This window comes from Pseudomonas sp. MWU15-20650 (genome assembly GCF_023242475.1).
In the GTDB taxonomy this organism is placed as follows: Bacteria; Pseudomonadota; Gammaproteobacteria; order Pseudomonadales; family Pseudomonadaceae; genus Aquipseudomonas.
Window position 1 is genome coordinate 57,672 of the sequence record NZ_JALJFG010000008.1, and the last position, 104,835, is coordinate 162,506.

The 104,835-nt window shown below is 59.4% G+C and carries 100 protein-coding genes (1 of these 100 cut by a window edge); 56 read left to right on the forward strand and 44 right to left on the reverse strand.

Going from position 1 to position 104,835, the window contains the following annotated elements; genetic code table 11:
• Both M5B43_RS09670 and M5B43_RS09675 read left to right on the forward strand, forming a co-directional pair.
• Positions 1-249: the end of a hypothetical protein gene (locus M5B43_RS09670; RefSeq protein ID WP_248749888.1), read on the forward strand. Its footprint begins 1,245 nt before the window's first position; the window shows 249 of its 1,494 coding nt (coding positions 1,246-1,494); its start codon lies off the left edge, out of view; the stop codon is at positions 247-249.
• Positions 250-267: 18 nt separating this feature from the next.
• The gene (locus M5B43_RS09675) at positions 268-3,393 is read left to right on the forward strand and encodes a hypothetical protein (protein WP_248749889.1); all 3,126 of its coding nucleotides are present in this window, start codon (positions 268-270) and stop codon (positions 3,391-3,393) included.
• On the opposite strand, the gene M5B43_RS09680 is transcribed toward M5B43_RS09675, so the two are convergent.
• Positions 3,380-6,472 (reverse strand): transglycosylase domain-containing protein, encoded by a 3,093-nt coding sequence (locus M5B43_RS09680; RefSeq protein WP_248749890.1) that lies wholly within the window; start codon positions 6,470-6,472, stop codon positions 3,380-3,382. The genes M5B43_RS09675 and M5B43_RS09680 overlap by 14 nt on opposite strands.
• Positions 6,473-6,552: 80 nt before the next feature.
• On the reverse strand, positions 6,553-11,589 hold the full coding sequence (locus M5B43_RS09685; RefSeq protein ID WP_248749891.1) for a hypothetical protein: 5,037 nt from the start codon (positions 11,587-11,589) through the stop codon (positions 6,553-6,555).
• 450 nt (positions 11,590-12,039) lie between these two features.
• On the opposite strand from M5B43_RS09685, the gene M5B43_RS09690 reads away from it, so the two are divergent.
• The gene (locus tag M5B43_RS09690; RefSeq protein ID WP_248749892.1) at positions 12,040-13,449 is read left to right on the forward strand and encodes an amino acid permease; all 1,410 of its coding nucleotides are present in this window, start codon (positions 12,040-12,042) and stop codon (positions 13,447-13,449) included.
• A gap of 144 nt (positions 13,450-13,593) precedes the next feature.
• Here the strand turns inward: M5B43_RS09690 and M5B43_RS09695 are convergent, their stop codons facing one another.
• Positions 13,594-14,061: an ecotin family protein gene (locus tag M5B43_RS09695; RefSeq protein WP_248749893.1), complete on the reverse strand. Its 468-nt coding sequence runs from the start codon at positions 14,059-14,061 to the stop codon at positions 13,594-13,596.
• Positions 14,062-14,306: 245 nt separating this feature from the next.
• Here M5B43_RS09695 and M5B43_RS09700 point away from each other — a divergent pair, with 245 nt between their 5' ends.
• Positions 14,307-16,331 carry a M3 family metallopeptidase gene (locus M5B43_RS09700; protein ID WP_248749894.1) on the forward strand — a complete coding sequence of 675 codons (2,025 nt, stop codon included), beginning with the start codon at positions 14,307-14,309 and terminating at the stop codon, positions 16,329-16,331.
• 157 nt (positions 16,332-16,488) lie between these two features.
• On the opposite strand, the gene M5B43_RS09705 is transcribed toward M5B43_RS09700, so the two are convergent.
• The 3 genes from M5B43_RS09705 to M5B43_RS09715 all read right to left on the reverse strand — a co-directional run bounded on the left by M5B43_RS09705 (position 16,489) and on the right by M5B43_RS09715 (position 19,729).
• Positions 16,489-17,613 (reverse strand): OpgC domain-containing protein, encoded by a 1,125-nt coding sequence (locus M5B43_RS09705; protein WP_248749895.1) that lies wholly within the window; start codon positions 17,611-17,613, stop codon positions 16,489-16,491.
• A gap of 133 nt (positions 17,614-17,746) precedes the next feature.
• The gene (locus tag M5B43_RS09710) at positions 17,747-18,043 is read right to left on the reverse strand and encodes a cupin domain-containing protein (RefSeq protein ID WP_248749896.1); all 297 of its coding nucleotides are present in this window, start codon (positions 18,041-18,043) and stop codon (positions 17,747-17,749) included.
• 66 nt (positions 18,044-18,109) lie between these two features.
• A complete protein-coding gene (locus tag M5B43_RS09715) occupies positions 18,110-19,729 on the reverse strand; it encodes an FMN-binding glutamate synthase family protein (protein ID WP_248749897.1) in 1,620 nt (539 codons plus the stop codon).
• Positions 19,730-19,933: 204 nt separating this feature from the next.
• Between M5B43_RS09715 and M5B43_RS09720 the strand changes: the two genes are divergently transcribed.
• Positions 19,934-20,437 carry a hypothetical protein gene (locus tag M5B43_RS09720; protein WP_248749898.1) on the forward strand — a complete coding sequence of 168 codons (504 nt, stop codon included), beginning with the start codon at positions 19,934-19,936 and terminating at the stop codon, positions 20,435-20,437.
• 69 nt (positions 20,438-20,506) lie between these two features.
• Here M5B43_RS09720 and M5B43_RS09725 read toward each other — a convergent pair whose 3' ends face one another.
• Genes M5B43_RS09725 through M5B43_RS09740 form a run of 4 tightly spaced genes read right to left on the reverse strand, consistent with a single transcriptional unit; the run spans position 20,507 to position 26,574 of the window.
• Positions 20,507-21,886, reverse strand: a complete 1,380-nt coding sequence (locus M5B43_RS09725) for an ATP-binding protein (protein ID WP_248749899.1) — start codon at positions 21,884-21,886, stop codon at positions 20,507-20,509.
• On the reverse strand, positions 21,883-23,709 hold the full coding sequence (locus tag M5B43_RS09730) for a DAHL domain-containing protein (RefSeq protein ID WP_248749900.1): 1,827 nt from the start codon (positions 23,707-23,709) through the stop codon (positions 21,883-21,885). The genes M5B43_RS09725 and M5B43_RS09730 overlap by 4 nt, the downstream gene beginning before the upstream one ends.
• A complete protein-coding gene (locus M5B43_RS09735; protein WP_248749901.1) occupies positions 23,706-24,674 on the reverse strand; it encodes a cytochrome c peroxidase in 969 nt (322 codons plus the stop codon). Before M5B43_RS09735 ends, M5B43_RS09730 begins: the two co-directional genes overlap by 4 nt.
• Before the next feature lie 25 nt (positions 24,675-24,699).
• Positions 24,700-26,574 carry a GGDEF and EAL domain-containing protein gene (locus tag M5B43_RS09740; protein ID WP_248749902.1) on the reverse strand — a complete coding sequence of 625 codons (1,875 nt, stop codon included), beginning with the start codon at positions 26,572-26,574 and terminating at the stop codon, positions 24,700-24,702.
• A 256-nt stretch (positions 26,575-26,830) separates the two neighbouring features.
• Between M5B43_RS09740 and M5B43_RS09745 the strand changes: the two genes are divergently transcribed.
• The 3 genes from M5B43_RS09745 to M5B43_RS09755 are packed head-to-tail and all read left to right on the forward strand — an operon-like array spanning position 26,831 to position 29,066.
• Positions 26,831-28,144: an HD domain-containing phosphohydrolase gene (locus tag M5B43_RS09745; RefSeq protein WP_248749903.1), complete on the forward strand. Its 1,314-nt coding sequence runs from the start codon at positions 26,831-26,833 to the stop codon at positions 28,142-28,144.
• The gene (locus M5B43_RS09750) at positions 28,141-28,557 is read left to right on the forward strand and encodes an NUDIX domain-containing protein (RefSeq protein WP_248749904.1); all 417 of its coding nucleotides are present in this window, start codon (positions 28,141-28,143) and stop codon (positions 28,555-28,557) included. Before M5B43_RS09745 ends, M5B43_RS09750 begins: the two co-directional genes overlap by 4 nt.
• A gap of 5 nt (positions 28,558-28,562) precedes the next feature.
• Complete coding sequence (locus M5B43_RS09755; protein ID WP_248749968.1) at positions 28,563-29,066, forward strand: GNAT family N-acetyltransferase; 504 nt, start codon at positions 28,563-28,565, stop codon at positions 29,064-29,066.
• Here the strand turns inward: M5B43_RS09755 and metR are convergent.
• Positions 29,063-29,980, reverse strand: a complete 918-nt coding sequence (metR, locus tag M5B43_RS09760) for a transcriptional regulator MetR (RefSeq protein ID WP_043051677.1) — start codon at positions 29,978-29,980, stop codon at positions 29,063-29,065. The genes M5B43_RS09755 and metR overlap by 4 nt on opposite strands.
• 183 nt (positions 29,981-30,163) lie before the next feature.
• On the opposite strand from metR, the gene M5B43_RS09765 reads away from it, so the two are divergent.
• Both M5B43_RS09765 and M5B43_RS09770 read left to right on the forward strand, forming a co-directional pair.
• Positions 30,164-31,183 (forward strand): alpha/beta hydrolase, encoded by a 1,020-nt coding sequence (locus tag M5B43_RS09765; protein WP_248749905.1) that lies wholly within the window; start codon positions 30,164-30,166, stop codon positions 31,181-31,183.
• A 61-nt stretch (positions 31,184-31,244) separates the two neighbouring features.
• On the forward strand, positions 31,245-31,898 hold the full coding sequence (locus tag M5B43_RS09770) for a DsbA family oxidoreductase (protein ID WP_248749906.1): 654 nt from the start codon (positions 31,245-31,247) through the stop codon (positions 31,896-31,898).
• A gap of 167 nt (positions 31,899-32,065) precedes the next feature.
• Here the strand turns inward: M5B43_RS09770 and M5B43_RS09775 are convergent, their stop codons facing one another.
• A complete protein-coding gene (locus tag M5B43_RS09775) occupies positions 32,066-32,848 on the reverse strand; it encodes a MipA/OmpV family protein (RefSeq protein ID WP_248749907.1) in 783 nt (260 codons plus the stop codon).
• Positions 32,849-33,087: 239 nt separating this feature from the next.
• On the opposite strand from M5B43_RS09775, the gene M5B43_RS09780 reads away from it, so the two are divergent.
• From M5B43_RS09780 to M5B43_RS09805, 6 genes are read left to right on the forward strand one after another with little or no spacing between them, the layout of a single operon-like run.
• Entirely contained in the window at positions 33,088-33,789 is a 702-nt protein-coding gene (locus tag M5B43_RS09780; protein ID WP_248749908.1) for an MtnX-like HAD-IB family phosphatase, read from the forward strand.
• The gene (locus M5B43_RS09785; RefSeq protein WP_248749909.1) at positions 33,782-35,179 is read left to right on the forward strand and encodes an aminotransferase class III-fold pyridoxal phosphate-dependent enzyme; all 1,398 of its coding nucleotides are present in this window, start codon (positions 33,782-33,784) and stop codon (positions 35,177-35,179) included. Before M5B43_RS09780 ends, M5B43_RS09785 begins: the two co-directional genes overlap by 8 nt.
• Positions 35,176-36,057: an alpha/beta fold hydrolase gene (locus M5B43_RS09790; protein ID WP_248749910.1), complete on the forward strand. Its 882-nt coding sequence runs from the start codon at positions 35,176-35,178 to the stop codon at positions 36,055-36,057. Before M5B43_RS09785 ends, M5B43_RS09790 begins: the two co-directional genes overlap by 4 nt.
• Before the next feature lie 15 nt (positions 36,058-36,072).
• Positions 36,073-37,197 carry a GNAT family N-acetyltransferase gene (locus M5B43_RS09795; protein WP_248749911.1) on the forward strand — a complete coding sequence of 375 codons (1,125 nt, stop codon included), beginning with the start codon at positions 36,073-36,075 and terminating at the stop codon, positions 37,195-37,197.
• The gene (locus M5B43_RS09800; protein ID WP_248749912.1) at positions 37,197-38,975 is read left to right on the forward strand and encodes a HAMP domain-containing sensor histidine kinase; all 1,779 of its coding nucleotides are present in this window, start codon (positions 37,197-37,199) and stop codon (positions 38,973-38,975) included. Before M5B43_RS09795 ends, M5B43_RS09800 begins: the two co-directional genes overlap by 1 nt.
• A complete protein-coding gene (locus M5B43_RS09805; RefSeq protein WP_248749913.1) occupies positions 38,965-40,362 on the forward strand; it encodes a sigma-54 dependent transcriptional regulator in 1,398 nt (465 codons plus the stop codon). Before M5B43_RS09800 ends, M5B43_RS09805 begins: the two co-directional genes overlap by 11 nt.
• A gap of 496 nt (positions 40,363-40,858) precedes the next feature.
• Here M5B43_RS09805 and M5B43_RS09810 read toward each other — a convergent pair whose 3' ends face one another.
• The 11 genes from M5B43_RS09810 to M5B43_RS09860 all read right to left on the reverse strand — a co-directional run bounded on the left by M5B43_RS09810 (position 40,859) and on the right by M5B43_RS09860 (position 53,289).
• Positions 40,859-41,197 (reverse strand): GlpM family protein, encoded by a 339-nt coding sequence (locus M5B43_RS09810; RefSeq protein ID WP_248749914.1) that lies wholly within the window; start codon positions 41,195-41,197, stop codon positions 40,859-40,861.
• A complete protein-coding gene (locus tag M5B43_RS09815) occupies positions 41,197-42,534 on the reverse strand; it encodes a sigma-54 dependent transcriptional regulator (RefSeq protein ID WP_283099431.1) in 1,338 nt (445 codons plus the stop codon). The genes M5B43_RS09810 and M5B43_RS09815 overlap by 1 nt, the downstream gene beginning before the upstream one ends.
• A complete protein-coding gene (locus M5B43_RS09820) occupies positions 42,531-44,432 on the reverse strand; it encodes a sensor histidine kinase (protein ID WP_248749915.1) in 1,902 nt (633 codons plus the stop codon). The genes M5B43_RS09815 and M5B43_RS09820 overlap by 4 nt, the downstream gene beginning before the upstream one ends.
• A 157-nt stretch (positions 44,433-44,589) precedes the next feature.
• Positions 44,590-45,324, reverse strand: coding sequence for an amino acid ABC transporter ATP-binding protein (locus M5B43_RS09825; protein ID WP_003188952.1), 735 nt, complete (start codon positions 45,322-45,324; stop codon positions 44,590-44,592).
• Positions 45,321-45,992, reverse strand: coding sequence for an ABC transporter permease subunit (locus M5B43_RS09830; RefSeq protein ID WP_248749916.1), 672 nt, complete (start codon positions 45,990-45,992; stop codon positions 45,321-45,323). Before M5B43_RS09830 ends, M5B43_RS09825 begins: the two co-directional genes overlap by 4 nt.
• On the reverse strand, positions 45,992-46,738 hold the full coding sequence (locus tag M5B43_RS09835; RefSeq protein ID WP_003208731.1) for an amino acid ABC transporter permease: 747 nt from the start codon (positions 46,736-46,738) through the stop codon (positions 45,992-45,994). The genes M5B43_RS09830 and M5B43_RS09835 overlap by 1 nt, the downstream gene beginning before the upstream one ends.
• A 194-nt stretch (positions 46,739-46,932) precedes the next feature.
• Positions 46,933-47,859, reverse strand: a complete 927-nt coding sequence (locus tag M5B43_RS09840) for a glutamate/aspartate ABC transporter substrate-binding protein (protein ID WP_248749917.1) — start codon at positions 47,857-47,859, stop codon at positions 46,933-46,935.
• A 314-nt stretch (positions 47,860-48,173) separates the two neighbouring features.
• A complete protein-coding gene (glpD, locus tag M5B43_RS09845; protein WP_248749918.1) occupies positions 48,174-49,712 on the reverse strand; it encodes a glycerol-3-phosphate dehydrogenase in 1,539 nt (512 codons plus the stop codon).
• Positions 49,713-49,994: 282 nt separating this feature from the next.
• Positions 49,995-50,750: a DeoR/GlpR family transcriptional regulator gene (locus tag M5B43_RS09850; protein ID WP_061435475.1), complete on the reverse strand. Its 756-nt coding sequence runs from the start codon at positions 50,748-50,750 to the stop codon at positions 49,995-49,997.
• A gap of 95 nt (positions 50,751-50,845) precedes the next feature.
• Entirely contained in the window at positions 50,846-52,351 is a 1,506-nt protein-coding gene (glpK, locus tag M5B43_RS09855; RefSeq protein WP_248749919.1) for a glycerol kinase GlpK, read from the reverse strand.
• Positions 52,352-52,446: 95 nt separating this feature from the next.
• Positions 52,447-53,289, reverse strand: coding sequence for an MIP/aquaporin family protein (locus M5B43_RS09860; protein ID WP_248749920.1), 843 nt, complete (start codon positions 53,287-53,289; stop codon positions 52,447-52,449).
• A 384-nt stretch (positions 53,290-53,673) separates the two neighbouring features.
• On the opposite strand from M5B43_RS09860, the gene ybaK reads away from it, so the two are divergent.
• Complete coding sequence (gene ybaK / locus M5B43_RS09865) at positions 53,674-54,144, forward strand: Cys-tRNA(Pro) deacylase (RefSeq protein ID WP_248749921.1); 471 nt, start codon at positions 53,674-53,676, stop codon at positions 54,142-54,144.
• Between the two features lie 8 nt (positions 54,145-54,152).
• On the opposite strand, the gene M5B43_RS09870 is transcribed toward ybaK, so the two are convergent.
• Together M5B43_RS09870 and argF are read right to left on the reverse strand one after the other, a co-directional pair.
• On the reverse strand, positions 54,153-55,259 hold the full coding sequence (locus M5B43_RS09870) for an ABC transporter ATP-binding protein (protein WP_248749922.1): 1,107 nt from the start codon (positions 55,257-55,259) through the stop codon (positions 54,153-54,155).
• Entirely contained in the window at positions 55,256-56,176 is a 921-nt protein-coding gene (argF, locus tag M5B43_RS09875; protein WP_248749923.1) for an ornithine carbamoyltransferase, read from the reverse strand. Before argF ends, M5B43_RS09870 begins: the two co-directional genes overlap by 4 nt.
• Before the next feature lie 432 nt (positions 56,177-56,608).
• Here argF and M5B43_RS09880 point away from each other — a divergent pair, with 432 nt between their 5' ends.
• Both M5B43_RS09880 and grxD read left to right on the forward strand, forming a co-directional pair.
• On the forward strand, positions 56,609-58,717 hold the full coding sequence (locus tag M5B43_RS09880) for a molybdopterin oxidoreductase family protein (RefSeq protein ID WP_248749924.1): 2,109 nt from the start codon (positions 56,609-56,611) through the stop codon (positions 58,715-58,717).
• Between the two features lie 86 nt (positions 58,718-58,803).
• Positions 58,804-59,142, forward strand: a complete 339-nt coding sequence (gene grxD, locus M5B43_RS09885) for a Grx4 family monothiol glutaredoxin (RefSeq protein ID WP_248749925.1) — start codon at positions 58,804-58,806, stop codon at positions 59,140-59,142.
• A gap of 68 nt (positions 59,143-59,210) precedes the next feature.
• On the opposite strand, the gene bfr is transcribed toward grxD, so the two are convergent.
• Positions 59,211-59,681: a bacterioferritin gene (bfr, locus tag M5B43_RS09890; protein WP_017738288.1), complete on the reverse strand. Its 471-nt coding sequence runs from the start codon at positions 59,679-59,681 to the stop codon at positions 59,211-59,213.
• A 201-nt stretch (positions 59,682-59,882) separates the two neighbouring features.
• Positions 59,883-60,101 (reverse strand): bacterioferritin-associated ferredoxin, encoded by a 219-nt coding sequence (locus M5B43_RS09895; RefSeq protein ID WP_010564137.1) that lies wholly within the window; start codon positions 60,099-60,101, stop codon positions 59,883-59,885.
• Positions 60,102-60,344: 243 nt separating this feature from the next.
• On the opposite strand from M5B43_RS09895, the gene M5B43_RS09900 reads away from it, so the two are divergent.
• Entirely contained in the window at positions 60,345-60,947 is a 603-nt protein-coding gene (locus M5B43_RS09900) for a peroxiredoxin (RefSeq protein WP_003172097.1), read from the forward strand.
• A 65-nt stretch (positions 60,948-61,012) separates the two neighbouring features.
• Here the strand turns inward: M5B43_RS09900 and rnt are convergent, their stop codons facing one another.
• Both rnt and pyrC read right to left on the reverse strand, forming a co-directional pair.
• Complete coding sequence (rnt, locus tag M5B43_RS09905) at positions 61,013-61,684, reverse strand: ribonuclease T (protein WP_248749926.1); 672 nt, start codon at positions 61,682-61,684, stop codon at positions 61,013-61,015.
• Positions 61,681-62,727: a dihydroorotase gene (gene pyrC / locus M5B43_RS09910; protein WP_248749927.1), complete on the reverse strand. Its 1,047-nt coding sequence runs from the start codon at positions 62,725-62,727 to the stop codon at positions 61,681-61,683. The genes rnt and pyrC overlap by 4 nt, the downstream gene beginning before the upstream one ends.
• Positions 62,728-62,883: 156 nt before the next feature.
• Here pyrC and M5B43_RS09915 point away from each other — a divergent pair, with 156 nt between their 5' ends.
• From M5B43_RS09915 to M5B43_RS09925, 3 genes are all read left to right on the forward strand, one after another.
• A complete protein-coding gene (locus tag M5B43_RS09915) occupies positions 62,884-63,792 on the forward strand; it encodes an OmpA family protein (RefSeq protein WP_248749928.1) in 909 nt (302 codons plus the stop codon).
• A gap of 129 nt (positions 63,793-63,921) precedes the next feature.
• The gene (locus M5B43_RS09920) at positions 63,922-65,139 is read left to right on the forward strand and encodes an argininosuccinate synthase (RefSeq protein ID WP_034102411.1); all 1,218 of its coding nucleotides are present in this window, start codon (positions 63,922-63,924) and stop codon (positions 65,137-65,139) included.
• A gap of 634 nt (positions 65,140-65,773) precedes the next feature.
• Positions 65,774-66,406 carry a response regulator transcription factor gene (locus tag M5B43_RS09925; RefSeq protein WP_003188986.1) on the forward strand — a complete coding sequence of 211 codons (633 nt, stop codon included), beginning with the start codon at positions 65,774-65,776 and terminating at the stop codon, positions 66,404-66,406.
• 84 nt (positions 66,407-66,490) lie between these two features.
• Here M5B43_RS09925 and M5B43_RS09930 read toward each other — a convergent pair whose 3' ends face one another.
• From M5B43_RS09930 to metG, 4 genes are all read right to left on the reverse strand, one after another.
• Positions 66,491-66,670 carry a hypothetical protein gene (locus tag M5B43_RS09930; RefSeq protein ID WP_248749929.1) on the reverse strand — a complete coding sequence of 60 codons (180 nt, stop codon included), beginning with the start codon at positions 66,668-66,670 and terminating at the stop codon, positions 66,491-66,493.
• A gap of 107 nt (positions 66,671-66,777) precedes the next feature.
• On the reverse strand, positions 66,778-67,416 hold the full coding sequence (gene nth / locus M5B43_RS09935) for an endonuclease III (RefSeq protein WP_248749930.1): 639 nt from the start codon (positions 67,414-67,416) through the stop codon (positions 66,778-66,780).
• Positions 67,417-67,609: 193 nt separating this feature from the next.
• Positions 67,610-68,773, reverse strand: a complete 1,164-nt coding sequence (rsxB, locus tag M5B43_RS09940) for an electron transport complex subunit RsxB (RefSeq protein ID WP_248749931.1) — start codon at positions 68,771-68,773, stop codon at positions 67,610-67,612.
• A gap of 269 nt (positions 68,774-69,042) precedes the next feature.
• A complete protein-coding gene (gene metG, locus M5B43_RS09945) occupies positions 69,043-71,094 on the reverse strand; it encodes a methionine--tRNA ligase (protein WP_248749932.1) in 2,052 nt (683 codons plus the stop codon).
• Positions 71,095-71,266: 172 nt separating this feature from the next.
• On the opposite strand from metG, the gene apbC reads away from it, so the two are divergent.
• The gene (apbC, locus tag M5B43_RS09950) at positions 71,267-72,361 is read left to right on the forward strand and encodes an iron-sulfur cluster carrier protein ApbC (protein WP_248749933.1); all 1,095 of its coding nucleotides are present in this window, start codon (positions 71,267-71,269) and stop codon (positions 72,359-72,361) included.
• Positions 72,362-72,854: 493 nt separating this feature from the next.
• Here apbC and fdxA read toward each other — a convergent pair whose 3' ends face one another.
• The 3 genes from fdxA to M5B43_RS09965 all read right to left on the reverse strand — a co-directional run bounded on the left by fdxA (position 72,855) and on the right by M5B43_RS09965 (position 76,573).
• On the reverse strand, positions 72,855-73,178 hold the full coding sequence (gene fdxA / locus M5B43_RS09955; protein WP_003208688.1) for a ferredoxin FdxA: 324 nt from the start codon (positions 73,176-73,178) through the stop codon (positions 72,855-72,857).
• A 142-nt stretch (positions 73,179-73,320) separates the two neighbouring features.
• Positions 73,321-75,912, reverse strand: a complete 2,592-nt coding sequence (gene mutS, locus M5B43_RS09960) for a DNA mismatch repair protein MutS (protein WP_248749934.1) — start codon at positions 75,910-75,912, stop codon at positions 73,321-73,323.
• 400 nt (positions 75,913-76,312) lie between these two features.
• Positions 76,313-76,573, reverse strand: a complete 261-nt coding sequence (locus M5B43_RS09965) for a DUF3077 domain-containing protein (RefSeq protein ID WP_248749970.1) — start codon at positions 76,571-76,573, stop codon at positions 76,313-76,315.
• A gap of 183 nt (positions 76,574-76,756) precedes the next feature.
• On the opposite strand from M5B43_RS09965, the gene M5B43_RS09970 reads away from it, so the two are divergent.
• The 26 genes from M5B43_RS09970 (at position 76,757) to recX (ending at position 93,465) form a co-directional block, all read left to right on the forward strand.
• Positions 76,757-77,500 carry an XRE family transcriptional regulator gene (locus M5B43_RS09970; RefSeq protein ID WP_248749971.1) on the forward strand — a complete coding sequence of 248 codons (744 nt, stop codon included), beginning with the start codon at positions 76,757-76,759 and terminating at the stop codon, positions 77,498-77,500.
• Positions 77,501-77,640: 140 nt separating this feature from the next.
• On the forward strand, positions 77,641-77,805 hold the full coding sequence (locus M5B43_RS09975; protein ID WP_248749935.1) for a hypothetical protein: 165 nt from the start codon (positions 77,641-77,643) through the stop codon (positions 77,803-77,805).
• A gap of 283 nt (positions 77,806-78,088) precedes the next feature.
• On the forward strand, positions 78,089-78,427 hold the full coding sequence (locus M5B43_RS09980; protein ID WP_248749936.1) for a phage holin family protein: 339 nt from the start codon (positions 78,089-78,091) through the stop codon (positions 78,425-78,427).
• 22 nt (positions 78,428-78,449) lie between these two features.
• Positions 78,450-78,965 (forward strand): hypothetical protein, encoded by a 516-nt coding sequence (locus tag M5B43_RS09985; protein ID WP_248749937.1) that lies wholly within the window; start codon positions 78,450-78,452, stop codon positions 78,963-78,965.
• A gap of 3 nt (positions 78,966-78,968) precedes the next feature.
• Positions 78,969-79,577 (forward strand): phage baseplate assembly protein V, encoded by a 609-nt coding sequence (locus M5B43_RS09990; RefSeq protein WP_248749938.1) that lies wholly within the window; start codon positions 78,969-78,971, stop codon positions 79,575-79,577.
• 12 nt (positions 79,578-79,589) lie between these two features.
• On the forward strand, positions 79,590-79,922 hold the full coding sequence (locus M5B43_RS09995; RefSeq protein WP_248749939.1) for a phage baseplate protein: 333 nt from the start codon (positions 79,590-79,592) through the stop codon (positions 79,920-79,922).
• Complete coding sequence (locus tag M5B43_RS10000; RefSeq protein ID WP_248749940.1) at positions 79,919-80,914, forward strand: baseplate J/gp47 family protein; 996 nt, start codon at positions 79,919-79,921, stop codon at positions 80,912-80,914. The genes M5B43_RS09995 and M5B43_RS10000 overlap by 4 nt, the downstream gene beginning before the upstream one ends.
• Entirely contained in the window at positions 80,911-81,639 is a 729-nt protein-coding gene (locus tag M5B43_RS10005) for a phage tail protein I (RefSeq protein WP_248749941.1), read from the forward strand. Before M5B43_RS10000 ends, M5B43_RS10005 begins: the two co-directional genes overlap by 4 nt.
• On the forward strand, positions 81,636-82,166 hold the full coding sequence (locus M5B43_RS10010) for a hypothetical protein (RefSeq protein WP_248749942.1): 531 nt from the start codon (positions 81,636-81,638) through the stop codon (positions 82,164-82,166). The genes M5B43_RS10005 and M5B43_RS10010 overlap by 4 nt, the downstream gene beginning before the upstream one ends.
• Before the next feature lie 47 nt (positions 82,167-82,213).
• A complete protein-coding gene (locus tag M5B43_RS10015) occupies positions 82,214-82,996 on the forward strand; it encodes a phage tail protein (RefSeq protein WP_248749943.1) in 783 nt (260 codons plus the stop codon).
• 11 nt (positions 82,997-83,007) lie between these two features.
• The gene (locus M5B43_RS10020; protein WP_248749944.1) at positions 83,008-83,310 is read left to right on the forward strand and encodes a hypothetical protein; all 303 of its coding nucleotides are present in this window, start codon (positions 83,008-83,010) and stop codon (positions 83,308-83,310) included.
• An 88-nt stretch (positions 83,311-83,398) separates the two neighbouring features.
• Positions 83,399-83,572, forward strand: coding sequence for a hypothetical protein (locus tag M5B43_RS10025; RefSeq protein WP_248749945.1), 174 nt, complete (start codon positions 83,399-83,401; stop codon positions 83,570-83,572).
• A 2-nt stretch (positions 83,573-83,574) separates the two neighbouring features.
• Positions 83,575-84,741 carry a phage tail protein gene (locus M5B43_RS10030; protein WP_248749946.1) on the forward strand — a complete coding sequence of 389 codons (1,167 nt, stop codon included), beginning with the start codon at positions 83,575-83,577 and terminating at the stop codon, positions 84,739-84,741.
• Positions 84,741-85,247 carry a phage major tail tube protein gene (locus tag M5B43_RS10035; RefSeq protein WP_248749947.1) on the forward strand — a complete coding sequence of 169 codons (507 nt, stop codon included), beginning with the start codon at positions 84,741-84,743 and terminating at the stop codon, positions 85,245-85,247. Before M5B43_RS10030 ends, M5B43_RS10035 begins: the two co-directional genes overlap by 1 nt.
• 180 nt (positions 85,248-85,427) lie before the next feature.
• Positions 85,428-86,000, forward strand: a complete 573-nt coding sequence (locus tag M5B43_RS10040) for a phage tail assembly protein (protein WP_248749948.1) — start codon at positions 85,428-85,430, stop codon at positions 85,998-86,000.
• Positions 85,997-86,122, forward strand: coding sequence for a hypothetical protein (locus M5B43_RS27250; RefSeq protein ID WP_283099438.1), 126 nt, complete (start codon positions 85,997-85,999; stop codon positions 86,120-86,122). Before M5B43_RS10040 ends, M5B43_RS27250 begins: the two co-directional genes overlap by 4 nt.
• A 5-nt stretch (positions 86,123-86,127) precedes the next feature.
• Entirely contained in the window at positions 86,128-88,389 is a 2,262-nt protein-coding gene (locus M5B43_RS10045; protein WP_248749949.1) for a phage tail tape measure protein, read from the forward strand.
• Positions 88,389-88,772, forward strand: coding sequence for a phage tail protein (locus M5B43_RS10050; protein WP_248749950.1), 384 nt, complete (start codon positions 88,389-88,391; stop codon positions 88,770-88,772). The genes M5B43_RS10045 and M5B43_RS10050 overlap by 1 nt, the downstream gene beginning before the upstream one ends.
• Positions 88,765-88,977, forward strand: a complete 213-nt coding sequence (locus tag M5B43_RS10055) for a tail protein X (RefSeq protein ID WP_248749951.1) — start codon at positions 88,765-88,767, stop codon at positions 88,975-88,977. The genes M5B43_RS10050 and M5B43_RS10055 overlap by 8 nt, the downstream gene beginning before the upstream one ends.
• A 9-nt stretch (positions 88,978-88,986) precedes the next feature.
• The gene (locus M5B43_RS10060; RefSeq protein WP_248749952.1) at positions 88,987-89,997 is read left to right on the forward strand and encodes a phage late control D family protein; all 1,011 of its coding nucleotides are present in this window, start codon (positions 88,987-88,989) and stop codon (positions 89,995-89,997) included.
• 50 nt (positions 89,998-90,047) lie between these two features.
• Positions 90,048-90,239: a hypothetical protein gene (locus M5B43_RS10065; RefSeq protein WP_248749953.1), complete on the forward strand. Its 192-nt coding sequence runs from the start codon at positions 90,048-90,050 to the stop codon at positions 90,237-90,239.
• An 88-nt stretch (positions 90,240-90,327) separates the two neighbouring features.
• Positions 90,328-90,753: a structural protein gene (locus tag M5B43_RS10070; RefSeq protein ID WP_248749954.1), complete on the forward strand. Its 426-nt coding sequence runs from the start codon at positions 90,328-90,330 to the stop codon at positions 90,751-90,753.
• A 44-nt stretch (positions 90,754-90,797) separates the two neighbouring features.
• Complete coding sequence (locus M5B43_RS10075; protein ID WP_248749972.1) at positions 90,798-91,265, forward strand: lysis system i-spanin subunit Rz; 468 nt, start codon at positions 90,798-90,800, stop codon at positions 91,263-91,265.
• 81 nt (positions 91,266-91,346) lie between these two features.
• A complete protein-coding gene (locus M5B43_RS10080) occupies positions 91,347-91,847 on the forward strand; it encodes a CinA family protein (protein ID WP_248749955.1) in 501 nt (166 codons plus the stop codon).
• Positions 91,848-91,930: 83 nt separating this feature from the next.
• Positions 91,931-92,989, forward strand: a complete 1,059-nt coding sequence (recA, locus tag M5B43_RS10085) for a recombinase RecA (RefSeq protein WP_248749956.1) — start codon at positions 91,931-91,933, stop codon at positions 92,987-92,989.
• A gap of 8 nt (positions 92,990-92,997) precedes the next feature.
• The gene (recX, locus tag M5B43_RS10090; RefSeq protein ID WP_248749957.1) at positions 92,998-93,465 is read left to right on the forward strand and encodes a recombination regulator RecX; all 468 of its coding nucleotides are present in this window, start codon (positions 92,998-93,000) and stop codon (positions 93,463-93,465) included.
• Between the two features lie 64 nt (positions 93,466-93,529).
• On the opposite strand, the gene M5B43_RS10095 is transcribed toward recX, so the two are convergent.
• Both M5B43_RS10095 and M5B43_RS10100 read right to left on the reverse strand, forming a co-directional pair.
• Positions 93,530-94,642, reverse strand: coding sequence for a TIGR00730 family Rossman fold protein (locus tag M5B43_RS10095; RefSeq protein WP_248749958.1), 1,113 nt, complete (start codon positions 94,640-94,642; stop codon positions 93,530-93,532).
• A gap of 297 nt (positions 94,643-94,939) precedes the next feature.
• Positions 94,940-95,380 (reverse strand): PA3611 family quorum-sensing-regulated virulence factor, encoded by a 441-nt coding sequence (locus M5B43_RS10100; RefSeq protein ID WP_248749959.1) that lies wholly within the window; start codon positions 95,378-95,380, stop codon positions 94,940-94,942.
• A 178-nt stretch (positions 95,381-95,558) separates the two neighbouring features.
• Between M5B43_RS10100 and M5B43_RS10105 the strand changes: the two genes are divergently transcribed.
• From M5B43_RS10105 to M5B43_RS10115, 3 genes are all read left to right on the forward strand, one after another.
• Positions 95,559-96,278, forward strand: coding sequence for a tRNA-uridine aminocarboxypropyltransferase (locus M5B43_RS10105; RefSeq protein ID WP_248749960.1), 720 nt, complete (start codon positions 95,559-95,561; stop codon positions 96,276-96,278).
• A 251-nt stretch (positions 96,279-96,529) separates the two neighbouring features.
• On the forward strand, positions 96,530-97,180 hold the full coding sequence (gene erdR / locus M5B43_RS10110) for a response regulator transcription factor ErdR (protein ID WP_194936857.1): 651 nt from the start codon (positions 96,530-96,532) through the stop codon (positions 97,178-97,180).
• A 75-nt stretch (positions 97,181-97,255) separates the two neighbouring features.
• On the forward strand, positions 97,256-97,618 hold the full coding sequence (locus M5B43_RS10115) for a diacylglycerol kinase (RefSeq protein WP_090366450.1): 363 nt from the start codon (positions 97,256-97,258) through the stop codon (positions 97,616-97,618).
• Between the two features lie 3 nt (positions 97,619-97,621).
• Here M5B43_RS10115 and M5B43_RS10120 read toward each other — a convergent pair whose 3' ends face one another.
• A complete protein-coding gene (locus M5B43_RS10120) occupies positions 97,622-98,548 on the reverse strand; it encodes a LysR family transcriptional regulator (protein ID WP_169368331.1) in 927 nt (308 codons plus the stop codon).
• Positions 98,549-98,672: 124 nt separating this feature from the next.
• Here M5B43_RS10120 and fpr point away from each other — a divergent pair, with 124 nt between their 5' ends.
• Complete coding sequence (fpr, locus tag M5B43_RS10125) at positions 98,673-99,452, forward strand: ferredoxin-NADP reductase (RefSeq protein WP_248749961.1); 780 nt, start codon at positions 98,673-98,675, stop codon at positions 99,450-99,452.
• 116 nt (positions 99,453-99,568) lie between these two features.
• On the opposite strand, the gene tsaA is transcribed toward fpr, so the two are convergent.
• From tsaA to rimO, 5 genes are all read right to left on the reverse strand, one after another.
• Positions 99,569-100,264 carry a tRNA (N6-threonylcarbamoyladenosine(37)-N6)-methyltransferase TrmO gene (tsaA, locus tag M5B43_RS10130; RefSeq protein ID WP_248749962.1) on the reverse strand — a complete coding sequence of 232 codons (696 nt, stop codon included), beginning with the start codon at positions 100,262-100,264 and terminating at the stop codon, positions 99,569-99,571.
• A gap of 3 nt (positions 100,265-100,267) precedes the next feature.
• Entirely contained in the window at positions 100,268-100,729 is a 462-nt protein-coding gene (locus tag M5B43_RS10135; protein WP_248749963.1) for a DUF1456 family protein, read from the reverse strand.
• 64 nt (positions 100,730-100,793) lie between these two features.
• Entirely contained in the window at positions 100,794-101,504 is a 711-nt protein-coding gene (locus tag M5B43_RS10140; RefSeq protein ID WP_248749964.1) for an rRNA pseudouridine synthase, read from the reverse strand.
• 71 nt (positions 101,505-101,575) lie between these two features.
• Positions 101,576-102,049: a GNAT family N-acetyltransferase gene (locus M5B43_RS10145; RefSeq protein ID WP_248749965.1), complete on the reverse strand. Its 474-nt coding sequence runs from the start codon at positions 102,047-102,049 to the stop codon at positions 101,576-101,578.
• 108 nt (positions 102,050-102,157) lie between these two features.
• The gene (rimO, locus tag M5B43_RS10150; RefSeq protein ID WP_248749973.1) at positions 102,158-103,486 is read right to left on the reverse strand and encodes a 30S ribosomal protein S12 methylthiotransferase RimO; all 1,329 of its coding nucleotides are present in this window, start codon (positions 103,484-103,486) and stop codon (positions 102,158-102,160) included.
• A 700-nt stretch (positions 103,487-104,186) separates the two neighbouring features.
• Here rimO and M5B43_RS10155 point away from each other — a divergent pair.
• Positions 104,187-104,489: a type II toxin-antitoxin system RelE/ParE family toxin gene (locus tag M5B43_RS10155; RefSeq protein ID WP_248749966.1), complete on the forward strand. Its 303-nt coding sequence runs from the start codon at positions 104,187-104,189 to the stop codon at positions 104,487-104,489.
• Complete coding sequence (locus tag M5B43_RS10160) at positions 104,486-104,806, forward strand: helix-turn-helix transcriptional regulator (protein WP_248749967.1); 321 nt, start codon at positions 104,486-104,488, stop codon at positions 104,804-104,806. The genes M5B43_RS10155 and M5B43_RS10160 overlap by 4 nt, the downstream gene beginning before the upstream one ends.
• Positions 104,807-104,835: the final 29 nt, after the last annotated feature.

Below are 104,835 nucleotides of genomic sequence, written 5' to 3' on the forward strand. Positions count from 1 at the left end.
GGCGGGTTCATTGCCGGGGAGGTGGACCCTGTTACGGTGACGCTGACCGAGCTGGCCCTGGAAAACCTCGCCGGCTTCCCGCACACCGCCAAGCGCATCACACTCAACGGCGCAGCGGCACCGACCTGGCTGACGTACAGCCTGATCAAACGCTGTGTGGACGAGGCCGATGTGGGACAAAACTATCCTGCCCTGCTGAAAAAAACACTGATCGACGATACGGTCGGGGCCGCCCGCCGTCGGCAATAGTTCAGCCGGCAACTGCGGGTGCAACTGCCGATATTGGCCTTGGAATCGAAGATCAAGGGCGAGCACGGTGTGACCCGCAGCGGTTTTCAGCGGGTACTCGCGGCCTTGCAGGCAGGTGCCGCCGAACGCAAGGTCGGTGGGCAGGCTGTCGCGCTGTGGCCGTTGGCGTTCAAGGCTTCGGCGCAGGCCGCACCGGACGTGGTCGCCAACATGTTCATTATTGGGCCGCAACAGGGGCAAGGCGGCCCGCACCTGTTGTACCGGCCACTGTTCAGCCCGATGCTGCAGGAATATGAATCCCTGGAGGCGCTGTTTACGGCGATCAAGACCCCAGGCACCTTGCAGGACAATGTGTTGACCTGGCTTGCGCCTGCGCGCCAGGCGGTCTATGCCAACAATGGCTTTCATGAGCCGCATATTCGCCGCTTTTTACCGGGTGATGAGTTCGGCGTGTATGAGGCGCCGGCACCGGCACAACTGAGCAAACAGGTGGTCACCACCGACCCGGCGGAGCAGGTGTTCAACGCCACGGCCCAGGCACTGGTAGCCCTGGCGGACCGCCAGTCGGTGTCGAATGCCGAGCAGCGTTGGGCCAACTTGAAGCAGGCCGGTTGGCTGCTGTTGGGGACTGTGCTGCCGTTGCTCAACGGGCCGTTGATGCTGGGGGGCTGGCTGGCTCAGTTAGTCGACAGTGTGCAGCGCGATGTCCAGGGGCTGCAGAGTCACGACGGGCAAACCCGGAGTGCGGCCCTCACCGACATGCTGGTGAACCTGATGGCGATTGTGGCCCATCAGGCCACGCCCCAGGATGCCCAGCAGCATTTGGTGCTGGAGCATCCGGTGTTTGCACCTTTGGCGCGTGTCGAACCCACGCAACTGCCTGCGCCGCTCAAGCCTGTTCCCGCCCCTGCGACGTTCTACCCACCCTTTCGCTGGGCCAATGCCCGCGAGGTGCTGACCCCGCAACAGCAGGCGTTGATCCAGCCGTTGCGCCTGAAGACCTTCCCCGAGCCCTGGCCGGTTGCCCTGGACAACGCCGAGCCCAGTGGTGCTACCCAGGGCTTGTTACGCGATACGTCCCATGCGCCCCCGCAATGGCAGGCGTTGGTTCGAGGGGCGCTGTACCGGGTGCAAATCAATCAAGGCGTGGTCCGGGTGGTCAGCGCTGATGGCGCCACCCTTGGGCCTTGGCTCAGGCATCTGGGCCAGGGCCGGTGGGACTTTGACCTGAGACTGCGGTTGGCGGGCGGCAATGCCGACGAGGCGATTGAGCAGGCCCGGCAAGTGCAGCCGGCTGCCCTCGTAGCGCTTGAGGCAGACTATAAAAAAGCGCAGGCGGACCGCGCCCGGGCAAATACCGCGATGCACTTGGCACACACGCTGGCGACCCGGCCCGCCGGGCAAATCACTGACCCGCAACGCACCCAGGCGTGGGAGCGCTATGGTCATGAAATGAGTAACAAGTTCCAGCATGCACAGCGGGAGTTGCAGCTACTCAAGCGCCTGCGGGAATTGGGCCCGCGCCCTGGCTATGAGGTAGAGCTTTGCCAAGCGTTGGAGTCAGTGATTCTGACCGCACAGTTACTGGATGCACAGTCTCGACGACACGTTGTGGACTGCAATGCCAGGCTCAGGCCGCTGTTGGACCGGCTGAGCGAGGAAACCCCGGAAGAGGCCGAATCGGATATCAACCGTCAGGATCACGCGCAACTGAGCACCCTCATGCGTGAGTTGGCGGTAGTACAGGAAAAGGCCATCCGCTGGCGAACCCTGGAGGCCGGGTATCTGGATGAATTGAGCCGTGTTCCCCGGCTCGGTCGGGATAAGGCCCAGAAACTGACGTTAACCGGGCGCCCATTGATACCGGACCTGCAAACCTTGCAACTGACGACCTTGTGGGGCATTTCTATCGATGTTACGGGACCTGAACTCAGCGACGATTTCTTCGACGCTCTCAGCGAAGCCATCAAGCGCGCACGCCGTGCCACTCGCTCTCTGGCGGACTTACAACAACTGCAAACGACGCCGGCAGAACGTATTGAACTGCTGAAGAATATTGACCATGTCTATGCGCAAGTCGACGATCAGATTGAATTCTGGCGCGCCATGGAACCGGAAAAATTCGACCTGGAGTACCTGCAAAAACTGCAGGAGCTGCTTGCCAGCCTGCACCAACAGGTCGAAAAAGAACTGGCGAGCCTCTTGCAACCTGGACCCCAGACAGAACGGCCTAGTGCATCCGCCCCAGTGCCCCAAGGCACCCGGCGTAAACGAATTATCCGTACGCGTAATCACGATATGTATGTGGCGCAGATCAATGAAGCCACGTCATTGGCGCCCGTCACCGCAGAACTGCATGAGGCGGGCGGCGAGCTCATCGGCACGTTTACCGAGGCCCAGGACGGGGTTTGGGAACCGGTGACGCCGACGCCCAGGCCTGATGCGCAGCTGGGTAGCTTGCTGAAAAAGGGCCAGGCACTGCTGGATGATGAGCGTAGAGCGATCCAGCAGGTGGAGGCGTTGATTGAGCGGGCCAACGATCCGTCTTCCCTGGAGTACCTGCTCGAGGCGCAGGCCAATACCCGTCGCTGGACCGCCGAGGCGATTGACCGCAGGCGTCGGGGCATGGAAACCATTCGACTGGTGGCTGCACAACAAACCAAGGCACTGGCGATGGCGCGCGACCTGCGGTTGGCCGAGGCCCGACTGAAGGCCGCCGGGTTGGCGGCACGGGTTAAAGCGACTCGGCTGCGACCCACCACTCAGGACCACGTCGACTTTCTTGAGCGCCACAATGAAGTGCTCATTTACCGCAAGGGGCAGCGCGTACTGCTCAGGGACACGGTTGATGATTACCTGCAGGTGTATGTGGTCGTTGACGCGCGCAATACCGACCGGGCGTTGTGCTATGCCCACTTCCACTACAAAAGAGCCCAGGGGCCGGATGATCATTACGAGGGCGATCCCCACCTCAAGAGCCCGGAGCAGGAGCGCCTGGGACGCCAGGCCCAGGCCAGGGTCGAGGCCGAGGCGTTCACGCGTATGCGCAGTGGCCAGACCGGGCGTGTGCGCCAGACCCTGGAAATTGACCGGGCGAAGATCACGCGGCCTTTTGCCCGACGCCTGTTTTTCAGTGTTGACTAGCCACGGGCTGGCACAGCGTCTGGCTGCCCGGCTTCAAGTACGGCAGCAAAATCGGCGCCATGCCTTTGAGCACTTGCACGGGCAGCGCCGAGGTGAACTTGAAGTTTTGTGCCGAACTGCCCGGCACAAAGGCGGTGAGCGTGCCGAAGTGCCGGTCGCCGATATAGAACACGAAGGTGGCGGTGCGGTTGATCGCCTTGGAACTGAGCACCCGCCCACCGGCGCCGATGGCTTCGATACGGTTGTCGCCGGTGCCGGTCTTGCCGCCCATGGCCAGCGGCGTGCCGTCGTCCAGCTTGAAACTGCCGGCCACACGTTTGGCCGTACCGGCATCCACCACTTGGGACAAGGCCCCGCGCAGTGCTCGCGCCACTTCGAGCGGCATCACCCGCTTGCCTTCGGCAGGGTCGTTGATCACTTGGGTTTCATACGGTGTATCGGCGGCAAAGTGCAGGCTGTCGATACGCACCACCCGCGCGCGTACGCCATCGTTGAGGATGATCCCCATCAATTCCGCGAGCGCCGCCGGGCGATCGCCGGAGCTGCCGATGGCGGTGGCCAGGGACGGCACCAGATGGTCGAAGGGATAGCCCACCGCCTGCCAGCGCTGATGAATATCGAGGAAGGCTTCAACCTCGAGCATGGTCCGGATACGACTGTCGCGAGCGCTCTGATGGCGGCTCTTGAACAGCCAGCTGTAGACTTCCTGGCGCTCGAACTGGCTGGCTTTGACCACCTCGCTGAAGGTCGCCTCGGGATGGTTGAGCAGGTAGCCCACCAGCCACAGGTCCAGCGGGTGCACCTTGGCGATATAGCCCTGGTCGGGCAGGTCATAGGTACCGGGGCCGTAGGCTTTGTAGAGCTTTTGCAGGCGCTCGTCGGTGAGTTTCTCACTGGTTTTGATGCCGTTCAGGTGCGCGCGCACGAACAGGTCGAAGCTGCCCTGGCTGGCGTTGGGTAACAAGTAACGGTGCACGGCGGCCAGGCGGATCGGCGTGGGGCGCAGGCCGTCGAGAAAGGTGTCGAGGCGGGCCTGGGTGTCTTTCTTCTGGTACTTCTTCCAGAACTTGCGCAGGAACGTCGTGCCCTCGCGGTCGGCGAAGTTGGCCAGGTATTCCTGGCGGCGCGGGTCACTGTCGTCCTTGAGCAACTCGGCGCTGTTGTTGGCGCCCGAATAGGTGCTGAAACGCACCAGGTCACGCATCAGGCGAATGAACGGCAGGTTGATCGACTCGCGCAGGGCGTCACGCAGGGTCGGGCTGCGGCCGTTGTCTTCGTTGCGAAAGTTGTGGAAGTGATGCATGCCGCCGCCGGTGAAGAAACCTTCGTTGGGGCTGGCCGAATAAGTGCGGTTGAGGGCGGCGTCGAGCATGTTGGCCAAGGATTTATCCGGTGTCTGGATCAGGTAGTCGACGGCCCAGCGGCTGATGCGGTCCTGTTCGGCGATGTCGACTTTCTTCAGGGCCGCGGGCGCTTGTGCGGCGTACTTGTCGTGCAGCTCGGTGATGATTTGCAGGTAGGTGGTCAGCACTCGCAGTTTGGCCGTGGAGCCCAGTTCGAGTTTGCTGCCTTCGTTGATATCGAAGGGCTGGTCGGTGTTGTCGGTTTGTACGCGTACCCGAGAGCCGTCCGGTGTCAGCTCGAACAGGGTAAAGCTGTAACGCACTTGCGCCGTGTTGGTTGGGGTCAGCAGGCGATCGCCGAGCAGGCCGACCTGGCGTGCGTAATCGGGCTCGGCGAGGCGCTTGAGGTAATCGCTGACCTGGGCCTGCAACGGCGCTTGCAGGGTGCTGGTGGCCGAGAGGTCGAGACGGTCCAGATCGTACAGCGGGCGGTCGAGCAGGGCGGCGAGGCGAGCGCGGGCCATGCTGATGCCTTTGTTCGTCTCGATGGGTTGCACCGTAGGTTGTTGCACCCAGTCGCGATAACTGACTTTGGACGTCAGCGCAGCCTGCAGCAGCGCAGGGGTAACCACACCGTTGTGGGCCAGCAGCCGCAGGTGGCTGTCGGTGAGTTGGGCCAGCTCTTCACGACCTTTGGCCAGGTAGTGAGACGGGCGGCGCTGGGCGATGATCAACGACAACACCTGACGCAGGGCCAGACCTTGCTGGGCATTCACCGGGCCGACCAGCGCCTGGTTGACCTGGTTGAAGTCGGCGCCGTACCACACCCGCAGACCCTCGGCCAAGCCGTGCACTTCGCCATGGCCAGGCACTGCCGACAGCGGCACGCTGTTGAGGTAGTCACGCAGGATATTCTGCCGCGCCGGTAAGGTTTGCGGCCCGTTGCGATAGGCACGCACGGCGGCGGAAAACATCTGCCGCAGTTTCTCGCCGCCCGACACGGTCAGGCCATCGGGAGAGTGGCGGTATTTTTCCAGCTGCGTGGCCAAGGTGCTGCCGCCGGCACTCTGTCCTGGCAGGTGCAACACCTTGGCCACTTGTGACCACGCGGCGTTGGCAAAGCGCGGCCAGTCCACGGCAGGGTTGGCCTGGGGTTGAGTGGGGTCGAGCAGGTCGCGATTTTCAATGAACAACAGGCTGTTGACCACCAGGGGAGGAATAGCGTCGAAGCGCTCATACAACTGTTGCGGGTACTTGTACTGGTAGAGCGGCACGGCGCGGCAATCGGTGATGGACAGCCCGGCCTGGATCTTTTCCGCGTAGGGCACGAACAGGCCCTTGGCGCTGTAGTCCATCAATTGCGGCGAAAAGCGTGCCTGGGCCTCGATCACATAACCACGCTTGAGCAAGCGCGGCAGGAAGGTGCCGAGCTCGCTGTAACCCAGGCGTCGGTCGAACGGGCCGGCACCGGGATAAATCATGGCATCGCTGGGGCCAGGTTGTACCTGGTAGGTCAGGGAACGCGCCAGGCGGCTGAGTTCCTGGGCTTGCAGGCGTGAGGTGCGCATTTCTTTGGCGGTGGCAAACCCGAGGGCCACCAGCGCCATCAGCACGATCAACCAGAACAGGCGCCGCACATAGCGGGGCCGGGGTTTATTTTTGGGTAAAGGCGCTGGGTCCGGACTGCCTTGTAGTTTCGCAGCCTTGCTTGATTCGGTTTGCCACAGTGCGCCCATAGTCGATTGACCCCTGCACGCAGATTGATCGGACTTGCCTGAAGCTTAGTCGCGGGTAGCCGGTTGGGGAAAAAATGTGTTCATGGCACCGGATACTTAATGCTGGTCTCCAGTATGTGCAGCCAGGTCGGGTCATTGGCCGGTGCCCAGCGCCGGCTCACGCCATCATGGAAAAACACCATCTTGTCCTCCAGGTACCAGACGGTCATTTTTATCTTCAGTTGCCGTAGATAGTCCTGCGCCCGACATGTAATTGAAGCCCAGGGGTCGCAGATAGACAGGTTCGCCCAGCCGGCGCCCTGGAAATCCAGGGTCTGGGTCAAGCCCGCAGGGACCGTACCCACCACCACAAAGGTATGGCCCCGGCAGCTCCACACATGAGCGACGCCGCCATTGGTTCGGATCATTTCACACGCCACATGGGCCATCTGGTCACAATTGCCGGCACCGGTCTTGAGAATGACCTCGGTGTAGTTCGGGTGACCGATCTTGCTGTACTCCCACATCACCACGGGTTCAGCTTCTTGCAGTCGCAGCATTTCTTGCGGGGTTTCACCTACGACGTTGGCGGATCTCAGGCCGGTCCTCTCCAGCATGGCTTGAGTGCTGGCGTTGGCTTGCTCGGCGAGGTACTGATTGTGCTGGGCGCCCAGGCCGGGGTTTGGCGGCCAGATGTCCAATTGGACCGGGCGCGAGGCGACGCTGATGTCCAGGCGTCGCCCGTTATCCGAGGCATTGAGCAGCAATTCGCGCTGTTTCATGACACTCAGGGTGCTGGCTTTCTGGCGGATTTTCTCGATTTTTGCGGGCAAGAATCCGCGCTTGTTTAACTGCCGGTACAGGACTTCGAGGGTCGGCAGTGTCACCAGCGGTTGGTCGGGAATCATCCCACCTGCGCGTAAAAACTGCATTTTGGTGTCGCAATAGGCCCTGATCAGGGCTGTGTCGTCGCCACCTTGGCTGAAATCCAATTGGTGGAATTGCAAGGTGTTGGCGCCGCTGGGCGTTGCATTTGTCCGGTAAAAAACCCCCACATCGGGCTCGGCCACCCAGTAAGGCGTTGTCGTGTTGGGGAGGGTGATCTCCAGCGCCCGGAGGGTTCGGCGGTCATTGATGAGGTTTACCAGCCCGTCGATTTCCACCACTTGGGTTTTACGGGTGAGCAGGTTGTCCAGGTCGTCTTCGGGCAAGCCGAACTGTGGTTCGTTGTCTATGCGCCTGCCGCTGACCTGTTGTTGGTAGATCAATGCAGAGGGTTGGGGGTGAGGGATCAGCTCGAAGACGTCGTAGTGCGGGGTGACATCATGCACGTTTCGGTAATAGACCAACTGGCGTTTGTTGCCATCCACCATCGGTGCCGGCTGGATGCGAATATGGTCGAGGGCCTGGACTCGGCGTCTATGAATCGAGTCCTTAAAGGCATACAGCCTTTTGGTGAAACAGATGAGGGGCACTCCCGGGCTGCGCTTTGCTCTGCCGGCGGGGCAGACCGTGTCGAAGTGCTCGGTGAGCTTGGCATGGGCCACTGAGGTGAGCTCGTCCAGATGGCTGGGGTGCGTATGGGACAAACGCCAGACGCGGCCTTGGTCCAACAAGTCGGTCGCGTCGACGCGTTGAATGAGCACGGGCGTCGTGTCGAAAAAGGCTTCTACAACGAGCGCTTTGTAGCCGTCGGCGAAGCTGACCGGGGTGATGGCCATCGTGGTGTCCAGTTGCAAACCCTCCAGCGCGGGACCGTAGGGCCTTGCACTGAAGGGGTCAAAGGCATGCCAGGCGTTGGCGCGCCTGATCGCCAGCACGGGCGTCAACCCCTCAGGGTGCATCAGAACGCCAGGCCTGACGTCGGCGCGGTTGATCAGCCGGGCGTAATCCATCGTCGCCCCGTGGGCCAGCCGTTGTTGGGCATGACGCAGTGCGCCTGCCAGTGCCCGCTGGCCAGAGTGGTTTAACTTGGCCAGACCATAGGTCGTCAGGCGCACCAGCGACGGCACTGCCTCCAATGGGTTGATCAGCTCATTGATAAAGGTGGCACTGAGTTTGGTCAGGTGCAGCAGTTTCAAGTAGGCCGGTGCGGGCTTGATCAGGCGGCTCCAGCCACTGGTAATAAAGCCTTTGGTCGGCATGATCAAGCCAAGCATGTCGAAGAAACAGCCGAGGGTGCCATCGAGTACACGCTTGATTTCCCCTGACGCGAGGTCGTGGCCGCAGGTCCAGAAAGGTATGAAGCCCAGTAGCGCCTCTGACAGCCGCTTGCTGTTTTTTTCCCGCTCTTCATGGAGGGTCAAGCCTTTGGCCTGGGCCACCCAAATGTCGATATCGATGAAAAAGTGGTGATTGACGATGGTGCTCGCCAACGTGAGGTTTCTTGGCGAGTCGAACACCAGCGGACGGGCAGTGGCCGGTAGCCCTGCGAAGTGGCCAAGTCGATCCACGATAACGGTGCAATACTTGCCAGGTGTGGGTGGGCGGCCTTTGAAGTAGGCGTCCTCATCAATGGCCAAGCGACTGCCCTCCTGCAAATACGCGATCGGTCGTGTGCTGTGGGGGGAGCCGGTGGTGACTTTGAGCGGGCGGCCTCCCAGTTCCAGCACGGTGGGGAGGCGGGTGTTTTGTTGCACCTGGTTGAGCAGGGGAAACAGTTCGTAGTCATGAACGGTATTGCCTGCCGTACAACGCAGGATGAAGCCGAAGCGGCCGGTACGGGCCATTTTCTCCCCGGGCCCTTCCTCGATCAGCGGCTTGTTGGCGGCTTGCCTCACCACGAGCAGTTGTACCGCCCCCTCGTGTAAGCGCTTGCGGTCGGCCAGAGGTAACTGCGACAGTAGGTAACTGATCGCTCGGAGATAGGCTTCTTTGAGTCGTTGGGTGTAAGCCCCCGCGGCCTCGCTGAACAGCGCGTTGACATCGCGCAACCGGCCAAAGTTTTTTTTCAGCGTGGTGAGGTCGAGTTCGGGTTCGGTTGAGCGCCATTTATCGTCAAAGGGTTGCAGGTGGCCGCCCATATGCAGATCCACCAACGACTGAAGCTTTACGCCCGTGGTCGGCCTGTAGGAGGGGAGCCGAGAGGGGCCTTGCCCTTCTTGCAGGCATTTTTTCTTCAGCCCGCGGTGGTTGGGGAAGACGCGTTTAAGGTCATTCAAGGCCAGGCGGCGGCGTGGGATGAGCGTGCTGCGCAAGGTTTCGGCTGCGTCGTGCAAGGTCTTTATACGGGCTTTCAGGCGCTCTTTGACGGTGTCGATTGCATTGGGTCGATAGGTCTGCGCAGGTTGCAGTTCGCCTTGGACGATTGCCCAGTCGATCAGGCTGGCGGTGGCGTAATACTCGCGCCACCAGCGCTCCTGGTCCGTCGCAGGCGCCTGGGTGGCGAGGGCGATGATATCGCTGAACGCCAGCTGTCGTGTTGACCCGCAGGCGAGCTCTTCTGCCAGCATCACGCCTTGTTTGAACAGCATCCAGGCGTGGGAGGTCATGAAGTACAGCGAATCAGGTATGCCTTGCACCAAGAATTCCGGTGCGATACCGGCCAGCAACAGGTGCGCGGCCAACGCTGTGGATTGAGAGGTAGCCACACCGACTTCGATCAGGTGCAGCTCAAGTGAGCGGCGCAGGTCTGCATAACGACGTCCATGGTAATCGCTGTGGTTCAGGTTCAGGCCGGCGAGGGTGTATCGCGCTTGTGCGGCCTGTGGGTCGAGACTCAGGATCAGCGCGGCAAGGACCAATGCGTCTCGGCTGGCGTTGCTGGTCGCTTCACCGGGGGCGTGGCCAAACCAGCCCACGGCGCCGAGCAACGAGTCGGCCAGCGTCTGCGCACGGGGAGTGGCAAGCAATTGTTGCAGTTGCCCATCCGGTGGCCCAGGCGGCAGATCGGCGGCCAGCAGGTTGAACAAACCGGGGCTGGGTTGTGGGACGAACGTGGCGCTGATCTGGATCACCTCGGCGCGTTGTTCGGTTGAAAGGGTCAGTGCACCCGGTAGTGGCATACCCAGCGCTGCCCAGTAATTGCCCAACGGGGGGCTAGCGAGCCGGGTGGTTTCGAGGCGTTGTCGATACTGCCGCAAGGCGACGTCGGAATGCGCCAGATCATTCACGGGCGGCACCGGCACCGGTTCGCTGCGCCGCAGTTGTTCCATCAGCTCCCAGGCCGCCTCGCGATTATCCGGCAACGGCAGGTCGTGCAAGCTGAGCAACTGGGCGAGGCTGAATTGGCCGTCCTGATGGACGAACAGGTTCATGGCCGAAGCGCAGGCTTGCAAGCGTTCAAGGCGATCGCCCAGCGGCAGCTGCGACAGTTGTTCATGGCTGATGTCCACCCGTTGACCCCAGGGGCCGGCGCCTCTGATCGAGTGTTGCTGGTGGTCAAATTCGTACAGGCCTTGGGTCAGTGCATCGGGGCGAGTCAAGGCGAGAAACTGCGGATGCTCAGTGATCTCCCCGAGTAACGTGGCGGCGGTCTTCATGGTCACGGCCCAGAACGAGCCGCAAGCCAGCGGGAGTCGGCAGCGATACACACTCAACAGGTTGAATGTGTGTTCGTTCAGGTCGTCTTCGACGATCTGTGCGTGCAGTGCATTGGCTGCCGCGTGCAGATCCTGATTCAGTCGCCCGAACGCGTGCGCGAGCGCAGGTTCGGTCTTACCCAGTGCGTCAATCAGCACGCCGCGTTGGGCAGGCGTAGTCGGTTGGGGGCAGCCCTGGAACCGCAGCACTTGGCGGGCGCTCAGTGACAGGTTTGCGCCAGGATAGGCCAGGCCGAAGGCATCTGGGTCGATGATCTGGGCGATGGCCAGGATGGGCGGCGCGAGCTGCTGCCAGCCGCTGGCATCCGCATCGGTGAAGGTGGCACCGTTGGCATACAGAGTGCCGTTGCGCACGTTCACTTCCATCGGGTTGAAACGCCGCTGCCCGGCCCAGGCCACGAAAGAGGGGCGGTCGAGCGCTTGGCGATAGAGCACAAGCCAGCGGCCGAGGGCGCAGTGGGCCGGCACCGTGATTGAGTCTGCGGGGGCGTAGGGTTCGGTCTTAAGGTGTGCGATTAAGGTGTTCAGCAGTTGCCGGTCGCCTTCCCGGCGCGGGGAGGGGGCCGGCTGCTCAGGTGGGGTGGTCAATTCAGTCATCCATGAAGTCTCGTTAAGGTGATGACTGAGCGTGCCGGTTGCGGGCGCAGTCTTCATCGGGACCTTTCGCCTTTTTCCAGGGTTTGTATCGCTATGGCGTGAAAGCCTTGAGATAGAGCCCCTCGCAGTGACCATTGGGCGATGGTAGGGGCATGACGATGCACCCTGGCTGTGCAATACTCGCCGCCGTTTCGCCTCGTGGTCTTTCACGCTTGGCTAGGTAATGCCCCTCCATAAACCGGCTTTTTCCCGCGAAATACCGCTGAAATTGGCGTGTTTTATAGTGAAAGACCCTGTCTCCAGGTTTTTATACTGCATGCCCCGCTGATCTTGCCCGGCAAGAAGGGCCCGTCCATGAGGCGGCCCCGGTTTCGACAAGGGCGCAGGCTTACCGGCCTGCACCCCGCAAACTCGACGGACAATCCAATAACAAAATGAGGTTGTACCCTTATGCCAGTAGGCAACCCACTGCCCCATGGCGAGACCGTTCAAGGCGGCCCGCTCAAACGCGAACTCGGTGAACGGCATATTCGCCTGATGGCCCTCGGCGCCTGTATCGGTGTCGGCTTGTTTCTCGGCTCGGCCAAGGCCATTGAAATGGCCGGCCCGGCGATCATGCTGTCGTACATCATTGGCGGCCTGGCGATCCTGGTGATCATGCGCGCCCTCGGCGAAATGGCGGTGCACAATCCCGTCGCCGGCTCGTTCAGTCGTTATGCCCAAGACTATCTTGGCCCATTGGCCGGTTTCCTGACCGGCTGGAACTATTGGTTCCTGTGGCTGGTGACCTGCGTGGCGGAAATTACCGCCGTGGCCGTGTACATGGGCGTCTGGTTCCCCGACACCCCGCGCTGGATCTGGGCCCTGGCGGCGTTGATCAGCATGGGCACGATCAACTTGATCGCGGTCAAGGCGTTCGGTGAGTTCGAGTTCTGGTTTGCCCTGATCAAGATCGTCACGATCATTGCCATGGTCATCGGCGGCGTCGGCATCATCGCGTTTGGTTTTGGCAATGACGGCGTGGCGCTGGGTATTTCCAACCTGTGGGCCCACGGCGGCTTTATGCCCAACGGCATCACGGGCGTGTTGATGTCCTTGCAGATGGTGATGTTCGCCTACCTGGGCGTGGAGATGATCGGCCTGACCGCCGGTGAGGCGAAGAACCCGCAGAAGACCATCCCCAGTGCCATCGGCTCGGTGTTCTGGCGCATCCTGCTGTTCTACGTGGGGGCGTTGTTCGTGATCCTGTCGATCTACCCATGGAATGAAATCGGCACCCAGGGCAGCCCATTCGTGATGACCTTTGAGCGACTGGGTATCAAGACGGCTGCCGGCATCATCAACTTCGTGGTGATTACCGCCGCGTTGTCGTCGTGCAATGGCGGCATCTTCAGCACCGGGCGCATGCTCTACAGCCTGGCGCAAAACGGCCAGGCACCTGCCACGTTCGGCACCACGTCGAGCAACGGCGTACCGCGCAAGGCGCTGCTGTTGTCGATTTTCGTGCTGTTGCTGGGCGTACTGCTCAATTACATGGTCCCGGAAAAAGTCTTTGTGTGGGTCACTTCCGTTGCCACGTTCGGCGCGATCTGGACCTGGTTGATGATCCTGCTGGCCCAGCTCAAGTTCCGCAAAAGCCTGAGCCCGGCTGAGGTGGCGGGGCTCAAATACCGCATGTGGTTGTACCCGGTCAGTTCCTACCTGGCGCTGGCGTTCCTGATGCTGGTGGTGGGGCTGATGGCGTACTTCCCCGATACCCGTATCGCACTGTACGTCGGCCCGGTGTTCCTGGTGCTGCTGACGGTGCTGTTCTACGCGTTCAAGTTGAAGCCGACGGGGGCGCTGGCGCGTTCTGCCTGAACGAGGCGCTCCGGCCGCGGGCTAGTACGCTGCGCGCTGTCGTGGGCCGCCGGCAAGTAAGCTCAAGGCCGGTTTTGGGCGCGAGTGACGCGGTAAAAAACCTTCAACCGATGCTGAGGTTGAAGGTCTCCCATTTGAGCGGAATCAGTCGTGGGCGACGGCGGGTTTCTCGTGGACCTCGTACCACAGGTCAATGTCTTTGTGTGCGTGGATCACGATCGGTTTATCGCTGCTGTACTCAAGCATGTTGTCCCCTAGTAGCCATAGCGGGCGTGCTCTTCCCGGTACGAGCCGGCATCGAAGCCTTGGGGTAAATTCGTTGTCAGGGGTTTCGATCTGGAAATAGCCCGCTGGTGTCGCGGCAATCCTGCCGACCAGATGGGGTTCGCTGACGTGTAAGACCTGTGCTCTGCAGTCGCCCTTCACGGTGATGTTTGCCCGGATCGCGACGACAAGACTCTCTGCGTCGTCGCGTTCTTCCAGCCAGAAAATATGTTTTCGATAGGGGTCTTTGACGGGGGCATTTTCTGGACTATCAACAGCGTCCGTTGAATGCAGTGCCGCCAGAACGGTAGTGACTATTTCGGAAATGACATGTGGCGTGATGTCCATGGTTTGTCTCGTCCTTTGAGTGTTGTGAACTGCAAGGCGATTTAATCGCTCAACGCTCCTTGGAGAGCGTTAGATACTTGTATGCCTGCCGCCCCTGAGGCCAGACATCGCGAGCACTGCGCCTGTGCATAACACGGGGCATCCGGTTTTGCGCCTTAGCGCTTTGCTCATATCTATCTATCCCTCCAACGATAATTCATTCCCTAGGCTGGCTGCTTCGACTGCTACCTTTGAAGAGTGACTTCATGTCTGAAAGCAATCCACTGCTACTGCCCTACGACTTGCCACCGTTCTCAGCCATCCGAGCAGAACACTTGGTGCCCGCCATTGAGCAGATCATCGCGCAGAGCCGCAACACCACCGCCACGATCATTGCCAGCCAGGCGTCATTCCCTACCTGGGACGACCTGGTACAAGCCGTGGAGGAACTGGAGGCACGCCTGGATGGCGTTCTCAAAGTCATTGAACTGCTTGACTCTATTCCCCAAGAGCCGACTTGGCAGCAGGCATCGCACCGCAGTTATGAGCTTGCAGTGCAGTACAGCGCCGAGCTGGCCGCGAACAATGACCTGTATCAGCTCCACCGCCAACTTGCCGATAGCCCGATCGCAGCCCTTTTCAATCAACAACGCCAAAGTGCGTTGCGTAAAATACTGCGCAAGTACCACTTGGCTGGCCTTGATCTTTCGCCTGAGCAGCAGCACCGGCTGAAAGCGTTGAACCTGCAAATCGACGCGTTCAGTCAGGAGTTCCTGCGCCGCGTGAGAGACTCCAACGACGCATGGCGTAAGCACATCCAGGACAAGGCGCTGCTGAGCGGGCTGCCTGATACCGCCCTGGCACGCATGGAGGTTGCGGCTCGGGACGCAGGGCTGGAGGGTTGGTTATTAACCCTTTGCGCGCAGTCCTTTCAGGATGTGATGAGCTACGCCAACCATCGAGCCTTACGCCAGGAAGTGCTGGTGGCTTACTACAGTCGTGCCGTGGGTACTGGCCCTGACGCCATTGCTACCGACAATGAGCCGGTTCTGACAGTGTTGCTCGACACTCGTCACCAGAAAGCACAACTGCTGGGTTATGCCAACTTCGCCGAACTGGCACTGGTGGAACAAATGGCGGAGTCGACCGATGAGGTCACTGCATTTCTTCATCAACAGGTTGATCAGGCACGCACGACATTTGCCCATGAGACACAACAACTGCAACGTTATGCCGCGCAGCAGGGGGGCGATGCTCTGGAACCCTGGGATTACGACTATTTCGCGGAAAAAATTCGCCAGGGCGTGGCTGGCGTCTCCCGAGACGTAGTGCGCAATTACTTCCCGTTGGACACGGTGCTGCAACGCTTGTGCTCGTTCACCAAAACGCTGTTCGGCGTTGAGCTGATCGAACAAACCACGGTTGATACCTGGCATCCGGATGTGCGGGTATTTGAACTCAGGGAGTACGCGGAGCCGATTGGGCATTTGTTTATTGACCCTTATCGCCGCGTGGCGGGCGGCGAGATTGGCGCCGCCTCGGGCTTGCGTAATCACCGCATGACCGCCGAGGGGCGTCCACAGCGGCCGATAGCCGTGCTACGCAGCCAGTTGCCACGACCGACAGCGACCCAGCCTTGCTTGCTGGATCATCTGCAATTGAGGGTCTTGTTGCATGAGTTCGGCCACTGCCTGCAGCATTTGTTGACCGCCGCTCCCTATCGGGCGATTTCGGGTATGGGCCAGTTAAGCCACGATACGACAGAGTTTTTCGGCCAGGTGCTGGAGCAATTCTGCTTTACTGCACCCTGCCTGATCTGGCTGTCCGGCCATTTCCAGACGGGAGATCCCTTGTCTGACGATATGGCCAATCAAATGAGCCGATGGGTTCGCACCCAGACCAGCCACGAGACTGCCAGTGTCTTGCTCACGGGCCTCGTCGACTTCGAGTTGCACCGTACCTACGGCGACGGGCGTACACCTCATGAGGTTTTCACCCACGCCAACGTTGAAGTCGGGCATTTGCAGTGGCCTGATGGCACCCGCCCGGTCAACAGCTTCGAACAACCGATGGGGAGCTATGGGGCCAGAATGTATTCCTACCTGTGGTCCGGTGTCCTGGCCCGCCAGGCTTTTGAACGGTTTGAGCGTGATGGCCTGTTCAATCCAGAGACCGGCAAAGCCTTCCGTGACGCGTTCATCACGGAGGGGGATACCCGTACGCTGTTGAACTCACTTGCGCTTTTTCGGGGGGAAGGCGCGCGATGCGACAAGCATTCCACCGGTGCATGAAGCGCGGGTGCATAGGTAGCCCCTGGGCTGAATCCTGAAACGCCAGAGTGATCTTCTCAGCTCACTCACGGCTGCTCACTTGCGCAGCCAAGCCAGCGATTCACCCTGATCTGGGACGCTCATTACCGAACGCCATGCCAAGGGCAAGGCAAGCCGTTCAGGCCGTGGCGGCCTGTCTCGGTTGATTCAGACGCTTGTTGAATTCTAGCCATGCCGCCAGCAACGCCATCACGCCAGTCCCCACCAGCGCGGTGTAGATCTGCATGGCGAAAGCATCACCGGTCAGGGCGTTGAGCATGTCCGCCAACGGCGCCAGCAGCACGCCCAGGCAGAACACTTCCAGTGAATAACGCCCCATCCGGCAGGTTTGCTGCGCCAGCCAGTTTTGCGTCCAGGCGCGCCCCGGCAAGAGTTTGGCGGTGACATAGGCCAGTGCCAGGAAATGCAGCAGGCGCACGGGCGACAGGTCGGTCTTGCTGATCGGGTACAGCCGCTCGCTGAGGGCCGACGGCATGAAGGCGTCGTGGATCTCGGGCCAGCGCCAGGCGATGGTGATCACACCGGCGGCCAGCGTGTAGAGCGCCGCCATGACGAACAACGGCTGGCGCAGCAGTGGCCGATTGTCCTGCGGGCGTGGCTGTTGGCTACGGATCGCCGCTGCGCCTCCCAGCACAAACAGCAACTGCCAGGTGACCGGGTTGAAGTACCACACACCGTCGGCAATTGCCGCCAGGTTCCATCCCAGGTGAGGTGCCAGCAGGTACACCCCCAGCGACACGGCCACCACCGTCCAGGTGCGGCTCAGGAGCAGGGGCAGTACCAGCGGCAGCCCGGCCAACAGCACGATGTACAGCGGCAACGGGTCCATCAGGTTGGGTTTGAAGCGCAGCAGCAGCTCATCGACCAGGGCTTGTTGTGGGTGGGCGACGAAGTGCGTCAGGCCCATCTCTGCAACCAGGTCGCGGGTTTCCACATGGCTGTTGGCGAAGAACACGATGCCCATCAACATCGCCAGCAGGAAGATATGCACCACGTACAACACCCAGGTGCGACGCAGGATCTTCAGGCAAGCCATCCAGTAACCCTCGCGCTGCAGGACCTTGCCGTAGGCCAGCACCGAGGCGTAGCCGGCAAGAAACACAAACACTTCAGCCGCATCGCTGAAGCCGATATTGCGCAGGGTGATCTGGCCGAGTGGGTTGTGGGGGACGTGATCCCAGAAAATGAAGATCAACGCCAGGCCCCGAAAAAAATCGATGCGTGGGTCGCGTCCGTTCAGCATGGCTGCGGGCTCTTGTACAAATAAGTTTAGTAATGACAGGTGCAGGGCGCAGTTGTCCCACGCCGCACGTCGGGCGGGCGCAGGTTGGCGGTATTTGTAAGCAATTGCAAAGGCGGGATATTACTGAATGTCTCTAGACATCGATGATCACCAACGTGCCTTGGCTGCCGGCGAGTACGGCATGGGGGATACCGGCTTGCACGAGGTACATCTGGCCGGCTTCCACGCGGATTTCTTGGTGATCGATGCGCAGGCGTAACTGACCGCTGATCACCAACAAGCCTTCGTTGTAATCATGAGTTTCTTGCGCATACGCCTGCTCATCCATGCGCAGCACCTTGATCCGCGCCGGGCCGACCTGGCCCAGGCGTTTGGATTTCCAGCTTTCAGGCAATTGCTCGGCGATGCCGGCGAAGTCCAGTAACGGCATGTGAATCTCCTGGTTTTCAACGATGCCGTCGGTGGTCCGGTTCAGCGGGTAATGATCTGCAAATGGTTACGCAGCAACGACCTCATGCGGCTCAAAACTATCGGCCCGTGCCATCTGCCACATGCGCGAATAAAACTCGCCATTCACTTCACCCGTGAGCAATTCACCGGGCTTCAAGAACACATGCAACTGCGAGAACAGCTTGATTTCAGTCGCCGACATGCGTCGCACCAAGTGCTTGGCCGACAGCTGCGACGGATGATCCAGGCCGGCGGCGGCGAGCATTTCCGCCAGCGCTTTGAGGGTGTTGCGGTGGAAATTGAACACGCGCTGGGCCTTGTCGGGCACCACCAGGGCTCGCTGGCGCAGTGGGTCCTGAGTGGCGACGCCGGTCGGGCATTTGTTGGTGTGGCAGCTTTGCGACTGGATGCAGCCGATAGCGAACATAAACCCGCGTGCCGAGTTGGCCCAGTCGGCACCGATGGCCAGGACGCTGGCGATATCGAAGGCGCTGACGATCTTGCCGCTGGCGCCGAGCTTGATCTTGTCGCGCAGGTTCAGGCCCACCAAGGTGTTATGCACGAACAACAGACCCTCACGCAGTGGCACGCCGATATGGTCAGTGAACTCCACCGGTGCGGCGCCGGTGCCACCTTCCTTGCCATCGACCACGATAAAGTCCGGGAGGATGCCAGTTTCGAGCATGGCCTTGGCGATGCCCATGAACTCCCAGGGGTGGCCGAGGCAGAACTTGAACCCCACGGGTTTGCCGCCGGACAGTTCGCGCAGCTGGGCGATGAACTGCATCATCTCGATCGGCGTGGAAAACGCGCTGTGGCGCGACGGCGAGATGCAGTCTTCACCCATCATGATGCCGCGGGTATCGGCGATTTCCTGGGTGACCTTGTGCTTGGGCAGGATGCCACCGTGGCCGGGCTTGGCACCCTGGCTCATCTTGATTTCGATCATGCGCACTTGCGGGTTTTGCGCCTGCACGGCGAAGCGTTCCGGGTCGAAACGGCCATCGCTGGTGCGGCAACCGAAGTAGCCGCTGCCCAGTTCCCAGGTCAGGTCGCCGCCATTCTCGCGGTGGTAGGGGCTGATGCTGCCTTCGCCGGTGTCATGGGCAAAGTTGCCGAGCTTGGCGCCTTGGTTCAGGGCGCGGATCGCATTGGCGCTCAACGAACCGAAGCTCATGGCCGAGATGTTGAACACCGACGCCGAGTACGGCTGTTTGCACTGCGGGCCGCCGACCATCACGCGAAAGGCGCTGGGGTCGCTCAGCGGCGCCGGGCGCATGGAGTGGCCGATAAATTCGAAGCCCGACTGGTAGACGTCGATCAGGGTACCGAAGGGTTTGTCGGCGGATTCATTCTTGGCGCGCGAGTAAACCAGCGAGCGCTGGGCCCGGGAGAAGGGCAGGGCGTCGCTGTCGGACTCCAGCAGGTACTGGCGAATTTCCGGGCGAATGGCCTCCACCAGGTAGCGGATATTGCCCAGGATCGGGTAGTTGCGGCGCACGGCGTGGGGGCTTTGCAGCAGGTCGAAAATGCCGATCAGGCTGAGGATGCCGGTGACTAGGGTGATGGGCCATAGCCAGTCATGTTCGACAAAGGGCAGGCTGGCGAGGGTGAAAATGACGCACACGGCAAAGAAGGCGTAACGGCTTAGTAACGACAGGCTCATACGGTTTTCCTTGGTTCGGACTCTTCAGGTCGATCCGGCATTCTGCGCCCGTTCTGAAACCGAGGACAACAATTGAAGGCTCTGGGACGTCATTTGCGTGCCGACAGCGCGGCGAGGGAACTGTTTGCAGAGTGATGGCCACTATCCAGGCAGGGCGCCTGTTGCTCACGGGATGCCAATTAACGCACTTGGAGTCAATGAGTCATGCTCAACGTACCTTTTTTTGTTTCCCCTAAACCTTTCATTAATGACATGCCCATTCTCCAGCCTGTGGGGCATCAGCAAGATGGCGCGCGCGAAGGGGCGTTTGTGCAGAAAACACAGTGGGCCGACGATCATCAGCGCGACGCGCCCTACCCGAACTCCGCTGAAACCCAGTCGCTTGAGCTTCGGCGGTCTGTCGCTGAGGGGGGCAAGAACCTGTGGTTTATCCCGGGGCTGAGCAACATGATGCAAGGCGCTGGCAACGCCGGACCCGGCGCTGATGCCTTTATCAGCGGTGCGCTGGACGGCTTTCGTAAAACCTGCGAAGACGGCTTTGGCAAGGCGTTTCTCGGGGCGGCCACGGGGGATTACAGTGCGGTCGCCAAAGGCTACTGCGATGCGCTGAGAAAGAACGAGGCCACGCCGGGGGTCGTCAAGAGACTACTGAATCAGGGGGATGAGCTAACAAACCTGACCACTGCTGCGTTCCGGCTGATGAAGTGAGGAGCGCCACAACTCTGCTGGCTCGAGCCCTGAAAAAGCCGATGCATCATCCTGGTTCGGCGGCGTGTCTTACGCCGCCGTTTGCCGAATCGGCAGTACCACGCGAAATGTGGTGCCTTTGCCCAGTTCGCTGCTGACGAAGATATCGCCCTGGTGTTTCTTGACGATGCCGTAGGAGAGGGACAGCCCCAACCCAGTGCCTTCACCCACGGGTTTAGTGGTGAAGAACGGGTCGAAAATTTTCTTCACGGTCTCGGGTGCGATCCCACAACCGTTATCCGTGACTTCCAGCCAGACGTTCTCGCCCTCCACCCCGTTGCTGATGGTGATGGTGCCGCGTTCCGGGCCCATGGCTTGTGCGGCGTTGATCACCAGGTTCATCACCACCTGGTTGAGCTGTGAAGCCAGGCATTCGATGTCCGGCAGCGGCGTGTAGTGCTTGACCACATCAGCTTTGTACTTGAGTTCGCTGGCGACGATGTTCAGTGTCGAGTCGATGCCTTGGTGCAGGTTTGCGAATTGCCAGGTCTGGTCGTTATCGACCCGCGAGAAGTTTTTCAGGTCCTTGACGATCTGCGTCACACGGCCGATGCCCTCCTTGGACTCGCGGATCAGGATCGGAATGTCCTCCTTGAGAAAGTCCAATTCCAGGTCTGTGCGCAGTGTCCTGAGCTGATCGCGCTGCTCCGGTAGCGTGATGAGTTCCTCGCAGCGTTGATAGGCTGCCAGCATCTGTTGCAGTTGGCTGAAGTAGCTGTCGAGGGTGCTGAGGTTGGATGAAATAAAGCCCACCGGGTTGTTGATTTCATGGGCGACGCCGGCCGCGAGTTGCCCCAATGACGCGAGTTTTTCCGACTGCACCAGTTGGCTTTCCAAGTGCTTGCGTTCGTCGATTTCCAGTTGCAGCGCTTGGGTGCGTTGCTCGACCAATTGTTCCAGATAAGAGGTTTGCAGGGAGGCGCGCCGGGCCATGTCCCATTTATTGGCCAGCGTGTTGGCCATTTGCTGGACTTCAATGTTGTCGAACGGTTTTTTCAGGATCAGCAAGCGATCATGGGCGCGCAGGCGAAATAGCAGGTCTTCCCAGGAGTAATCCGAGTAGGCGGTACACACCACCACTTGCAGGTCGGGGTCGATTTTCCACAACTCCTCGATGGTCTTCGCGCCGTCCCAGCCTTGCGGCATACGCATATCGACAAAGGCCAGTGCGTAGGGGTGCTTTTGCGCCATGGCCGTGGTCAGCAGGCCCAAACCTTCTTCGCCGCCATACGCTGAATGCAACTCGAACAGCTGGGCCTGGGGTTTGGCGGTATCGCCAAACAGCGCCGACTCCATATCATCCAACGCCTGGTTGGACGCCACGGCAGGCATCAGAATTTTGCGGAAATCCTCATGAATGGACGGTGTGTCGTCAATCAACAGGATGCGCCGGTTGGGCGGTTGGTTCATGTGGTGGTTCCGGCAAGGGTAAGAGGGATCGTCAGGGTGAAGACCGCGCCAAGGCCCGGCCCGTCGCTGTGGGCGCAGAGCTGGCCATTCATTTCCACGGCAGCCAGGGCGCAGCTGTGCAGGCCGAAGCCATGGCCTTCCTTACGCGTGGTAAAGCCATGGGTGAATATCCGGGTCATGTTTTCGGCCGGTATACCTTCGCCATCGTCCTTCACGCTGATCTTGAGGGTGTTTTCATCCCCCGGTTGCACCGTCAGGGTCATTTGCCGTGGCCGGTGGGTGAGGTTGGACATGGCGTACTTGGCGTTGCTGATCAGGTTGACCATGATCAGCAGCAGCCGGTGTTTGTCGCCCAGAATATCCGGTACCGGCGCATATTCCTTGACCACCGTGACGTGATGGCGGTTCAAGGCGCCAGCGTTCATGCGCAGGGCGTCTTCCATCAAGGTGCTGATATTGACGGGTTCGAGCAGGGTGGAGGCGCCGGCGTAAGACTGCTGGGTCGAGACGATGTCCTTGATGTGGTCAACGCTTTTGCTTAACTGCGTCAACTCGTCGGCCATGCCTTGCTGTTCGAGTGCAATCGCTTCCACCAACTGGTTCAAGTAGCCGGGCAGCAATTTGCCCTTTTCGTCCTCGGTGAGGAAGCTGCCCAGGTCGTCCGGGTGCTCATTGATCAGTTGCATGGCTTTGCCCAGGCCCAGGGCTTTGCTGGTGCGCAGCTTGCGGGTGACCAGGTCGGCGGAGATGTTCACGCTGTTGAGCACGTTGCCGACGTTGTGCAGCACGTTGGTGGCGATCTCCGCCATGCCTGCCTGGCGGGCGCTGTCCATCAGTTCGCTCTGGGCATCCTTGAGCTGTTGCGTGCGCCGTTCCACACGTTGCTCCAGGGTTTCGTTGGCCGCCTGCAAGGCGCGATTGACGCGGTTGATCTCGGCGAAACTGCGCAGCAGGCGCACCGCCAGGTACAGCAGCAACACCACCAGCAAGGTCGAGAAGACCAGCAAGTAGCGATGGTATTGATGATCAACGAGGTCGGCGGTCTGCTGGTCCTGGTTGAGGTGGGTGGTCATGTCATCCAGGCGCTCGGCCACGGGTACCGCCGCAATCCGTTCGAGCAAGGTGTTGACCATCGGCTGCTCGCGCAGGATCAACGAAATATGATTGCTGAGGATATCCACCGGGGCCTGGAACTCCCGGGGCAGGAGCTGTTTGTTGGTTTCCAGTTTGCCCAGGCCCACCAGGATGTCTGCGGCGCGTTCGTCGCTGGTAACCTGGGCGAGCTCCAGGCTGCTGAGCAGCAGGTCGTAGGTGTCGGTGGCCACGGCTTGCAGTTGCAGTTGGCCTTCACTGTCAACGCGGTTGAACAGGGCCTGGATGTCATCTTCGGCCGTCGGCAGAAAGGCCAGTGAGTTGCGCAACACCGCGTTGTGGGATTTGAACTGGTCGACCAGCCGCGCCTTTTCCTGGATGGCGGCCTGATAAGCCAGTTGGGTGGCTTGCCACTGTATCTGGTCGGTGGGGCTGTGGTAGGTGTCGCGGCTCTCCAGCTCGGCCCAGATCCGCGTCATTTCCGTCAGCGGCGTGACCAATGGATCGTAGTTGTGGGTAATCGCGATCCGCGCCTTGAGCACTTCGCTGTCCCACTGGGCATTGAGCTGTTGGAGCTGGCGGATCAGGTCCCGTGACTGGGTGTAGCTGGCCGTCTGGTCGCGAGATGACATGAGGTACAAAAACACCAGCGTCGAGGCCAGCAGCAGGGTCATCAACCCCAGTAACAGTTGGCTGGTACGGCGGCGGGACAGCTGTGATCGCAGGCTCATAGGGGCTTGCCCGCCCATTGGCCGGTCAGGGTCTTGAGAAACAGGATGATCAGGTCCTTGTCTTCCTGGCTCGGATTACGCCCCAGTTGAAACTTGAACATCACGTCCACGGCCTCCTCCAGTGTCTTGGCCGAAGCGTCGTGAAAGTACGGCGCGGTGACCGCCACATTCCGCAGGCTGGGCACCTTGAACACGTAGCGGTCCTCCTCGTCCTGGGTCACCAGGTAGCGCCCCAGGTCTGATTCAACCGGGTTGCCGCGTGCCTTGAAGTAATCGCCCATCACACCGAACTTCTGGAACATGTTGCCGCCGATGTTCACCCCCTGATGGCAGGCGATACAGCCATAGTCCTTGAAGCGCAGGTAGCCGTATTTCTCCTGGGTCGTCAGGATCTCAGTGTTGCCTTTCAAATATTGGTCAAACCGCGAGTCAGGCGTGAGCAACGTGCGCTCGTAGGTGGCCAGGGCGTTTTGTACATTGGCGGCGGTGACGCCATCAGGGTACGCCTGCTGGAATGCGTTCTGGTAGGCGGGCAGGGCGGACAGGTTCTGCACCACGGTTTTCCAGTCGCTGCCCATTTCCACCGGGCTGATCACTACTTGCTCGACCTGCGCCTGGAGGGTATCTACACGGCCATTCCAGAACTGTTTGAAGTTCAGGCTGGCGTTGAACACGGTGGGCGTGTTGATGCCCACGGGTTTACCGTCGAAGCCAATGGAGAACGGCTTGTTGTCGGCGCCCCCGGTTTCCAGGCGGTGACAGCTGGCACAGGACAGCGTGTTGTTGACCGACAGGCGCGGCTCGTTGAACAGTTGGCGGCCCAGCTCGACTTTGGCAGGGTCGAGTGTGGGGATCTCCGGTAGAGGTTTCAGTGCTTCGTCCAGCGGCGCGGCCATCAGCGGCACAGCCGTGCCCGACCACAGCAGGAGCATGAGGCCGAGGCGATAAATCGAGACGTTGCTCAAGCGAGCACTCCTTGCAAGCATAGGGCTATTGATCGGGCATCAGTGTCGCACTGCCCACTTGCAGCAACGGGATGAAGTCCTTGGCCGGCAACGCCTTGCTGAATAGAAACCCCTGGCCCTCGTCACACTGCTGGGCCTTGAGGAAGTTCAGCTGCTCCACGGTTTCCACGCCTTCGGCGATGATATTCAGCTCCAGGCTTTTGCCCAAACTGATGATAGCGCTGATCAGTTGTTCGTCCCGGCTATTTACACCCAGGCCGTGTACAAATGATTGGTCGATCTTCAGCACGTCGATGGGAAAGCGCCGCAAGTAGCTGAGGCTGGAGTAGCCGGTGCCGAAATCATCCAGGGCCAGGCGTACGCCCATGGCCTTGATCCTTTGCAGAATCTCGACGGTTTCGTCGACATTCTGCATCAGTACGCTTTCGGTGATTTCCAGTTCCAGTTGGGTGGGCGGCAGGCCGGTCTGTTCGAGGATGATGGCCAGGTTGTCGACAAAGTCGCGCTGGCGGAAGTCGATCGCCGAGATATTCACCGAGATGCCCAGCGGTGGCAGGTTCATGCCACGCCAGGCTTGGGCTTGTTCGCAAGCTTGGCGCAATACCCACTGAGTCAGGCGCACGATCAGGCCGCTGTCTTCGGCGACCGGAATGAAATCAATTGGGCTGACCCAGCCCGATTGCGGTTGAAACCAGCGTGTCAGCGCTTCGGCACCCACCACCCGCCCGGATTTCAGATCCAGCTTGGGTTGGTAGTGCAGTACAAATTCGTCGCGCTCCAGCGCCTGGAGGATCGCGCTTTCCAGGTTTTGCTGGTGTTGGGCGTGCAGGTTCATCGCTTCGGTATAAAAACTGAAGTCGTTCGGGCCCCGTTCCTTGCTGTTGTGCATGGCCGTTTCAGCGTGTTTGATCAACCCCACCGCATTGGCGGTGTCGCTGGGGTAGAGGCTGATACCCAGGCTGGCCGTGACACTCAGGTCATGCCCCGCGATGTGGCGAGTATCGCTGACGGCCTTGAGCACCTTTTGCGCAATGTGCTGGGTTTGCTGGGGAGGCTGGATGTCGTTGAGCAAGATCACGAACTCGTCGGAGCCGTAGCGAAACACCGAGTCGGACTCACGCACTGTCGCCACCAGGCTTTGGCTGACTTGCTGGAGCACCTCGTCACCTGCCGGGTAACCCAGGGCATTGTTGATGCGTTTGAAGCGGTCAAGGCCGATAAACATCACCGCCAGTTGCGTGTCATGCCGCCGGCCCATTGCAATGGCTTGGGTCAGGCGGTCACCCAGCAACGTGCTGTTGGGCAATTGCGTGAGCGCGTCGTATTGCAACAGGTGCGAAACCTTGAGCAGTTCCTGCACACGTTCTTCAATGGTGCGCTCCAGGCCGATCACCTTCAGCGCGACGTCTTGGGCGAGTTGCCATTTCCAGGTCAGGGCGCTGGCCATCTGGCGGATTTCCAGATGGTCGAAGGGCTTTTTCAGGATCAGTAACTGATCGTTGTATTTCAACCGTGCTTCGATGGCTTCAAAAGAATAGTCCGAATAGGCCGTGCACAGGGCGATTTGCAGGTTGGGGTCGACGCTCCACAGCGCTTCGATGGTTTGCAAACCGTCCCAGCCGGGAGGCATGCGCATATCGATAAACACCATGGCATAGGGTGCACAGGCGTCCAGGGCCTTGTTCACCAGCACCAGCGCTTCCTCGCCCTGGTAGGCCGAGTCCAGCTCAAAGGCTTGGCGTACCGGCGCTGCGCTGCCGAAAAGGGTGGACTCCAAGGTGTCCAACGAGGGTTCGCCGTGCTCATCGGCGCAGAGAATCTTGCGAAAGTCCTGGTGGATCGAGGCGGTGTCATCCACGATCAGAATGCGACGGTTGGCCCGCGCGGCGTGTGTGTTCATGACGCGCTTCGCAGTTGCGCACGGCTAGAGAGCATAACGGTTCCTTCCCTGCTTCCATCTTTGAGCGGAGCACAGACTTCCTGTGACAGCATAGTCGAGCTCCCTTGATCTCGACGGCCTGTTGGCGTCAAATCAACCTGGCGCCTGCACGACGTCCCAAAGAGCATCAGTCGGCCTGGATCTTCCAGTGACGGCACAAGGTACGACGCAACGGTTCAATTTAGCTCAATTTGGATTTATTTAAAGGCAGAGCCACATGGATGAACAACTCGCTAGCAAGTCCACTGTTCTGCTGGTCGACGATGAAGAATCGATCCTGAACAGCCTGCGCCGCCTGTTGCGCGGCCAGCCCTATGAGCTGGTGTTGGCCACCAGCGGTGCGCAGGCGCTGGAGATCATGGCTAGCCGGCCCATTGACCTGGTGATGAGCGATGCACGCATGCCCGGCATGGACGGGGCGACGCTGTTGGCTGAGGTGCACCGTCTGTACCCCACCACCAGCCGTATCCTGCTGACCGGTTATGCCGACCTGACGACCATCATCAAGGCGATCAACGAAGGGCAGATCCACCGTTACATCAGCAAACCCTGGAATGACGAAGAGCTGCAGTTGGTGTTGCACCAGTCCCTCGAGCATCAGCGCCTGGAACGCCTGGCGCGGGCACAGAGCGAGCAGCTCAAGGTCCTCAACGCCACGCTGGAAAAACGTGTGGCGTCGCGCACCTCCGAATTGCAGCAGACCGCCGACATGCTTGACCTGGCCTACGACGAACTCAAGCGCAGCTACGTGACCGGCACTGAAGTGTTTTCGCTGTTGGCCAACCTGCGCTTGCCCAAGGACAAACAGACCAACCGTGCGTTGATCGAACTGATCCGCGTGTACTGCGCCGCCCAGTCCATCGATGAAGCCACGACGCGTGACCTGACCATGGCGGCGGCGTTGTACAACATCGGCAAGTTGAGCTGGAGCGACAACATGATGGTTGCACCGTCGGACAAACTGCACAGCACCGACCGCGGCTTGTATCGTGAGTACCCGGCGCAAAGCGAATCGCTGCTGATGGCCCTGGAACCGATGAAGGATGCCGCCCGGATCATTCGTCATCACCAGGAGCGTTGGGACGGCTCGGGGTTTCCCGACCACCTCAAGGGTGATGCTATTCCGCGGGAGTCGCGGCTGTTGAAATTGGCCGTGGACTTCATCGAGTTGCAGAAAGGCTTGATCCTTGAACGGCATTTGAACAGCGACGAATCCCTGCTGTATATCCGCAAATACGCCGGTCGCCTGTATGACCCGGAGTTGGTCGAGGATTTTGTCCTGGCCTGCGCGACCTTCCTGAGCGATGTGACCCTGGGGGACCCCTGCGTCAAGGCCCTCACCACTCGAGAACTGGAAGCCGGTATGGTCCTGGCACGCAACCTCAATGCCGATAACGGTATGCTGTTACTGAACGCCGGCAAGGTGCTGAACTTGCCATTGGTGGACAAATTGATCGCCTTCGAGGCAATGGAAGGCGCGAAATACTGCGTATTTATTAAACAACTTGACGAGACACCGAATCTTTCATGAGCCATTCAACGATCCGTATCGCCGCGGCCCTCCTGATCGGCCGCAATGGCCAAACCCTGCTGGTGCGCAAGCGCGGCACCCAAGCCTTCATGCAGCCTGGCGGCAAGATCGACGCCGGTGAACAACCCGTCGAGGCCCTGGTGCGCGAGTTGCACGAGGAGCTGAACCTGCTCATCGACCCTGATGACGCCGTCTACCTGGGCCACTTCTCGGCCCCTGCGGCCAACGAACCAGGGTTCACCGTACACGCGCAGTTGTTCCAAGTGCAGATCGATGTGGCGGTGACCCCGGCGGCGGAGATTGAAGAGGTGCGCTGGATCGACCCGGCTGGCGACGGTGGCTTGCACTTGGCCCCCTTGACCCGTGACCTGATCCTGCCGTTTTACCGCGCTTCGCTGGCCGAACCGGCCTGATGCCCTTGATGATCCGTGCACTGGGCGCCGATGACGCCGAGGCTTATCGGGCCTTGATGCTTGAGGCTTATGGCGCCTATCCCCAGGCATTTACCTCCAGTGTGGCCGAGCGTGCAGCGATGCCGTTGAGCTGGTGGCAAAAGCGCCTTGATCATCCGCTGGATCGGCTGCTGGGTGGTTTCGATGGCGAGCAGTTGGCAGGGATTGTCGGCCTGGCATTCGAGCCGCGAGAAAAGGCCAGGCACAAGGTCACGTTGTTTGGCATGTACGTGACCCACGCGCATCAACAGAAGGGGGTGGGCCGCCGATTGGTGGAGGCGGCGCTCCTTGAGGCGCGCCAACACCCGCGGCTCAAACTGATTCAATTGACTGTCACCGCCGGCAATGACGCCGCGATTGCCCTGTACCGGCGGTGCGGTTTTATCCAATACGGCCTGGAACCGCTGGCAGTGAGGGTGGGCGTCGAGTATTTCGACAAGCTCCACATGTGGCGCGAGCTGACGCCCTAGCGCACTGCGCTGACCCCATCCAATGTGGAAAACGACGTGTCCTTGGCCGTGAGCAAAAAGTCGCGCATATAGGGCGCGTCCAGCATGTCCGCACGAATCCCCGCGTACAGCGTCGCAAACAACCCTTTCTCGCCCAGGCGCTTGGCCTTCACATAGCCACGCGAGCTGTATTCATGCAGCGCCCAATGAGGCATGCCGCACACACCACGGCCACTGGCAACCAGTTGCATCATCATCACCGTCAGTTCCGAGGTCCGCACCTGTGCCGGTTCCACATCGGCGGGCTCCAGGAAGCGAGTGAAGATGTCCAGGCGGTCGCGTTCCACCGGGTAGGTGATCAGGGTTTCGGTCAGCAGGTCTTCGGGCACGATATACGGCTTGTTCGCCAGCGGGTGCTGGTTGGCTACCGCCAGCATGGCCTCGTAGGTGAACAGCGGCACGTAGGTGATGCCGGCCAGTTCCAGCGGGTCGGAGGTGACCACCAGGTCCAGGTCGCCACGGGCCAGGGCCGGCAGTGGGGCGAAGGCGAAACCGGACGCCAGGTCCAGTTCGACCTCGGGCCAGGCATCGCGGAACTGGTCGATGGTCGGCATCAGCCATTGGAAGCAGCTGTGGCACTCGATCGCCATATGCAAACGCCCGGCGGTGCCGCCGGCCAAGCGCGCGATGTCACGCTCGGCACCGCGCAGCAACGGCAGCGTGGCGTCGGCCAGTTGCAGCAGGCGCAGGCCGGCGCTGGTGAAGCGCAGCGGCTTGGTCTTGCGCACGAACAGCGGCATGCCCAGGCGCTCCTCCAGCTCCTTGAACTGGTGGGACAGTGCCGATTGCGTCAGGTGCAGGCGCTCGGCGGCTTCCACCAGGCTGTCGGCTTCGCGCAGGGCGTGCAGGGTTTTGAGGTGGCGAATTTCGAGCACGGGCTCTCCATGAGGGCAATTTGTGACAAAGCGGGATAGCGTGAGTTTGTCTCATGTTGCAAGGCGTTGTCGACTACGACCGCTGGGCACTCTTCATCAAACTGTCATGGAACTGTGGCAGCGCGCTTGAACAAACTTCATCAGACTCGCGCTCTACTGGGGTTCTGTGTTTCGGTGTTTTTCATGCGCGTGTTGCTTTTACTGGCCGCTCTATTATTCGGCCTGCCGTCTTTTGCGGCTTCTCGATGTGACGTCAATGTCCCGACCCAAACGGTCGACCTGGAAAAGGTCAGCATCGCCTACCAGAGCATCGGCCGTGCGTCCGATCCTGCGTTGCTGCTGGTCATGGGCCTGGGCGGGCAGTTGATCCATTGGCCGGATGAAGTGGTGGTGGCCTTGTGCGAACAGGGTTTTCGGGTCATCCGCTACGACAACCGTGATGTCGGCCTGTCTACCTGGCGCCAGGCACCGGCCAGCGCCAACCTGACCTTTGAAGTGCTGCGCTACAAGCTCGGCCTGCCGGTCGCGGCGCCGTACACGCTGACTGACATGGCCGATGACGCGCTGGGGCTGATGGATGCCTTGCAGGTCCAGCAATTCCATGTGCTGGGCGCGAGCATGGGCGGCATGATCGCCCAGCACCTGGCGGCCATGGCGCCGCAACGGGTCGAGAGCCTGACCCTGGTCATGACCAGCTCCGGCGCTGAAGGCTTGCCGGCGCCGAACGCGGCGTTGGTGCAGTTACTGTCACGGCGCAGCGCGCCCAATCGCGAAGTGGCGTTGGAGCAGCAGGCCGACCTGTTGGCGGCGCTGGGTAGCCCTTATGTGAAAGATGATCGCCAAGTGCTGCTGCACCAGGCGGCGCTGTCCTATGATCGCGCCTTCAACCCGGATGGGGTGAAGCGTCAGATCATGGCGATTCTGGCCGAGCCGAGCCGCGTGCCCTTGCTCAACCAATTGCGTGTGCCAACCCTGGTGGTGCATGGCACCGCCGATCCCTTGTTGCCGGTGATGCACGGTGTGCACCTGGCCGCGCATATCCAGGGCAGCCAATTGAAATTGATTCCTGGCATGGCCCATCGTTTCCAGGAAGCCTTCAAGGCCCCACTGCTGACGGCGGTGCTGCCGTATCTCAAGGCTCATCGCGAAGACGCCGCGCACTGGGCGCAGATTGACCTGGGCGGGCCTTCGAAGGTGTTGTGAAGTTGGTGTATCGTGCAACCTTTATGTATGGCGCACATTACTGCCAGCGAGGTTGCCTGCCATGAGTACTCCCCTGAAAATCGATTTCGTCAGCGATGTGTCTTGCCCTTGGTGCATCATCGGCCTGCGTGGCTTGACCGAGGCCCTTGACCAGCTGGGTAGCGAAGTGCAGGCCGAGATCCATTTCCAGCCGTTCGAACTGAACCCGAATATGCCTGCCGAAGGTCAGAACATCGTCGAGCACATCACCGAAAAGTACGGTTCCACCGCCGAAGAGTCCCAGGCCAACCGTGCGCGTATCCGCGACATGGGCGCTGCGCTGGGCTTTGCCTTCCGTACCGACGGCCAGAGCCGTATCTACAACACCTTCGATGCCCATCGCCTGCTGCATTGGGCCGGGCTTGAGGGTTTGCAGTACAACCTCAAGGAAGCGCTGTTCAAGGCCTATTTCAGCGATGGCCAGGACCCGTCCGACCACGCGACCCTGGCGATCATCGCCGAAAGTGTCGGCCTGGACATCAAGCGCGCCGCCGAGATTCTCGCCTCTGACGAATATGCCGCCGAAGTCCGTGAGCAGGAGCAACTGTGGATCTCCCGGGGCGTGACGTCGGTGCCGACCATCGTGTTCAACGACCAGTATGCGGTCAGCGGTGGCCAGCCGGCTGAAGCGTTTGTCGGGGCGATCCGCCAGATCATCCGGGAAGCCAAGGGCTGATCGTTTTCTTCAGGTAAATGTGGGAGGGGGCAAGCCCCACTGCCAGTCAGTTAAGCGCTCGCCACAGTGATAGTGTTCCTTCTGAACTGACGGGCATTGGGGTTAGCCCCCTCCCACAATCTTTACCCGCGTTCAGCTTCCACCCTCAGGTCGCCTCGGTTTGGTCATCAGTCAAACTTGTAGCTGATCGCGGTTTGCACCTGGCCCTGGTTCACGTTGCCGGTTTCCTTGACGATGGTGCTGTTGGCGGCCGAGCCGACCAGGTGCGTCCAGCTGGCGCTGGTCAGCAGCGACCAATGGGTGTCCAGCGGGAATTCGAAACTTTGGGTCAGCGTCAGGTTCTGGAAGCCTGCGCTGGCGTTATAGGCACGAATACCCGAGGCCGCGGATTCCTGGGCGCTGACACCGAAAAAGGTCTGGGTCTGGCGGGCGTCGGCAAAGTGCGCCATCAGGCCCGTGCTGCCGATGATGCCGCCACCGAGTGGGTAGCCCAGCTCACCACCGAGTTTACCCAGCACACCACTTTGGTCGCGTCCGCCGCCTACCGCCTGGCCGACCTGGGCGTACACGCGCCAGAACTCGGCCGGGGCGTATTGGATGAAACCACCGACCTCGGCCATGTCCGACACATCGCGCAAGCCACGCAGCGCACCGTTGGCCGTACGGCCCGGAAGATAATTGATGTAGGGGCCGGCGGTGATGCCGTTGGTATTGAGTGCGCTCCAGGTCAGGCCGTCGTCGGTACCCAGGCTGACACTGCCCCAATCCAGGTCGGCGTAGGGAATAGGCTGTGTCTCGTAGCGGCTGCCGGTCGGGTCATGGGGCTGATAGCTGACGCCCGCGCCCACTTCACCTGTGATGCCGTCGGCCCATGCCGTGCCGGAAACGCCCAACAGCCCCCCCAAACCCACGAATAGAGCACCGGTGAATACAGCAGCAACCTTGAACATTGAACGGTTTCCTTATCTGAACATGCGCGCATTCACGCGCGAAGGGCATCCCTGGCGCAAGCACTCATCTTGTTTGTAGCAAGCTACAAAAATTGTAGCTCCTGTGACACAAATGACTCAATGTATCAGCCAAAGCCCCAGCCCTGCTGGGTTTTGATCAGTTGGCACAGTCCCTGCTTTACCCCTTGCGCAAGCGCATAGAGCGCTCCTCTTCAAGCCCTCCAACACAAGGACAGGCAATGATCCAGTGGCATATCGTGTGCGACTTCGACGGGACTATCACTCCCACCGACGTCATCGACAACGTCCTCCAACGCTTCGCCGGCCCCGAGTGGGAAACCATCGAACAGGAATGGCTGGATGGGCATATCGGTTCCCGCGAATGCCTGAGCCGTCAACTGGCGCTGATCAAGGCGACCCCGGCTGAATTGCTGGCGTACTTCGACAGCGTTGAGATCGACCCGGACTTCCCGGATTTCGTCGACCATGTCATGGGCCTGGGCGCGACCATCGAAGTGGTCAGCGACGGCATCGAGCAAGGTATCGCACGCATCCTGTCGCGTAACTACGTGACGTTGCTGCCGATCCTGGCCAACCGCCTGCGCCAGGTCGACCAGAACAGCTGGCGCATCGACTTCCCGTATTCCAGTGATGCCTGCCGTGCCGCTTCCGGCAACTGCAAGTGCAAATCCACCCCGCGCAACAAGCGTGTGCTGGTGATCGGCGACGGCAAGTCCGACATGTGCGTGGCCTCCACCGCCGACTTCGTCTTTGCCAAAGGCAGCCTCGCCAACTACTGCGAAGCCAACAACATTCCTCATGCGCGCTTCGACACCTTTGCCGAAGTGACCGCATTGCTGGCCAAGCTGCCTCAGGGCATCGCCGCCAACGCTACCAACTTTACTGCTGCTGACAATCAGGAACTCTTCCACCATGTCTGATATCCGTATCGCCACCGCCGAAGACCAGATTCTTCTGGATAAAGAAGCCAAGTATTGCTCCTACGGCGACACCGTTCACTACATCGAGCCGCCGCGTATTTTCAGCCGTTGCGAAGGCTCTTACGTGTGGGACACCGAAGACCAGGCTTACCTTGACCTGCAAATGTGGTACTCGGCCGTTAACTTCGGCTACGCCAACCCGCGCCTGAACAATGCGCTGAAACAGCAGATCGATACCCTGCCGCAGATCGCCAGCCAGTACCTGCACAAAGGCAAGATCGAACTGTCGGAAATGATCGCAGTCGACGCCAAGAAGAAGTTCGGCCTCGACGGTCGCGTGCACTTCAACGTGGGCGGTTCGCAGTCGATCGAAGACTCGTTGAAAGTGGTGCGTAACGCCTCCAACGGCAAGAGCCTGATGTTCGCCTTCGAGGGCGGCTACCACGGTCGTACGCTCGGCGCTTCGTCGATCACTTCCAGCTTCCGCTATCGTCGTCGTTACGGCCACTTCGGCGAGCGCGCCAACTTCATTCCGTTCCCCTACCACTTCCGTGGCCCAAAGGGCATGACGAAAGAAGAGTACGGCAGCCACTGTGTGCAGCAGTTCGCGCGTTTGTTCGAGACTGAATACAACGGCGTCTGGGACCCGAAAACCAACCAGTGCGAATACGCAGCCTTCTACGTCGAGCCGATCCAGGGCACCGGCGGCTACGTGATTCCACCGATGAACTTCTACCGCGAACTCAAGCAAGTACTGGATCAGCACGGCATCCTGATGGTGTCCGACGAAATCCAGATGGGCTTCTATCGCACCGGCAAACTGTGGTCGATCGAACACTTCGATGTGCAGCCGGACGTGATCGTCTTCGGTAAGGCGCTGACCAACGGCCTCAACCCACTGGGTGGCATCTGGGCCCGTGAAGAGTTGATCAACCCGACGGTCTTCCCACCAGGATCGACCCACTCCACCTTCGCCTCCAACCCACTGGGTACGGCGGTAGGCCTGGAAATGTTCAAGATGACCAGCGAAGTCGACTACGGCGCGATGGTCATGGCCAAGGGCAAGTACTTCCTGGAAGGTCTGCAAGACCTGAAAAAGCGCTTCCCGATGATCATCGGCGACGTCGATGGCCTGGGCCTGGCGCTGCGCTGCGAAATCTGCGGTCCGGATGGCTTCACGCCAGACAAGGCGACCCTGGACTACATGGTCGAAGAAGGCATGAAGGGCGACATGGTGGTTGATGGCCAGAAACTCGGCTTGATCCTCGATGTGGGCGGTTACTACAAAAACGTGATCACGCTGGCTCCGTCCCTGGAAATCAGCTACCCGGAAATCGACCTGGGCCTGAAACTCCTCGAGCAACTGCTGGTGCGGGCAACAAAACGGTGAACGCAGCTCTCGTTGACACGGGCGGGGTCGACCTCGGTGAAGGTGATGCCGGCTTCGTTCTCGGTGAAGGTCCGGTCGGGATCCTGTTGATCCACGGCCTGACCGGCACCCCGACGGAATTGCGTCAGGTCGCCAAGGGCCTGGCCAAGGTGGGTAACTGCACGGTGTACGTGCCCACCCTGGCTGGGCATTGCGGCGATAACAGCGACCTGCAGGCCACGGGCTGGCTGGACTGGTACGAAGGCGTGCGCAAGACCTTCGTGCAGGTCAAGCAACGCCACGAGCAGGTGTTTGTCGGTGGCTTGTCCATGGGGGCGGTGATGTCGATGTACGTGGCCGCCGAACACCCGGGCCAGGTCGCTGGGCTGCTGATGTATTCCACCACCTTGAAGTACGACGGCTGGAGCATTAACAAGCTGGCGTTCCTGACGCCGTTGCTGATGAAGATCCCGTTCGGCGTGCACATCTGTCGCTTCGAAGAGAAGCCGCCTTACGGCATCAAGAACGAACGCCTGCGGGCCATCGTCGAGCGCCAGATGAAGGAAGGGGAGAGCAGCGAGGCCGGTTTGTTGACCATGGAAGGCATCACGGTGCGCGAGCTGCATCGGATGAACGCCGTGGTCAAGAAACGTATGCCCCAAGTCAAGGTACCGGCGCTGGTGTTGCACTCCATCGAGGATGACATCACCAGCCGTTGGAACGCCGATTACGTGGAGCGCCACCTCGGTGGTCCCGTGACCAAGATCCTGTTGGACAACTGCTATCACATGATCACCGTCGACTTGCAATACCGTCGGGTGATTGAGTTGAGTGCTGAGTTTGTCGAACAGCATGCCGCTATCATCCAGGCGCCAGAAGACTATCGACAGCGGGCATAAGCCTAAGGACGCGACGTGATCACCGCTCAAGCCTTCTCGACCATCCGGGCTATCCAGCGCAGTGCCTGGAACGACTGTTTTCCCGGGGCCCTGGAGGATTGGGACTTTTACGTCGCTGTGGAAAATGCGGCTATCGATGATTTCAAATGGCGTTACCTGGCTGTCTACGAAGATGAAACGCTGGTGGCGGTTGCCGCCGCGTTCATCACTCATTATCGCCTCGACACGACAGTGTCGGGGGCCGGCAAGCGCTTTACCGAGCGCCTGGAGCGACTGTGGCCGGGTGTTTTGCGATTGCCCCTGTATGCCATCGGCTCCCCGATAGCCGAGCGTTGTGACGCGGGCGTCGCGCGCCATGTGCCCGAGGTGCGGCGGCCGCTGTTGCTCAAACACTTGCTGCAGGCTGCACGCCAGGACGCCAACGCGTTCGGCATTGGCCTGGTGGCGGTCAAGGACGTGCCGACCAACGATGCGCAATGGGCCGACAACTGTCGCCTCGCGGGCTTCCAGAGCATGCCGAGCTTGCCCAGCGGTTTGTTGACGGTGCCCTTCGGTTCGGTGGACGCCTACCTCGGCTCGTTGTGCAAATCGACCCGCAAAGACCTGCGCCGCAAACTGCGTGCGCCGGGACCACGGGTTGAGTGGCGGCACAACATTGATGATGTGCTACCCGACATCATGCGCCTGTATGAAGCCACGCTCAGCCGTGCGGATCTGCAATTCGAACGCCTGCCGGCCAGTTACTTCACCGGTATCCTGGAACAGCTGGACGAGCGTGCGGTCTGTGTTCTGTATTGGGTGGAGGAGCGCCTGGTGGCGTTCAACCTGGTGCTGCTGGACCAGCATCGCTTGATCGACAAGTTCTTCGGGCATGACAGTGAGTTCAGCCGTGAGTACAGCTTGTACTTCAGGTGTTGGCTGACCAACGTCAATTATTGTATCCAGCACCATATTCCCGTGTACGAGTGTGGTCAGGAGGGGTACGCCAGTAAGCTGCGCCTGGGTTGCGAGTTCCAGGGCAACAGCATGTTTTTCCGTCACCGTAACCGGCTGGTCAACGGCCTGCTCAAACTCGTGAAAATGTATATAAGACCGGATCGATCCGACCCTGCCATGGCTGCCGTGATAAGCGAAACCTGATGATTACCAAGACCCGCCAGAAAGCTCGCCCCTTTGCCATTTCGCGCTGGAGCGTCCAGCGCAAGCTGGTGCTGGCGTTCTGGTTGGTCAGCGTCATTCCTACCATGATTGCGGCCGAGCTGGCGGCGACCACGCTGTCGCAGATCTTCGATAGCAACGTGCGGATCTGGCTGCAAGAGTCGACCAAAATCGTCAAGGACGAGATTGGCGACATCCTTCACGACAACGCGCGCATGGCCAAGCTCTTCCTGCGCTACACCAGCCCGCCTTCGAACCGGCAGGCCGCCAAGCATGACCGGCTCACCGCCGATATCGCCGAGGCCACTGATATAGACGTGGTCTCGCTGATTCGCGCCAGTGACCACAAGATCATGTTCAGCACCGCGCCCGACGATGTCGTCAAGCAGATCAACCTGACCAGCAACGCGGTGCTGCAAACCATCCAGGTGGCGGGCGTGAGTACGGGCCTGGTGGTCTCGACGTTCGAAACGACTCAGGAGGGTGTCGACTACCTGCTCCTGGTGGCCACTTATCTGGACAGCAGCTTCCTCACCAGCGTCGCGGATGTGCACTCTCTCGACCTGCGCCTGTACCTGGCCAACCCTACGGGCTTTTCCGAGATATTCTCGACCCAGCGTTTCGATAACCATCCTTCGCGTATCCCGAAGAACGTCGAAACGGCGATGCGCGCCACCAAACAGCCGAGCGAGCAGTTCACCAACAATTACAGCGGTTTGTATTGGCCGATCTTCAATGATGCCGGCGACCTGCAAGGTGTCATCTTCAGTGGCCTGCTGCGCCATACCAGCCTCGTGGGGCTGGTGAACCAGAGCAACCTGTTTGTGCTGATTTTCTTGCTCAGCTCGGCGTTATCCCTGGGCGCCGGCGTGTTGGTTTCTCGACGTCTGACCAAGCCCCTGCGGGACTTGTCCCAAGGGGTAGACGCTGTCATTTCAGGCCATTATGAACACCGCGTGTTGGTCAGCGGCGGCGATGAACTGGCGCAATTGAGCAGCACCTTCAACCACATGACCGAGCGACTGGGGGAGTTGCATCACCTTGAAGCCCAGTTGCGCCGCCGTGACCGGCTGCACGCCCTGGGCGAAGTGGCCATGGGCCTGGCCCACGAAATTCGCAATCCGCTGGGGATCATCAAGACCGCCACTCAATTGCTGCACCGCCGCGCCGACCTGCCGGAAACCGACAAGCGCCACCTGGAATACGTGATCAGCGAGGTCAGCCGCATCAATGACCTGATCACCGAGTTTCTTGATTTCGCCAAACCCAATCCACCCTTGCGCGTGATGCAGGCGGTGCGCCCGGTGGTGGAAGAAATCCTCGGTTTTTGCCGCCCGGAACTGGCCACCCATAACATCGATGCGCAAATCGATGACCAGGCGCCGGGGGCGACGATCTATGCTGACGCCAAACAGCTGAAGCAGGCATGCCTGAACCTGATCCTCAACGCCATTGATGCGATGCCCGACGGTGGGCGCCTGACCTTGGGCATTCGCAGCGTGGACGACAACACGGTGATCAGCGTCGCCGACACCGGCCAGGGCATCCCGGCAGATATGATCGAGCGCATCTTCACGCCCTTTGTCACCACCAAGGCGTCGGGCACCGGGTTGGGTCTGGCCAAAGTCTATTCGATCATGGAAAGTCACAACGGCAGCATCGAATGTGCCAGTGAGAAAGATGCCGGCGCCACCTTCAGCCTGTACATTCCGGCGCAAGGTGAAGACGACGGCGATGATGAGGAAGGTCATGACGCATAACGTATTGGTAGTCGATGATGAGCCCAAGCTGTGTGACTTGCTGTCGTCGGCCTTGAGCCAGAACGGTATCCAGGTCTTCACCGCGAGCAACGGCCTGCACGCCCTCAAGGTTCTGGAGCAGGAAGACATCGACCTGGTGATCAGCGACTGGCGCATGCCGGGCATGGACGGGCCGGCGCTGCTGGCCGAGATAAAAGTTCGTTTTCCCGAGTTGCCGGTGATCGTGATGACCGCCTACAGCACGGTAAAGAATGCAGTGCAGTCGATGCGCAATGGTGCCTATGACTACATCGCCAAGCCGTTCGATATCGACGAGCTGGACATCACTGTGGCCAAGGCCCTGCAGTTTCGCGACATCATGCGCGATAACGCGCGCCTGCGCGCAGAGCTTGACCAGCACGCACAGTTCGACAGCCTGGTGGGCGACAGCCCCGCCTTTCGCCAGGTGTTGCATGCGATCGACTCGGTACGTGACAGCAATGCCACCGTCCTGCTGACCGGTGAAAGCGGCACCGGCAAGGAAATGGTCGCGCGCGCGATCCACAAGCATGGCAGCCGGGCTGACAAACCGTTCGTAGCGGTCAACTGCGCCGCCATTCCCGAAGGCTTGCTGGAAAGTGAAATGTTCGGCCACCGCAAAGGTGCCTTTACCGGCGCCGTGGCCGATCGGGTAGGGCGCTTCATGCAGGCCGACAAGGGCACGCTGTTTCTCGACGAAGTCGGTGATATGCCCCTGGCCTTGCAGGCCAAGATCTTGCGCGCCTTGCAAGAGCGGGTGATCGAGCCCGTGGGCGACCCACGCGAACGCAAGGTGGATGTGCGGGTGATTGCCGCCACCAATAAAAACCTGCTGGACGCGGTGGCCAACAAAGAATTTCGCGAAGACCTGTATTACCGCCTGAATGTCTTCCCGATCCCGCTGCCGGCCTTGCGCGAGCGGATGGAAGATATCGTGCCCCTGGCCCGACACTTCGCCCAGACCTTGAGCGCGACCGCGGGCAAACGCATCACCGGCTTCAGCCCCGAGGCGTTACAGGCCATGGCTGCGTATCACTGGCCGGGCAATATTCGCGAGCTGCAAAACTGCGTGGAGCGCGCCACCATCGTCGCGGCCAAGCCAGTGATTGAAGACATCGACTTGCCGGCTTACCTGTTTGCCTCAAAGCCGGTTGAAGGCGGCGTGACAGCGATGCTCAGTGATGGGCCGGGAGTGCCGCAGGACCTGGATGCGGCGCTGGCCGAGGTCGAGAAAGCCTACATTCTGGCGGCCTTGAATGAGAGTAACGGCGTACAGGCCGCGGCGGCGTCGAAGATCGGAATTTCCGAGAGGAGCTTCTGGTATCGGTTGAAAAAATTGGGCATCCAGGTCGACAAGATCGTGCGCTGACACACGGTGGTCCAAAATGTGGGAGGGGGCTAGCTCCCGATAGCAATGGATCAGCCAGCTCTTCAGTGGCTGACATACCGCCATCGGGAGCAAGCCCCCTCCCACATTGCTTTGCATTCCAACCCTTGCGGATCAGTGGCCGCTGGCCTTGGCCCCAAACACAGCCGGCACTGCCTGGCGCTTAATGCCTGACCACACAAATCAAATGTGGGAGGGGGCTTGCTCCCGATAGCAATGGATCAGCCAGCTCTTCAGTGGCTGACATACCGCCATCGGGAGCAAGCCCTCTCCCACATTGCATTCCAACCTTTGCGGATCAGTGGCCGCTGGCCTTGGCCCCAAACACAGCCGGCACTGCCTGGCGCTTAATGCCTGACCATACAAATCAAATGTGGGAGGGGGCTTGCTCCCGATAGCAATGGATCAGCCAACTCTTCAGTGGCTGATATACCGCCATCGGGGGCAATCCCACTCCCACATTATTTATTGCACAGTGTCAGGTGTGGACGCGTACCCACACGCTTACCAGCACTGTCGCCGCCATCAACCACGCCACCGCGGCGACGGCCAGCGATGCCTCAAGTCGCATCCGATCAACCATCACATACAGCGTCGACAGGTACACAAAGTACGGAATGATCGACCACATCCCAAACAGGATGGTGGTCTTCAAATCCTCCATCGAGCGACTTTTGCCGACGATGTAGTGTGCGATCAACGCAAAGGTCGGAAACAGCGGCACCAGCCCCGCGATGTAATAGTTTTTGGTCTTGGCCAGCGCCGCCAGGATCAACACCACCGCCGCGCCCAGGGCGGCCTTCAAAAAAAGATCCATCAGTGACTCAATCCGTATTTCCTGACCTTGTCGAACAGGGTGGTCTTGGCCATTCCCAGTTCCTGGCTGGCCTGGGTCAGGTTGCCGCCACTGCGTTGCAGGGCGTCGTTGAGCAGGTTGCGTTCGAAGGCTTCGACCGCTTCGGTAAAGGCCAGGCCGTGATTGCCGCTGCTGGTGCCGCTTTTCTTGAAGGCGGGCAAGCCCAGGGCGAAGCGCTCGGCGACGTTGCGCAGTTCGCGCACGTTGCCTGGCCAGTCGTGGCTCATCAGGCTCGACACCGTCTGGTTATCCAGCTCCGGCAAGGTGCGATCGAAGCGTAGCGACGACTGCTGCAGGAAGTGTTCGAACAACTGCAGGATGTCCTCGCGGCGTTCACGCAGGGGCGGCAGTTCCAGGGTCACCACGTTGAGGCGGTAGTACAGGTCGCTGCGGAACTGGTTGGCGCGGCTCAGTTCATCAAGGTCGGACTTGGTGGCGGCGATGACGCGGCAATCCACCGCCACGCTCTGGTTCGAACCCAGGCGCTCCAACGTACGCTCCTGCAACACCCGCAGCAGTTTGATCTGCAGGTTGATCGGCATGCTTTCCACTTCATCGAGGAACAGCGTGCCTTCGTGGGCGTGCTCGATCTTGCCGATCCGGCGTTTGCCGGCACCGGTAAAGGCGTTGGCTTCGTGGCCGAAAATTTCGCTTTCGAACAGGTTCTCCGGCAGCCCGCCGCAGTTCAGGGCGACGAACTGGTGGGCGTGGCGCCGGCTGAAGTCATGCAGGCAACGCGCGACCAGCTCCTTGCCGGTACCGGTTTCACCTTCGATCAGCACGTTGGCCGACGTGTCGGCGACGTTAGCGATCAGTTCGCGCAGGTTTTGCATGGCGGGGGAACGGCCGATGATGCGGCCTTCCAGGGAGTCGCGCTCCGCCAGCTGGCGGCGCAGCGACCAGACTTCCCGCGCCAGCCCACGTTGCTCCAGGGCGCGGCGAGCCACGTCTACCAGGCGTTCGGGCGAGAAGGGTTTCTCCATGAAGTCGTAGGCGCCGTTACGCATGGCGCCGACAGCCATCGAGATGTCGCCATGGCCGGTGATCAGCACCACCGGCAGGCTTTTATCCAGCGCCTTGAGGCGGGTCAGCAGCTCCAGGCCATCGATGCCCGGCAGGCGAATATCGCTGATGACAATGCCGGCAAAGTTCTCGCCGATACGGGTCAGCGCTTCTTCGGCACTGCCCACCCCGACGCTGGGAATGTCTTCCAGTGCCAAGGCTTGCTGGCAGCCGAGCAGCACATGGGGGTCGTCCTCGACGATCAGGACGGTGAGGCCTTTAGGATCTGTATTCATGTCGACTCAGCTTTTTGAGCGCCCGCCAGCGGCAGGCTCAGGACGAAGGCGGTACCACCACTGGCCGGGTGTTCCACGGCCAGGTTACCGCCGGTGGCGGCCGCGAGGCTGGCGGAAAGCGTCAGCCCCAGGCCCAGGCCCTGTTCCCCAGGTTTGGTGGTGAAGAACGGTTCGAACAAATGTTTGCGCGTTTCGGGGTCGATACCATGGCCATTGTCGCGCACGAGCAGGCGGTATTTGCCATCGCTACTTTGGCCTTCCAGCCACAATTGTGGCGCTGATTGTGCCTGCATCGCATCCAGGGCATTGCTGATCAGGTTGACCAGAATCTGCTCCAGTCGTGTTTGGTCGATCTGCAGTTGGGCATTGGCAAAGTCGCGTTGTACGGTCAGCGGCAGGCCGTCCAGGCGTGCGCCGAGTACTTGGAACGCCGCATCCACGGCCTTGCCGAGGTTGGCTTCGCCCTGGTCGTCACCGCGCCTGGCAAAGGAGCGCAGGCTGGCAGTGATGCGCCCCATGCGGTCGATCAGTTCATTGATGGTCTTGAGGTTGGTGCTGGCGGTATCCAGGGCCCCGCGCTCCAGAAAGCGCACCGTGTTGCCCGACAGGGTACGCAGTGCGGCCAGTGGCTGGTTCAGTTCGTGGGCGATACTGGTGGACATCTGGCCGATGGCGGCGAGTTTGCCGGCCTGTACCAGTTCATCCTGGGCGCGGCGCAGGGTTTCCTCGGCCTGGCGTCGTTCGCGGATCTGGCCCTTGAGCCGCTCGTTGCTGGCACGCAGGTCGGCGGTGCGTTCGGCAATCCGCCGTTCCAGTTGGTTGTTGGCTTCCTGCAAGGCTTCCCGCGCGGCGAGGCGGGTGGCAATGACTTTGCGCCGCTCATTCCAGGCAATCAGCAAGAAGGCGACCAGGCCAAAGGCAACGGCCACCAGAATGCCCTGGTTGATCGCAGCACGACGCAGGTCGTTGAGCGGCGTGAGGAGGGTGAAGTTCCACGGTGTGTCATTGAGCGGGCGGGTTTGCGCCAGGTAGCTGACTTCGTGCGCGTCGTTGACCACTTCGCTGTTGGCCGGGAAGGTCAGTTTCTCGCTGCCTTCGTTCAAGCGCTCGCGGGCCAGGGGTTCCAATTCGTTGAGCGTCGCCCAGTAATATTGCAGGCTGTGGGCCAGGCGGTCCTTGGTGTCAGCGCTCAACGGTCGTATGGCCTTGAGGCGACGGGCGGGGTCGCTGGACAGAATGATGATGCCGTTCTCGTCGCTTACAAAAGCTTCCAGGCGTGCGCGTTGCCAGCGTTCTTCCAGGGCTTCGAGGCGGACCTTGACCACCGCCACGCCGATGATCTTGCCGTGCTCTTCGAGGCCATGGGCCAGGTAGTAGCCGGGTTCGCCGTTGGTGCTGCCGATGCCATAGAAGCGACCGGGGTGGCCACGTACGGCATTCTGGAAATAGGCACGGAAGGACAGGTCTTCACCTTGGTAACTGTCAGCATCGCGCCAGTTACTGGTGGCCAGTACACGGCCGGTGGTGTCCATCACGTAGATGGCCCGGCTGCGGCTGCGTCGGTTCAGGCCCTCCAGGTAGTCGTTGACCGTCTTGCGGGTTTCCTGGTTTGGATCTGCCAGCAATGTAGAGACGCTGGATTCCAGCTCAAGGAGGCTGGGTAGATAGGTGTATTTGCTCAGTTCGCTTTCGACGGTGCGGGCGTGCAGTTCCAACTGGCGTTCGCCGTTGTCGCTGAGGGTGCGGATGCCATAGTACTCACTGACCCAGAAGCCGATATAACCCAAGCCGACCATCAGGGCGATGATCAACGGCGGCAGGAACAGTTGGCGTATCAGGCGAGGCTTCACGGCAAGTGATGGCGGCGCGGCGCGATAGGGGTTGGGGTCGCATTTCATCACAGATGCCTTGGGTCAGCTACTTCTCGCCTGCCAACTGTAGGAGCGAGCTTGCTCGCGAAAAACTCAAAGGCACCGCGGTAATCCTGGGTACACGCGTTATCGTTGTCGTCTTTCGCGAGCAAGCTCGCTCCTACAGGGGAGAAGCGAGTTGCTTTTAGTGCTGCAGGATTTTCTCAAGGAAGTGCTGCGCGCGTTCGGAGCGAGCGCTGATGTCGCCGAAGAACTCTTCTTTCGGGCAGTCTTCGATGATCTTGCCGGCGTCCATGAAGATCACGCGGTCGGCCACTTTGCGGGCGAAGCCCATTTCGTGGGTCACGCACATCATGGTCATGCCTTCGTGGGCCAGTTGCACCATCACGTCGAGCACTTCGTTGACCATTTCCGGGTCGAGGGCAGAGGTCGGTTCGTCGAACAGCATGACGATCGGGTCCATGGCCAGGGCCCGGGCAATCGCTACACGTTGCTGCTGGCCGCCGGACAGTTGGCCCGGATGCTTGTGAGCGTGGGCCGACAGACCCACGCGATCGAGCAATTGCAGGCCCTTCTTGGTGGCTTCTTCCTTGCTGCGACCGAGCACCTTGATCTGCGCAATGGTCAGGTTTTCGGTAATGGTCAGGTGCGGGAACAGCTCGAAGTGCTGAAACACCATGCCCACGCGCGAGCGCAGTTTCGGCAGGTTGGTCTTCGGGTCGGCGATGGAGGTGCCGTCGACCACGATGTCGCCTTTCTGGAACGGTTCCAGCGCGTTCACGCATTTGATCAGGGTGGACTTGCCTGAGCCGGAGGGCCCGCACACCACGATCACTTCGCCTTTCTTGACCTCGGTGCTGCAATCGGTCAGCACCTGGAAGTCGCCATACCACTTGTTGATATTCTTGATAGAGATCATACGGCAAACCTTTTTTGCAGACGCTTGACCAGCAGCGAGGCGGAAAAGCTGATGATGAAGTAGACGACACCGGCGAAGATCAGGAACTCATTGGAGCGGCCGATGATGTCGCCGTTGGAGCGGGCGGAGTTGAGGAAGTCCACCAGGCCCACGGTGTAGACCAGCGAGGTATCCTGGAACAGGATGATCGATTGTTGCAGCAGCAACGGGGTCATCTTGCGGAACGCCTGGGGCAGGATGATCAGGCGCATGGTCTGGCCATAGGTCATGCCCATCGCCTGGGCTGCGCCCATCTGGCCCTTGGGAATCGACTGCACGCCAGCCCGCACGATTTCACAGAAGTATGCGGCTTCGAACATCATGAAGGCCACGACGCAGGAGGTGAACGCACCGATCGGGGTGTCTTCGCCGGTGATCCAGCGCAGTACGAACGGCACCGCCAGGTAGAACCAGGTGATCACCAGCAGCAGTGGGATCGAGCGGAAGTAGTTCACATAGGCGCCGGCCAGGCGCGACAGCAGCTTGCTGGACGACAGGCGCATCAGCGCGAGGATCGTGCCCAATGCGATGCCGCCGACTACGCCCATGACCATCAGTTGCAGGGTCATGACCATGCCGTTCCACAGGCCCGGGATAGCGGGGATGATACCGCTGAAATCGAAGTCCATTATTTACCCCCCACGGAGATCAGGCCGGGCACGGCGACTTTCTTCTCGACCACGCGCATCAGCAGCATCAGGCTCATGTTCAGGGTGAAGTAGATCAGCGTGGCCAGGGTGAAGGCTTCAAACAGGTTGGCCGAGAACTCGGCGGTCTGTTTGGTTTGTGCCAGCAGTTCCATCAGGCCGATCAAGGACGCCACGGAGGAGTTCTTGAACACGTTGAGGAATTCCGAGGTGAGCGGCGGAATGATGATCCGATAAGCCTGGGGCAGCAGCACGTTCCAGTAGATCTGCGGCAGCTTGAAGCCCATGGCGCGCGCGGCAGACTCCTGGCCACGCGGCAGCGCCTGGATGCCGGTACGCACTTGTTCACACACACGGGCGGCGGTGAACAGGCCCAGGCACACCACGACGCTCAGGTAGGCCGAGGTGGTCGGGTTGAGGTCTTGTTTGTACCAGTCCTGCAGGTTTTGCGGCAGCAGGTCGGGTATCAGGAAGTACCAGATAAACAGTTGAACCAGCAGAGGCACGTTACGAAACAGTTCCACGTAGCAGGTCGCGATGCCCGATACGATGCGGTTTGGCACGGTGCGCATGACCCCCAGAATGGAGCCCAGCAGCAAGGCGATAATCCATGCCACGACAGCGATGGCAATGGTCCAGCCCAAGCCGGCGATGTACCAGTCGAGATAAGTCTCGCTGCCCACGCCGGTGGACTTGAAGAACACGCCCCAGTCCCAGTTGTAATTCATTAGGGTCTCCCCTCGAGATCGATCGATGTACAAGTACCCGCATGGGGGAAGATCCCTTCCCGCCCGACGTTGAACGCCAGGCACACGCGATCGGCTCGAAAACCGCCAGGTCGAGTGTTCCAAATTAAAGCCAGCAGGTAGTAACAGATGCCTGAGGGAGAGTGGCTCCCTCAGGAGATAAGCTTAGTCAGGTATCAGATTTTTACGTCAGGCGCTGGCTTGTCGCTTGGGTTAGCGATCAGCTCCTTGACCTTTTCGCTCATCGGGAAGTTCAGGTTCAGGCCTTTTGGTGGAACCGGGCTCTCGAACCATTTGCTGTAGATCTTGTTGATTTCGCCGGATTTGTACAGGGCGGTGATGGCGTCATCCACGGCCTTCTTGAACGCTGGGTCGTCTTTGCGAACCATGCAAGCGTAGGCTTCAAAGGACTGCGGAGTACCGGTGATGACCCAGTCGTCCGGCTTCTTGGCCTTGGCTTCTTCACCGGCCAGCAGGGCGTCGTCCATCATGAAGGCGACAGCGCGGCCGCTTTCCAGCATCTGGAAGGACTCGCCGTGGTCTTTGGCGGAGATGACGTTCATGCCCATCTGCTTGTCGGCGTTCATCGCCTTGATGATGCGCTCGGACGTGGTGCCGGCGGTGGTCACCACGTTTTTGCCTTTCAGGTCAGCAAAGTCGGCGTAGGACGGCTTGCCGTCCTTGTCTTTCTTGACCAGCAGGCGGGTGCCGATTTCGAAGATGTTGACGGTGAAGTCGACCTGCTGGGCGCGTTCGGCGTTGTTGGTGGTGGAGCCGCACTCGATATCCGCGGTGCCGTTCTGGATCAGCGGGATACGGGTTTGTGAAGTGACCAGGTTGTACTTGGTCTTCAGGTCGGGTTTGTTCAGGTCTTTTTTCAGGGCTTCAACGATAGCCAGCTGAATGTCATGGGAGTAGCCCACAGGCTTGCCCGAACCATCCGCGATGTAGGAAAACGGAATGGAGCTGTCGCGGTGCGCGAGAGTGATAGTGCCGGAGTCGTTGATTTTCTTCAGTGTGCCGGTGAGTTCGGCGGCGAAAACTGGAGTGCTGATCAGAGCAGCAGCGATAGCTGCGCCCAAGATATGGGGAACGATGCGCATCAATACTTCCTCGACATTTGTTTTTTTTATGAAGCCAGTTAGACGGCTCTCTTGTACAGCGAATGTCCGTGACGGCTCCTGAAGCGTCATGGGCAATCGTCAGGAAGTGTAGAGCATGAGTCGTGCCATATCGGAAATAAAAGGTTAACTATATGATTTATATAGAAATTAACTTTATGTTTCGATTGTTTTTCATGCGTGGGGTACGGCAAACCGAATCGGACAGCAGGTTGCGTTCGGAAAACCGAATAGGGCTACGGGTATACAAAAGCCCCTGGGCCTTGCGGCGCAGGGGCTTTTGTACGGCCTGTCGATCAGGCTGCTTGGAACTTGCTACGGTTCTGCTCAACCTTGGACAGATAGCGTTGCACGTTTTCCTGTTCTTCCGGGGTGGTGAACAGGCCAAGCTTGGTGCGGCGCCACAGGACATCCTGGGGCTGGGTCGCCCACTCTTCGGCGCACAGGTAATCGACTTCGCGGGTGTACAGGCCACCTCCCAAGTGGTCGCCCAGGTCGGCCAACGATTGCACGCCTTCCAGCAGGCGCCAGGTGCGGCTGCCATAGGTGGTGGACCAGCGGCGCGCGATCTCGCTTGGTACCCAGTCGTACTTGGCGCGAATCGCCTCGGCCAGCGCTTCTGGTGTCGTCATGTTTTCGCCGCCGGGCAGGCTGGCCGTGGCGGTCCAGCTTGGGCGCATCTGTGTGAAGTAGGGGGCCAGTTGCGCCATCGCCGACTCGGCGAGTTTGCGATAGGTGGTCAACTTGCCACCGAACACCGACAGGATCGGCGCTTCGCCGTTAGCGCCGGACAGCGCCAATGTGTAGTCGCGGGTGATGGCTGACGGGTTGTCGGATTCGTCGTTGCACAGCGGGCGAACACCGGAATAGGTGTGGACGATGTCGTCACGGCTCAACTGCTTTTTGAAGTGGGCATTGACCACGTTGAGCATGTAGTCGGTTTCACCTTCGGTAATCGCCACTTTCGCCGGGTCGCCGGTGTACTCGCGATCAGTGGTGCCGATGATGGTCAGGTGGTTCAGGTAGGGAATGGTGAAGACGATGCGCTGGTCTTCGTTCTGCAGAATGTGCGCATGCGCGCCTTCATACAGTTTCGGTACGATCAGGTGGCTGCCCTGGATCAGGCGGATGCCGTAGGGCGAATCGAGCTTGAGATCGTCCTTGATGAACTTGGCAACCCATGGGCCTGCGGCGTTTACCAAGGCCCGGGCACGGATCGAGAACAGGCTGCCATCGGCGCGTTCCATGTTCATTTCCCACAGGCCATTGCTGCGATGCGCACTGGTGCAACGGGTCTGGGTATGGATATGTGCGCCTTTTTCGCGGGCGGCCATGGCATTGAGTACCACCAGGCGGGCGTCATCGACCCAGCAGTCGGAATATTCGAAGCCTTTGGTGATCTCGCTCTTGAGCGGGCTGTCGGGGCCGAACTTGAGGCTTTTCGAACCGGCGAGTTTCTCGCGCTTGCCCAGGTGGTCATACAGGAACAGGCCGGCACGAATCATCCAGGCCGGACGCAGGTGCGGGCGGTGCGGCAGCACGAAGCGCATCTGCTTGACGATGTGCGGGGCCTTGGCCAGCAGCACTTCACGCTCTGCCAGAGCTTCGCGCACCAGGCGGAATTCGTAATGCTCCAGGTAGCGCAGGCCACCGTGGATCAATTTGCTGCTGGCGGAGGACGTGTGGCTGGCCAGGTCATCCTTTTCGCAAAGGAATACCGACAAACCGCGACCGGCTGCGTCTGCTGCAATGCCGACGCCATTGATCCCGCCGCCGATAACGGCCACGTCATAGACTTCGGCAAGCGGTGGAGCAGGCAAGGTAGAAGGGTTCATCGGCTGGCCTCGCGATCTTTTCGTATTGGAATTCGAACATTAATGTTCATTTGCGAAAATGGTAGCTGATAAACGCAGGTACAGCCACCCAACGTCGATTGAAAAAACTCATCGAAGGGCGGGAAAAGGAAAATTTGTGAACATGAGCCTGGGGAAGGCTCAGGGAAAAGGGCGTTGGATAGACGGCTATCGGGAGCCCGTCGCACCGCCCCTCCCGCACGTTGATGCATGAACCCATTCCAATGTGGGAGGAGGCTTGCCCCCGATGGCGTCAGACAGTCGCTAGACGACTTCCAGGCGAACCTTGTGATCGCTCAGCAACTGCACCAGCGCCGGCACCGGCTGCTGGTCCGTCACCAAACAGTCCACCAGGCTGATCGGCCCCAGGCGAATCATGGCGTTGCGTCCGAATTTGCTCGAGTCGGCGGCCAGGATCACCTGGCGTGCATTGGCGATGATCGCCTGGGAAACCCGCACTTCCTGGTAATCGAAGTCCAGCAGGCTGCCGTCTTCGTCGATGCCGCTGATACCCACAAGGGCAAAGTCGACCTTGAACTGATTGATGAAATCGACACTCGCCTGGCCCACCACGCCGCCGTCACGGCGCACGTTACCGCCGGTCAGCAGCACGTCGAAGTCGTCCTTGGCACTGAGCATGGTGGCGACGTTGAGGTTGTTGGTGATGATTTTCAGGTGATTGTGATTCAGCAGCGCACGCGCGATGGATTCGGTGGTGGTGCCAATATTGATGAACAGCGAGGCGTGATCGGGAATCTGGGCCGCGATGGCTTCGCCGATGCGTTGCTTTTCATCGCGCATCTGGTCGGCACGCATGGCGTACGCGGTGTTCTCGACACTGGAGTCATAGGCCGCGCCGCCGTGGTAGCGGCGCAGCAGGTTGGCGTCCGCCAGTTGGTTGATATCACGGCGGATGGTTTGCGGGGTAACAACGAACAACTGCGCCATTTCCTCGATACTGACGTAGCCGCGTTCGCGGACCAGTTCGAGGATTTGTTGTTGGCGGGGAGGCAGATTCATGGGGCGTCCTTTGGGCTGCCATACAAAAGTGGCCCATGATGACGCAGGAATCCGCTCCCTGCCAGTTACAACCCTATATGGGTCCTGCGGTTGGCTTATTCAGCACCTTCGTGAGGTTCCCAATCACGGGTGCGGCTTACCGCTTTTTGCCAGCCGGCATACAGTTTTTCTTTGGCCGTTTCTTCAAGTTGTGGTTCGAATTCGCGCTCGATCACCGCCTTGCCGCGCAATTCGTCGAGGCTGCCCCAGAAACCGCAAGCCAGGCCGGCCAGGTAGGCGGCGCCGAGTGCGGTGGTCTCGCGCATTTGCGGGCGCTCGACCTGAGTGCCGAGGATGTCGGCCTGGAACTGCATCAGGAAGTTGTTGGCCACCGCACCGCCGTCTACGCGCAGCGCCTTGAGGCGTTCGCCCGAGTCCTGCTGCATGGCGTCGAGTACGTCACGGGTCTGGTAGGCAATCGACTCCAGTGCCGCACGAATGATGTGATCCACGCGTACGCCACGGGTCAGGCCAAACAGCGCGCCACGGGCATAGGGGTCCCAGTATGGGGCGCCCAGGCCGGTGAAGGCTGGGACCAGGTACACGCCGTTGCTGTCTTTGACCTTGCCGGCGAAGTATTCGGTATCGGTGGCATCAGCGATGATCTTCAGTTCGTCACGCAGCCACTGCACAGTGGAGCCACCGTTGAACACGGCGCCTTCCAGCGCATACGCCACTTCGCCGCGAGGGCCGCAGGCGATGGTGGTAAGCATGCCGTGTTTGGATTTGACCGCTTTGTCGCCGGTGTTCATCAGCAGGAAGCAGCCGGTGCCGTAGGTGTTTTTCGCCTGACCCGGCTCTACGCACATCTGGCCGAACAGCGCCGCTTGTTGGTCGCCGGCGATACCGCCGATGGCGATGCCACTTTTGGTACGGCCGTAGATTTCCGAGGAAGATTTCACTTGCGGCAGCATTTCGCGCGGCACGTCGAGAATCTCCAGCATCTTCGCATCCCACTCCAAGGTGTGGATGTTGAAGAGCAGGGTGCGCGAAGCGTTGGTGTAGTCGGTAACGTGGGTCTTGCCGCCGGTAAATTTCCAGATCAGCCAGCTGTCGATGGTGCCAAACAGCAGTTCGCCATTACGCGCACGCTCACGGCTGCCTTCGACGTTGTCGAGGATCCACTTGAGCTTGGTGCCGGAGAAGTACGGGTCGGTGACCAGACCAGTGGTGTCGTTGATGTATTGCTCGTGGCCGTCGCGCTTGAGCTGCTGGCAGATCTCGGTGCTGCGGCGGCATTGCCACACGATCGCGTTGTAGATCGGGCGGCCGGTGATCTTGTCCCATACCACGGTGGTTTCACGCTGGTTGGTGATACCGATGGCGGCAACTTGGTCGTGGTGCAGGCCGGCCTGGGCCAGTGCCTCGACCATGACCGCGCTCTGGGTGGCGAAGATTTCCATCGGGTCATGCTCGACCCAGCCGGCTTGCGGGTAATGCTGAGTGAATTCACGTTGGGCGGTGCAAACCACGTTGGCGTCACGATCAAAGATGATCGCCCGCGAACTGGTGGTGCCCTGATCAAGGGCAATGATGTAGTTCTTATTCTGAATGTCGGTCATGTCGATTGCCTTGGACGGAAATAAGGAAGTGAGGAATCAGCCTGGGCCACAAAAGGGCAGTAGGGACCAGGCGGGAGCTATCAGGAAATACGCGTTTAGCCGTTGACAGCCGTGTCAGTTGTTTCTTGCGCTATAGCCGGTGCGGCACTTGGCAAATGGCGGGCAATCAGCCCGCGATAGGCCGCAGCACCGAGGCATGCGCCGACAATCGGCGCGAAAATCGGAACCAGGAAGTAAGGAATGTCGCGGCCACCAGTAAAGGCCATTTCACCCCAGCCTGCGAAAAAGGTCATCAGCTTGGGGCCGAAATCCCGTGCCGGGTTCATCGCAAAACCGGTCAGCGGGCCCATGGCGCTACCGATCACCGCGATCAGCAGACCGATCAGCAGAGGGGCCATGGCGCCACGTGGCAGGCCATTGTTGTCATCGGTGAGGGCCATGATCACGCCCATCAGGATGGCGGTGATCACCACTTCCACCAGGAACGCCTGGGCAGTGCTCAGCAATGCATGGGGGTAAGTGGAGAACACTGACGCCAATTCCAGGCTGGCTTGGGAGCCGCGAACCATATGATGGGTTTGTTCGTAATCGAAAAACAGGTTGCTGTAGAGCGTGTACACCAGCGCGGCGGAGCAGAAGGCGCCGGCCACTTGGGCGAGGATGTAAAACGGCAATTTGCGTTTGGGGAAATCGGCGAAAATGCTCAGCGCGATGCTGACGGCTGGGTTGAGGTGAGCTCCGGAAATCCCGGCGCTCAGGTAGATCGCCATGCTGACGCCGACCCCCCAGATAATACTGATTTCCCATAAGCCAAAGCTGGCACCCGCGACCTTGAGCGCGGCAACACATCCGGTTCCGAAGAAGATCAGCAATGCAGTCCCCAGGAACTCGGCCATGCATTGGCTCGAGAGTGAAGGCTGTTGTGTGGCAGTAGTCATGGTAAACCTCGGTTTTTGTTGTTGTAGGGCACGTGTACTCAACGGTTCAGGTGCGGTATTCACCGTGGCGAGGATCCCCATCCCCTTCGCGGCTTACTGCGTGTGTACTGCTCGTTTGAAGCCGTCAGTATTTTCTGGCGGTATTCGTAAACGAAAAAATATAGACAAGAAACGCGGCTGTCAAAGGTCGAAAGTGAACCGTCGGTCATTTCCGAACGTTTAGTAGGAAAAATGAACACTTTTCGCAGGGGGGAACACGACGCTGGCCTTGGCGTCGTTCACGTCAAAAAAGCTTTGGGGAGGCTCGTAGTAGAGCGTTTTGCCTCGAGTTGACCTAAAATCGTTCGCCAGTTTCTTCCTTGTTTAAACGCGCCAGGAGACTTCATGACCCCCGCATTGGACCTGTTGAAAAAAGTTCGCGCCGAACATCGCATCCACAGTTATGAGCATGATCCCAAGGCGGCGTCGTATGGTCTGGAGGCTGCGGAGAAGTTGGGGCTTGACCCTGCGCAGGTGTTCAAGACCCTGTTGGCGAGCAGTGAGAAAGGCGAATTGTTGGTGGCGGTGGTACCGGTCGTCGGAAGCCTGGACTTAAAAGCCCTGGCCTCTGCTGCGGGGGTGAAAAAAGTCGAGATGGCGGACCCGGCGGCGGCACAGCGTTCCACCGGCTATCTATTGGGCGGCATCAGCCCGCTGGGTCAAAAGAAACGTTTACGCACTTTTATCGACGTGACGGCGCAGCCGTTTGCGACGATTTTTGTCAGTGCCGGCAGGCGGGGCTTGGAAGTGGAATTGCCAGCGGCGGTGCTGGCTGAACATACCCAGGCCAAATTCGCAGGAATTGGCCGGGCATGACGGGGAGGCTAGGCGGGGCTGTAGCGCCGTACGCCTGAATCGGCCTGGGGGATCTGGGCCGCAACGCTGCCTGAAGCCTGGAACAGTACCAGGTGTTCAGCAGCGACACGAATGCCGACATCCACACCGACCTGATGATCGGCATGGCTGGGAAAAATCGATTCCAACTGCGCGCCGGTCGGCAGTTGCAGGCGATACAGCGTCGACGCGCCGAGGAACGTCTTGCCGACGATCCGGGCTTTCAGCGCACTGTCGGGCGCATAGACGATATCGTCGGGGCGCAACAGCACATCCACTGCGCCACCCGTGGGCCAGGTGTAGGCGCGATTGCCGCGCAGGTCACCCAGTTCGGTGCTGACCGATTCCGGGGAGCTCAATTGACCACGAATGAAGTAGCCCTGGCCGATGAAGCTGGCGACGTAGGGCGTCTGCGGTTCGTGATAAAGGTTATAGGGCGTGTCCCATTGCTCAAGACGGCCTTCTTTGAAAACACCGACGTGGTCACTGACGGCGAACGCTTCTTCCTGATCATGGGTCACCAGGATCGCGCTGGTACCCCGTGCCTTGAGGATGTCGCGCACTTCATGGCTGAGCTTGCGGCGCAATTCGCCATCGAGGTTGGAAAAAGGTTCATCCAATAACAATAGCTGTGGCTGCGGCGCCAAGGCGCGGGCGAGCGCGACACGTTGCTGCTGGCCCCCGGAAAGCTCATGGGGGAAGCGTTTGCCCAGATTCTTCAGGTTGACCAGCTCCAACAACTCCGCGACTACGTGGTCTTTGCGCGGGTGCTTGCGAATGCCGAAGGCGATATTGTCGGCCACGCTCAAATGAGGAAACAGCGCGTAGTCCTGGAACACCATGCCGATACGACGTTTCTCGGGTGCCAGGGTGAAACCGGCGCTGGAGATGATGTCGCCCGCCAGGCTGATTTCGCCTTCGTGGACCGGTTCAAACCCGGCAATCGCGCGTAAGGTGGTGGTCTTGCCGCAGCCCGAAGAGCCCAGCAGGCAACCGATGTCACCGGCATTGAGGTGCAGATTGAGGTTCTGCACTACCCGTTGAGCTTGATAGCCGCATGCCAGATTGCGCAGGTTCAGCAGTAATGGCTGGCTCATGCGTGGTGGTACGCCGGCTCAACGAGGAATTCGAGCAGGGCCTTTTGGGCATGCAGGCGGTTCTCCGCTTGGTCCCAGGCGACAGAACGCTGATCGTCCAGCAAGTCAAGGCTGATTTCTTCACCGCGGTGGGCGGGCAAGCAGTGCATGAACAGCACGTCCGGTGCCGCCAGGTCGAGCAGGGCGCGGGTGACCTGGAATGGCGCGAACAGGGCCAGGCGCTTGGCTGTTTCGTCTTCCTGGCCCATGGAGGTCCAGACGTCGGTGCTGACCAGGTGCGCGCCGATCACGGCGTCACGTGGATCGCGCAGGAGGGTGACGCGACCACCGGCTTGTTCGAGGAAGCGTGCGTCTGGCTCGTAGCCTTGCGGGCAGGCGATGCGCAGCTGGAAGTCGAACTGGATCGCCGCCTCTATATAGCTGTTGCACATGTTGTTGCCGTCGCCGATCCAGGCCACGGTCTTGCCTTGGATCGAACCACGGTGCTCAAGGAAGGTTTGCATGTCGGCCAGCAACTGGCAGGGATGCAGGTCATCGGAGAGGCCGTTGATCACGGGCACGCGGGAGTTGGCGGAAAATTCGGTCAGGGTGCTGTGGGCGAACGTGCGGATCATCACCGCGTCGAGCATGCGCGACATCACGATGGCGCAATCGCTGATCGGCTCGCCACGGCCCAGCTGGGTATCGCGCGGCGACAGGAAGATAGCCTGGCCACCCAGTTGAATCATGCCGGCTTCGAAGGACAAGCGCGTGCGGGTCGAGGACTTCTCGAAGATCATCCCGAGCACACGGTTTTTCAAAGGCTCAAACAGTACGCCGCGGTTACGCAGGTCTTTAAGCTCAATGCCTCGACGGATGATGCTGACCAGCTCTTCGGGCGTGCAATCCATCAGGGAGAGAAAGTGCCTTGCGCTCATCATTAACTACCTTTTGCAACAGACCGCAGATACTCAAAGCCTTGTTTATTGTGACAACGGGCGAGACCTGCGGCGGAAGCCGCACGGGGCGACGAAATAGGGGAAGGCGCGATATTGACATTAAATGTCGCGTCTTACCAATAGGGCTACGGTTTTTAAGGGTGTTCAAGAAGGGCGCTTAAGCGCTTTTGAAGACGATTTCCTGACAGCAGCGGACCATTTGTACACTGGCTCCGCGACCTTTTGCAATGCGTGAGGGCGGCTCCAGGCCAGGCTGCGTCGGTTTTGGAAGGTGTATGGGCAGCCTCTGAAACATTTGCTCATGCTTAGCCATGCCTTGGTCTATGCCCTCTGATTCATAACACGAACGTTGCTGGCGCCCTGGGCGGTCGCGGCCCATAGTTGGGCCAAAGCCCAATAAAGAGACTGGCCATGACCAAGACTCTCCATCACCGTGCCTGCCATTTGTGCGAAGCGATTTGCGGCCTCACCCTGGAAACCACGGCGGCCGATGACGGTAGCCTGGCGATCACGTCGATCAAAGGCGACCCTCAAGACAGTTTCAGTCGTGGGCATATCTGCCCCAAGGCGGTGGCGCTGCAGGATATCCAGAATGATCCGGATCGCCTGCGCCAGCCCATGCTGCGGGTGGGCAGCGAATGGCAGCCGATCTCGTGGGAGGATGCGTTTGCGTTGGTGGCCGAGCGTCTGGCGGGTATCCAGGCGCGGCATGGGCACAATGCGGTGGCGGTGTATCAGGGCAATCCGAGCGTGCACAACTATGGGTTGATGACTCACAGCAATTACTTTCTTGGCCAGTTGAAGACACGCAATCGCTTCTCTGCGACGTCGGTGGATCAATTGCCCCATCACCTCACCAGCCACCTCATGTACGGCCACGGCCTGTTGCTCCCAATCCCGGACATCGACCACACCGACTTCATGTTGATCCTCGGCGGTAACCCTTTGGCTTCGAACGGCAGCATCATGACGGTGCCCGATGTGGAAAAGCGCCTCAAAGCCATCCAGGCCCGGGGCGGTAAAGTGGTGGTGGTCGACCCGCGACGCAGTGAAACGGCGGCCATTGCCGATCAGCACCTGTTCGTCAGGCCGGGGGGGGACGCAGCGCTGTTGTTCGGGGTGCTCAACACCTTGTTTACAGAGCATTTGACTCGCGACAGTCATTTGCCCGTTGAAGGTATTGACGATGTGCGCAGGGCCATCGCCGGGTTCACCGCAGAGGCTATGAGTGCCCAATGCGCGGTGCCGGCCGAGCAGATTCGTCAGTTGGCGCGGGACTTCGCCGCCGCGGACAAGGCCGTGTGTTACGGACGCATGGGCGTTTCGACCCAGGCGTTCGGCACGCTCTGCCATTGGCTGGTGCAATTGATCAACCTGGTGACCGGTAACCTTGACCGCACAGGCGGTGCGCTATGCACCAGCCCGGCAGTGGACCTGGTGGCCTCCACGGGGGGTGGGCATTTCAATCGTTGGCAAAGCCGGGTTTCCGGGCGTCCGGAATATGGCGGCGAGTTGCCGGTGTCGGCATTGGCTGAGGAAATGCTCACCGAGGGTGAAGGACAAATCCGCGCATTGGTGACGGTGGCAGGCAACCCGGTGTTATCGACACCCAATGGTCGCCAGCTGGAACAGGCTCTGGATGGGTTGGAGTTCATGGTCAGTGTCGATCTCTACATCAACGAGACGACGCGCTATGCCGACCTGATCCTGCCCTCGACATCAGCGCTGGAAAACGATCACTACGACACCACGTTCAATATGTTCGCGGTGCGTAACGTCACCCGCTTCAATCGCGCAATCTTGCCCAAGCCTGAGGGCGCGCTGCATGACTGGGAGATCTTTGTCGGGTTGGCCAAGGCGTTTGCGGCACACACCGGTGTAACGCTGAAACCAACCCAGTCACCCGCGCAAATGATCGACTTCGGGCTGCGCGCCGGCGCCTATGGTGACGCGTCCGACTACAAGCTATCGGTCGCCATGTTGGCGGATCATCCCCATGGCGTCGATCTGGGGCCGCTCAAGGCCAACCTTGCCACGCGCCTGAAAACCACCGATGCAAAGGTGCAGGCTGCGCCGCCGGTGATCCTGGCGGACCTGGCGCGTTTTGCGGCGCAACCTTTGCCGGTGGCGGACGAACTGCTGCTGATCGGCCGCCGTCATGTGCGCAGCAATAATTCCTGGATGCATAACTATCACCGCTTGGTGAAAGGCAAGCCACGCCATCAGTTGCATATGCATCCTGATGACTTGGCCAGCCGGCAACTGAACGATGGCCAGCGGGTGCGTGTCAGCTCGCGCACCGGCATGATCGAGGTGGAAGTGGTGGCCAGCCTGGACATGATGCCCGGTGTCGTGAGCTTGCCCCATGGCTGGGGGCACGGTCGCCCGGGTGTGCAAATGAGCATTGCCAGTGGGCAGCCGGGCGCCAGTGCGAATGACTTGACCGACGAGCGGCAGTTGGACGAGTTATCGGGTAACGCCGCGCTAAACGGTGTGCCGGTACACGTCGCTGCGGCGTGAGGTGCCCGAGCACCGCGCTGGGATTTTGCGTTACAATGCGCCACCGTGCCGACCTGTGAGTCGCAAAGTTCCAGCCGAGGTGTTCCATGGATATCATCGAAACGATCAAAGAGCAGATTGCCAACAACACCATTCTGCTTTACATGAAGGGCGCACCTAACGCTCCTCAGTGCGGTTTCTCCGCAAAAGCGTCGCAGGCTGTCATGCAGTGTGGCGAGAAGTTCGCCTACGTGGATATCCTGCAGAACCCGGAAATTCGCGCCAACCTGCCCAAGTACGCCAACTGGCCGACGTTCCCGCAACTGTGGGTAGCCGGTGAGCTGGTCGGCGGTAGTGACATCATTACCGAGATGGCGGCTGATGGTTCGTTGCAAGCGCTGATCAAAGATGCAGCAGCAAAAGCGGCAGCCAAGTCTGAAGCTTGATTGGCCTGCAATAAAAAGCCCCGCTTCTCGAAAGAGAGCGGGGCTTTTTTGTACCTGGGCGCTAAGGGTTATTCACCCATCTGCGATTGCAGGTAGTTTTCCAGGCTGACTTTGTCGATCAGGCCCAATTGGGTTTCCAGCCAGTCGATATGTTCTTCCTGGTCTTCCAGGATATCTTCCAGCAGTTCACGGCTGCCGAAGTCGCCCTTGGTTTCGCAGTGGGCAATGGCGGCCTTGAGGTCGCTGTGGCTTTTCTGTTCGAACTTCAAGTCGCTGCTGATCATTTCCTGGGTGTGTTCACCGATGTTCAGCTTGCCCAGGTCTTGCACGTTCGGCAGCCCTTCCAGGAACAGGATGCGCTTGATCAGCGCGTCGGCGTCCTTCATGGCCTTGATCGATTCTTTGTATTCACGCTTGCCCAGCTTTTCCAGGCCCCAATCGTCGTACATGCGCGCATGCAGAAAGTACTGATTGATCGCGACCAGTTCATTGGCAAGGATTTTGTTGAGTTGCTGGATGACTGAGATGTCGCCTTTCATGACTGGGGTCCTGCCCTGTAATAGCTGTGTATAGGGCGGAGTTTGAGCGGCGAAATTCCTAGTGTCAAACCTAAGTTATTGAATAATAAATGAAAATTAATCGGAATAAGAATGTTTGTGTTCCGCGTCTTGACGCTAACTAGTTGAATTGCAGGCATAAAAAAACCGGACACTAAGTCCGGCTCTTCAAAACACGCCGATTTAAGCGTGTGTAAATTCTGCTGAATAGGGGAGCGCGGCCTGGGCTGTTTGCAGCTGCGTCAGGGTTTCCCGTACCACTTGCTTGGCGAGGCAAGCACATTTACCGCACTGGCTGGCAACGCCGGTGGTTTCACGCACTTCCTTGTAGCTGCAGCAACCTTCATAGATCGCTTCGCGGATTTGTCCGTCGGTAACGCCAGTGCAGAGGCAGACATACATAAGGGAGAACCATCGCGGGTTTAAGGCTTAAGTGCGGTGGATCTTAATGTTAACGAGAATGATTGTCAAAGTAGATTCACCGGTCTTTTTACCAAGCTGTCGGCGCGCTGACGAACGGTTTTTTCAGTGTATGATGGTCGGTCTTCACGAAGCGTGACTGCGTCACAGGGCTGTCGCTTATAAACGGCAGACTTGGGGCGGTCCTTTTACTTCAATCGTCACCCCTGCATCAGGAGATATCCAATGAGCGTACTCGTCGGCAAACAAGCCCCGGATTTCGACGTCCCAGCCGTCCTCGGCAATGGCGAAATCGTTGACAGCTTCAAACTGTCTGAAGCCATCAAAGGCAAATACGGCCTGGTGTTCTTCTACCCGCTGGACTTCACCTTCGTCTGCCCTTCGGAGCTGATCGCTCTGGACCACCGCATGGACGATTTCAAGGCACGTAACGTTGAAGTGGTTGCCGTTTCCATCGACTCCCATTTCACCCACAACGCCTGGCGTAACACAGCCATCAATGATGGCGGCATCGGCAAAGTCAAATACACCATGGCTGCCGACATGAAGCACGACATCGCCAAGGCCTACGACGTTGAGTCCGAAGGCGGCGTGGCTTTCCGTGGCGCGTTCCTGATCGACGACAAGGGCGTTGTGCGCTCGCAGATCATCAACGACCTGCCGCTGGGCCGTAACATGGAAGAGCTGATCCGCCTGGTCGACGCTCTGCAATTCCACGAAGAGCACGGTGAAGTTTGCCCTGCCAACTGGAAAAAAGGCGACAAAGGCATGAACGCTTCGCCAGAAGGCGTTGCGGCTTACCTGACCGAGAATGCTGGCAAGCTGTAAGCCAGTTTCACGGTGAAAAAAAACCGGCCTGAGAAGGCCGGTTTTTTTATGTGCGGGAAACGACCTCAGTCGTTGAAATCTTCCCAGCCGCCCATCTGTTTCCAGCGATTGACGATGCCACAGAACAGCTCGGCGGTCTTCTCGGTGTCGTAGCGGGCCGAGTGGGCCTCACGCCCGTCAAAGTCGATACCCGCTGCCTGGCAGGCTTTGGCCAGTACGGTCTGACCATAGGCCAGGCCGGCAAGGGTGGCGGTGTCGAAACTGGAGAACGGGTGAAACGGGTTGCGCTTCATGTCCAGCCGCGCCACGGCAGCATTCAGGAAGCCCAGGTCAAAGCTGCTGTTATGCCCGACCAGGATCGCGCGTTTGCAGCCATTGGCCTTCAGCGCCTTGCGCACGCCACGGAAGATATCGGTCAGCGCCGCTTCTTCAGTCACGGCCATGCGCAGCGGATGATCGAGCTTGATCCCGGTGAACTCCAGGGCTGCGGCTTCAATATTCGCGCCCTCGAACGGCTCGACCCGGAAGAAGTGGGTGTGCTCCGGGAACACAAACCCCTGTTCATCCATGCCGATGGTGGTGGCGGCGATTTCCAGCAAGGCGTCGGTGGCGCAATTGAAACCACCGGTTTCTACGTCGATGACAACCGGCAGATAGCCGCGAAACCGCTCGGCCATCGGGTGACGGGAGCCGCCACCACTGTGCTCGTGTTCGTCGTCGTAATGGTCTTCACTCACTTGCTTTCCTCCAGCAGGCGCCAGCGCAGTGTTTCACCGGCGCGCAGCGGGATAACAGTCAGCTCGCCAAACGGCAGGCTGGCAGGGGCGGTCCAGTCTTCACGAACCAGGGTGATACGGTCGGTATTCGCCGGCAAGCCGTAGAAACGCGGGCCATTGAGGCTGGCGAAGCCTTCGAGCTTGTCCAGGGCATTGCGCTGGTCAAACGCTTCGGCGTACAACTCGATCGCCGCATAAGCGGTGTAGCAACCGGCACACCCGCACGCAGCTTCTTTTGCGTGCTGGGCGTGGGGCGCAGAGTCGGTACCGAGGAAGAATTTCGGGTTACCGCTGGTGGCGGCATCCAGCAACGCCACCTGGTGTGTATTGCGCTTGAGGATCGGCAGGCAATAGAAATGCGGCCGAATACCCCCCACCAGCATGTGGTTGCGGTTGTAGAGCAGGTGGTGCGCGGTGATGGTCGCGCCAACATTGGCCGAAGCCTCGGTGACGAACTGCACGGCGTCAGCAGTGGTGATGTGTTCGAACACCACTTTCAGGGTCGGGAACAGCTCGACCACTCGGCGCATATGTTCATCGATGAAGATTTTCTCGCGATCGAACACGTCCACATCACCACGGGTGACTTCACCGTGGATCAGCAGCGGCATGCCGACTTCGGCCATGGCTTCGATGGCCGGCAGGATCTTGTCGATACTGGTCACGCCGGAATCGGAGTTGGTGGTCGCGCCCGCCGGGTACAGCTTGGCGGCGTGCACGAAGCCGCTGGCCTTGGCCTGGCGAATTTCGTCAGGCTGGGTACGGTCGGTGAGGTAGAGCACCATCAACGGTTCGAAGCGGCTGCCGGCCGGTCTCGCAGCGAGGATACGCTGGCGATAGGCATCGGCTTCTGCGGCATTACGTACCGGAGGTACCAGGTTAGGCATGATGATGGCGCGGCCGAACGTGCGCGCAACATCGGCCACGGTTTGGGGTAACGCAGCACCATCGCGAAGATGAATATGCCAGTCGTCGGGACGCAGCAGGGTCAGGCGGTCGGACATTGGGAATTCCAGGCGGGTCAATCTGGTGGGAATGCTACCGGAAAAGACACTTGCAGGCACTCGCTATCAAGTTTTGCAGGATGCAACCGATAGCCTTTCGTATGCCTTATCGATGTATGACGCTTTGAAGTGTTGTAGAAACCAGTGGAGCCTCCCGTGCGCCAGCATTATCTAGCCCTGCTCAGTGTGTTCGCCAGCCTGCCTGCGATGGCCCTCACGTTCCAGACACGTCTGGAGAATATTGAGTGGAAGGTAGAAGGCGACCAGTTCGAGTGCCGCCTGACCCAGCCGATCACCGATTTCGGTTCAGGGGAATTCGTGCGCCGGGCCGGCGAGCAGGCGACATTTCGTCTGAAAGCCTACAGCGGCTCTCTGGGTGCGGGGTCGGCGACCTTATTGGCTGCCGCGGCCCCCTGGCAGCCAGGCCGAGGTGATATCAACCTCGGCGCCGTACGTGCAGGCAGTGGTGACGTACTGTTCAACAGCTCCCAGGCCCAGGCCGGGCGTCTGTTCACCGGGTTGCTCGAAGGGCGCAGCCCGACCGTACGGCATTACGGGCGAGAGGGCGGTTACTCGGAAATTCGCCTGCTGCCGGTGAAATTCAACAAGGCATACAACGACTATCAGGTGTGCACCACCAAGCTGCTGTCGATGAATTACGACCAGGTCAAACAGACGGAAGTCGGGTTCCCCGGTGGCGGCATTGAGCTCGACGCGGCTGCCAAGAAGAAGTTGTCGGTGATTCTCGCGTTCATGAAAGCCGACCCTACGGTCAACCATATCGAGTTGAATGGTCATTCGGACAATAGTGGTAACCGCCTGACTAACCGCGACGTCTCACGCCGCCGCGCCCTGGCGGTGATGGATTACTTCAAGGCCAACGGCATCCAGGAGTCGCAGATCACGATGCGTTTCCATGGAGAGAGCTATCCATTGGCACCCAACACCAACGCCGCCAACCGCGCGCGCAACCGTCGCGTGAATATCCAGCTTGAACGGGTGGCGGCCCCCGAGAAACCGGCGCCCCAGGCCACCGGCCCAAGCAACCCGGCGCATACGTCATAACGTGCGACCATCGGTCGCCCACTCGACATAATCTGTCGCTTTATCTTCATTTGCTGTCGCGCCTCTGTAATTTCATGGTTTTGGTCGGTAGAATCGACGCCTTTCCGTACAACCCCGTGGAGTGATGGCATGGCCGACGTAAACAAGGTCGTTCTCGCGTATTCCGGCGGCCTGGACACTTCGGTGATCCTCAAGTGGCTGCAGGATACTTATAACTGTGAAGTGGTGACCTTCACCGCTGACCTGGGTCAGGGCGAAGAGGTCGAACCTGCACGTGCCAAGGCGCAAGCCATGGGCGTGAAAGAGATCTACATTGATGACCTGCGCGAAGAGTTCGTCCGCGATTTCGTCTTCCCGATGTTTCGCGCCAACACCGTCTACGAAGGTGAGTACCTGCTGGGTACCTCCATCGCGCGTCCGCTGATCGCCAAGCGCCTGATCGAAATCGCCAACGAAACCGGTGCAGATGCCATTTCCCATGGCGCCACTGGCAAAGGCAATGACCAGGTGCGTTTCGAGCTGGGTGCCTATGCACTCAAGCCTGGCGTGAAAGTGATCGCGCCTTGGCGTGAGTGGGACCTGCTGTCACGTGAAAAACTGATGGATTACGCTGAAAAGCACGCCATCCCGATCGAGCGTCACGGTAAGAAGAAGTCCCCGTACTCGATGGATGCCAATCTGCTGCACATCTCCTATGAAGGCGGCGTGCTGGAAGACACCTGGACCGAGCATGAAGAAGACATGTGGCGTTGGACCGTCTCCCCGGAGAACGCACCCGACAAGCCGCAATACCTTGAGCTGACCTACCGTAATGGCGATATCGTCGCGCTGGACGGCGTCGAAATGACACCGGCCACCGTACTGGCGACCCTGAATCGTATCGGCGGCGAACATGGTATCGGCCGTCTCGACATCGTCGAGAACCGTTATGTGGGCATGAAGTCCCGTGGCTGCTATGAAACTCCAGGCGGCACTATCATGCTGCGCGCCCACCGTGCGATCGAGTCCATCACCCTGGACCGTGAAGTCGCTCACCTTAAAGACGAGCTGATGCCCAAGTACGCCAGCCTGATCTACACCGGTTACTGGTGGAGCCCTGAGCGCCTGATGCTGCAACAGATGATCGACGCGTCCCAGGCCCATGTGAACGGTGTCGTACGCCTGAAGCTGTACAAGGGCAACGTGATCGTCACCGGCCGCAAGTCCGATGATTCGTTGTTCGACGCCAACATCGCCACCTTTGAAGAGGACGGCGGTGCTTACAACCAGGCGGATGCGGCGGGCTTTATCAAGCTCAATGCACTGCGCATGCGTATCGCTGCCAACAAGGGTCGCTCGTTGTTCTGAGTGTTGCCCGTATTGTAAAAAATGGCCCCTTGTTCAGGGGCCATTTTTTTTACCTGAATAAAGGCGCGTAAACATCAAGCGGATGTATGACGTTTACCGATGTTTAGCGCATGTTTAAGTTATTTTTGTGAAAGTTTTAACCGGTGTTGTTTCGAGAACAGGTCTTTTGTTTTTTACGAGGAATTAATTTTTACATCTGAGTAGGAACCATGTCCTACAGAATATTCACTCATATAAGCGAAAAGGATATGTGAATTGTTGAAAATTCTGTAGGAATTATGGATGCGTATAAATATGTTAAATGGAACTAAAGAAAACGGGATTTCGTCACCGTCTCCCAGGCTTAACAGCGACAAACAAGGGATCTTTCCTGAAAGACCTGTGCGGTACGTTTACCTTTCATGGCTTATGCCGAGGATAATTCACTCAAAATATTTGCAGGCCAGGAAAGGTCTGAAAGGTCCCATAGAGCCACATGCATCTAAGTTGGCGAGTTTTTGTAGGTTAATTCCTATCTTGTTGTGGGGTGGGTCTCTGTCTGCTGTTGCTCGGGGGGGAGCTCTATGCCAACTATTAAGCGACTAGGCTATTGTGCTTGCTCTAAATAATTCGAACAGCGAAATTGGACTTTCTCATGAATAAAGTGCTGATCGTGGATGATCATCCCGTCATTCGTCTTGCTGTGCGCATGCTAATGGAGCGTCATGGTTATGAGGTCGTTGCCGAGACTGATAACGGTGTCGATGCGTTGCAACTTGCACGGGAACATATGCCGGACATTGTCATACTGGATATCGGAATCCCGAAACTCGATGGCCTGGAAGTTATTTGTCGGCTGGCCTCAACCAAACAAGCCGTGTCGTTCAAGGTGCTGGTGCTGACCTCACAGGCTCCTGGCCATTTTTCCATGCGCTGCATGCAGGCGGGAGCGGCGGGCTATGTATGCAAGCAGCAGGACCTGACCGAGTTGTTGAGTGCCATCAAGGCGGTCCTCTCCGGTTACAGCTACTTCCCGAACCAGGCGCTGAACTCGGTGCGCTCAACCATGGGTAACGCCAGCGAAGCCGACATGGTCGAACGCTTGTCGGGCCGAGAGATGATGGTGCTGCAACAGCTGGCCCGTGGCAAAACCAACAAGGAGATCGCCGACGGTATGTTCCTCAGTAACAAAACCGTCAGCACCTACAAGACTCGCCTGCTACTGAAACTCAATGCCCGTTCCCTCGTTGACTTGATCGAGCTGGCTCAACGCAACGGTCTGGTATAAAGGCCGGCGCTCCACCGCTTGAACGCCCGTGTAACCGGCAGAAAAAAGCCTCCGTCAGGAGGCTTCCGGTCATCAGCGACCCGATTAGAGATCGAAGTCGTAATCGGCCAGCTGTTTTTGCAAGCGTCGCTCTTCCAGAAGATTGTCGATAGTGCGGCGTTTGCTCAAATTGGTCTTGGCCACCTCTACAACAGGGGCTTCCCCATCGTCATCCGACTCAACGAGGTCGTCTTCTACATCCAGTTGTTCTTTGCCAGTGCTCATACGGTTAACTCCAGGCTAAGACTGCCGTTGGCGCCCCTTATAACGATATTCCATGAGTGGGTAAAAAAGATTTTTTCAATCGACTGATGAAAAAAATCAATGAACACTCAATCGTCAGACGTCTTGTCCTTGTATTCACACAGATCTTCGATACGGCAGCTGCCACAGCGAGGCTTGCGTGCCTGGCAAACGTAGCGACCGTGAAGGATCAGCCAGTGATGAGCGTCGAGCAAATATGGCTTGGGTACGAACTTCATCAATTGCTTTTCCACCTCGACCACGTTCTTGCCGCGTGCAATACCGGTTCGGTTGCTGACACGGAAAATGTGCGTGTCCACCGCCATGGTCAACTGCCGGAATGCGGTGTTGAGCACAACGTTAGCGGTCTTGCGGCCCACACCGGGCAACGCCTCAAGGGCTTCACGGGTTTGCGGTACCTCGCCATCGTGCAACTCGACCAGCAGGCGGCAGGTCTCGATAACGTTCTTGGCCTTGCTGTTGTACAGGCCGATGGTCTTGATGTATTCGGACAAGCCTTCCACACCCAGGGCATAAATCGCCGCGGGCGTATTCGCCACGGGATATAACTTGGCGGTGGCCTTGTTGACGCCAACGTCAGTGGATTGGGCCGACAGGATCACCGCAATCAGCAACTCGAATGGCGAGGAGTAGGCCAGTTCAGTTTTAGGTTCCGGATTGTCTTCGTGAAGCCTACGGAAAATTTCCAGACGTTTTGCGGCGTTCATGGGGCGAATGGTTCCTTGCTGGCGGTCAGCGTGATTTCGAAAAAAGGGTCCAACAATCCAGGCAGGATAAACCCGACAGGCTCCAATAGGGTGGCTGTAGTGTCGCGTAACAACCTCTGGCTTATACAGCCGTCACCTCGCCCGCCTGCCCGCCGGTGGCTCCAGCAAGGCACGCGCCAACGCTTTTTGTGGATCAGTCATCGAGGTAGGCGTCCACCTGTCGCTGCGCATCTTCCAGTTTGCGTTGCGCGGCGTTCAGTTCATCTGCGCTGACGCCCAGTTGGCGTTGTAATTTGCTGACATCGGCACGAGCGTAGGCCACGGCAGTTTTCAATTGGCGCAGTTGGCTGTCGATGGGCCGTTTTTCCGACCGTTGCAAATCCGGTCGAGGCTGCTCTGAAAGGGCCTCGGCGTCATGCAGGGTTTGCTCGGCGGCCATCAGCGCAGCCCTCAAGGTTGCCAGATGCTGTTCGTCAGTGTTCTGTTCCTGAGCTTTTTTCAACTCGGCGCGACGCATGGCCAACTGAATCTTGGCACGTTTGAGTTCCGGGTCTTTAGGTGTCGAGGGCGCAGGGGGGCTGTTCACTTCAAGCGTAGCGAGTGCCTGCTCTGCCGCTTCAAACTGTTGTTGCAAGATGATCAGTTGTGACTGTTGTTCAAAGGTCGGTGGATGACCAAACGCCTTCAAGGACTTATGTAATTGGGCGCGGCTCATCGCGACATTGATTTTGGCTTTCTTGACCGCTGCATCCCGAGCAACCTGATCGTTGTCAGCGGGTGGCACTTGCACCGGCGCCGAGCGCTTGGCCCGTGCCAGGCGTTCAGCTAGCCTGTGGGCCTCTTCCCGTTGCAGGCGCGCGTTGCGGTGTTCATAACGCCGCCGTGCACGGTCGCGCTTGAGGCCACGTTCATGGCGCTCGTGATCGTTGGTTGCCAGGCCACCCACAATTGGCAGCACGCTGGCCAGGGGGCGCATTTCAATGCAGTCAACAGGGCAGGGGGCGACACACAGGTCGCAACCGGTGCACTCATCAATAATGACCGTGTGCATCAACTTGGCGGCGCCCACAATGGCATCCACCGGGCAAGCCTGAATGCATTTGGTGCAACCGATGCATTCTGCTTCACGGATATAGGCGACCTGGGCCGGGGCTTCGCCACGACTGGCGTCCAACTCCAACACGGGGACGCAGAGCAACTGCGCAAGCCCCGCGATGGTCTCCTGACCGCCCGGCGGGCACTTGTTGATTGCCTCGCCTTGAGCGATGCCCTCGGCGTAGGGCTTGCAGCCCGGGTGCCCGCACTTGCCGCATTGAGTCTGCGGCAGCAGCGCGTCGATACGTTGAATCAGGTTCATGCTTTGATCATTGTGTTGAAGCCCGGAAGCGCCGTCGCCATCGGTACGCGGGTGACCCTTCCCAAGGCATGCCAATGCGAGCGGGCACCACACGTCGGCACCGAGGCTACAACCGGCGGTATCTGCAGCACGAGGCTGCTGATGAGGGGAAGGAACATATCGGTCATGGGCATGCCGGTTAAACAAACAGGGCCTGATTATCCGGCAAGCAAGAAAGGGGTACTAGCTGAAAAGCCCTGTCGCTGAAACGACAGGGCTGTCTTGCAGGTTTACTTGATGCGCTGACCCGGCTTGGCGCCGCTGTCCGGGCTCAGCAGGTAGATTTCCTCACCGCCAGGACCGGCCGCCATCACCATGCCTTCGGAGATGCCGAACTTCATTTTCCGTGGCTTGAGGTTGGCGATCATCATGGTCAGGCGGCCATCGAGCTTGGACGGGTCCGGATAAGCGCTCTTGATGCCGGAGAATACATTGCGCTGCTCGCCACCCAGGTCCAGTGTCAGGCGCAGCAGTTTGTCGGCGCCCTCCACGGCTTCGGCCTTGACGATCAGCGCGACACGCAGGTCTACGGCGGCAAAGGCGTCGAAATCGATTTCGGCAGAGATCGGATCTTTCTCCAGCTCACCATTGCCCGCTGGTGCAGTTGAGCCGGTATCGGTCTGGCTGGCAACCAGGTCTTCTTTCGACGCGTCTGTCATGGCCTGGACCTTCACTGGGTCGATACGGGTCATCAATGGCTTGAACTCATTCAATTGATGGTTGCTGAGCAGTGTGGCGTGGTCGTTCCAGGTCAACGGCGCAACATTGAGGAATGCCTCGGCATCAGCGGCCAGCAACGGCAGCACCGGCTTGAGGAAGATCACCAACTGGCGGAACAGGTTGATGCCCGTGGCACAGATCGCCTGGACTTCAGCCTGCTTGCCGTCCTGCTTGTTCAGCGACCACGGCGCCTTGTCGGCGATCCAGGCGTTGGCACGGTCGGCCAGGCCCATGATCTCGCGCATGGCACGGGCAAAATCGCGGGCTTCATAGGCATCGGCGATGCTGGGGGCGGCGGCCAGGAACGCTTCGGTCAGTTCCGGCGCGGCGTTTTCCGCCACCAGTACACCGGCGTTGCCCTTGTGGATAAACCCGGCGCAACGGCTGGCGATGTTAACGACTTTGCCGACCAGGTCCGAGTTGACCTTCTGTACGAAGTCTTCCAGATTCAGGTCGAGGTCGTCGACGCCACGACCCAGCTTGGAGGCATAGTAATAGCGCAGGTATTCCGGCGACAGGTGGTCCAGGTAGGTGCGCGCCTTGATAAAGGTGCCACGGGACTTGGACATTTTCTGCCCGTTGACCGTCAGGTAGCCGTGTACGGCAATGCCGGTCGGCTTGCGGTAGCCCGAACCTTCGAGCATTGCCGGCCAGAACAGGGCGTGGAAGTTGACGATGTCCTTGCCGATGAAGTGGTACAGCTCGGCGGTGGAGTCCTTGGCCCAGAACGCGTCGAAGTCCAACTCCGGCGTGCGGTCGCAGAGGTTCTTGAAGCTGGCCATGTAGCCGATTGGCGCGTCCAGCCATACGTAGAAGTACTTGCCAGGCTCGCCCGGGATTTCAAAACCGAAGTACGGCGCATCGCGGGAGATGTCCCACTGTTGCAGGCCGGCGTCCAGCCATTCGGCAATCTTGTTGGCCACGGCGTCCTGCAGGGTGCCGCTGCGGGTCCAGGTTTGCAGCATCTGCTGAAAATCGGGGAGCTTGAAGAAGAAGTGCTGGGAGTCCTTCAACACCGGAATGGCGCCGGAGATGGCCGAGCGTGGGTTCTTCAGGTCAGTCGGTGCGTAGGTGGCACCGCATTTCTCGCAGTTGTCGCCGTACTGGTCTTCAGTGCCGCATTTCGGGCAGGTGCCCTTGATGAAGCGGTCGGCCAGGAACATTTTCTTTTCCGGGTCGAAATACTGGGTGATCGAGCGCGTGGCAATGTGCCCGGCGTCTTTGAGGCGCAGGTAGATCTGGCTCGACAGTTCGCGGTTTTCTTCGGAATGGGTCGAGTGGAAGTTGTCGAAATCCACCAGGAACTCGGCAAAGTCGGCGCTGTGTTCAGCCTGCACATTGGCGATCAGTTGTTCCGGGGTGATCCCTTCCTTTTCGGCGCGCAACATGATGGCCGAACCGTGGGCGTCGTCCGCGCAGACATAGATGCATTGATTGCCGCGATGCTTCTGGAAGCGCACCCACATATCGGTCTGGATGTACTCAAGCATATGGCCAAGATGGATGGAACCATTGGCATAGGGCAGGGCGCTGGTGACGAGGATCTTGCGTGGCTCGGACATGGGGCTCGGCTACTTGATGAAACGGAGGTCGGCCACTATAAAGCGCCGGGAAATATATTTCACCCCGTGGCGCTGTTTCTGAATCTTCCCGAGCCTCGAAAGCATGCCGTTGGGCGGCCGGAACGGTTAGGATAGCCGCCTGTTTCAGTCAGTCTTTTTTCGGGAGTAGCCCATGAGCGCCGTCAATCGCGCAGCGGTGGAAGCCGTTCTTCGCCAATACACCGACCCTTATTTGAACCAGGACCCGGTCATCGCCGGCTGCGTACGCGCTATCGAAGTCCAGGGCGACCAGGTTTCGGTCCAGCTGGAGCTGGGTTATGCCGCCGGCCTGTTCAAGAGCGGTTGGGCGCAGATGCTGCAAATGGCCATCGAGGGCCTTGACGGGGTGCGTTCGGCCAAGGTCGACATCCAGTGCGTGATTGCCGCGCATAAAGCCCAGGCGCAGATCCCGGGCCTGGCCAACGTCAAGAATGTGGTAGCCGTGGCATCCGGCAAGGGCGGGGTGGGCAAGTCCACCACGGCGGCCAACCTGGCCCTGGCCCTGGCCCGTGAAGGGGCACGCGTGGGCATTCTCGACGCCGACATCTATGGCCCCAGCCAAGGCGTTATGTTCGGCATTGCCGAAGGCACCCGACCGAAGGTCAAGGACCAGAAGTGGTTCGTGCCGATTGAGTCGATGGGCGTGGAAGTCATGTCCATGGCCTTCCTCACCGATGACAACACGCCGATGGTCTGGCGCGGGCCGATGGTGTCCGGTGCCTTGCTGCAATTGGTCACCCAGACCGCCTGGGGCGACCTGGATTACCTGGTAATCGACATGCCGCCAGGTACCGGCGACATCCAACTGACCCTGGCACAGAAAGTCCCGGTGGCCGGCTCGGTGATTGTGACCACGCCCCAGGACCTGGCACTGCTGGACGCGAAGAAAGGCGTGGAGATGTTCCGCAAGGTCAACATCCCGGTGCTGGGCGTCGTGGAAAACATGGCCGTGCACATCTGCTCCAACTGCGGGCATGCCGAGCACCTGTTTGGCGAAGGTGGTGGCGAGAAGCTGGCGACTCAGTACGGCGTCGAACTGCTCGCCTCGTTGCCGCTGTCGATGGAGATTCGTGAACAGGCCGATGGTGGCAAACCTACTGTGGCAGCCGAACCCGATGGGCAGATCGCGATGATCTACCAGGAACTGGCCCGTCATGTGGGCGCGCGGATCGTCCTGCAAGAAGCCGCTGCGCCGGCGATGCCGACGATTACAGTCAGCGACGACTGACCCTGCTGGAGGAAAAAGCCTCGACTGTGTCGGGGCTTTTTCATGCCTGCGGCTCAGTCAAAGGTGCTCCGTGACGCGTTTACACAATTGCTCGTGTAAGCATTCGCTTACTTTTTCGTAAGTGTTTGGTTTTTTTGCTCGGCGCAGACGTCTCGAATCATCGAACGACTTTTCTAAGCCATTGAAAAATAGCAATTATTTATACTTGTTTGGGTGTTCAAATTTGCCACTGCACGGCTTGGATCCCGTTGAACTTCCCTCGGAACTCTCTAACATCAGCCCCGTGTCCACGGATTGACACGGCCATCAAGGAACGATGGTTGAAGGAACATCGCAGGATGCGATTCATCAGGATGATGAAAAGGAATACAGGGACTAGGGAAAAAATGTGGGCGGGTCATACCGCCCCTTTTTTTTGCCTGTAGAAAAGTAAAACTGGCCACGCAGAAACGCAAAAAGGCCCGCAAGGGGCCTTTTGGGGGCGACGACGCTATCAGCGTTCGAGGTCTGCAATCTTACCTTTTTTGCCATCCCACTCTGCAGCATCCGGCATCGGATCTTTGCGCTCAGTGATATTCGGCCAGATTTCCGCCAGCTCGACGTTCAACTGAATGAATTCCTGCATCTCTGCCGGGACTTCATCCTCGGAGAAAATGGCAACGGCCGGGCACTCTGGTTCACACAGGGCGCAGTCAATGCACTCATCCGGGTGGATAACCAGGAAGTTCGGGCCTTCGTAGAAGCAGTCCACCGGACACACTTCGACGCAGTCGGTGTACTTGCACTTGATGCAGTTGTCGGTAACGACGAAGGTCATTTCTAATTTTCTCCTCAGGCGGCGGCAGCGAAACCCTTTGTGGCAGGGCTCGCGAGGTTCGGGAGCGATAGTCTGCAGGCCAGGCTAAGAGCCTGCAGCATCCCAAACCGCGCGAGAGTCTACCAGCTTGCACGCGTCTGCGTTATATCCGAGTCTGCAGTGCATATAACATTTCGAGCGCTTTGCGCGGCGTCAAGCCATCCAAGTCCAGCTTAGCCAACTCATCCAGTACCGGATGGGGGAGGCTGGCGAACATGTCGCTTTGGTGCGGAGCGCTGGGTTTGTTGCTGGCTTTGGCCGGGCTGGCCACGGGAATCTCGTGGGGCAGGGCGGTTTCCTCCAGGCGGCTCAGGTGCTCGCGCGCACGGGTAATCACGTCTGCCGGCACGCCGGCCAGTTGCGCCACGGCCAGGCCGTAACTCTGGCTCGCCGGGCCGGGCAGCACGTGGTGCAGGAACACGATACGCTCGTTGTGCTCGGTGGCGTTGAGATGCACGTTGGCCACCAGCGGCTCGCTTTCCGGCAGTACGGTCAGCTCGAAATAGTGCGTGGCAAACAGCGTATAGGCGCGCAAATGCGCCAGGCGCTCGGCGGCGGCCCACGCCAGGGACAAACCGTCGAAGGTGCTGGTGCCACGACCGACTTCGTCCATCAGCACCAGGCTGCGTTCGGTGGCGTTATGCAGAATGTTGGCGGTTTCGCTCATTTCCACCATAAACGTCGAACGGCCACCAGCCAGGTCATCGCTGGAGCCGATCCGGGTGAAAATGCGGTCGACCAGCGACAGCTCGCAACTGGCCGCAGGCACAAAGCTGCCGATATGCGCCAGTAGCACGATCAATGCTGTCTGGCGCATGTAGGTGGATTTACCGCCCATGTTCGGCCCGGTGATCACCAGCATGCGCGTGTCATCATCCAGCGAGAGGTCGTTGGCCACGAACGGCGTGGTCAACACCTGTTCCACTACCGGGTGACGCCCCTGCACAATGCGCATGCACGGCTCGCTGACAAACCGTGGGCAATTCAAGTCCAGGTTCAGTGCCCGCTCGGCCAGGTTGCTCAGCACATCCAGTTCAGCCAGGGCGGCGGCGGTGTCTTGCAGCGGCGCCAATCGGCTGATCAAGTCTTCGAGCAAGGCTTCATACAGCATCTTTTCGCGCGCCAGGGCGCGGCTCTTGGCCGACAACGCCTTGTCTTCGAACTCTTTGAGCTCCGGGGTGATAAAGCGCTCGGCACCTTTGAGAGTCTGGCGACGCTGGTAGTCGATCGGTGCCGACTCGGCCTGCTTGCTCGGCAACTCGATAAAGTAGCCGTGCACGCGGTTGTAGCCGACCTTCAAGTTGGCCAGGCCGGTGCGGGCTTTTTCGCGGGCTTCCAGGTCTATGAGGAACTGCCCGGCGTTTTCGCTCAGCGACTGCAGCTCATCCAGCTCGCTGTCATAACCGGTTTTCAGCACGCCGCCGTCACGGATAATCGCTGGCGGGTTGTCGATAATGGCTTTTTCCAGCAGCGCCGCGAGGTCAGGGTAAGTGCCAGCCGTCATGGCAAGCTGTTGCAGGTGCGGCGTGTCCAGTTCGGTCATCGCCACTTGCAATTGCGGCAGGGCGCTCAAGGCATCGCGCAGACGCGCCAAGTCACGGGGCCGCGCGTTACGCAGGCCGATCCGCGCCAGGATGCGCTCAATATCGCCAATTTCTTTCAGTTGTGGCTGCAGCTTTTCGAAGCGATAACCGTCCAGCAGGCAGGTAATAGACGTCTGGCGCGCTTGCAGCACGGTCAAGTCCCGCAGCGGACGGTTCAGCCAACGGGTCAGCAAACGGCTACCCATCGCGGTCTGGCAACGGTCGACCACCGATTGCAGCGTGTTGTCGCGGCCGCCAGCCAGGTTGGTGTCCAGCTCCAGGTTGCGGCGGCTGGCACCGTCCAGCACCACGGTGTCATCCAGGCGCTCATGACGCAGGCTGCGCAAGTGTGGCAACGCGGTGCGCTGGGTTTCCTTGGCATAGCTGAGCAAGCAACCGGCGGCGCCGATGGCCAGGGTCAGGGTTTCGCAACCGAAGCCTTTAAGGTCTTGCACCGAAAACTGCTGGCACAGACTTTTCAGCGCTGAGTCCCGCTCGAAATCCCACGGCGCACGACGCTTGGTCCCACGACGCTTCTCCGCCGGAAGATCCTTGGGCCAATCATCCGGGATCAACAACTCCACAGGATTGATGCGCTCCAGTTCCGCCAGCAGGTTCTCCCAGCCCTTGATCTCCAGCACGCTGAAATTGCCGCTGGTGATGTCCAGTACCGACAGGCCGAACAAACGCTCATCGCCCAATACCGCAGCGATCAGGTTATCGCGGCGCTCATCCAGCAGCGCCTCATCACTCACCGTCCCCGGCGTAATAATGCGCACCACCTGACGCTCCACCGGCCCTTTGCTGGTGGCCGGGTCGCCGATTTGCTCACAGATCACCACCGACTCGCCCAGCTTCACCAGCTTGACCAAGTAGCCTTCAAGCGAGTGATAAGGGATCCCACACATCGGAATCGACTGCCCAGCCGACTGCCCGCGCGCAGTCAGGGTAATGTCCAGCAGCTTGGCGGCCTTCTTCGCATCTTCATAGAAGATCTCGTAGAAGTCGCCCATGCGGTAGAACATCAACTGATCAGGGTGCTGGTTTTTCAGGCGCCAGTACTGCTGCATCATCGGGGTGTGGGAGGACAGATCGGACGTGTTTTTACTCATTGGGTAATAGGCAAATTCGTTGAAAGTGATGGGGCAAAGGGGGCGCGTGGTCCAGTGTCAATCAGTTAAGGAATGCCGACGTCCAGACAAAGCAGGTCGAATGTGGGAGCTGTCGAGCTATAGCGAGGCTGCGAAGGGATCACCGCGCTGTACCTGCCAGACCGCAGCGCCTGCATCGCAGCCTCGCTGAAGCTCGACAGCTCCCACATTTTATCTTCGGTGTCTGCCCAATCGGGGTCGTTCAACTGATCGGCATTGGGCGCTTGGCCCAGCATTTTTTGCGATGGGCGCAAGGTTAACACGTGAAGTCGACCCTTCGCAGGTCGCAAACGGATAGGTAAAACGTAAAAAGGAGCGGCGCATTATTCAAATGCATCGCCCCTTTTTTTGCTTTCACCCTTTACTGATTGTTGCTGGGCGAATCCAGCACCTTCACTACCTCATCAATCACCGCCTTGACCATCTCCTGCAAGTAATGCGATGCCCAGGCATAACGGTCCGTTTCTTTTGTCATCGCCGCATCTTCTGCGAGCTGCTTGGCAACATGGAGGAGGTCGGAGGCGTGGTGCAAGACTTCGTGCAGGGAAACACCGCCGTTGATGCTAAATAGAGGTGGGTCGGAGTGAAAGGAGAAGGGGGTGCTTAACGCAGATCTCTGCAGGTGTCATCCTGCCAGCTTCGGGAAATGCGGTCTGTCCATCTAACATCCCCATCTGTTTCGGTGGTGAGGTAGAGACTATCACGCGATTCCGGCCCCTTTACTGGTGGTAACTTCACTTAATACCTCCGTGTTATGTATAAATATGCAAATTAGCATTTGCCAACCCCCAAAACTCCCGTCACTATCCGCGTTATGCAAAAACGCAACGTTTCTATCGTCTTAAGAGAGCTGCTGGACCGCGACCGGATCTCCCCCACGGAGCTTCACCGGCGTACCGGTGTGCCTCAATCCACACTGTCACGGATCCTCAGCGGCAAGATCGTTGACCCGTCGGACAAACACATCTCCCGCATCGCCGAGTATTTTCGCGTCAGCACCGACCAACTGCGCGGGCGCGCGGCGGTGGGCGCATTGCGCGACGATGGGCGCGATCCGATGCATTCGGAACTCAAGGACATAAGCCTGTGGGATGACGACACGCCCGTTAATGATGACGAGGTGTCGATCCCCTTTCTGCGCGAGGTTGAATTGGCTGCTGGATCAGGAAGATTCGTCATCGAGGAAAGCGAGAAGGCCAGCCTGCGGTTCGGCAAGCGCAGCCTGCGGCATAACGGGGTGCAGTTCGACCAGGCCAAGTGTGTAACGGTGCGCGGCAACAGTATGTTGCCGGTATTGCGCGACGGCGCCACGGTGGGGGTGAATGCCGGCAAGAGCGGCATTGGTGACATTGTCGATGGCGACCTGTATGCCATCAATCACAATGGTCAACTGCGGGTTAAACAGCTCTATCGCCTGCCTTCCGGGATTCGCCTGCGCAGCTTCAACCGTGATGAGCATCCGGATGAGGACTACAGCTTCCAGGAGATCCAGGATGAGCAGATCAGCATCCTCGGTCATGTTTTCTGGTGGGGCATGTACGCCCGCTAACCTCCACACGTAAGAAGAAACCCGCCCATGGGCGGGTTTTTTTTCGCCCGCAGAAACCCGTCAAACCCCAAGCCCGTAAGGCTTCGAATGCATGCGTGCATTTCATGGTAAAAATAAATGCATCTGTGCATTGACTGTATATGCATACATGCATATTCTTCACCTCAAGCCAGCCAACAAGGTCTGGTGGAGGCGGCAAGGATGCTGCCAAGGAAGACAAGGAAGGCACGCAATTCGGCAAGGACGCCATCGAAGCGATGGCAGGGATGCCAGGCAACACCGGCAAGGATGCCGACGCTCTTTAGTTTCAACGCTTCAAAAACAGGCAGCGATGAACCGGCCTTAACGGTTCAGAGGGTTGGCAACTGGCCCGGGTGTGCAGCGTAAAGCACCAGAAGCAGTTATCCGGCAGACAGGGATCGTGGTCGGAAAAACATTGAGGAAAGGACCGTACCGCGCCAGTAGCGCCGAAAGTCCGAGGACATCATTACTGAAAAGCCCGGGCAACCGGGCTTTTTGGAATGCCTACCTATCGAAGTATTTGTAAATGAAATATGGACTCTCTATTGCTCAGCCAGGAGGCGTGACATGACAAATGAACAGCAAGCGTTAGCGGAAATGCCTATCTGGCTGGTCATCGTATTGGCAGTGATCGGCGGCGTGTCTGGAGAAATGTGGCGCGCAGACAAAGAAGGCGCCCGTGGTTGGTCGCTGATCCGCCGTCTGGCGCTGCGTTCCGGGGCCTGCATGGTCTGCGGGGTATCGGCCCTGATGCTGTGTTACGCCGCCGGTATGTCGATATGGACCGCCGGCGCTATTGGCTGCCTGACCGCCATGGCCGGTGCCGATGTGGCCATCGGCCTCTATGAACGCTGGGCGGCCAAGCGCATCGGCATCAACGAAGGTTCCCGTCAGGACCCGCAGTAACCGTTGCAAGGACGCTACTTAAATGACGCTTATCGAAAAGCCATCCCAACTGCCCCAAGCCATCGCTGAGGTGCTGCACGCAGCTTTCCCAGGCTTGAAGGTCGGCAATCATCAGGACTTTCAGGGCGCCGGGGAGAAAACCGGCGTGTTGATCACGGTCGAGGGCAATGGCCCGGGCATTCGATCTCGGGAAGGGCGCAAAGCCCACGCCTTGGACCTTTCGCTCAAGGCCATGGCTGCGCCGGGAGCATTGCCGTTTGATGCATGCGACCTGGCCAGCCAACTCATGGACCTGGTGCTGGATAACCGCTGGAACTTACCGCCGGCACAGTGCGATTTGCCGACCAATATCGTAGCGGCACCCTCGCTGCGGTCCACCTCGGATCCGGACTACGACACCTGGACCGTTTCCTTCACCCAAACCCTTTATCTCGGGCCTGCGTTACTCAACGACCCTATCGGTAAACCGCTGTTTGCCTGCACCTGGGATGTCTCGAACATCGACGACCCCGATCAATACAAGCCACTGGCGGAGTAGCCCATGTTCGACGCGCTGTTACGCATGCAACTGGGGCCGATCATCGAGCGTCTGGCGGAAATGGAGACCCAACTCGAAGACCTGTACCGACGCGCCGACAGCTTCTGTCGGATTGGCATCTGCCAGGAAGTCGATGCCGCAAGCAGTACCTGCAAGGTCAGCCATGGTGAGTTGCTCAGCCCGGCCATCCGCTTTTTCAACCCCAGCGCGGGTGCGCAAACGGAAACGCGCATCCCCTCGGTGGGCGAGCAGTGTCTGTTGCTCAACTATGGCGGCGGTGAAGGCGGTGCGCAGTCCGTGGCCTTGTTCGGCCTCAACAGTAGCCGGTTTCCGCCCGTTTCCACTGTTGCCTCATTGACCCGGCGACGTCATCAAGACGGCACCCAAAGCGACTATGACGACGCCAGCCACACCTTTAGCTGGGTCAACGGCCCAACCACGGTCAGCGGTTCGCGCGAACAGGTCGAGATTGAAGTCGGTGCCGCCAGCCTGACCCTGAGTGCCCAGGACATCACCCTGCAAATCGGCGGCACCCGCCTGGTACTGGATGCCGGCGGCGCGCACTTCAGTGGCCCGGTGGTGGACCACCAAGGACGAGTCATCAGCCCCTGATAAGGACATCCCATGATTGGAATCGAAAGGAACGCCGGGGCAGCCGTCGATGACTGGCTGCAATTCGTGCAGCGCGCTACCCGAGCGTTGACCACCCCTGTGGGCACTCGGCAAAAACGCCCTTTGTACGGCTCGCTGATCCCACAGCTGCTCGGACAGAACCTCGGCGATGACCTGCTGATCCTTGCCCAGAGCCACGCCGCCCAGGCGTTTTACAACACTCAGAACGGCATCGGCGATTTCGAGCCACAGGTCATCGTCGCCACCCGCCAAGGTGCAGGCCTGTTGCTGCGTTTTGCCGGCACCTGGAAAAACCGCCAACAATCCTTCGAGGTCGTGACATGAGCATGCTGATCCCCGGCCAGAACCAACTGGCGGAACCGGCCATCATCACGGTGGACGAGTTCGAACCGTTGCTGGCCGAATTCAAGGCGTTCGTCATCGACTACGTCGCCACCCGAGCGCCGCAAAGCGCGGCCAAACTCAAGGTCAGCCTCGACAATGAAAGCGAGCTGCTGACCCTGGCCCTGGAAGCCTTTTGCGTACGCCTGCAAACCCACGAGCGCAAATACAACGCCCGCATCAAACAGATGCTGGCGTGGTGGGCCACCGGCAGCAACCTGGATGCACGCCTGGCCGACATGGGCCTGGAGCGTCAAGTGCTCGACCGCGGCGACCCGGCGGCTTTTCCCCCGGTGCCGCCGACCTTGGAGAGCGACGACGACGCCCGACTGCGCTACTACCTGGCACCCCATGCGCCGGCGGCAGGCTCACGCATGCAGTATCGCCGCGAGGTCTTCACCCTGGGTGAACGCCCTGCGGTGAAAGTGCAAAGTGCAACGCCAGGCGTGGTGACTGTCAGCTACACCTTCGATCCGGACGGCTATGCGGCCCAGGTCAAAGATGGCAACGGTCGTCGGACTGCGCCGGGTGAAGTGATGGTCACCGTACTTTCTCGTGACGGCGATGGTACGCCGTCGGCTGACCTGCTTGACGGTGTGCGTCGACATTTCGCACGGCCGGACGTACGCCCGGAAACCGATCTCGTCACAGTCCAGGGCGCACAGATCCAACCCTACAAGATTCGTGTGGTGGCCAAGATCAACGCCGGTCCGGATTCGGGGCTGACCCAAGTGGCGGCGCAACAATTGCTGCAAACCTACGCCGACTCCTGCCATCGCCTGGAAGGGCGCGTAGACCCGAGCTGGATCGACTACGCCATCCACAGCGCAGGCGCCGCGCAACTGCAAATCCTTGAGCCGCTGGAGCCGATTGTCAGCACCGCGTTCCAGGCCCCGTATTGCACGGGTGTCGAGGTGGAGGTGCGCACGCTATGAGTGAGCCTAAAGCGAGTTTGTTGCCGGCTAACAGTTCACCGCTGGAAAAAGCGTTGGACCTGGGGTTCGGCAAGTTGCTTGAGCGGGTCATGCCGCCGTTTCCGGCGCTGATGAACCCGCTGTACACCCCCAGTGAATTCCTTCCTTACTTGGCTGCGGACCGTGGCGTCAGCGAATGGGACGCCGACGCCAGCGAGGCGGAAAAGCGCCTGACGGTGGCCTTGTCCTGGCAGATCCAACGCCAGGCCGGTACACCCCAGGCGCTGAGCCATGCGGTGGAGTCATTGGGCTTTACCCCCAACATCAACGCCTGGTACCAGCAACGGCCATTGGGTGTGCCTTATACCTTCGACGTGCAGGCGATTATCGGGCGCAGTTGGTCCAGCGGTGATCACAACCGGCTGATCCGCCGCATTAACGCGGCGAAGAGTGAGCGGGATCAGGCGACGATCACGATTGTTCACGAAACCACTCAAGGCTTGAGGGTCTGCGCCGCGGCTGACCCAGGACTGAGCATTGGTGACGACAGCCGAGCCGGTGCCTTGCCCGAGATGAAGTTACACGGTGTCGTCTCCTTCAGCAGCGCAGCCCACAGACCACTGATCGATGGCGAGTTGCACCTTGAAGGCGCGCTACCCGAACTCGGGCTTACCGCCCGGCTAAACAGTGTCGGGGTTTCCCGGCACTACACCATTAACGACTACGACCTCAGGGCGCAGCCATGACAGATGACATTACGCGCCTGGTGCGCTTCACCTCCAAGGGTTTGGATGAAGTGTTGCAGGCAAAGAACCAGGGCCTGAAAGGCGAAATCACTCATATCGGCGCGGGCACCGGCCGGTATAACCCAGACGGCACAGAAGTGGCCTTGCGCGATGAACGCCAACGGGTCGCTATTGTGGACTACGAGGACCTGGGCGACAGGCAACTCAGGATGGCTGCGCTGTTTGATGGCGAGGCTGAGTATGAAATTGGCGAGTTTGGTTTTTACCTCGCCAGTGGGACCTTGCTGGCTGTTTACTCCGTGGCAGGGAGGTTGCTGACGTATAAAGCGGCGGCGGCACGGGTGCTGCAAAAGTTCACCTTGGATGTTTCGCCGTTGCCGGCGGATAGCGTAACGATTGTAGTGGGGAGTGAAAATTTGAATGTGTTGTTGGCTGAAGAGATCGCGATTATGGCGGCGGCTTCGGTTGGCAATATGTCTCGCCACGTTGATCTGATGTTGCGGGTCATGCATCTCGAAGCGAAATAGTTGCACTGACAAAAGTGCTGAAAAGATTAATTGACAGGGAGTTGATGATGGGAATTGAAGCGACTATCACGAAAGTTGTGGATGCGTGTAATAAACTGACGGAAACAGTGACTAACCAGATTGGCAAAATTGATGCACGGGTAGAGGCAGCATCGAGTCAGTTCACTGCATGGCGTAACAGTGTGCAGGCGAAAGACATTAATGGCCGTGCGCTTTATAAACAGGACATTGACCTTACCGGCTTGTCCACGGATGTGCTTTATCCAGTGTGGTGGAGTATGCCCGGGAATGATGGGGGCGAAACCGAACTGACGATCTCTCGCATTTTTGCTCGAGACAGCGAAAAGGCGCCTTTTGGTGAGGGTATCTATCATATCGCCGGTTTGAGCCTGCAATTGGAAGGTGTTGGTTTTCCATGGAATGGTGATGCTAACTTTCTATCGATCAAACGAATATCGCAAACTTATCGCGAAACGGTTCGGGGCATCTCGTTTGGGATGATTTGTACAGCTCGTGCCGTTACAGGGCTTAAGCCCATGTATGTCGGCTTGGTCGCTGGTCAACTGACCACCTCTCCACAATTTTCCGGAATGTACCTAAGAGGTGGTTTGAGTTACACGATCACCAAGACGTTTGATTACCCTGTGAGTTTTAGCAAGGTGGACACCGAAGTGATCATGAAAGATGACGTCACGGCTGATTGGGAAGTGCGTTGGGTCGTGAAGCCTTACGCACTGGCCCAAGCCGATGCCGTGCTTGGAAAGACTTACCCAGAAAAGCGCTTGGCCTATTCCTATGATAACGACACTCGGTATACCGCCAAGGTTTAAGGACTGATCAAATGACTTTGTTTATTGAAAAACTGGTAACTCCAGCAGGCGACTCGCTGATCAACGTACCTGCCAGCGTGCAGACACTTAAAGGTCTTGGTTTTAGCGATGTGGCCGCTCAGGCGCTGATCGAGAAAGCCGCTACCGCTGCGGCACTCGCTAGCACTATTGTTGCTCGCCGATCTGCCTATGCCAGCGAAGCTGACCCGATGTACCTAGAGTGGCAATTCGACGGTACGGCTGAAAAGGAGAAAGAGTGGCGAGCGAAAGTAGCCGAAATCAAGGCGCGTTTCCCGTTGCCAGAAGAGAAGTAATTACCCACCGCGAAAGCGGTTTTTTTTCGCCACCCCAAAGCCCCTCCTCGAAGGGGCTTTGGCGTTTTCTACCCGGAGAATTCCACCCATGCAAAACCGCCAAACCTACACCGTCCTCATCCCATTCCCCATCGGCAACGGCCATTGGTCCACCGCTGGCGAAGAACTGGAACTGCTCGACGTCGAAGCATCCGCCCTGCGCACCGTTGGCCGTCTGGAAGTGACCCGCGTCCTCAACTCCACCCCCAAGAAGGCTGAATAACCATGGCAGAAGTCCTGAACTTCGAGCACAACGGCATCACTGTAAATGCCACTGAATCCCCCGAGGCCATGGGTGGCCTTGGCGATAACGTGATCGGCCTGGTCGGCACCGCGCCGAATGCCCACGCATCGATCCCAAAAAACGCGCCGTTTCGCATCAACAGCTTCACCACCCAGGCGCTGCTGGACCCTACCGGCACCGAGTCGGGCACCTTGTTCCAGGCGGTGTACCAGATCCTCAAAGTGGTCAAGGTACCGGTCTATGTGGTCATCGTGGAGGAGGGCGCGACCCCGGCTGACACGATCAACAACGTGATCGGCGGCAACGACCCGGTTACCGGTCGAAAACTGGGCCTGGCGGCCCTGAGCAGCGTGCCTGAAGACCTGACCATCATCGGTGCTCCAGGCTTTACCGGCACCAAGGCCGTGGCCGGTGAGTTTGCCTCCTTCGGCAAGCGCATCAAGGCCCGTGTGGTGCTGGATGGCAAGGACGCCTCGGTGGCCGATCAAGTGACCTACAGCGGCGAGTTGGGCGGTGCAGACCTGGGCTTCGACCGGTGCCTGCTGGTGCACAACATGCCGTCGGTGTATTCCAAGGCGGCGAAGAAAAACGTATTCCTGTCGCCATCCTCGCTGGCCATCGCCGCCTTGGCCAAGGTCAAGCAGTGGGAAAGCCCGGGTAATCAGGTGACCTTCGCCGAGGACGTTTCCCGCGTAGTCGAGTACAACATCCTCGACACGTCCACCGAAGGCGACCTGCTCAACCGTTACGGCGTGAGCTACTACGCGCGCACCATCCTCGGCGGTTTCTCGCTGCTGGGTAACCGTTCCATCACCGGCAAGTTCATCAGCTACGTCGGCCTGGAAGACGCGATCAGCCGCAAGCTGGTCAAGGCCGGCCAGAAAGCCATGGCCAAGAACCTCACCAAATCCTTCATGGACCAAGAGGTCAAGCGCATCAATGACTGGCTGCAAACCCTGGTCGCCGACGAAACCATCCCCGGCGGCAGCGTGTACCTGCACCCGGAATTGAACAGTGTCGAGAAGTACAAGAACGGCACCTGGTTCATCGTCATCGACTACGGCCGCTACGCGCCGAACGAACACATGATTTATCAACTCAACGCCCGCGATGAAATCATCGAGCAGTTCCTGGAGGACGTTCTCTAATGTTTACCAACCGTGTAAGACAGGCCATTGCGGCCACCCTTCAAGGCCTGCCGTTGTCCGCGACTGTGGAAGAATTCACCCCGCCGAAGATCGAGTTCGACATGGAAGCCATGTCCGGCGGGCGCTTCATCGCCGAAGAAATGGCCAAGAGCGGCAAGGTGTTGAATGCCAAGTTGATCCTGCAAGGTGCTGGCCCGGAAATCATGCTGGCCCTGGGCGTGCGCAGGGGCGACGACATCCTGTTGAACGTGCGTGAAGCCGGCCAGGACCAGGACGGCAAGACCTACTTCACCTACCACACCGTCGGCGGCAAGCTCAAATCCCTGGAGGAGGCGAAGCTGAAAATGGGTGAGAAGGCTACCACTACATTGGAACTGTCCTGCCGCACCTACAACCGTCTGGAAAATGGCGTTTCGGTGATCGACATCGACGTGCGCACCCAGAAGTTCGTGCTCAACGGCGTCGACATTCTGGGCGATGCGCGCCGCGCCGTACTGATGCCGTAAGGATAACTGCAATCGAAGCGGGCACGGTCAATGTGGGAGTCGGGCTTGCCCGCGATGCAGGCGGCTCGGTGCGTCTGGAGCACCGAGTTGATGCTATCGCAGGCAAGCCAGCTCCCACAGAGACCGCGCTCAGATTGGGATTCCCGTGCTTTTCAATACCGCTCTACAAGGAATTGCCCCATGGCCTGGATGCCACCGTTGCATATCCTGCTGGCTCCGATCACCGCCGACACCGGCGCGACGATCCAGCAGGTTCAGCTAAAACCGTTGTTCTACGCCGCGCAAAAAGACGCGCTGGCCCGGGCCGGTGATGACGAGGACGATCAGTTTTTCGAACTGGCGAAACTCGCCACCGGCCTGTCGGAAAAAGAGCTCGACCAGCTCAAGCGCCCTGATTACGTGAGCATTGCCCAGTACGTACACGAGATGTCGACGCGCCCGACGTCGTTCTTCCTGAATGCGGATGAAGCGACACCCCACGACCAACCCGTCCAGTTGCTATTGCCCCTGGAGGCAGCCGGTCGAACCCTGACCGAACTGCCCCTGGAAATGCCCGCCCTGCGCGCCACCAAGGTGATGAAAAAACTCGCCACCAACAAAGAGCGCGCCGAGTTCATCACCGCTCATTGCACCGGCCTGATGATCCCCGACCTGGCCGGTCTGACCGTGCCCGACTGGACGGAACTGCAGGAGCGCATCGACGATTTTTTAAATCAACCGGCGGACTTCTTTCGGCGCGCGACATCGAAGTGATCCTCGATGTGGTGCCGCTGATTTACTCGGTCAATGAGGCGGAGATCCTCGACTGGGACGCCGGGAAAGCAATGCGCCGCTACGACATCGCGATCACTCGCCTTGGGGTTAAACAGGAGTAGAACGGATGGCAAACGGTGATTATTCACTCAAGCAAGCCTCCCTCGATAACGTGGGGAGTGTGCCCCTTGCCGCCGCCGAAGGCAGTCACACGCAGGCGGCTATTGCCACGCAGCCGCAAGATAGCGTTGCTCATCTTGGTCTGGCGCTGACTAATGCCAGCGTGGCAATCAGTGGGCTCAACGTGTCGCAAGGGCTACTGCGAGACAGTGTGGATGTGCTTAACGCCAGTCTCCTGTCGCATGCGCAGTTGCTTGGAGCCTCAGCGGCGCGCCAGAAAGAAAATGAAGCCTGGCAAAGCAGTCCGTCAACAGATACATCCAAGCCTCAAGCTACGAATGGGGCCGTCGCCCAGCCGCCGGTGTTGTCCAAAGCGTTGGATGGCGCGATGACGGACTTGGATCAGTTGCTGCAATTTCAGGGGCGCCAACGCAAGCACCTGAAGCAAGCCAACCTTGACCTTGTCACCGAACCGGTGATGGCGGCCACCGGCGCGAGCCCGGCCGAGCTTGCCAAGGTTGAATACGTCGCCGCCAAGTCGGGTATCGGTGGCGGTAGCCAGGCCGACCCACAACAGCGCCAGCAAGCGTTGCTGGAGTTTGCCCGTGATACGGCGATCACCGCGTCGTTGTTCAAGATTGAGGTAAAAAACGCGGGCGAGATGATGGGCGCCTGGCGTACGTCGATGAATCTGGATCGAAGCCAGGCCATGGACCTGGCGGATGCGACTTTGCGTCTGGGTAGCAGTCAGGGGCTACAGGCGGAGTCGGCCGACATTGGTGCCATCGTACAGCGTCAAGGCGCCGCAGCCACTGGCGCCGGCATGCAACCCGAGCAGGTTGCCGCGCTTGCGGCGGCCTTGCTGAACGCCGGCAACGATAAGGCCGATGCCAGCATCGGGGTAGAGACAATCAGCGCCGCCTTGGGCAATCGCAACAACGCCTCCGTCGAGCAACAGCAGGCTTGGGCCACCCTGGGCGTTGATCCTGGAAAGCAAGACTCTGCCGGTACGCTGGTGGCGGTGCTGGGCGCCTTAAAAGCCCGCCCTCCTGAGCAACAGGCCACGTTGGCCGCGCAGTTATTTGGCGGTAATCAGGCGATCCTGACGCTGATTCCAGCCCTTGCCGGCGTAGAGCAAGCTCTGGCGCTGGTTGCGGATAAACAACAATACGCAACCTCTGTGCTGGGTGAACGCGGTGCGATCATGCGGGCCGCTGCGGTACGTGGCGACACCACGCAGGCACGCCGGGATGCCTACGAGGCCAGCAAGAAAAGGCTGGGCGCGGCGAGTGACAGTGCGAGCGCTGGCGTAGCGGCGCCTGTGGTGAATTTGGCTTTGTGGGCCGACACCACCGCGCTCAATAGCCTCAGTAGCGTGGTGGAGGCTATGCCCAATACCGCGGGTGCGGTGATCACGGCTGCAAACGCCGTCGGAGCTATCGGCGCTACGGTTAAACCGGTGGTTTCCGGTGTGTTTGGTGCCATGGCAGACAAACTCTACGGCAAGGCTGCGGATAAAATCCTTGGCGTGGGGGCTGCGGCACTGAGCCCAAGCCTGGGGGCGATGTTTGCCGAAGGTGGCGCCTGTTGTGAGGGGGGCGGCTCCAGCAAAAGCCGCAAGGGCGGCAAGTCCGGTAAGCCTGGCAAGCAGCCTCGTACTCGTCAGCCACGTAGACCTGCCAGTGCTGACCTGAGAGGTACTGGCTCCCTCGGCCCACAGGGTGCACAAGCCAAGGCATCACCTTGGCGTAGCGCCGTGAAAAAGGGCGCGGGGTTGCTCGGAAAAACCACCAAGTTAGGCGGCGTGGCACTTGCCCCGCTGAGCATGGCTTATTCCGCCGTGCAGACCGTGCAGGCTTATCGCGAAGGCGACAAAGTCGCTGTGGGCAGCGGTATCGGCTCGATGGTCGGCACTGCGGCCGGTGCAGCCCTCGGTTCGCTGATCCTGCCCGGTGTGGGCACGGCAATCGGAGGTGCGTTGGGTGGCCTGCTGGGCAGCGATATCGGGGCGTGGATAGGTGACAAAGTCGCCACGTCCGACCGCCTGCCCACACCGGCTGACGTCAGCCAGAAAATCGCCAGCAGTGCCCCGGCAGACAACCGTCAAATCAGCATCAACCCGGTGATCAATATCAGCGGCGTGGACCCGACGGCGGCACAACAAGTGGCCAATATGGTGATGCAAACCCTGCAGAACCAACTCATGCCGACGATGGACAATGCGCTGGCGGTCAGACGCGGCGCCTCATTGAACGATGGAGCGGTGTGATGCGACAGCAAATGGTGTTAGGCAGCTTCATTTTCGGGCTGTCGCGAGGCTTTGCCTATAAGACCCTGCAGCGTCAGTCGGACGGTGGTTGGGTCAACCTGGACATCGTCGCCAGCAAGCCTCAGTCCCGTCAGGCCGGGCAGAAACTACAGAGTCTGACGTTCGCCGGTACGGCGATGCGCGGCCTGGGCATGCAACGCCTGGATGAGTTGCGGGCGTTGCAGGACCTGCGCCGGCCGCTGCCGCTGGTGGATGGTATCGGTCGTAACTGGGGGTTGTGGCGTGTCACGAGCGTTACGGAGAGCCAGTCGGAGGTGATCGATGACGGCACTGCCATGGTGATTAACTGGACGCTGGTGTTGGAGGAGTTCGTCAATGCGTAGGGTACGAAGTATTGCCGGTGATTCGGTCAACCTGCTGCTCTATCGCGAGCTTGGGCGCAGCGATGATGCCGCGGAAGAGCGTCTCTGGCGCCTCAACCCCGGGCTCGCCGAACACGGTCCGGTATTGCCGGCTGGCGTCTGGGTCATCGTGCCCGAGCTTGAGTCACGGCCTGCCGCACTGCGGCCCGTTTCCGCCTGGGATTAAGGAGGTTGCATGTCGATGGGATTCACGCCTTTCGTGGAGTTTTACGGTACCAATGCGGCGCTGCTCAACCAACGTCTGATGCAACTCAAACACACCGATGCGGCCGGTATCGAGTCCGACCGGCTGGAGCTGATGCTCAATATCGAGGGCCTGGAGGGCTTGCCCAGCCTGGGGGGCAAGATCGGTATGCGAGTCGGTTATCGCGAGTCAGGCCTGGTCGAGAAGGGGGCGTTCATTGTGACCCAGCGAACTCCTCATCTTTTCCCCATGCGCCTGGCTATCGTGGCGTCGGCAGCGCCTTTCAGTGTGGCGGACCAGAGTGGTTTTCGGCAGCGTCGCTCGCTCAGTCATGGGCCAACGACCCTGGGGGCGTTGTTCCGCCAACTGACAACGCGTCATGGTTTTTCACCCCGGGTGGATCCCGAGCTGGACGTCATCCCGATTTCCCATGTCGATCAATCCAATGAAACCGACATGGGCTTTATTACTCGGCTCGCCGCTCGCTTTGATGCGGTCACCAAGCCTATCAACGAGCTGTACGTGTTGGCCAAGCGCGGGCAAACCAAGTCGATTTCACGCCAGCCAATACCGGACGTGAGCCTGTCGGTGACCCAGGACAATCGCCCGGGCGACCAAGCGTTTATCAGCGCCAAGATGGAAGACACGGCACGGGCCAAGTACCAGGGCGCTAGCGCCAGTTGGTGGGACGGCGGCACGGGCAAGCAGCGCAAGATCGAGGTCGGTGTCGCACCGTTCAAGATCCTTCGCCAGCGTTTCCAGAACGCCGATGAAGCCCGTGCCGCCGCCGAAGGGGAGTTGCGCCGAGTGGGGCGCGAGGGGCTTAAGTTGACCATTGACTGTCCGGGTAACCCGCTGCTGGCGGCCGAGGGCCTGCTGCTGCTGGATCAGACCTGGCCAGCTTATATGCAAGGCCGTTGGTCCATCGACACGGTGACCCACACTTTCGATACGACGCAAAACTACCGCAGTTCGATTGCTGCAAGCGGTCTGTCGATTTGAGATTGCAAGGCTTTGAGCGCACCCACTGATCTCACACAGGAGCCACACCGATGAACGACGAAGATTTGGCCGCGATCAACCGTTTGATCGCCGCCCTGCAAACCCAAACCGATGGCCAGGTGGGGCTCAACGCAGCCTTGCGCCTCTTGGCCCAGAGCAACCAGGCATTGGTCGACGTGATCAAGAGCCGAGAACCGGACCCGAATGCACCGCCTTATCTGGATGGTAAACCGGCGCCCTGATTCAGCTTCGACCTGCCTTGCACGCAGCGCCAAACACGTTGCACCCCACAGCCCGCCTTCGCGGGTTTTTTATTGCCTGGAGAACGCAATGCCGGTCACAGAGCCCCGTGGGGTACGTAACTGTAACCCCGGGAATATCGACTACAACCCAGCCAACCAATGGCAGGGCCAGCTCAAACCTGACCCTGCCATCGAGAAGCGATTTGCTCGATTTGATACGCCCGAGAATGGTATCCGAGCGATGGGCAAGTTGCTGCTGATCTACCAGCGCAAGTACGGGCTCAGAACGGTGAGGGCGATCATCGGCCGGTGGGCTCCCGATGTTGAGAACGATACGGCAGCCTACGTTCATGCCGTCGAAGTGAGCAGCGGCACCCAGCCTGGCGCAGAAATCGACCTGACCAGGTCAGCGGTGATGCGTGGGATCGTCAAGGCTATCATCCACCATGAGAATGGAGGGTATGCCTACCCCGACGCGGTGTTGACCGAGGGTGTGCGCAGGGCGTTGCTTTGACTCGGCTACCGAAGCTGATCGGCCTGCTGTTCTTGGTACTGGCCATGGCAAGCACTGCAGCGATTACCTGGCAACTCCAAGCCTGGCGCTATGGTTTGCAACTCGAACGGCAGTCAGCCTCCCAAGCCGATGTGCTCAAGCAGCAGCTGCAGACGGTGCTACATCAACAGCAACTCGAACAGACCCAGCGTCTGACCCTGGAGCAACAACTCAACACCAGCGACCAACAACACACTCAGGAATTGAGCGATGCCCAACGCAACCAAGCTGCTCTGCGTGACCGCCTGGCCACTGCTGATGTGCGGTTGTCAGTCCTTCTCGACGCCACCGACCCCACCAGTAACCGTGCAGTGCCTGCCGCCCCCAGCCCCGGCAGCGTGGTTCATGCAGCCCCGCGAGCCCGACTTGACCCGGCGCATGCTCAGCGAATTATCGGCATCACCGACGACGGTGATAGCGCCCTGATTGCTTTGCGTGCCTGCCAGGCGTATGTGCGAGCCGTCGTGCGGTAGTCTCTTGATGCATGCTGTAACTTGCATGGCCGCTAGGCTCCTGTAGGGTGGGCAAAACCCCGCCCACTCTTGGAGACGACCGTGAAGGAAATCACTCAACTGGCTGCTGAACTGGGTCGCCGCTTGCAAGTGCTCAATGCCCACGTCACCACTGCCGAGTCCTGCACCGGCGGCGGTATTGCCGAGGCAATCACGCGGATACCGGGCAGTTCGGCCTGGTTCGAGGCGGGCTATGTGACTTATTCCAACCGCCAGAAGACCCGGCAACTGGGTGTGCCGGAGAAGCTGTTCGCCAAAGTCGGCGCCGTCAGCCAGGAAGTGGTAGAGGCGATGGTCCGCGGCGCGCAGGAAAAAAGCCTGGCTAGATTTGCGGTGGCGGTCAGCGGTGTCGCGGGCCCCGATGGCGGTTCGCCGGACAAGCCGGTGGGCACCGTGTGGTTGGCCTTCGGGGTGGGCGAGGAGGTGACGGCTGAGCTTGCGCACTTCCCTGGCAACCGCGACGAAGTTCGCCGACAAACGGTAAAGGCCGCGCTAGAGGGCTTGTTGCGACGAGCTGCAGCAGAAATCGAAAATCAGGGGTAGGCGATCCCGGATCTTTGTGGAACAATACTGTCTACTTATACAGGTGTTGGCCGTCAGGCCTTATTGATTACGTGAGGACTTTAATGGACGACAACAAGAAGAAAGCCTTGGCTGCGGCCCTGGGTCAGATCGAACGTCAATTCGGCAAGGGTGCCGTAATGCGTATGGGCGATCATGACCGCCAGGCGATCCCGGCTATTTCCACTGGCTCTCTGGGTCTGGACATTGCGCTCGGCATTGGCGGCCTGCCAAAAGGCCGTATCGTTGAAATCTACGGTCCTGAATCTTCGGGTAAAACCACCCTGACCCTGTCGGTGATCGCCCAGGCTCAAAAGATGGGTGCTACCTGCGCGTTCGTCGACGCCGAGCACGCCCTGGACCCTGAGTACGCCGGCAAACTGGGCGTCAATGTCGATGACCTGCTGGTTTCCCAGCCGGATACCGGCGAGCAGGCCCTGGAAATCACCGACATGCTGGTGCGCTCCAACGCCATCGACGTGATCGTGGTCGACTCCGTGGCGGCCCTGGTACCCAAGGCTGAAATCGAAGGCGAAATGGGTGACATGCACGTGGGCCTGCAAGCCCGTCTGATGTCCCAGGCGCTGCGTAAAATCACCGGTAACATCAAGAACGCCAACTGCCTGGTGATCTTCATCAACCAGATCCGTATGAAGATCGGCGTGATGTTCGGCAGCCCGGAAACCACCACTGGTGGTAACGCGTTGAAGTTCTACGCTTCGGTCCGTCTGGATATCCGCCGTACCGGCGCGGTGAAGGAAGGTGACGAGGTGGTGGGTAGCGAAACCCGCGTTAAAGTCGTGAAGAACAAAGTGGCCCCGCCTTTCCGTCAGGCCGAGTTCCAGATCCTCTACGGCAAGGGTATCTACCTGAACGGCGAGATGATCGACCTGGGCGTGCTGCACGGTTTCGTCGAGAAGTCCGGTGCCTGGTATGCCTACAACGGCAGCAAGATCGGTCAAGGCAAGGCCAACTCGGCCAAGTTCCTGCAAGACAACCCGGATATCGCAGCAACGCTTGAAAAGCAGATTCGCGACAAGCTGCTGACCGCAGCGCCAGACGTGAAAGCTGCCGCCAACCGCGAGCCGGTTGACGAAATGGAAGAAGCTGACACCGATATCTGAAGCAAGCAATGACTGTTGTACTGGATACACTCGTCGCCGTTCGGCGCACTGCGATGGACCTGCTCGCTCGCCGCGAGCATGGTCGAGTCGAGCTGACGCGTAAACTGCGCCAGCGCGGTGCAGAGCCTGAAATGATCGAAACGGCCCTCGACCGGTTGACGGAAGAAGGGCTGTTGTCAGAGTCCCGTTACCTCGAAAGTTTTGTGTCCTACCGAGCGCGCTCCGGCTATGGGCCGGCGCGAATTCGCGAAGAACTGACCCAGCGAGGCCTGCAGCGCGCCGATATTGACCTCGCCTTGCGTGAATGCGATATCAGTTGGCAGTCGCAGTTGGAAGACACCTGGCGTCGCAAGTTTTCTGGGCATCTACCAATTGATGCCAAGGAGCGAGCGAAGCAAGGGCGCTTCCTGAGTTATCGCGGGTTTTCGATGGAGATGATCAGTCGCTTGTTAAGTGGCCGGGATATGGACGACTGACTGAACGCCACACAACAAAAGGCCCACTATGAAAATAGTGGGCCTTTTTTTTTTGCTCAAAAAATCACGCCGGTTCTGACGTCACACGCTGTTGCGTCTTGCCCTGAGCCTGCGCCCAGTTCTCTGGCAAGTTGATGTAATCCACCAGTTCCCGCAACCGCCCCTGATCGCGACCGTTGAAGTTGAACACCAGCCGTGTCAAATGACTGAACCTTGGCTCGTCATGCTCCTCACCCGTATAGGCAAGCTGCTGAAATTCCCCGCTCAGCCTCAGGCTCGCGAACTCTTTCTGCAAATGGGCCAATGCTCGATCACTGAGTGGATGATTCATACGCACCACAAACTCACGCTTCAGCCAGCGGGTGGAATGGAAGTTGGCATAGAACTGGTTGATCTCTGCCACTGCTTCTTCTGCGCTGTACACCAGGCGAACCAGCTTCAGGTCGGTGGGCAGGATATAGCGATTGGCTTCCAGCTGGCTGCGGATAAAGTCCAAGGCGCCTTGCCAGAACCCGCCGCCGGGTGCGTCCAGCAACACCACCGGTACCAGTGGGCTTTTGCCGGTTTGGATCAGGGTCAATACTTCGAGTGCTTCATCCAGGGTGCCGAAACCACCCGGGCACAACACCAACGCGTCGGCCTCCTTGACGAAGAACAGCTTGCGGGTAAAGAAAAAGTGGAATGACAGCAGGTTTTCGCTGCCATCAATGGTCGGGTTGGCGTGCTGTTCAAAGGGCAGGGTGATGTTAAAGCCCAGGCTGTGCTGCAGGCCCGCGCCTTCGTGGGCCGCCGCCATGATGCCGCCGCCGCCGCCGGTGATCACCATCAGGTCCGACTGTGCCAGCATCGCGCCGACCTCCCGGGCCAAGGCATACAAGGGGCTTTCGACGGGGGTTCGGGCGGAGCCGAACACTGTCACTTTGCGTCGGTCCTTGAACTGCTCCAGGACGCGGAAGGCATTATCCAGCTCGCGGATGGCCTGCAAGGTGATTTTGGCATTCCAACGGTTACGGTCGTCCTGGGCCATGCGCAGGACGGTGAGGATCATGTCGCGATAAAGGGCGGTATTCGGGCTGTTGGGAGCGATCAACTGGAGTTGTGCGTCGACCTGCTGCGTGAGGTCGGTCCCGTTTTCTTCAAAATGACGGATCAGGCGGTCATTCGATTCGTAAGGCATTCAACTTCTCCTTCTTCACAGGGCCTGGGTGGTCGACGAGAGCGTCGTCGGGGCCACGACACTGCATGTGTTGTGGCATGCCACATGAGGCAAGCCTCTTTTGCCCTGAAAGTGTTACAGAACAGCATTGGGAACTGCTGTGAGCGGACGGATGGGATGACTTGATGATGAGCCGAAAAACCCTTGGCTGGCAACCGCTTATTGATCAGTCGTCGCAGCGCTCCGTTGTCGGCTGGAGTGGTGGCGGGGTGGGGCGTGCGCGCCACTGGACAGTGGCGCGCGAGGGGCGAGCGGTGCTTACTTTTTCTTCTTCGCCGCAGCCGGTGCCGGGCAATCGGCTTCCACGAACTTGACCGATGCCACTGGGCGGTTGGTCTTGTTCTCAGTGATTTCGTAGCGCATCACTGCGCCCTTGGCCATCAATTCGCGGTAACCCTTGTTCAGGCATACGCTTTGCCCCAGCTGGAAATACACGGCCTTGGGGTTATCGCGCATTTGCTCTGCCCGGTCAGGTTGCACACTGAGGTGATCAATCAGTTGCATACCTTCTACGGTGTAGGCCACTTCCAGGGTTTTTTCATCGATTTCCCGGGGCAGGTCCTTGTTGCTTTCGGCTGCGACGCTTTGCAGCTTCCTGTTCATTTGGGCCTCCAGCAGCGAGGCCGCGTGGGCGCCCATAGGCAAGACCAACGCAAGGGCGACGGATGGGGCAACAAGGCGCAGCATGGAACGCAGCATGAAACTCTCCTGATTCGGTTACTGGTGCATAGACCAGCCACTGCGCTGTGCGTTCAGTGGCGCGCAATTATAGGTGAGCCGTTGCCACTACAGCCAGGCGTATCGCTGGTAAACTGCTGGCACTTCTGTCCCCACGAGTTTTTTCCGTGTCGATTTACCCGTCTTCGCAGCGTTTCCGATGAGCCACGCTGTTTCTCGCTTGCGTGCCCAGCGTCTGGCGCGTGCCGTCCGGCCTTTTCTCAACCGTGGCTCCCGTGCTGAGCGCTGCCCGGGTTGCCGGGTTATTCCACAGTACTGCCTGTGCGCCTGGCGTCCGGCTGTCGCCGCCAAGTCCGCCATGTGCCTGTTGATGCACGACGTCGAGCCGATGAAACCCAGCAATACCGGCTGGCTGATCGCCGATGTGATTGAAGACACCACTGCATTCGCCTGGTCGCGTACCGAGGTCGACCCCGACTTGCTCACCTTGCTGTCTGACCCTCAGTGGCAGCCGTATATCGTTTTTCCCGGCGAGTTCGTAGCGCCGCAACGGGTGGTCAGCGAAGTGATCGTGGCGCAGGGCAAGCGGCCATTGTTTATTCTGCTGGACGGCACCTGGAGCGAAGCGCGCAAGATGTTTCGCAAAAGCCCGTATCTGGAACACCTGCCGGTCCTGAGCCTGGCGCCGGAGCAGTTGTCGCGCTACATGCTGCGACGCTCCAAGCGCGATGACCATTTTTGTACCGCCGAAGTGGCGGCGCTGTGCCTGGAGCTGGCCGGCGATCTGGTCGCCAGTGAAGTGCTGGACGCTTACCTTGATGTATTCAGTACCCATTATCTGGCCGCCAAGTTCCAACTGGCGCTGGACCCGGCGGACATCGTCCATACTCGTCTTGCGCCCTATATCCCGGCGGTATAACCAGTCGACGTTTACATGATGGCATCGCCAACCCGCAGCCCGCTAAAATGCCCACCGCGTAGCGCTTGACCCCCCAGGCTACGCTGGGCATGCTGGGCGCCGATTGGGGCGCAACCGTGAATTTTTGACGTCGTTTCAGGTGTATTTGACGTTGAACGCGCCCTGTGGCGATAGCTGCCTGGCCGTCGCCTTGTGTATTGGTGAGCCCTGAACCCATCAGGGCTCCCATAAAAAACAGGATCATTTAATCAATGGCCACATACGAAATCCTGATAGCCGATGACCACCCGCTGTTTCGCAGTGCGTTACATCAGGCTGTAACCCTTGGCCTGGGCCCGGATGTACGCCTGGTCGAAGTGGCCAGCATCGCCGAGCTGGAAGCCCGCTTGACCGAAAAATCCGATTGGGACCTGGTCTTGCTCGACTTGAACATGCCCGGTGCCTACGGTTTCTCTGGGCTGGTCCTATTGCGTGGGCAATACCCGCAGATCCCCGTGGTGATGGTTTCGGCCCAGGAAGAAGCTGACGTGGTGGTGCGCTCCAAGGAGTTTGGCGCCAGTGGTTTCATTCCCAAGTCCAGCGCGATGGAAGATATCCAGAACGCCGTGCGCACGGTATTGGATGGCGATGTGTCTTGGCCGCCGCAAGCGTTTGAAGAGATCAACGTGTCCGACGAAGCCAAAGCTGCCCGTGATGGCCTGGCCAGTCTGACCCCTCAACAGTTCCGCGTGTTGACCATGGTCTGTGAAGGGCTGTTGAACAAGCAGATTGCCTACGAACTGAGCGTGTCTGAAGCCACCATCAAGGCCCACGTTACCGCGATTTTCCGCAAGCTGGGGGTGCGCACGCGAACCCAGGCGGCGTTGCTTTTGCAACAACTTGAGTCAATTTCGCAGCATTAAGATCCAGCCGATTCACGCTTTTTTGACTTTGCGTGATCTAGTTTTCCCACCTCTTTGGTTTAGTTGCTTACATCTATGTCGCCTTTCAAGGGTCAAACCGGTATCAAACGTATCTTTAACGCAGGGGGTTACTCCCTGGATGGCTTGCGCGCAGCCTTCACCGGTGAGGCGGCGTTCCGTCAGTTGGTGTTGCTGAACGTCATCCTGATCCCACTGAGCTTTTTCCTGCACGTCAGCCGGGTTGAACGGGCGCTGCTGATTGCGGTGTGCCTGCTGGCCTTGATCGTCGAGTTGCTCAATTCGGCGGTGGAAGCGGCCATCGACCGTATTTCCCTGGACCGCCATCCCTTGTCGAAGAACGCCAAGGACATGGGCAGCGCCGCGCAATTGGTGGCACTGACCATGATCACCCTGGTGTGGGCCGTCATCCTGATCTAACGATCAGGCGATACTCGGCAGCACGATCTCGTCGCTGCGCTGAACCCCGGCGGTGAAGGCGCGGCACAGCTCCAGGAACTCGCGCATCGCCGAGGTCTGGTACTTCTGTTTATGCCAGATGAAGTAGAACTGCCGGGCCAGGTCCAGGTCCGGGGTTTCTACCGGCACCAGGCTGCCACGGCGGAACGCATCGCGTAGCGCCAGTCGCGAAATGCAGCCAATGCCCAATCCCGACTCGACTGCCCGTTTGATCGCTTCGGTATGTTCCAGCTCCAGGCGGATATTCAGCGCGCTGCGGTGATGACGCATGGCCTGGTCGAACGTCAGGCGCGTGCCCGAGCCTTGTTCCCGCAGGATCCACGCTTCATGGGTCAACTCTTCCATGGTCGCCACGCCACGTTTGGCCAAGTGATGCTGGGGTGCACAAAACACCACCAGCTCATCTTCTACCCAGGTTTGCACCTCGATGTCGGGATGGCTGCAGTCGCCTTCGATTAGACCCAGATCAATTTCGTAGTGCGCCACCTGGTGCACGATATGTGCAGTGTTCTGCACATGCAGCTTCACCTGGCTCTCGGGGTGCTGCTGCATGAAGCTGCCGATCAACAGCGTGGCCAGGTAATTGCCGATGGTCAGGGTGGCGCCGACCGCCAGGGAGCCAAAGCCGGACTTGCCGTTGAGCAGGTCTTCGATCTCCTTGGCCTGGTCCAGCAGCGCCACCGCCTGGGGCAACAGCTGATGGCCGAGGGCGTTGAGACTCAGGCGTTTGCCCGCGCGGTCGAATAATTGGCAGCTGGATTGGCGCTCCAGCTCGGTAATCGAAGTGCTGGCGGCGGATTGAGATAAGGCCAGAAGGCCAGCAGCGCGAGAGACGCTTTCCTGCTGGGCAACGGCGACGAAGACTTGCAGTTGACGGAGAGTAAATCGCATATCGATATAACCGATAACCCTTATCTTAATAATCCAGTTAACAGATATTGTCGCCGCCATTAGAATGCTGTGCAATTGCGCACCTATCATTTGGCGCAGACCCATTTCCAGGAGTTCCCCGTACATGAGCAACATGAACCACGAGCGTGTCCTCAGTGTTCATCACTGGAACGACACTCTGTTCAGCTTCAAGTGCACCCGCGATCCGGGCTTGCGCTTCGAGAACGGTCAGTTCGTGATGATCGGCCTGCAACAGCCTAATGGCCGCCCGCTCATGCGCGCTTACTCCATTGCCAGCCCGAACTGGGAAGAGCATCTGGAGTTTTTCAGCATCAAGGTGCCCGATGGCCCGCTGACTTCCCAATTGCAGCACTTGAAGGAAGGCGACGAGATCATCATCAGCAAGAAGCCGACAGGCACCCTGGTGCTTGACGATCTGAAACCGGGCAAACACCTGTACCTGCTCAGCACCGGTACTGGCCTGGCGCCGTTCATGAGCGTGATCCAGGACCCGGAGACCTACGAGCGCTTCGAAAAAGTGATCCTGTGCCACGGCGTGCGTTACGTCAACGAAGTTGCCTACCGCGAATTCATCACCGAGCACCTGCCGCAGAACGAATTCTTCGGCGAGGCCCTGCGTGAAAAGCTGATCTACTACCCGACTGTAACCCGTGAGCCTTTTGAAAACGAAGGCCGCCTGACCGACCTGATGCGCAGCGGCAAGCTGTTCAGCGATATCGGCCTGCCACCGATCAACCCCGAGGACGACCGCGCCATGCTGTGCGGTAGCCCAAGCATGCTGGACGAGACCAGCGACGTGTTGAATAGCTTCGGCCTGAAAGTCTCGCCACGCATGCGCGAGCCGGGTGACTACTTGATCGAGCGCGCGTTCGTCGAGAAATAACGGCGGTCAAAAATGTAGGAGGGGGCTTGCTCCCGATGGCGGTGGGTCAGTCGATATCTAAGTTGACTGATCCACCACCATCGGGAGCAAGCCCCCTCTCACATTTGGCTTCCGGTTTATTCAGCGGGGACCACTTCCAACACGCATATCATCCCCGGTTCCGGATAGTGCCAGCGCACATCCACATCCCAGAACTGTGCACCGTATTCCCGTTCGGACGTAGGAACCTGGTACGCCGGGCGTGGGTCTTGCGCCAGGCACTGCTCGATCAATGCCACCAATGGCTCATCAAGGCGCTGAGCATGGCCTTGCGCCTGTTGCAGCGCCGTCTTTAGCCACTGCACGGCAATCAGCTGTGGTGCACTGCTGGCGATGTGGTTGGTGGCGCTGTCGATAATGTCGGCGTAGGGCACATACGGCTTGATATCCAAGACCGGTGTGCCATCGAGCAAATCGATCCCGGAAATCCACAGCCGGCCCGGCTCCACCTTGTCCAATTTCACTACCGACTGACCAATCCCGTTGGGGCGATGGGTCGCGCGGGTAGCAAATACGCCCATGGAAGTATTGCCGCCCAGGCGCGGAGGCCGCACCTTCAGGCGCGGCTTGTCTTCCAGGGCCTGGTGGAACAGGAACAGCAACCATACGTGGCTGACCTGCTCCAGACCCTGCACCGCCTCACCCTGATCGAACGGCGCCACCAGCTCCAGCACGCCCCGGGCGGCAGGCGCCAGTTGCGGCTGGCGGGGGATGGCGAACTTCTCCTTGAAGCAGGAGCGCACAAAACCGACCGGTGAGACGTGGTAACTCATGGCTTAAGCACGAACCCGCAACGTCAGGCCCTTGAGAAAGTTACGCAGCAACTGGTCGCCACATGGGCGGTAGTTAGTGTGGCCGAACTTACGGAACAGTGCGCTCAGCTCTGGCTTGGACACCGGGAATTCAGCCGCCTTGAGGATCGCATGCATGTCGTCTTCCTTCAGTTCGAAGGCCACGCGCAGCTTTTTCAGGATGATGTTGTTGGTCACCGGGGTTTCGATCGGCTGCGGCGGACGGCTTTCGTCCTTGCCACGCTTGAAGATCACCAGGCCATCAAGAAAATGCGCCATGACTTCGTCCGGGCAGAACACAAAACCTTCTTCCTCATCTTTCTTGAGGTAGGCCAGCAGGTCTTCCTTGGTTACGTCCATGCCGCCGAGCTTGATGATCTCGACCATCTTGTTGTCGCTGATGTCGAGCATGTAGCGCACGCTGCGCAGTACGTCATTGTGAATCATGGTAAGCAATCCTGGTTTTCAACGGTGGACACCGCCTGAGTGAGGCGCTGTCGAGAAAGGGGGCTTAGAACTTCTCTTTGCCGGACAGATAACGCCATTGGCCAACCGGCACTTTGCCGATGGACACGCCGCCAATACGGATGCGACGGATGGCAATGACTTTCAAGCCAACGGCTTCGCAGAACAGGGCGATCACGCCCGGCTGCGGGTTTTTCATCGCAAACCGCAGGCGGTTTTCGTTCTGCCAGCTGGCCTTCACGGCTGGCAGCTCTTTGCCTTTGTAGGTCAGGCCGTGGTTCAAGCGGTTCAGGCCATGGGCAACCATGTCGCCTTCGACCTCCACCACGTATTCCTGCTCGATCTTGGCGGCATCGGCGGTCAACTTGCGCAGAATCTTCCAGTCTTGGGTGAACACCAGCAGGCCGCTGGCCTTGGCTTGCAGGTCAGCGCTGGCGGTCAGGCGCAGGAAGTGGCCTTTGAGCGGGCGTTTGCTGAAACGGTGTTCTTCGGACAAGGTCTCGGCGCTGATCGACGCCAGGGCGGTCTCGGCATCCACGCCGGCTGGCGCGTGCAGCAGAATAGTCACCGGCTCTGGCGCAGTGGCCTTGGCTTCGGGGTCCAGTTCGACTTTCTGCGTGGTGACCTTGAACTGCGGCTCGTCGATCACTTCACCGTCCACCGAGACCCAGCCGCCTTCGATAAACAGCTCAGCCTCCCGACGGGAGCAACCGACCAGTTCGATTAGGCGTTTGGAGAGGCGTATGGGGTCAGTCATGACAAGGGCCGTAACAAAAGGGGGCGGCTATTGTACCTGCCTGGCGCCGGTTAATCCCGGCTCCATTTCATTTAGCCCAGGCGTGCTTGTGGTTGTAGCTGGCGCAAACGCATATGCAGCAACGGATAAGGCTGCCCCAGGCCATCATGCTCCGTGCGTCCGATCACCTCGAACCCCTGTTTGAAGTAGAAGCCCAGGGCCTGAGGGTTCTGTTCGTTGACGTCCAGTTCATCGGCGTTCAGGTGCAAGATCGCATAGCGCAGCAATTGCCGCCCCAGTCCCTGGCCACGGTGTTGCGGGCCGATAAACAGCATCTCCACCTTGCCAGCCGCCACCCCGGCGAACCCGGTGATGCGTTGGCGCGGGTCCTTGGTGCAAATCAGCATCACTGAATCCAGGTAACGGGTCAGTACCAGGCTCTTGAGCAGCACAATGTAGCTGTCTGGCAGGAAATCGTGGGTGGCGCGTACCGAGTCTTCCCAGATCTGAGCCAGTTGCGCGTAGTCGCTGATGTTAGGTGTGTGGATAACTGAATGCTGGCGCATGCCCGCTGCCCCTTGCCGGTGTCGGTGCTGATGGGCAAACGATAGACCTAAAAAAGCCCCGCATCTTGTTCAGAGGCGAGGCTTTTTCAAAATATTACGCAAATGCTATCAGTCGCGTTTTTCGGCCCACAGGTCGTATTCGTCGGCATCCGTCACGGTGCACCAGACCTTGTCGCCCGGCTTCAAGCCGCTGGCATCGTCGATAAACACGTTACCGTCGATTTCCGGGGCATCGAAGAAGCAGCGGCCAACGGCACCTTGCTCGTCGACTTCATCGATCAGCACTTCGATTTCCCTGCCGATACGCAATTGCAGGCGCGCCGAGCTGATCGCCTGTTGGTGCGCCATGAAACGCTCCCAACGGTCTTGCTTGACGTCGTCCGGCACCACGGCCAGGTCCAGCAGGTTGGCCGGCGCGCCTTCTACTGGCGAATACTGGAAGCAGCCAACGCGGTCCAGTTGGGCCTCGGTCAGCCAGTCCAGCAGGTATTGGAAGTCTTCTTCGGTTTCGCCGGGGAAGCCGACGATGAAGGTGGAACGGATGATCAGCTCCGGGCAGATCTCGCGCCAGTTCTTGATGCGCGCCAGGGTCTTGTCTTCGAACGCCGGGCGTTTCATCGCCTTGAGCACTTTCGGGCTGGCATGCTGGAACGGGATGTCCAGGTACGGCAGGATCTTGCCGGCAGCCATCAACGGGATCAGTTCGTCCACGTGCGGGTACGGGTAAACGTAGTGCAGGCGTACCCATACGCCCAGGCTGCTCAGGGCTTCGCACAGTTCGGTCATGCGGGTTTTCACCGGCGCGCCGTTCCAGAAGCCGGTGCGGTATTTCACGTCGACGCCGTAGGCGCTGGTGTCCTGGGAGATCACCAACAGCTCTTTAACGCCGGATTTGACCAGGCGCTGGGCTTCGTCGAGTACGTCGCCGACCGGGCGGCTGACCAATTTGCCCCGCATCGACGGGATGATGCAGAAGCTGCAGCTGTGGTTGCAGCCTTCGGAAATCTTCAGGTACGCGTAGTGGCGCGGGGTCAGCTTGATGCCTTGTGGCGGCACCAGGTCGATCAGCGGGTTGTGGTCCTGGCGCGGCGGGACGACCTCGTGCACGGCATTGACCACCTGCTCGTACTGCTGCGGGCCGGTCACGGCCAGCACGCTTGGGTGCACGTTGCGGATATTGCCTTCTTCCACACCCATGCAGCCGGTCACGATGACCTTGCCGTTTTCCTTGATGGCTTCGCCAATCACTTCCAGGGACTCAGCCTTGGCCGAGTCGATGAAGCCGCAGGTGTTAACCACCACCACGTCAGCGTCCTGGTATGTGGACACGACGTCATAGCCTTCCATACGCAATTGCGTGAGGATGCGCTCGGAGTCGACCAGAGCCTTCGGGCAACCCAGGGATACAAAGCCGACCTTGGGGTTGGCTTTTGCGATGGTGGTGGACATGTCTAACCTCGGTATTGAATGACGCCGCCGCCATGAAGGGCAGGGCAGCGGACGGGCACTTGGTGTGCCTCTGATCAAAAAGTGCGCAATTCTAGCGACGGGCAACGCAGTTGACCAGCTTTATGCAGGGAAATGCGACGAGTGCTGCGCTCGAGCTGTGCATCGCCCCAATCTAGACCCATCAACACTTCTGCTTGTGCTTGCGTGTCTCAATCACGGTGAGCGCATCACCGGTGTGACACTCATCGACAACCTGATGGTTATCCGATGAATGACCATTCAACCGAGTCGGTAGGCGGCGCCAAAACGCTTGAAACCTTGGGCGTGCTCAAGCTGCTGTCGGGCGGGTCTGCAGGGCTGGCGGCGGTGGATGATCTGCACCAGGCGACCGGCACTGCTCTCAAAACAGTGCGTCCGATTGAATCGTGCTGGCCCAAGCCAAAGCGTCTAAAGCCAGGCACTGCAAGGTCTGTAGCCCGATTCAGTCGCGATTTTCGATTGCGCATATCCATACGGTCAATAAGCGTTCGGAGAGTTTTAATTGTGGAGGCGGGCAGCGCTGGAAATGGTGAACGGTTGTTGAGGGCTATACCCATTTAGGTATATATTGGCGCCCTGGGTTCAGGGAGATGATTTGCTAGTGAAGCCACTGATATGGATAGGTAGTAGTAAGCGGGATCTTCTGGACATGCCTCAAGAGGTGCGAGATGTGTTTGGGTATGCGCTCCATCAAGCACAGGAAGGTGGCAAGCATTCCCAAGCCAAGCCTCTCAAGGGGTTCTCGGGAGCTGGTGTGCTTGAAGTGGTCGAGGACTACGACGGGGACACTTACAGAGCCGTCTATACCGTGAAGTTTGGAACGGCAGTCTATGCCTTGCATTGTTTTCAAAAGAAGTCGACAAAGGGCATAGAGACTCCAAAGCCTGATGTAGACCTAATCAAAGCAAGGCTGAAAGCTGCGGAAGAACACGCGAAGGAGAAGAAAAAATGATTGAGATAGAAGAAAGTAGTGGCAACGTATACGCCGACCTTGGACAAGAGAATGCTAGTGAAATGCTTGTCAAAGCACAATTGGCGTCCAAGATAGGTGGCATCATCAAGGCTCGACATCTTACCCAGCTCCAGGCCGCTGAGATTCTGGCTATGCCTCAGCCGAAGGTGTCTGAAATGCTGCGTGGGAAATTCAGAGGCATCAGTGAGTCCAAAATGATTGAATGTCTTTCTCGCTTGGGCCGCGATGTGCAAATTGTTGTGAAAACTGCACCTCGCTCGCGAAAAGAAGGAAAGGTAGAAGTAGTATTTGCTTAACCTCGACTCGACCAGTAGCCCGCCATGTG

Excerpts from the sequence above, each read along its gene's own strand:
- M5B43_RS09680 (WP_248749890.1), bottom strand. The coding sequence starts at position 6,472 with ATGGGCGCACTGTGGCAAACCGAATCAAGCAAGGCTGCGAAACTACAA.
- M5B43_RS09685 (WP_248749891.1), bottom strand. The coding sequence starts at position 11,589 with ATGACTGAATTGACCACCCCACCTGAGCAGCCGGCCCCCTCCCCGCGC.
- M5B43_RS09690 (WP_248749892.1), top strand. The coding sequence starts at position 12,040 with ATGCCAGTAGGCAACCCACTGCCCCATGGCGAGACCGTTCAAGGCGGC.
- M5B43_RS09695 (WP_248749893.1), bottom strand. The coding sequence starts at position 14,061 with ATGGACATCACGCCACATGTCATTTCCGAAATAGTCACTACCGTTCTG.
- M5B43_RS09700 (WP_248749894.1), top strand. The coding sequence starts at position 14,307 with ATGTCTGAAAGCAATCCACTGCTACTGCCCTACGACTTGCCACCGTTC.
- M5B43_RS09705 (WP_248749895.1), bottom strand. The coding sequence starts at position 17,613 with ATGCTGAACGGACGCGACCCACGCATCGATTTTTTTCGGGGCCTGGCG.
- M5B43_RS09710 (WP_248749896.1), bottom strand. The coding sequence starts at position 18,043 with ATGCCGTTACTGGACTTCGCCGGCATCGCCGAGCAATTGCCTGAAAGC.
- M5B43_RS09715 (WP_248749897.1), bottom strand. The coding sequence starts at position 19,729 with ATGAGCCTGTCGTTACTAAGCCGTTACGCCTTCTTTGCCGTGTGCGTC.
- M5B43_RS09720 (WP_248749898.1), top strand. The coding sequence starts at position 19,934 with ATGCTCAACGTACCTTTTTTTGTTTCCCCTAAACCTTTCATTAATGAC.
- M5B43_RS09725 (WP_248749899.1), bottom strand. The coding sequence starts at position 21,886 with ATGAACCAACCGCCCAACCGGCGCATCCTGTTGATTGACGACACACCG.
- M5B43_RS09730 (WP_248749900.1), bottom strand. The coding sequence starts at position 23,709 with ATGAGCCTGCGATCACAGCTGTCCCGCCGCCGTACCAGCCAACTGTTA.
- M5B43_RS09740 (WP_248749902.1), bottom strand. The coding sequence starts at position 26,574 with ATGAACACACACGCCGCGCGGGCCAACCGTCGCATTCTGATCGTGGAT.
- M5B43_RS09745 (WP_248749903.1), top strand. The coding sequence starts at position 26,831 with ATGGATGAACAACTCGCTAGCAAGTCCACTGTTCTGCTGGTCGACGAT.
- M5B43_RS09750 (WP_248749904.1), top strand. The coding sequence starts at position 28,141 with ATGAGCCATTCAACGATCCGTATCGCCGCGGCCCTCCTGATCGGCCGC.
- M5B43_RS09765 (WP_248749905.1), top strand. The coding sequence starts at position 30,164 with ATGCGCGTGTTGCTTTTACTGGCCGCTCTATTATTCGGCCTGCCGTCT.
- M5B43_RS09770 (WP_248749906.1), top strand. The coding sequence starts at position 31,245 with ATGAGTACTCCCCTGAAAATCGATTTCGTCAGCGATGTGTCTTGCCCT.
- M5B43_RS09775 (WP_248749907.1), bottom strand. The coding sequence starts at position 32,848 with ATGTTCAAGGTTGCTGCTGTATTCACCGGTGCTCTATTCGTGGGTTTG.
- M5B43_RS09780 (WP_248749908.1), top strand. The coding sequence starts at position 33,088 with ATGATCCAGTGGCATATCGTGTGCGACTTCGACGGGACTATCACTCCC.
- M5B43_RS09785 (WP_248749909.1), top strand. The coding sequence starts at position 33,782 with ATGTCTGATATCCGTATCGCCACCGCCGAAGACCAGATTCTTCTGGAT.
- M5B43_RS09800 (WP_248749912.1), top strand. The coding sequence starts at position 37,197 with ATGATTACCAAGACCCGCCAGAAAGCTCGCCCCTTTGCCATTTCGCGC.
- M5B43_RS09805 (WP_248749913.1), top strand. The coding sequence starts at position 38,965 with ATGACGCATAACGTATTGGTAGTCGATGATGAGCCCAAGCTGTGTGAC.
- M5B43_RS09810 (WP_248749914.1), bottom strand. The coding sequence starts at position 41,197 with ATGGATCTTTTTTTGAAGGCCGCCCTGGGCGCGGCGGTGGTGTTGATC.
- M5B43_RS09815 (WP_283099431.1), bottom strand. The coding sequence starts at position 42,534 with ATGAATACAGATCCTAAAGGCCTCACCGTCCTGATCGTCGAGGACGAC.
- M5B43_RS09820 (WP_248749915.1), bottom strand. The coding sequence starts at position 44,432 with ATGAAATGCGACCCCAACCCCTATCGCGCCGCGCCGCCATCACTTGCC.
- M5B43_RS09825 (WP_003188952.1), bottom strand. The coding sequence starts at position 45,324 with ATGATCTCTATCAAGAATATCAACAAGTGGTATGGCGACTTCCAGGTG.
- M5B43_RS09830 (WP_248749916.1), bottom strand. The coding sequence starts at position 45,992 with ATGGACTTCGATTTCAGCGGTATCATCCCCGCTATCCCGGGCCTGTGG.
- M5B43_RS09835 (WP_003208731.1), bottom strand. The coding sequence starts at position 46,738 with ATGAATTACAACTGGGACTGGGGCGTGTTCTTCAAGTCCACCGGCGTG.
- M5B43_RS09840 (WP_248749917.1), bottom strand. The coding sequence starts at position 47,859 with ATGCGCATCGTTCCCCATATCTTGGGCGCAGCTATCGCTGCTGCTCTG.
- glpD (WP_248749918.1), bottom strand. The coding sequence starts at position 49,712 with ATGAACCCTTCTACCTTGCCTGCTCCACCGCTTGCCGAAGTCTATGAC.
- M5B43_RS09850 (WP_061435475.1), bottom strand. The coding sequence starts at position 50,750 with ATGAATCTGCCTCCCCGCCAACAACAAATCCTCGAACTGGTCCGCGAA.
- glpK (WP_248749919.1), bottom strand. The coding sequence starts at position 52,351 with ATGACCGACATTCAGAATAAGAACTACATCATTGCCCTTGATCAGGGC.
- M5B43_RS09860 (WP_248749920.1), bottom strand. The coding sequence starts at position 53,289 with ATGACTACTGCCACACAACAGCCTTCACTCTCGAGCCAATGCATGGCC.
- ybaK (WP_248749921.1), top strand. The coding sequence starts at position 53,674 with ATGACCCCCGCATTGGACCTGTTGAAAAAAGTTCGCGCCGAACATCGC.
- M5B43_RS09870 (WP_248749922.1), bottom strand. The coding sequence starts at position 55,259 with ATGAGCCAGCCATTACTGCTGAACCTGCGCAATCTGGCATGCGGCTAT.
- argF (WP_248749923.1), bottom strand. The coding sequence starts at position 56,176 with ATGAGCGCAAGGCACTTTCTCTCCCTGATGGATTGCACGCCCGAAGAG.
- M5B43_RS09880 (WP_248749924.1), top strand. The coding sequence starts at position 56,609 with ATGACCAAGACTCTCCATCACCGTGCCTGCCATTTGTGCGAAGCGATT.
- grxD (WP_248749925.1), top strand. The coding sequence starts at position 58,804 with ATGGATATCATCGAAACGATCAAAGAGCAGATTGCCAACAACACCATT.
- bfr (WP_017738288.1), bottom strand. The coding sequence starts at position 59,681 with ATGAAAGGCGACATCTCAGTCATCCAGCAACTCAACAAAATCCTTGCC.
- M5B43_RS09895 (WP_010564137.1), bottom strand. The coding sequence starts at position 60,101 with ATGTATGTCTGCCTCTGCACTGGCGTTACCGACGGACAAATCCGCGAA.
- M5B43_RS09900 (WP_003172097.1), top strand. The coding sequence starts at position 60,345 with ATGAGCGTACTCGTCGGCAAACAAGCCCCGGATTTCGACGTCCCAGCC.
- pyrC (WP_248749927.1), bottom strand. The coding sequence starts at position 62,727 with ATGTCCGACCGCCTGACCCTGCTGCGTCCCGACGACTGGCATATTCAT.
- M5B43_RS09920 (WP_034102411.1), top strand. The coding sequence starts at position 63,922 with ATGGCCGACGTAAACAAGGTCGTTCTCGCGTATTCCGGCGGCCTGGAC.
- M5B43_RS09925 (WP_003188986.1), top strand. The coding sequence starts at position 65,774 with ATGAATAAAGTGCTGATCGTGGATGATCATCCCGTCATTCGTCTTGCT.
- M5B43_RS09930 (WP_248749929.1), bottom strand. The coding sequence starts at position 66,670 with ATGAGCACTGGCAAAGAACAACTGGATGTAGAAGACGACCTCGTTGAG.
- nth (WP_248749930.1), bottom strand. The coding sequence starts at position 67,416 with ATGAACGCCGCAAAACGTCTGGAAATTTTCCGTAGGCTTCACGAAGAC.
- rsxB (WP_248749931.1), bottom strand. The coding sequence starts at position 68,773 with ATGAACCTGATTCAACGTATCGACGCGCTGCTGCCGCAGACTCAATGC.
- metG (WP_248749932.1), bottom strand. The coding sequence starts at position 71,094 with ATGTCCGAGCCACGCAAGATCCTCGTCACCAGCGCCCTGCCCTATGCC.
- apbC (WP_248749933.1), top strand. The coding sequence starts at position 71,267 with ATGAGCGCCGTCAATCGCGCAGCGGTGGAAGCCGTTCTTCGCCAATAC.
- fdxA (WP_003208688.1), bottom strand. The coding sequence starts at position 73,178 with ATGACCTTCGTCGTTACCGACAACTGCATCAAGTGCAAGTACACCGAC.
- mutS (WP_248749934.1), bottom strand. The coding sequence starts at position 75,912 with ATGAGTAAAAACACGTCCGATCTGTCCTCCCACACCCCGATGATGCAG.
- M5B43_RS09975 (WP_248749935.1), top strand. The coding sequence starts at position 77,641 with ATGCATACATGCATATTCTTCACCTCAAGCCAGCCAACAAGGTCTGGT.
- M5B43_RS09980 (WP_248749936.1), top strand. The coding sequence starts at position 78,089 with ATGACAAATGAACAGCAAGCGTTAGCGGAAATGCCTATCTGGCTGGTC.
- M5B43_RS09985 (WP_248749937.1), top strand. The coding sequence starts at position 78,450 with ATGACGCTTATCGAAAAGCCATCCCAACTGCCCCAAGCCATCGCTGAG.
- M5B43_RS09990 (WP_248749938.1), top strand. The coding sequence starts at position 78,969 with ATGTTCGACGCGCTGTTACGCATGCAACTGGGGCCGATCATCGAGCGT.
- M5B43_RS09995 (WP_248749939.1), top strand. The coding sequence starts at position 79,590 with ATGATTGGAATCGAAAGGAACGCCGGGGCAGCCGTCGATGACTGGCTG.
- M5B43_RS10000 (WP_248749940.1), top strand. The coding sequence starts at position 79,919 with ATGAGCATGCTGATCCCCGGCCAGAACCAACTGGCGGAACCGGCCATC.
- M5B43_RS10005 (WP_248749941.1), top strand. The coding sequence starts at position 80,911 with ATGAGTGAGCCTAAAGCGAGTTTGTTGCCGGCTAACAGTTCACCGCTG.
- M5B43_RS10010 (WP_248749942.1), top strand. The coding sequence starts at position 81,636 with ATGACAGATGACATTACGCGCCTGGTGCGCTTCACCTCCAAGGGTTTG.
- M5B43_RS10015 (WP_248749943.1), top strand. The coding sequence starts at position 82,214 with ATGGGAATTGAAGCGACTATCACGAAAGTTGTGGATGCGTGTAATAAA.
- M5B43_RS10020 (WP_248749944.1), top strand. The coding sequence starts at position 83,008 with ATGACTTTGTTTATTGAAAAACTGGTAACTCCAGCAGGCGACTCGCTG.
- M5B43_RS10025 (WP_248749945.1), top strand. The coding sequence starts at position 83,399 with ATGCAAAACCGCCAAACCTACACCGTCCTCATCCCATTCCCCATCGGC.
- M5B43_RS10030 (WP_248749946.1), top strand. The coding sequence starts at position 83,575 with ATGGCAGAAGTCCTGAACTTCGAGCACAACGGCATCACTGTAAATGCC.
- M5B43_RS10035 (WP_248749947.1), top strand. The coding sequence starts at position 84,741 with ATGTTTACCAACCGTGTAAGACAGGCCATTGCGGCCACCCTTCAAGGC.
- M5B43_RS10040 (WP_248749948.1), top strand. The coding sequence starts at position 85,428 with ATGGCCTGGATGCCACCGTTGCATATCCTGCTGGCTCCGATCACCGCC.
- M5B43_RS10045 (WP_248749949.1), top strand. The coding sequence starts at position 86,128 with ATGGCAAACGGTGATTATTCACTCAAGCAAGCCTCCCTCGATAACGTG.
- M5B43_RS10050 (WP_248749950.1), top strand. The coding sequence starts at position 88,389 with ATGCGACAGCAAATGGTGTTAGGCAGCTTCATTTTCGGGCTGTCGCGA.
- M5B43_RS10055 (WP_248749951.1), top strand. The coding sequence starts at position 88,765 with ATGCGTAGGGTACGAAGTATTGCCGGTGATTCGGTCAACCTGCTGCTC.
- M5B43_RS10060 (WP_248749952.1), top strand. The coding sequence starts at position 88,987 with ATGTCGATGGGATTCACGCCTTTCGTGGAGTTTTACGGTACCAATGCG.
- M5B43_RS10065 (WP_248749953.1), top strand. The coding sequence starts at position 90,048 with ATGAACGACGAAGATTTGGCCGCGATCAACCGTTTGATCGCCGCCCTG.
- M5B43_RS10070 (WP_248749954.1), top strand. The coding sequence starts at position 90,328 with ATGCCGGTCACAGAGCCCCGTGGGGTACGTAACTGTAACCCCGGGAAT.
- M5B43_RS10075 (WP_248749972.1), top strand. The coding sequence starts at position 90,798 with ATGGCAAGCACTGCAGCGATTACCTGGCAACTCCAAGCCTGGCGCTAT.
- recA (WP_248749956.1), top strand. The coding sequence starts at position 91,931 with ATGGACGACAACAAGAAGAAAGCCTTGGCTGCGGCCCTGGGTCAGATC.
- recX (WP_248749957.1), top strand. The coding sequence starts at position 92,998 with ATGACTGTTGTACTGGATACACTCGTCGCCGTTCGGCGCACTGCGATG.
- M5B43_RS10095 (WP_248749958.1), bottom strand. The coding sequence starts at position 94,642 with ATGCCTTACGAATCGAATGACCGCCTGATCCGTCATTTTGAAGAAAAC.
- M5B43_RS10100 (WP_248749959.1), bottom strand. The coding sequence starts at position 95,380 with ATGCTGCGTTCCATGCTGCGCCTTGTTGCCCCATCCGTCGCCCTTGCG.
- M5B43_RS10105 (WP_248749960.1), top strand. The coding sequence starts at position 95,559 with ATGAGCCACGCTGTTTCTCGCTTGCGTGCCCAGCGTCTGGCGCGTGCC.
- erdR (WP_194936857.1), top strand. The coding sequence starts at position 96,530 with ATGGCCACATACGAAATCCTGATAGCCGATGACCACCCGCTGTTTCGC.
- M5B43_RS10115 (WP_090366450.1), top strand. The coding sequence starts at position 97,256 with ATGTCGCCTTTCAAGGGTCAAACCGGTATCAAACGTATCTTTAACGCA.
- M5B43_RS10120 (WP_169368331.1), bottom strand. The coding sequence starts at position 98,548 with ATGCGATTTACTCTCCGTCAACTGCAAGTCTTCGTCGCCGTTGCCCAG.
- fpr (WP_248749961.1), top strand. The coding sequence starts at position 98,673 with ATGAGCAACATGAACCACGAGCGTGTCCTCAGTGTTCATCACTGGAAC.
- tsaA (WP_248749962.1), bottom strand. The coding sequence starts at position 100,264 with ATGAGTTACCACGTCTCACCGGTCGGTTTTGTGCGCTCCTGCTTCAAG.
- M5B43_RS10135 (WP_248749963.1), bottom strand. The coding sequence starts at position 100,729 with ATGATTCACAATGACGTACTGCGCAGCGTGCGCTACATGCTCGACATC.
- M5B43_RS10140 (WP_248749964.1), bottom strand. The coding sequence starts at position 101,504 with ATGACTGACCCCATACGCCTCTCCAAACGCCTAATCGAACTGGTCGGT.
- M5B43_RS10145 (WP_248749965.1), bottom strand. The coding sequence starts at position 102,049 with ATGCGCCAGCATTCAGTTATCCACACACCTAACATCAGCGACTACGCG.
- M5B43_RS10155 (WP_248749966.1), top strand. The coding sequence starts at position 104,187 with ATGCCTCAAGAGGTGCGAGATGTGTTTGGGTATGCGCTCCATCAAGCA.
- M5B43_RS10160 (WP_248749967.1), top strand. The coding sequence starts at position 104,486 with ATGATTGAGATAGAAGAAAGTAGTGGCAACGTATACGCCGACCTTGGA.